Source organism: Pseudobacteroides cellulosolvens ATCC 35603 = DSM 2933 (genome assembly GCF_001262605.1).
Classification (GTDB): Bacteria; Bacillota; Clostridia; order Acetivibrionales; family DSM-2933; genus Pseudobacteroides; species Pseudobacteroides cellulosolvens.
In genome coordinates, this window is sequence record NZ_LGTC01000001.1 from 288,358 (window position 1) to 403,700 (window position 115,343).

The following is a 115,343-nucleotide window of genomic DNA, read 5'->3' on the forward strand; positions in this document are numbered from 1 at the left end:
AAGGATAAAAGCGGTAAGCTTATATACCAGTATTTTGATAATTATTCAAAAAGCTTCAATATGTGGAGAGAAAGCACAATTGATTCTATGAAGTCAGGGACAATAGCTGTAACTGGTGATGATTTCTCCATATCAAGGGAATGCTTGAATCTGATAGGAGAGATGATAGATTCAGGTACTGAAGAAATAATAAAAATCAGTGAGAATGATAAAAATAAAATTATTAGTGCTATGCTTATCGTAGACTTAGTCATATTTCTAGGACTTATTGTTTTTACATTTTTACTTGTCAATAGAATCTCAAAACCTATAAATGAGCTTACTATTGCAGCAGAAAGGATATCTATGGGGGATACTGAAATCAGTTTTAACTTAGATTCAAAGGATGAGATAGGACGGCTCAAAAAAGCATTTATGGAAATGATTAATGATATAAGGCTAAAGACTGATGCAGCTTGGGAGATTGCAAAGGGTAATCTGGATGTAAAAATCATTGTAAGATCGGATAAAGATAATTTATCAAAAAGTATGGATAAATTAAGACATACGTTATATGATATGGTTCAAGATACAAAAACTCTGACTGATGCAGCTATGTCCGGTTCGTTAGGTACCAGGGCTGACAGTCAAAAGCATCATGGGGAATTCAGGAAAATAGTAGAAGGAATAAATTCTACCCTTGATGCTATAATAGAACCGATTAATGAAATATCCGATGTAATGAGTAAAGTTTCAGAAGGAAACTTAAATGTGTCCATGAGAAACCATTATAAGGGTGATTATTTGAAGCTTTCTAATTCATTTAACACGACAGTCTTTAACCTTAAAAGTATAATTGATGAGATATCACATGTATTAAAGCAGATTTCAGAATGTAATATGGATCTGAATGAGGTCAGGGAGTACGATGGCGATTTTAAGCTTATTTCAGATTCCTTAAATTCAATAATAAAAGAATTAAATAATTTAATTGGTGATATCAGAAATGCGTCAGAGAGGGTGGCAAGAGGATCAGCCCATGTATCGGAGGGCAGCATGCATTTGTCACAAGGTGCATCAGAACAAGCCAGCTCAACAGAACAGCTGTCATCAAGTATAACTCAGATAGCCCATCAGACAAAGATGAATGCTACAAATGCGGCACTTGCAAACCAACTGGCACTTGAAGCAAAAGAAAATGCTGTCAAGGGAAATCAAAGAATGGGTGATATGCTAAAGGCTATGGAAGAGATAAATGATGCTTCCGAGAATATTTCAAAAATAATTAAGGTTATTGATGAAATTGCGTTCCAAACAAATATATTAGCTTTGAATGCAGCGGTTGAGGCTGCAAGAGCAGGTCAGCATGGAAAAGGCTTTGCCGTTGTGGCCGAGGAGGTCAGAAATTTAGCGGCAAGAAGTGCCCGTGCTGCTCATGAAACTACAGAGTACATAGAGGGCAGTGTAAAGAAGGTTGAAAGCGGTACAATGATTGCAAATGAAACTGCAGCATCTTTGGTCAGTATAGTTGAAAGTTCATCTAAGGTTGCAGGCCTTGTAGGAGATATTGCATCTGCATCAAATGAACAGGCAAGCGGTATTGCTCAAATTAACATTGGTATAGACCAGGTTTCAAAGGTAATACAGGTTAATTCTGCAACATCTGAAGAAAGTGCCGCAGCAAGTGAGGAACTTATGATGCAAGCAAAGCTTCTGAATGAAAATATGGCAAGGTTCAAGCTGAGGGGAAGTCATAGTTCAAATACATTAACTGAAACTGTACAGCATAAAAAGCAAGGAAATGTACAAGAAGAGTCAGCAAAGGGATTGAGTAGAAATGGAAAAAAGATGTTGACGCTGAGTGATTTGGATTTTGACAAATATTAATATAGTTTAAGTTATGTAAAGAGACTATCCCTAAAGATAGTCTCTTTATCTTGTATTTTCCCTATACAAAGTAAATTAAAGATTTTTAATCCCCAAATAAAAAATTATGACAACAAGTATTAGGAAAAAAACTGGAGTTAAATACATATAACTTCTAATTGCCTGTTTTAGGTTGTACATGACATAACCTCCCCACACATTACTAAAATAACCTTTTTACATAGTTCGTTGAAAAGCTAATAATGAAGCATATTTCTTTGTATTTTGTTGCTGACTAAATTTGAAAACTGGTAATGTTTAAGGAATAATTTAGAATTTTTGCAACTCTGAAGTAGCCAATAATGTAACCATATACATTATATACCATAATGTGTATTTTGTAAATTACTTGCATCAAATTTCCTTATGTAAATATTTAACCTACTATAATTTAAATAATCCATTTGTTTTTGTATTTTTTCTTTAACTTCCATCCCATATCAGTTTCATTATTTTATTTCTGCCAGGAATAAAGATGTAGTCATGAAAAAATGCAAAAAATAAAAAGTCCCGAGGGTAAAAACCCTTGGGACTTTTGGCAGGGGAGACAGGACTCGAACCCGCAGCCGACGGTTTTGGAGACCGCTACTCTACCAATTGCGCTACTCCCCTTCAAGTGACGTATCTTATTATAAAACAGGTTTGATATTATGTCAATGGGGAATAATAATAATTTTATAATATTTATTAATTCTATCTGGATTTTAAAAAAATTTGTGATATTATAGTAAAGTAATAAATCATAACAAATATAGTAATAGATTATATTGCTTAAGGAGGAGCTTATGGATATAAGTTTGGGATTTGTAGGTGCTGGAAATATGGGCACTGCAATGGTAAAAAGTGTAGTTAGTTCAGGAATAGTAAAGCCTGAGAATATATATATATACGATGTTGATACGGAGAAGATGGGTTTACTAAAAAAGGAGATAGGCATAAGTATAGTAGGTTCTTCAAAGGAAGTATTCCAGAAGTCTAATATTATTATTCTGGCTGTTAAACCCAATATGGTTAAAACAGTTCTTGAAGAATGTAAGGCAAGTTTTAGCCAGGATAAAATACTTGTTTCTATAGCTGTGGGTTTGCCAATAAGCTTGTATAAAGGAATAGTAGGCAGTGACAAAAAGGTTATTAGAACAATGCCAAACACGCCAGCCCTTGTTGGAGAAGGTATGACCTTGGTTTCTTTTGATAATAATATTAATGAGGATGATTTGAAACTGGTTCGTCCTTTGTTTGAAACAATGGGAAAGGTGGAGGTGTTGGATGAAAAGCTTATGAGCGAAGTTACAGCTCTAACTGGCAGCAGCCCTGCATATGTTTTTATGTTTATTGAGGCAATGGCTGATGCGGCAGTACTTTCAGGTATTCCAAGAAATCTTGCATACAAGCTGGCTGCACAGGCTGTGCTTGGTTCCGCAAAAATGGTTCTTGAAACTGGAAAGCACCCCGGAGAACTAAAGGATCAAGTATGCTCTCCAGCAGGAACTACAATTGAAGCTGTAAGTGCTCTAGAGAAAAACGGATTCAGGTATGCTGTTATTGATGCTATGAATGAATGCACGAAAAGAGCCAGGGAAATTGGAAAACAGTATTCAAAAGACTGATCATATAAATGTTCTTTTATATATGTTGTGAAAAAGGTATAATAAGGAGTTTAAATGAAAAAGGTTATAATTTATACTGATGGTGCATGCTCTGGAAACCCTGGAAACGGAGGTTGGGGAGCAATACTTAAGTATGGCGAAAAGGAAATGGAAATATCGGGGTATGAGGTAGATACCACCAACAATAAAATGGAATTGACAGCAGCTATAGAGGCCTTGAAAAAATTAAAAGAACCGTGTGAAGTTGAGCTGTATAGTGATAGTGCGTATCTTATCAATGGTTTTGAAAAGAAATGGCTTATAATATGGAAAAAGAACGGCTGGGTGAACTCAAGCAAGGAACAGGTTAAGAATATAGAACTATGGAAGGAATTGGACAGGCTTAATTATATCCATAAAATTACATGGATTAAAGTAAAAGGCCATTCTGATAATGTATACAATAACAGATGTGATAAGCTTGCAACAGATGAAATTAAAAAGAACAAAAATAAACTAAGCTAAACGGGGTGGATATTATGAATTTTGATGAAAAGACCATTGGAAGAGAACATACATATAAAGGAAGTATTATTGATGTTGAAACTTTAGAAGTACTTTTGCCGGATGGAAAGAAAGCAACAAGGGATGTTGTTTTGCATCCGGGTGCTTCTGTGGTAATACCTATTTCAGATAATGGGGAAATTTATATGGTAAGGCAGTACAGGAAGCCTATTGAAAGAACTACCATCGAGTTGCCTGCGGGAAAACTGGATGCCGGGGAAGATCCAAAGGTATGTGCTGTAAGAGAATTAAGTGAAGAAACAGGTCTTGTTGCTGAGAATGTAAAACATCTTATAAGTATTCACAGTACTCCAGGATTCAGTAATGAGGTACTTCACTTGTATGTAGCAATTGGCCTTAAAGAAGGAGAAGCACATTCTGACGAAGATGAATTTGTGGATTGTGAAAAGTATGAAATCAAAAAGCTTATAGATATGATACTAAACCATGAAATAACAGATGCGAAAACAATCATCGGTATTTTAATGGCAGATAGGATAATCAAAGGAGATATTAAATTTTAAATTCTTGTTTTAATTATAAAAAAAGAGCTTCTAGTCCGTTTGGCGGGTTGAAGCTCTTTTGATATGGAAGTATTAACCGTATATTATATACAATATTAAACCTATGAGTAAACTTGGCAAAAAGAATAACAATAGAATCCAAATTCTGCGATTCCTTATTTTTATGTATTCTTTATTAGCTTCTATTAGTTCTTTTTCTTCCTCGTCTATTTTGCTGTTATTCTCAAAATCTTTAAGTATATTCTTTGCATCATCCAATAAGTTTGAGGGTACATACAAATCTATACCGAAGGATGTCATACCCATATAAATGTCAAGGTAAGCACCGGCCTCCTTGAATTTTTTCAATACAGGGATGCCACAGGCTTTTAAATCAGCTTCTATCAATTGCGCTTGAATTTCACCATGTACTGAGGTGAGAAAAGCAGTTTCGCCAGAATTGACATCCTTATTATCATTCATGTCATATCCCTCCTAAATACTACCTATTATATAATAGTATAACATAGAAAAATATTTTCCAAAACATACAGTTTACATTATATGCTGATTGTAATTTTTTCGATTTGAGTTGCATAAAATTCATTATAAGGATTAGAAAGCCAAGGAATTGTAGAAGGAGGCGAAGATTTGTTTTCTAATGCAAAATGTGCTTTTGTAAAACACATAAAATCAAACTCAAGCATTTACTTATTGCTTTTGCTTGCTTTTATAATTGGAGTGACAATAGGTGCTTTTACAGTAAATGGATTGACAGCGATGCAAAGAGAAGAGCTAAAGAACTATTTTCAAGGATTTCTGGAGCTGTTTGATAAACAGGATATTAATAGTGCCGAATTATTCAAGGTTTCTCTAATGGAAAACATAAAACAAATCACAGTTATCTGGCTTCTTGGTGTGTGCATAATAGGTATACCATTTATATTTGTTTTTGTTGGAATAAGAGGATTTTTGACTGGATTTGGTTCAGGACTTTTAATACAGACATTTGGCGTAAAGGGTGTTGTTTTTATTTTAAGTTCACTTTTACTAAAGGAAATTATCATACTGCCATGCATAATAATTTTAGGGGTCAATGGCATTAAATTTTCTCTTGGTATTATAAAGAATAAATCTATTAAAAGAATTTCAAAGGAAAGTTTGAAGAGCAACCTAATATCATACTGCTTGTCTACAGCTTTCATTGCTTTAGTAATGATAGGAGGTATATTCATGGAAGTTTATATATCACCTGTATTAATTAGAGTGATTTCACCAATATTTTAAAACTAATGTTTACAATGGGTTTTATCTGTCAATAATTAAATTGTAAGATAAATAATATTGATAACATGAAATACATGTAAAAAGAAGTATTAATAATAAGATAGTTTTTTTTGGATTATTAACAAATATTGCTTTAAAAATATTACGAAATGTATTAAAATCTAATAGTAGGTTATTTATGAAAATTTATTAAATTTTATTAAAATGCATAAATTTTTACATTAATTATGCCATGTTGTGCTATTTTAGTAATAATCCGGCTGGATTATTTAAATGTCTAGGGAATTATAGTGCATACACACCACAATTTCTCACGACAACATTAAGTTTGACAAAATCATTTCATGACTTTGTTCAAAACTAAGTGTGAGTAATTAAGAGGTATTTAAATGAAATTATTTTAAAAGAAAAGAAGGGGAAGTTTTAATGGAAGGAATAATTCAAAAGTTTATTCTGTTTTTGGAAAAGGATAAGCGACTGTCACTAAATACTCTACAGTCATATAAGAGAGATATTGAACAGTACATATCCTATTTGAAAGAAATCAACTTGCTTAACATAACCAATACCAATAAGACTACGGTAATAACCTATCTTTTGCATTTGCAGAAGAAAGGAAGAGCGGTTTCGACTATTTCAAGGAATCTGGCTTCAATAAGGTCTTTATATCAATATATGTATAAAAACACATTGATTGATGCTGATCCAACAGTTGATCTTGATTCTCCGAAAGTGGAAAAAAAGCTTCCTCAGATTCTATCAACAAGTGAAGTGGAGCTGCTGCTTGATCAACCAAAGTGCGTAGATCTAAAAGGCTACAGAGATAAAGCAATGCTTGAGCTTCTTTATGCAACAGGTATACGGGTATCGGAACTTATTAATCTTAACTTGTCTGAGGTTAATCTGGAGATGGGATTTATAAAATGCAACAAGGGTTTGCGAGAGCGGGTAATACCTATAGGTTCAATAGCTGTAAACGCACTTGTAGAGTATCTTAATAAGTCGAGAAACCTGCTGATACAAAAGCCTGATGAGAAAGCCTTGTTTGTTAATATTAACGGAGGAAGACTTACAAGACAGGGCTTTTGGAAAATAATTAAGCAGTACAAGAATCAGGCAAAGATAAATAAGGATATAACACCTCATACATTACGTCACTCTTTTGCAGCACATTTACTTGAAAATGGTGCAGATCTAAGATCAATACAAGAAATGCTAGGACATTCAGATATATCTTCAACTCAAGTGTATGCCCAGATTGCAAAAAATAAGATTAAGGAAGTATATAAAAAGACTCACCCAAGGGCTTAGGAATTGGGATAAAGTATCTCTTTTATTAATTTGGTCATGAGAATGATTTCCAATCAAAAGTGTAGTATAATATAATATAGATTAATGTAGATGTTGATATGAGCTGTAAGAAGTATTCTTATGGTTCTTTTTATTTTACTATTGTCAAGGAGGCATTAGAATGAGAAGAATTGTACTTATTGTATTAGACAGTGTGGGTATGGGTGAATTGCCGGATGCAGCCATTTATGGTGATGTCGGCAGTGATACATTAGGAAATATATCAACGGCCATGGGAGGCTTGAGGCTGCCTAACTTAGAAAGGCTTGGCCTTGGAAATATCGATAATATAAGAGGTTTCAATAAATATAAATCTCCAGACGGCTGTTATGGTCGTATGGCTGAACAGTCATTAGGGAAGGATACAACTACCGGGCATTGGGAAATTGCAGGGCTTATCCTGGATAAGGCATTTCCTGTCTATCCTTCAGGATTTCCCAGGGAAATAATTGAGGAATTTGAAAGCAGGATAGGAATAAAGACTATTGGTAATTTTGCTGCATCAGGAACACAAATTATAGATATGCTTGGAAAAGAACATGTTGAAACAGGATATCCTATAGTCTATACATCAGCGGACAGTGTTTTCCAAATCGCTGCCCATGAGGATATTGTACCCGTTGAAAAACTATATGAAATGTGCAGTATTGCAAGAACACTTCTAACAGGGGATCATGCTGTTGGAAGAGTGATAGCCAGACCTTTTACAGGTGTACAGGGGAGTTTTAAGAGGACAGATAGACGAAGGGATTTTTCTTTAAAACCATTAAGAAAAACTGTTCTGGATTATGCTAAAGAATCAGGATTCATGGTTAAGGCAGTGGGTAAGATAGAGGATATTTATGGCGGACAGGGAATAACCCATGCTGTACACACCCACGATAACATGGATGGTATTAACAGAACTCTCCAATATATGAGTGAAAGTTTTGAAGGTATTATATTTACCAACCTGGTTGACTTTGATATGGTGTATGGACATCGCAATGATGCAGCAGGTTATGCTAAGGCATTAATTGCATTTGATGACATGGTTCCTGAGATAATTGGGAAATTAAAAGACGAGGATATACTGATTATTACGGCAGATCACGGGTGTGACCCGACAACTCAAGGAACTGATCATACAAGGGAGTACGTGCCATTGCTTATATATGGAAAAGGTGTTAAAAGCAATATAAACCTTGGTACAAGAAATACATTTTCAGATATTGCTGCAACTGTGTCCGAATATTTAGGCCTTAATGCTCAGGTTCCAGGAATAAGCTTTTTATCGGATATAAGGCATGAATAAAAAATTACTTCCGCTTTTGAGCGGGTGTTGACGAGTTAAGTCAACACATGAGCGAAATTTATAGCGGAAGTTATTTTTTGATCATGACTAAGGCATGAATAAAAAATTACTAACAGAGGAGGGATGAAAATGAGGATGTATGACATCATTGAGAAAAAAAGGGATGGTCATGAACTGATAATTGATGAAATTAAATTTTTTATAGATGGGTACTGCTCGGGGAATATACCAGATTATCAAGCATCTGCATTATTAATGGCTATATTTATTAGAGGCTTAAACAAAAGGGAGACAGCGGATCTTACAAATATTATGGCAGATTCGGGAGATAAGGTGGACCTTTCAAGTATTTCAGGTGTTAAGGTAGATAAACACAGCACCGGTGGGGTGGGTGACAAGACAACTTTGGTGGTTGCACCTGTTGCTGCAGCTTGCGGAGTTCCTGTAGCCAAAATGTCAGGAAAGGGTCTTGGCCATACAGGTGGCACTATTGATAAATTGGAATCAATCCCGGGCTTTAGAACATCCCTTGGAATAGATGAATTTTTAGCTAATGTCAGGGAAATTGGGCTGTCCATAGCGAGCCAGACAGGAAACCTGGCTCCTGCAGACAAGAAACTTTATGCATTGAGGGATGTTACGGCAACTGTAAATAATATTTCGCTGATAGCCAGCAGTATTATGAGTAAGAAGATTGCTTCAGGTGCAGATAGTATAGTGCTGGATGTTAAAACCGGAAGCGGTGCCTTTATGAAGACTTTTGAAGATTCCGTGGCTCTTGCTAAGACTATGATTGATATAGGAGAAAGTCTTGGAAGGAGAACTTCAGCATTAATCACCGATATGGACCTGCCCCTTGGAAATGCTGTCGGAAATTCCATGGAGGTTATAGAGGCCATAGATACGTTAAAAGGAAAAGGTCCTAGTGATCTTAGAAAGTTATCTGTAGAGTTGGCGGCGAGAATGTTGCAAGGTGCAGGAAAAGGGAGTTACGACAGATGTGTGGAAATGGCAGAGAAGTCTATTATTGATGGAAGTGCACTTAAGAAACTTACTGAGTTGATAGAAAGGCAAAATGGCAATACTAATGTTATAGATGATTATAGTATATTTGGTGAAAGTAAACATGTTTATGAATATAAGGCTAACTGCGACGGTTATATAGCAAGTATAAGAACAGACAGTTTGGGCATTGCATCTATGATACTTGGTGCAGGCAGGGAGAATAAAGATAGTATTATAGACTACTCAGCCGGGATAATGCTTGAGAAAAAAACTTATGACAAAGTATCTAAAGGCGATGTGGTTGCACGCTTTTATACTAATAATAAGAAGAGTATAGATAATGCTGCTCAGATTTTAGACAGTTCTATTACCATTTCCAATGACAATTTGCAAATGAGGCCTTTAATCCTTGCTTATATAGATTCATCAGGTGTAAATAAGTACATTCCTTAGGATGACTAAGAATCAACTTTCGCTATAAATTTTACCCAAGTGTTGACTTTACTTGTCAACATTTGGATAGAAATTGGAAAAAATATTTTAGTCGTTCCTTACATACTGTTTAATTTTAATATTCAGATGTAATATATTCCATTACTGTATTGAGATATGTAAAGAACTGCCTTAAAAAGGCAGTTCTTTAACATTCTATGAATTTTATTGTATGGGATTGCAACGAATGTCCATAAATTGATTAATGTTGTTCGAAATAATACCTGACTTGGAAGGAAAATGAAGCTATTATATGGCTTTTGAGTAACAAATTACACTTTAACTTATAACAATCAGAATTTATAATAACATTGAAAATATTATTTCGTGTACTTATTATATTACAAGTGATTAATTTTTACATTTGTCTATCGTAAATTTATTAAAATCAATTTATCTTATTATTTGTCAATTACAAAATAACGTATAAAACGTTCGTTATTTTTTGATGCCAAATAAAGATTAATGCTTATTTTAATCATGTTGAAACGTTTGTTATATGCTCTGTCAAATGTAAGGTCATTAACACTTTTAATATAGTGCAGGCACTTAGTGAAAATTGTTATAGCAGAATATATTGGGTTCATATCGCATAGTAATACATTAGGAACATTTACTAAAGATACAAAATTACGATGTGATTTTGCAACCTTGATGGTTGTGGTGAGAAATTATGGTGTAGACATAAAATAGTTCTGCCCTACTTATAAAATAAAAATCGGGGGGATTTTAGTGATTAAGAGGTTGAGTGTTATCTTCATACTAATTGTGTCATTGTTTGCCAACACAGCAATAATGCCGGTGGTAGCGGCACCTCAAAAGAATACCAGTCAAACATCAGAAAATACTGCAGCTAAGAAGGAAGAAGCGAATAAAACACTGGAATTAAAAGCGAAGGCAGCAATACTGATTGATGCTGAGACGGGAACTGTAATGTTTGAAAAAAACAGCCATGAAGAGCTTCCTTTAGCGAGTGTTACAAAGGTTATGTCAATGCTTCTCATAATGGAGGCTATTGACTCAGGTAAGGTTACCTATGAAGATATGGTACCTGTATCGGAACATGCATATAATATGGGTGGGTCACAAGTCTATTTAAAGCCTGGAGAAGAGTTTACGGTATTGGAAATGTTAAAGGCAGTTGCTATACATTCAGCTAACGATGCAGTGGTAGCTTTAGCTGAAAAGATCAGCGGCAGCGAGGAAATCTTTGTTAGTGCCATGAATGAGAAGGCCAAGCAATTAGGTATGAATAATACAAACTTTTTGGATTGCAACGGTTTAACAGATGATGGGCATTACAGCTCTGCTTCAGACATTGGCAAAATGTCGGCAGAACTTATTCGTAAACATCCCAAAGTACTTGAAATAACTAAAATTTGGCAGGATAAGTTTAGAAACGGACAGTTTTCTTTGGATAATACAAACAGGCTTATACACACATATAACGGTGCAACTGGTTTAAAAACCGGGTTTACTACAAAAGCAGGCTATTGCCTTTCCGCATCAGCAGATAGGAATGATATGCAGCTGATTGCTGTTGTTCTGGGTGAGCCGGATTCCAACACAAGATTTGCTGAGGCTAAAAAACTTTTAGATTACGGATATGCAAATTATCAAATGGTTAAGATAAAAAATAAAGGCGAAGAGTTAGGCACTGTAGAAGTTAAAAAAGGTGTAGGTACAAGTGTTAAAGGTGCTTTAAAGGCAGATGTGAGCTTAATGATTAAAAAAGGTAAGAAAGATACTATAAAGCAAAATGTAAAAATGACCGAATCAATTGAAGCACCCGTTAAATCTGGCCAGAAAATTGGTGAGATAACCTTTGAGGACAATGGCCAAATAATTGCTAAAGAAGATGTTGTAGCTGTTGAAGAAGTAAAGAAGGCTTCCTTTGTTCGTCTGTTTTTCAGGATGGTTGTCGGATGGTTTGGGATTGGGCGTAAATAATTAAGATTAGAAAATAAAAGATATATTTAAAATAAAGATTAATTAAGGCTGCCTCAATTAGAGATCACACATTGTTTTTATGTGCAATATCTAAGAATGGCAGCTTTTTAAAGTTTATGGAAATCTGCTTTTTGAATGTCTGTAGAATTATGGTGTATCACATGCCACAATTTCTCATGACAACCATCAAGTTTTACTCATTTCATGTTTTTGTTTTTAATAGTATTGAGTATCGCCATGAAAAATAGTAAAATGTTTTATAGTGTCACAATATTTTCTTTTTTTATTAATAGATATTTTCTCTTTCAAAAATAATAGATTTATCACTTTTAATATAGTAGAAATAATTGTTTTTTAATAAAATAATTCCATGAAAAGAGGTCTAAATGAGAGATATTGAAACCAGGCTGAAAAAAATGTCGGCAGTTGATATAGTTGATTATTCAATTGAAGTATATAAAAGAAATATAAAAAAGCTTACCATTTTGACACTTATTATGTATGTTCCTTTTGCTCTTTTATATGTGTTCCTATCAGGTAGTATATCTAAAGATCTCAATAGGCTGACAAATGAAAGTGGAGCAAGTTTTTCATTGGCAATGGCTTTTCTTCTGGTTAGCATAGTTTTATTTATTGTTTATATATGCTATTTTTTAACGGTAAACGGTGTTTTGCAAGCAGCGATTTCTAAAGTTGTATATAATGACGTTGTTTATGGCAGGAGTCTTGGACTAAAAGAAGTTATTAAAGAAAGTTTCAAGAAAATATTTAGAATTTTAGGATACAGAGCATTGTTTTACCTAATTATGGCGGGTGTAATAATTGGTACACTCATTGCAGTAATTATATTCCTTTGGGCGGTTTTATTCTTATTTGGAATAGGAATGACTTTGTTTTCGGGTGGAGGTCGCTTTATTGAAGGGTTCACTATATTTTTTGGTGCTATAATAATGATCGCTATAGTCTTAGGTGCCATAATGAGTCTGGGGTTTTTCTACATCAAATTCGGCTTTGGTGTTCAAGCCATCTCCATCGAGAATAAAGGTGCAACAGATGGAATTTCAAGAAGCTCGGAATTATCTAGAAAAATGTTCTGGAATTCGTTTATTGCATTGTTTACCGGTGGGCTTATTTATTTTTTTATACCATCCATATCAATAGGAATAACTGTAATATTGTCATTTGCCGATAATGAATTGTACAGGCAGGTGCAGCTTGCAGCTACTGCATTTGTACAGTTGGGGTATGCACTTTTATACCCGTTTTTGGCTACTCTGACTACAAACATTTTTATAAATTGGAAAATATGTAATGAAGGTCTTGATCTTGAAGTTAAAGTTGATAAACTGTTAGAGGGCAATGACTAAATTATTAAAACTGAGGTTTCATAATAATGCATGATATTATATTTATGAATTACAGATTTAAAAATAGAAAAATAGCTCAAACGATATTATTTGTTCTGATATGTTTAATAACAATGAACCTGTTTTTTCCATGCTTTTCCTTTGCTATGTCTAAGGATAGGGAGCAGCAAGTGGAAGACAGCCTGAATGATATATTCTCCTCAAAGGAGTTTCAGGAAGCAAATAAGGAGAAAACATTATTGGAAAGGTTATCTGATGTTATTGAAGACATACTGGATAAAATAAAACGGGCTTTGGGCCAAATTAATCCTCCTTCAATAGATGATATCCCCATAAAGCCTCGGGTTAACACAGCGGGACACGGGATTATTTTCTATATTATTATCTTTATCCTGTTGATTTTAATGGCTGCATCAGTAATCTATTTAATTGTAAAATACAAAAGAAATAACAGAAAGATTAAAGAGGAGGAAGACTCCGAGCTTTTAAGCCAGCTTAAAGATCCTGAGGAAGTAAGGCTTCAAGCTATGGAATTTTATAAAAACGGTGATTTCAGGCAGGGAATACGTTTTTTATATCTGTCATTAATCCTTAAACTCAATGAGCAGAACCTTTTAGTGATAAACAAAGCCAAGACCAATAAAGAATACATGAACGAATTAAGAACAAAGGAGTATATCCACTTTGACAAGGTTATGGAGTTTACAGGGGTTTTTAACAGATGTTGGTATGGTAACAGGAATTTGAGCAGGGATATATTTGATAAGTGGTTTTCCGAGTATTCCTCTATTGTAGGGGAGGTAAATTCATGAGAGGCAAAAACATAATTAAAAAAATAATAATATTTGTGCTGATAGCTGCCTTTGTTGTGCTGGTTGGAGTTGTTATGGCAAGTATGAGGGACAGTAGAAAATATGAAAAATATACTTCTTATAGCGTAGATGAAGATGGAGAAAAAGCGTTATATCTTTTAACTGAAAAGATGGGGTACGAGGCGGTAAGGTATAAGAAAACAGTAAGGTTTATGCCCGATTCCGTAACTATGGTAGTTGTGCAGCCTGATTATTACAGGTTTTTTGATGAAACAGAGCTTAAGTACATGAAAAAGTGGATTGAAAAAGGAAATTCACTTATTCTCATATATGATGATCCTGAGGGAAATAGTAATATTATTGAGAAACTTGGTGCAGTGTACGACGGAAAATTCCAATCATATAATGAGTGGGCAACATACAAAGCAGGCGATGGAAGGATGTATGTATGCAATGAAATTGAAATTTTTGCCAATGAGGGTTTGAAGGATAAAATAGGTGCCGTTTCATTTGTAGATGTTATTGATAGTATTGGAAATAGTACAGTATATTTTAACGAATACTATCACAATATGGGTGAAGGAGTTACTGTAAGTGATATTATTGGTTTTAATGGGGTGCTTGTTTTCATTCAGATAATATTAGGCATTGGTGTTTTATTCCTTGCAATGTCAAAAAGGCTTGGAAAGCCTGTTGTTGTTTTTGAGACTGTCAAAAGGGCGGAAAATGAAAATATTTATGCGTTATCCAATATTTATAAGGTTTCAAAAGCAAATCCATATGTTCTTGATGTAATGTTCAAAAGACTTAAAACAGATCTGGCAAAATACCTTGGTATAGATACGGTCCATGACAACAATGAACTTATTAGGGCTGCATCCTTTGATGGTAGGACCAGGAATTTGGAGATTGCAACAGGGTTTAGCAGATGTGAGCAATATATCAATTCCGATAACCGGGATATAAATGAGTTTATATACCTTGCAAAGTGGATAGAGATAATAAGGGAGGAGATAAAGTAATGGAAGGAAATTTCGATACTGGAAGCTTGGGATTTACACAAATAAAAGCAAAAGAAATAATTGATGAAGTTTCAAAGGTCGTTGTTGGCCAGTATGCATTGATTGAACAAATGGTAGTGGTTATACTGTCAGGAGGACATATTCTTGTAGAGGGTGTTCCGGGACTTGCAAAAACCCTCGCTGCCAAGGTTATAGCAAAGACTATAAAGGCGGATTTTAAAAGGGTGCAGTTTACACCTGATCTCATGCCGGCAGATATTACCGGTACAAAAGTATATGATGCCAAATCCGGTGAGTTCTATCTTAGAAAAGGCCCTTTGTTTACCAATATATTCCTAGCAGATGAAATTAACAGGACGCCTCCTAAAACCCAGGCTGCACTGCTAGAATCAATGGAGGAGAGGGCTATAACAATTGATGGTGAGACCCATATGTTAGGTGAGCCGTTTGTTGTAGTGGCAACACAGAATCCTGTTGAGTATGAAGGAACGTATCCTCTGCCGGAGGCACAGCTTGACAGATTTATGATGAAGCTTACAGTTGATTATATGCCTCAAAAGTTCGAAAATATGATGCTGGATAAATTTAAAATTGGCTTTAGCAGCTCTCAGATTGACAAAGCCAATATAAATGCGGTATGCAATTTCGATGATATCAAAAGGTGCAGGGAAGAAATATTAAAGGTTGAAGTGAATGATGGAATTATAAACTATATTACTTCAATCGTCAGGGCTACAAGAAATTCGCCCAGCCTGGTGCTGGGAGCAAGCCCGAGGGCATCAATTTCCATTTTACTTGCTGCAAAAACACTGGCTGCCATGCAGGGGCGTAATTTTGTAATACCCGAAGACATTAAGGATATTACTGTTCCGGTACTAAGGCATAGGGTAATATTGAAGCCTGAAGCCAGCATAGACGGTTTAAAAAGCGATGATGTATTGAGAAGCATTTTAGGCAAGGTTGAAGTGCCTAGATAATATTTAGTTACTAAGAGATCATTACTAATACTAAAAGTGATCAGATTTAAAAGGAGAATTAATATGCCTTTTAGCAAAACCTTTGCGGGTTTTATAATACTGGGGATGATACCTATTGTTTTAGGTGCTTTCTTCGGATTATCGTTTTATATATTTATACTATATAACCTTATACTGTCAGCTCTTCTTATTATTGATTTTATAATAACTCCCGGTATAGATAAGCTTGAAATACGGCGTGAATGCGACAGGAAGCTGTCTATGGGATCGGAGAATATTATAAAAATTTTTGTAAGGAATAACGGAAGCCATGTTTTGAACATTGAAGCAAGGGATGAGGTTCCAAGCTATATGGACGTTGTGGGCGGTACTTTAAATATCAAGTCGGTGCCTCATTATGAAAACCCAGGGTCATATACCGTTGTGCCGCAAAAACGCGGCGAATATACCTTTGGAGATATTCATATAAGATATAGAGGTGTTTTAAAGCTTTGCATGAAATATGGAAGGTTTGATACAAAAGAGAATTTGAAGGTTTTTCCAAATCTTAGAGACTTGAAAAGGTACAGCTTTGCTTCCTTAAGAAAAAACTTGGTGCTTATAGGTAATAAAAAAATGAAAACCTACGGAATAGGTACTGAGTTCGAGAGCCTCAGGGAATATTCCGAGGGCGATGATTACAGGAAAGTCAACTGGCTGGCTACAGCAAGGTCAAGCAAGCTTATTGTAAACAACTATGAGCCTGAAAGGAACCAGCAGGTATATATAATGCTTGATTCGAGCAGGGTAATGAATGCTGAGATCAACTATATAAAGAAGCTTGACTATGCTATAAACTCTGCATTTTTACTTGCAGAGATAGCTGGGAAAAAGGGAGACAATATAGGCCTTCTGGTTTTTGACAAGGATGTAAAACGTTTTGTTAAATCGGGGAAGGGTATGACCCATTTCAGTACAATAGCAGATAATCTATATAATGTCGAAGAAAATTTTGTTACTGCCGATTACGACAATGCACTTTTTCACTTGTGCAAATACCAGAGGAGAAGAAGTCTTTTATGCATATTTACAGACCTTTTTAACTCGCAGGAGGCACTGGCTTTGGTTAGGGCTTTAAAGACCACAGGCAGAAACCACATACCTCTTGTGATAACAATAAAGGATATGAGGGTTTACGAAATGGCAGCTAACAAAATAAGCACTGTCACCAATATTTATGATAAATGTGCGGCAGTTAAGGATATTGATGAAAGGGAAAAAATACAAAGGATATTTGAGAGTGCAGGCATAGCTTCCATAGATATACCTCCTGACAAGCTTTCCATGGAGGTAATTAACAAATATTTAAATATGAAGGCAATGATGCAGCTTAGTTAAAGATACCTAACTGTAAAGCTAGTTATACTTCTTTCTTCTTATAAATGGTAATGCCAAATACAAGCTAAGCAGGATAAAGGAAAGAAGAGAAAATATTAATTTAGCTTCTACAGAGACCTCTGACGGTGTGAAGTAGCCTTCAATTATACCTGCTACAATAAATAATGGTATTGTGCCGCAAGCAAGATATACAGCTGTTTTACCACCTTTTATCAGGGAATCCTTCCTTGAGTAAACCCCAGGGTTAATTATTGACTTGCCTATTATGAGGCCCGCAGCACCGCATACAAAAATACAGAAGAGCTCTAAAACTCCATGGGGAAGTATTAAGGACCAGAAAATAAAAAATACGTTGTAATTTAAAGCAAGTCCAGCTGCACTGCCTAATATAAAGCCATTGAAAATAAGTATATAAGTTGTGCCAAGCCCTAATGTTATTCCCAAAGCAAATGCCCTGAGACCTACACCTATATTATTTGTAAAAATGGATGCTGACTGTGTGGCACTGTCCCAGGCACTCCTGCCTGATTTAAGAGTCTTTATGCCTTCGATCAATTCTGGCGGTATAAAAGCAGGTGCATTATCGGAATTTAATATTGTAATTATAAAACTGAAAATAACGCCAACCATGAACAAAGCTGTTGATAAAATCATGTAGGAAGTGTTATCTTTCAACAACTCAGGGAAGCCTTTAATATAAAATGAAAATATCTTCTTAAACCCTGAAGATTTGGTCGAGTAAATATGGCTGTGAGCTGATGAAGCAAGGCTGTTAAGATATTCCGTTGTCTTGGATTCTCCAAAAAAGGTCTTGCTATATGATAAGTGGCTGCAAACAATCCTGTAGGATGTTATGAAGCTATCCAATTCGGATTTGCTCAAAGATTTAAGCTTTTTTGATTTAAGCTTATCGAGTAATGATTCCAAATTGGACCAAATATATGAATTATCATTAATAAATTTTTCTTCTCTCATGGTAAACACCCTGATTTTGTTTTATAATATTTGTGACAGGATTAATTGTATCAGATTTAGACCATTGTTACAATCTAAATTAAAAGTGTTAATAATCTTACATTTGACGGAGCAAATAACGAACGGTTTTGGCGGGATTTGCGACAGACAAATGTAATAGATTTATCACTTTTAATCTAAATTAAAAGTTTTATAAGAGGAAGGTAAAACTTACTTTATGAGAAAGATAAAAAACATAATTACTCCAGAAAATGTTTTTATAGATTTTGAATTAGCAGGCTTAGGGTCAAGATTTTTAGCATTTTTGATAGATTTTATGATACAGTGTTTTTCTATATTTTTAATAATTATTATGATTTTCTCATCCGGGTTTTCTATGTATCAAGGTGAAGAAATAGATTCTTATATTACTGCATTAGGTATTGTTGTGGTCTTTGTGATATATAATGGATATTTTATTTTCTTTGAAATGTTAATGAACGGACAGTCACCTGGAAAGAGGCTTTTAAATTTAATGGTCATAAAAGAAACAGGTGAAGCAATAACATTTTTTGACTCGGCACTAAGAAACATAATAAGAGTTATTGATTTTTTGCCGTCTTTTTATCTTGCAGGTTCATTAATTATGGTTTTTAACAAAAATTACAAGAGAATTGGTGATATGGCTGCAAATACCATAGTGGTGAAAAAACTGAAGAATGAGAAGCCTTTAACAGCAAAGGATATTCTGGCAGGTTTTAGCATGGAAATTAAAAGTAACGGTACAAATATCTATCCTGTTAATGAATATGAGTTTAACGTTTTAAAGGAATTTATGGAAAGGAAAGAGCAGCTAGGTGAAAAGAAAAGCCTTTTTACCTTCTACCTTAACAGGTATTTTCATTCAAAGTTTAATATGGAAATCAAGGGTAAAAATCCTTATGAATTCTTCAATGAAATATTGTTTATGAATAAGGATAGAGGAAAATGAAATGAAGCAAAAATGCAGGATTATATATTGACGCCTGCATTTTTAAATGCTAACATTTAGTCATAATCAATTAATTTAATGGATGGTGAAAATATGTTTGTATCAGAAGCTTTAAAGACCAATAGTTTGAATCATTTGGAAATTGGGGGATGTGATGCTGTAGAATTGGTAGAAAAGTATGGAACTCCCTTATATGTAATGGATGAAGGATTGATAAGAAAAAATTGTCGAATATACAAAAATTCAATGGACAAGTATTATAACGGTAATGGGATGGTCCTGTATGCAAGTAAGGCTTTTAGTGCAATGGCAATATACAAAATTGTTGACAGCGAGGGCCTTGGTATAGATGTAGTTTCGGGCGGAGAGCTTTATACAGCTTATAAAGCAGGATTTCCAATGGACAAGGTTTATTTCCATGGGAACAATAAAACCATAGCTGAAATTGAGCTTGCTATTGACAAGGATGTAAGAAGAATTGTAGTAGATAACTTGGAAGAACTCAAAAATATAGATAGAATTGCAGGAGAAAAAGGTAAAAAAGCTTGTATTTCTTTTAGAATAAAGCCTGGAATAGATGCACATACACATGATTTTGTTCAGACCGGCCAGATCGATTCTAAATTTGGTGTTGCACTTGAGAATGGCGAAGCTTTAGATATAATAAAGTTTGCATCCACTCTTAAAAATGTATCTGTGGTAGGTGTTCACTGTCATATAGGCTCCCAGATTTTCGACCTGGCACCATTTGAATTGGCAGCAAAGGTAATGCTGGAGTTTATCAGCCAAATCAAAAATGAAACAGGAATTGTGATTGAAGAGCTTAACTTGGGCGGTGGATTTGGAATCAAATACATCCCTGCACATGATCCAATTGAGTATGATAGTTATATTGAGTCTGTTTCAAAAGTTGTAAAAGGGATCTGTGAGGACAAGAGAATTAAATTGCCTTTTATTGTTATGGAACCGGGCAGATCGATAGTTGCATCAGCAGGTATAACACTTTATAAGGTAGGTGCGGTAAAAGAAATTAAGAATGTTAGAACCTATGTGTCTGTTGATGGGGGTATGGCAGACAATCCGAGATATGCTCTTTACCAGTCGCCTTATGATGCTGTGCTTGCAAACAGACTTAATGCACCTAAGGAAAATGTTATTACCATTGCAGGCAAGTGCTGTGAATCTGGTGATATTCTCATAAAGGATATCAATTTTCCAAAGGTTACAGCAGGGGATATAATAGCTGTTATGGCTACAGGTGCGTATAACTACTCAATGTCAAGCAATTACAATAGAATTCCTCGTCCACCTGTTGTATTGGTTCATGAAGGAAAGTCAAGGCTCATTGTTAAAGGCGAGGACTATGAAGATATAATAAGAAACGATATAATCCCTGAGGATTTAGGCTAGGAGTGCATTGCAATGCAGTGCGATGAAAGGATGTAAAACTATGTTTAAAAAACGAGTGCCAAGTCTGCTTCTTGCAGCAATTTTCAGCCTGTCTTTAGCTGTTAATACCAATGCAGCTACTGGCGAAAACGGTACATGGAAAACTGATGGACAGGCAGTAACCCTGGATTCTAAGGAAAAGTCAGTTACAGAGGATGTTTATAGTACCAATAAGTCTGTACAGGAAGATGTGTATAGTACCAATACAGAAGTGGTGACGCCTCAAGAGGAAGATTATGCACCTACTGTTATTCCAACACCTATGCCAACACCTGTAAAGGATCAAATAGGTTCTATATCAAATGTATCTGTCGAACTGGATAAGAAGGCATTAAACATTAGAACCATAAACATAAATGGCAGATATTATGCAGCTTTAGCTGACCTTTGCTATTATCTAAATGTGGATTACAAAGCAGATGTTAACACAAAGATAGTAAACATTTTTAAGGATAAAAAAACTACCATAAAGAGTGCGGAAAAATTTATTAAAAGGAGCCGTATAGACCTTGTAAAAGTTCTTCCTGGACAATACAGTATTAAGATTGATAACATAGACACATGCCTCGAGTCTTATATTTATGCTGGGAGGTCATATGTTCCGGTTAGATATTTTATGGAGATGTTCGATAAAACAATAGATTATTTAGCTGCCAGAAACACTATATCAATCTCCAAAGCTCAAGACCAGGTTATAGGAGCTGTAAATGGCGTATCATTATATAAAAGTGATTTTGATTTTTTCTATAATGGGCAGAGTAAAAATGTAGCAGAATCTGCAACTAAAGAAAATTTGGACAGCGAGCTGAAAAAGCTAAAGCAGACGGTTTTTGATTATATTGTAGAAGAAGCTCTTATAAAGATGAATATGCCTAAAAGCCATACAGTTCTTACAGACAGTGGTTACAATGAAATTAATTCATATATAAGCAGAATGGTTGAAAGATATGGCGGAATTGAAAAGCTAAGAAGCGTTTTGGCTCAAGACAAGGTATCCTTCAACCAGTTTATACAATATACAAAATCAAGCTATTTAAGCACAAACTATTTAAATTCACTGATTAAGGATGTCAAGGCAACTGATGAAGAGATAGAGAAGTATTATCAGGATAATAAAAAATCATTTGTTCAGCCTGAAAAGGTAAAAGCAAAGCATATATTATTTTTTACAGTAGATCAGGCAACAGGCGGGGATTATCCAAAAGAAAAAATAGAAGAAATAGAAAAGAAAGCAAAAGAGGTCTTAAAGAGCATAAGAGATGGAGCCGATTTTGATGAGATGATGAAGAAATACGGTGAGGACCCCGGTGCCAAGCAGATGCCTGAAGGGTACACATTCAGCAGGGGTGAAATGGTAAAGGAATTTGAGGAATCGGCGTTTGCCATGAAGGTAGGAGAAGTAAGCGATCTAGTTAAGACTGAATATGGGTATCATATTATAAAAGTTGTTGATAAGACACCTGAGAAACAAATTCAGCTTAATGAAGTAACAGAAAGCATAAAACCTGAATTGGACCAGAAGGCTCAAAGCGATTATTTACAAGGTTTGCTCGATAAATGGAAGGCTGCAAGCAATATAGTGAATAATATGAAATGACAACTAAGACATGAATAAAAAGATAAGAGGTGGCATTAGCCACCTCTTATTTACTCTTTATTTTATATAAAAGATACTAAGTATTGTTCTATAAATATAGATGATTGGGGGAGATATAATTCTTGATAATATATTTGTTGCAACAAGAAACAAGAAAACTATAAAACTATATCTTTGAAGTATCGTGTAAAATTCATATTTCTCTATATTAGTAAGGTTTTCAAGTATCCTTGAACCAGGGAAAGGAGGAATTGGAAGAATACCTAAAACAAAGAATACTACATTAAAATATATTCCAAACAATAAAATTTGCAGTAAATTGCCTCCGATAACTGTGCCTAAAAGGATATCTATCTTAAGGACCAGCATTATTTTCATTATTATAGCAAAAAGTATTGCCATAAGAAGATTTCCAATAAAGCCTGCTGCTGAAACAAGGGAATCGTCAATTCTAATATTTTTAAAGTTTCGACGGTTTATATTCACAGGCTTAGACCATCCGAATCCTATAACAACAAAAATTAAAAAGCCTAATGGATCAATATGTTCTTTGGGGTTAAGGGATAGTTTTCCCTGATATCTTGGGGTCTTATCGCCAAGTTTGTCTGCCATATAGGCTTGAGCAAACCCACTAATTACTAAGGCAATTAGAATACCTGGAATGCTCATTATCATTTCCTGAACAGTTCTGCCAAACATTTATAATCTCCTCGCATTATGAAATTTATTATATAAATAATACTAATTATTCTATCAGTTGGAATTAAAAAAGTCCATATCAAAATCCATTGTATAACTTACCATTAATAATAGTTTCCCTATTATATGAAAAGTAAACGGTTAGAGTGAAACTTATAATTGTAAATTGTACATACAATATGCTAATATATAAAGAGCATATTTGAACGGAGCGTGGATTCATGAAGAAAGGTAAGATATTAAGCGGGATGAGGCCCACAGGGGCACTTCATTTGGGAAACTACTTCGGAGCCCTGGAAAATTGGGTTAAGCTTCAAAATGATTATGACTGTTATTTCTTTGTAGCTGATTGGCATGCATTGACTACAGGGTATGAGAATACAGACGACATTAAAAATAATATTAACAATCTTGTTATAGATTTCTTAAGTGCAGGACTTGATCCTGAAAAGTGCAGCATATTTTTACAGTCAAGTGTTGTAGAGCATGCTGAGCTGCATTTGCTCTTTTCCATGGTAACTCCTTTACCATGGCTGACAAGGTGTCCAACATATAAGGATCAACTGGCACAGATGAAGGACAAGAACATTACTACGTACGGCTTTTTAGGATATCCTTGCCTGCAGGCAGCAGATATACTTATTTATAAAGCAAATTTCGTACCCGTTGGTGAAGATCAGCTTCCTCACCTTGAGCTTACAAGGGAAATAGCCAGAAGATTTAATTTCCTTTATAGAGAAGTATTTCCAGAGCCCCAGCCTTTGCTTACAAAGGCCAAAGTTTTACCTGGACTTGATGGAAGGAAGATGAGCAAAAGCTATAACAATACTATTGCTCTTTCAGACAGTCCAGAGGATATAAAGAAAAAGGTAATGACCATGATCACAGATCCTCAAAGGATTAAAAAGGATGATCCGGGTCATCCGGATGTATGTGCCGTGTACGCTTTCCATAAGGTATTTAATGAGGATGAGGTGCCGGAAATAGAAGAGAACTGTAAAGGCGGTAAAATTGGTTGTGTTCAGTGTAAGCGTAATTTGGCTGAAAAAATGAATGCTTACATGACTCCGATATATGAAAGAAGGCAGGATATTTTAAGTAAACCAGCCTATATCAAGGAAGTAGTAATGAAGGGTAATGAGAATGCCAGGAAAATTGCAAGAAGTACAATGGAAGATGTAAGGAATGCATTAAAAATAGACTGGGAATAATGAATGAATTAAGATGCGGAGTTGGATTTTGTGGAGAGTGCGTTAACTAATGCCTGTAAAATAAAGGTTCAAAACTTTGAAGGTCCTTTTGACCTTCTATTCCATCTTATTGAGAAAAACCAGATAAATATTTATGACATACCTATAAATGAAATTACAGACCAATATATGGAATATCTGTTTGCCATGAAAGAGCTTGATTTGGAGATTGCCAGTGAGTTTCTGGTAATGGCAGCTACCTTGCTCCATATAAAGTCAAAGCTTTTGCTTCCGGACAAAAAGGAAAAAAATGCTCCGGAAGAGATTGACCCAAGAGAAGAGCTTGTATTAAAGCTAATTGAATATAAAAAGTATAAGGATTTTTCTTTGCAGTTAAGACTTAATGAGGCACAATGGGAAAGCATTTATTATAAGTTTCCCGAATGTTTGGAGTTTGAGAAGGAAGAAGAGATATTGGAACTGTCACCTGATGAAATAAGAAGAGTTTATATAAGGCTTCTTGAGAGAAACAGGAAAAAAATGAACAATACAGTGACTAAAATGGCAACAATCATGCAGCATGAGAAGGTATCGCTGAAGTCAAAGATGAGAGAGGTATTGCTGCTTCTTTTCAGGAAAACCAAGCTTGTTTTTTCTGACATCTTTACATTGGACAAAAGGTCAAGGACTGAAGTCGTTACAGGGTTTCTTGCTATTTTGGAGCTCTCAAAGCTTAAAAAGGTTAAGCTTGAGCAGCAAAGGCAGTTTTCAGATATTGAAATATATCACTGTGGTGGAGTAGAAGACCTGAAGCTTTATGAAGAAAAAGAGGAACAATAATATATAATCCTATAACCGGAGGAGCTTATGGAAGAGAAGGATATAGAGGCTATTATTGAGGGAATGCTTTTTGCAGCAGGTGATCCTTTATCATTGGACAGAATATCGGAAGTACTTGAAATAGATAAAAAGACTGTTAAAGTAATTTTAAATAATATGATTATAAACTATCAAAATTCAAAGCGTGGAATAATGCTTCGCGAGATAAATTCAAAGTATCAGCTTTGTACAAGGTTTGAGCATCATGATTATATTAAAAAGCTTTTTGAACCAAGACAGAAGCAGGGACTGTCCTCAGCAGCTTTTGAAGCACTTTCAATTATAGCCTACAATCAGCCCATCACAAGGTCAAAAGTTGAGCAAGTGAGAGGTGTCAATTCAGATAGTGCAATATCAAAGTTGTTGGACAAGAATCTCATAAAAGAGGCTGGAAGGCTGGACGCACCGGGTAAACCAGTGTTATATGAGACTACTGAAGAATTTTTAAGAAGCTTTGGCTTTAGGTCCATTACTGATCTACCAAGACTTGAGCTAAATGAAGTTCAAGGTATTAGCGAAGCAGCCGCGATGAGCGAGCCGAACGCAATTGAGTAAATAAAATAACTGGTGGATTTTGTTATAATTCAATAAATTTGTGGCAAAAATAGCTAAGTGAGGTGATTTATGCTCTATTTAGCTATTTTTATATGTGTATTTATACTAATTACCATAATATATTTTCTTAACACTGAAATCGTAGTGGAATATGTGAGGAATGGTTGGGATGACCATGCCCTTATTTCATTTTCCCCTTTTAGAGGAGTCAAATTTAAATACGAAGTTTCTCTTATGGGAATAAGAAACAGCGGCTTTAAAATGAAAAGAGTAAAGAAAAAAAGTAAAAAACAAAATAATGAAGAAGTGGAGCAGAGGAAAGCTTCTAAAGATGTGAAACATGATGATAGAATAGGTAAAGGAATAGAGGACATTTTCGGAAGGATAGACTACTTTAAGAACAAGTATGATAAGTTAAACTTTTTTATTAACTACGCTATAAAGAAGCTTAAATCTAAAATAAAACTTAAGAAATTCAATGTAGAAATGACTATAGGTACTGGAGATGCTTCTCTAACCGGAATTATGACAGGAGTAGCATGGATGGTTACAGGCATCATTTATTCCAATCTGTCAATGGCCTTTCCAATACATAACAAACATATAAAAATCAATAGCGATTTTTCAAAAACGGTTTTTGATGCAAATATTTTATGTATATTTAATATAAGAATGGGGCATATTATTAAAGTGGTATTTTTACTTATATTAAAATTATTGGAAGGCGGTGGTTTGTTTGGCAGAACATCCAATACAAGGTCTTATGAGTACTGCAATGAACAGCATTAAGGAAATGGTAGATGTTAACACCATTGTGGGTGATGCAGTTCAAGCACCGGACGGAACAGTTATTATCCCTATATCAAAAGTAAGTTTTGGATTTGCGGCAGGTGGTGGAGAATACAATAACTGCTGTGAAGTGGACATAAAAAAGGATGATGATGAGGATGAATCAGAAGAGAAAAAGGCATCTAAATTTCCTTTTGCAGGAGGTAGTGGGGCTGGAGTCAGCATAGTGCCTGTGGGTTTCATGGTGGTTGGGAATGAGCAAATAAAGCTGTTACCTGTTGACACCAACTCATCACTTGACAAGGTTCTCGATATGATACCTGAGATTGTCAATAAAACAACTGAAGCTATCAAGAAAAAGATGGACGATAAAAAGAACTCTAAAAATAATAAAAACAGTAACAGCGAAAATAATGGTTCACAGAAAACAGTAACCATTATAACAGATACAAGTGAAACATGATAAAATAAAAAGCATTATTAATTTTACATCTGGAATAACAAATATAAAGCATGTACGGGTATTTGGTTATGTACAAATGTAAAAAATTAATTGCTTTTTACATATATTAAGATTCCAGCACTTAAAGAGCATATAAAATGGCTGTTTTCGTGCTGGTTTTAGGTCATTTCAAAAAAACTTTAATTGCTAATACCTTATCAATTTTATATCTTTACCCGTTGATATTTTCTTTTTCAGCTTTTGTCAAAGATTTGTAAACCAAATCATAAGAATGGTCTATCATCCAGATAATTTCGTGTTCGGGAATAGTTTCATCTACTGCTATAGTGTTCCAATGCTGTTTATTAAGGTGATTACCTGGAGTTATACTGGAGTACTGTTCTCTGAGGCTTTGTGCTACAAAGGGATCACATTTTAATGATATAAAAATTTTGTCAGAACGATTTGAAATAAGAGCAAACATTTTAGATCCGACTTTAATGGTCGTAGGTTCAGGTCCAAAGGGAAAATCCTCATGAGCACCTTTTTTAGAAAGGCAATATTTTAAAACATCCATAAATTTAAAAACCTCACTATTTAATATGGCCAAATAAGCAAATATTAGATTTTTATTGATTTTAATCCACTATTATAATAACATAAAACAAAAACTTTGTTAAGGAATGATTAAAATATTATGGAACATATGAGACTTCAAAAGTATTTAGCCCAAGTGGGAATAGCGTCAAGAAGGAAAGCAGAGGAGTTAATCAGGGATGGAGCTGTTAAGGTTAATGGCAATACCGTTACTGAAATGGGGTATAAGGTTTCAGACCAGGATGTAATTGAGGTTAACGGTAAAATTGTCGCAGGTGCACAAAACAAAGTGTATGTTTTACTAAATAAGCCTGCGGGCTATATATCCACAGCAAAGGATCAATTTGGAAGGCCTAGTGTAGTTGAACTTATTAGCGGTGTTAAAGAAAGAATATACCCTGTTGGAAGATTAGATTATGATACATCTGGGCTTATTATACTTACAAATGATGGTGAATTTACATATAAAATGACTCATCCCAAACATGAAATAAAAAAAGTTTACATGGCTTTGATCCATGGAATACCTACCCAGGAAGAAATAAAAGCATTTAAAAACGGTTTGAGAATTGAAGATTATACTACATCAAAAGCAAACTTAAAAATAATTGAGAGTGAAGTTGATAAATCCTGGGTTGAAATTACCATCCACGAAGGTAGAAACAGGCAAGTAAGAAAGATGTGTGATGCCATAGGCCATCCTGTAATTAAGCTGAAAAGAACAGCTATAGGTTCATTGACCCTTGGTGGTTTAAGTGAAGGTCATTGGAGGACTTTAAGTAAAAAAGAAATTGAAGCTTTAAATATTTAATATTTGATAAAAACATACTATTGAAACTGCACTACATGCCGATATATATTATTAGGTTACCTTGTATAGATAATTCTTTTTGTTTTATTTAAAGGATTCTTGTCTCAATTTTATGGAGGATATAAGATGAGAAAAAAAGCTGGTGTGGTTTCTAATGGCTATAGGATAATGATTGTAGATGATGAGATTGGAATTGTCGATTCATTATCTATTGTTCTAAAAAAAGCCGGATATGATACAGTTGGTTTTACTGATCCGCATGAAGCCGTTGAGACTCTTTCCAATGGAGTATTTGATATACTTATACTGGATTTTCTTATGAATACTATACATGGGGATGAGATTGTAAGGCGTATTAGGGAATTTAACAGTGATATATATATAATTATTCTTACAGGGCATAAGGATTTGGCACCGCCTGTTGAGACCCTAAGAGCATTGGATATTCAAGGTTACTGTGAAAAAAATGATAGGTTTGATCAATTGATACTGTTGGTAGAGTCTGCTGTAAAATCTATTGAGCAAAGAACAACCATTTTCAGGTTTAAAGAAGGACTTAATAAAATTTTAGATGCTGTACCAAGAATATATAGTTTAAAACCAATAGGAGATATTCTTGAAGATGTCTTAAGAGAGATAATGAACTTTATAGACAGTACTGACGGGTTTATATTGATTGATGATATAATAAATGACAATAATGGCCATAAAACTTTATTTAAAGGATTGGGCAACTATCTGGGAAGTATTGAGGAATTTACAACTAAATTGAGCCCGCAATTGATGGAAAGTGTTGGACAAGCCAGAATGGATAAAAAGGTTATAAGCTTGCCCAATGGAATAATTCTTCCTTTGGTCAAAGAATACCACAATATTATGGGTGTTATATATATTGAAAGCAGCAACTATCATGAGAGGATAAAGCTTTTGGAAATATTCGTTAGTCAAGCTGCTGCTGCACTTAATAATGCCTTACTTCACTCTATCATTAACAATAAAAACGAAGAGCTTATAAAAACGTATGATGAACTGAAAGAAAGGTATATGGATACTATAGAGGTTCTGCGGCTGGCAGTAGACGCCAAGGATGTTTATACGAGAGGGCATTCCGAGAGGGTAGGCTATTATGCAAGGAAAATTGGAGAGCTTTTCAATCTTAGTGAAGATGAATTGGAAATACTGAATGTCGGCGGTGTGTTTCACGATATCGGAAAAATAGGTACAACTGATGATATTCTTTTAAAAACTGACAAGTTGGATACAAGAGAATATGAGGAAATAAAAAAACATCCTTTAAAGGGAGCTCATATATTATCAGCTGTTTCAATGTTTAAAGATGTAGTTCCCCTGGTTAAGCACCACCACGAAAGAATAGACGGAAAGGGTTATCCTTCAGGTCTAAAGGGTGAGGAAATTCCATTTTTTGCGAGAATATTGTCGGTGGCAGATGCTTTTGATGCAATGACATCTGACAGATTATACAGGCATAAATTAGGAATAAGTGAAGCCAGAAAACAGCTAATAGATGGTGCGGGGATTCAGTTTGACGCAAATGTGGTAAAAGCCTTTGTAGGACTTATTGATAGCGGCTTTGACAGGATGAAAGAGGAATTGGAGTTTTCCTTTATGGAAATTTAGAACTGTAATAATTTTAATATGTGCAAACAAAAACATGCTGATAGGGGCATGTTTTTTTAGTTTCTAACTGTAATAATCAAGGTTGCAAAGTCGCAAGCAATTTTGTTAAGTATAGGAACGTAGTTTGTAAATTTGCAATATTCAGGAAATAATTGATAATAAAAAAACATTAAGTTATTATATATTTACTTAGAAATGATTAAAATATGCTAAAAGCTTATGGTTTTGTTTTATTATATAAAAAACTTATATTGACTTTGGAGGGACAGATGAAAAGAACACTTTCCTGTTTATTAATTATTATATTATTTTTTTTACAAGCAGCCTGTACAAATGAAGAAAGTTTGGATCTAGGACCAAAGAAAGAGGTCTCGGAATTTATCAGTAAGACCTATAAGGCAGCAAAAAACAGCACGCTCAGTGTTGACAGTGATTATGGGAATATATACATATATTGCTGGGATAATAGCGAGATTAAGTTTGATGTAAAGAAAAAAATAAGAGGGATTGGAGATAGAAATAAGCTGGAAAGAAAGCTTAAAGACTTAAAAATAGAAACAAACAGTAGTGAAAGCGTTACTTCATTAATATCAAGGTATGAAGGCGATAAAAATAATCCAATTGATAACAGTATTGATGTAAATATATATGTTCCTAGGAACTCTGGGGATATTAGCTTAAGACTTAATACCGGTACTATAAAAGTTATTGACAGTATAAAATGCAATTTAAAAACTGATGTTAAAATGGCCAATGTGGATATTTCAGGCATGGAAGGTGAAATTCATGCTTTGGCTCAAATGGGTAACGTTAGAGTCGGCAGTGGTAAAATCATCAATGGATCAAATATTAAATTAGAGCAAGGAAATATAAGTGTTAAAGCTGACTTAAGTAATATGAGAGATGGACAGTTTGAAACCGGTTTGGGGAATATTGAACTGCAAGTTGAAAAGAATTCACAGGTAGAATTTGAAACTATAGGTGAAGTTGAAACTAACGAATTTAAAAATAGGGTGATGGAAGAATTTTCAGGAAAAATCAGGCTAAGTACTTCCATGGGCAAAATATCTATAAGAAAATATTAATAACTTATAATTAATTTTATCAAACTTTTTGTTTAGTTTTAGAAGGAATACAAAGGTTTTTATAGAATATAATATATACATTCATTTTTTTATGTCTAAGAAATTATGATTTTTGCCATACCGCATTTCATAGTATATAATGCATTTCTCAAGGCACACTATGTTTGATATCAGTTATCCAAAACGGAGTGTTAATATGAATAAAATCAAATGTTTTTTTTGCCAAAACGTTGCTTCTATACAGCGTAAGACGCTTCACAAAAATATTAATGGAAAAAAGATAACACTTTCAGATGCACCTGTTTACTATTGTGAAAAATGCAAGGAGTATTTCCAGTCAATAGAAGCACAAGAGGCTTTCAGATTTATTAAAGAAAGCAACATGATTGATAAAGGACTTTTGTTTAATTATGATGATGTTGCCGTTAAAATAAAGAGAATGAAATAAAAATAATTTTTTGTGTGGTGTTTATTATGTCTAAACTTAATCTGGTAATAGCAGACAGTGATGAAGAATACTTGAATGGAGTAGTTGGGTTTCTGTCTGAGAAATACTTGGAAAGGTTCAAAATATTGAGCTTCTCCGATAAGGAAAGCTTAATTAATTTTATAAGCACATATACTGAAAAATTGGACATTTTACTTATCTCTCCCGAACTATATTTTGAGGAAATTTCGAAAAAAAGAATTACCCTTGTTGGAATACTGTCTACAGGCAGGCTTTCAAAGGAGTTTAAAGGTTGTGAAATCGTACACAAATATCAGTTGGGAGAAAATCTCGTAAAAAACATAATAAACCTTTATTCAGATAAAAGCAGTGATATAATAATTACTAAAGGTCAAAAAGAAACAAAGGTTGTCGCTGTGTATTCATCTAATGGAGGAAGCGGTAAAACAACTATCTCCTACGGGTGTTCATTAAAATCAGTGCAACTAGGTAGGACTACTTTCTATATGAATCTGGAAGAGTCTGCATCTACACCCATCTTGTTTGGAACCAGCGGACAATATAATCTATCTCATGTTTTATATTACTTAAAATCCAGAAACAAAAGCCTTTCATTAAAAATAGAGGGCATAAAAGTTACCGATCAGGACACTGGCGTTCATTATTTCAATCCCCCTGAAAACCATTTAGAGCTCTTGGATATTGAACCTTCTGAGTATTTCAATCTTTTAAACCATATGAAAGAAATGAATCAATATGAAGTTATATATGTTGATATGCCTTGTTTTATTGAAAAGAGGATGATGGCTGTCCTTGATGTTTCAGATATCATATTTTATATACTAAATCCCAATCACATTTCAAAGATTAAGCTTCACAATTTTTTAAGCGAGCTGGATACTTTGGATAGATCCTATAAGCAAAAAACATTGTCTAAAACGGTGTTTATCCTTAATAAGGCTTTTAATGAGGAACAAGGGATAGAAATATTTAATGATATATTAGGAAGTATTGAAAAAAACATATCTCATACCATACCTGAATCGTCAAAGCTTTTTACACATCAGAACGGCAGAATTGTACTGGATTTGTCAGGTAAATTTGGAAGTGCCCTTGGTGAAGTGATTGAAAGAAATACATGATGGAGGTGAGATGCCTTGATCCTTGAGGAAAAGCTTGCACTTACGGCAGAACTGAAGGAGTTGGCAAGGTTAAAATTAAACTCCCTTAATACAGAATTAAGCGATGAAGAAATTGAAGAAAAAATTGAAGAAATAGTGCTTCAAAAACATACTGATATATATATATCGCCCATAGAGAAAAGAGAAATAGTAGAAAACATATTCAATTCAATAAGAAGGCTGGATGTACTCCAACCTCTCATCGATGACAAATCAATTACAGAAATAATGGTAAATGGTCCCGACAATATTTTTATTGAACGAGACGGCAAAGTCTCAAAGCTTGAGACCAGGTTTGAAAGCAGCGAAAAGCTTGAGAATGTTATAAGAAATATTGTTTCGGCAGTTGACAGAACCGTCAATGAAGCAGTGCCAATAGTAGATGCAAGGCTTCAAGACGGGTCGCGTATCAATGTAGTTATGTCTCCCATCGCATTAAACGGTCCCATTATTACCATCCGTAAGTTTCCTGAGAAACCGTTTACAGTAGATCAACTTGTAAAACTTGGATCTTTAACTGATGAGACAGCAAGGCTTTTAGAGAATATGGTTAAGGCAAAGTACAACATATTTATAAGCGGTGGGACAGGAAGCGGAAAAACGACATTTCTTAATGCACTATCAAATTTTATTCCCAAAGATGAAAGAATTATAACCATTGAAGATTCAGCAGAGCTTCAGATAAAAGGTGTTGAAAACATTGTCAGGATGGAGACCAGAAACGCCAATACTGAAGGGAAAGGTGCCATAACTATCAGGGAACTTATCAAGACGTCTCTAAGAATGAGGCCTGAGAGAATTATTGTTGGCGAGGTCAGGGGAGGGGAAGCTTTAGATATGCTTCAAGCAATGAATACCGGACATGACGGCTCATTATCTACAGGTCATGCCAATTCCGCAGCAGATATGCTTTCAAGGCTTGAAACGATGGTGCTGACCGGAGCCGAGATACCTCTTGAGGCAATAAGAAAGCAGATAGCCTCTGCTATAGATATTATAGTCCATTTGTCCAGGCTAAGGGATAAATCCAGAAGGACAGTGGAAATATCGGAAGTGTCAGGCTATAAAGACGGAGAAATTATCTTAAATCCAATCTATGTTTTTGAAGAAGAAAAGGAATTGGAAGATGGTCGGATTTGCGGGTGCCTTAAAAGAACCAAAAACAGCATGATACATATGGAAAAATTCAGGCTTGCAGGCTTAAACCAAGAAGTTTAAAGCGGAGGTATTATGAATACTGAAGATTTAAATATAAAATATGAAAAGGACAGCCCTATACCATCATATGGTGCTATTGATTATAGTGTTTATAATATGTCACGAAAAGAGAAGCTTATATATGTTTTATTGGCAGCAATATTTCTTTTCGGGCTGGGGTTTATATTTTACCAGAATGTCATTGTATCCTTGTTGATAACCCCTTTTGCCTTATTATATCCTAAAATTCGGACAAGAGAAATTATTGAGAAAAGGCAAAATGAGCTAAACCTGCAATTTAAGGATCTGCTCTATTCAATTTCATCCTCTCTTGGGTCCGGCAAGGCACTTGAAACCGCATTTAAGGAATCCTTAAAAGAGCTCAGTATAATTTATCCCAACGAAGAAACATTGATAATTAAAGAAATTCAATATATGCAAAGAAAGCTTGATATGAATGAGCAGATTGAAAACGTATTAGCTGATTTTGCCGACCGTTCAAAACTGGAGGATGTCAGAAGCTTCGCAACAATTCTTCAGACCTGCAATAAAAGAGGCGGAAACGTTATTGAGATAATTAGAAACACATCAAATGTTATAAATGACAAAATAGAGGTTAAACAGGAGATAACAACAATCCTTGCACAGAAAAAATTTGAGCAGAAAGTACTTTCTATAATGCCGATAGCCTTGATCCTATTTCTTTCCGCAACACAAAAGGAATACATGGAACCTGTATTTACAACTGTATTAGGCAGAGTTGTAATGACAATAGCTATTATTTTTATTATCTCAGGATACATGATAATGAAAAAAATAATGGATATAAAAATTTAGGGGCGTAAGGATGATAATAGTTTTTATTGCATCTCTACTATTGTTTGCATCTCTTTTTATGGTATCAAGAAATAAATACAGTGAATTCATAGAGCCTTTAGATGAAAAGGAATTCAGATTGAAAAAGTTTCTTTCAATAGGCTTTTGGGTTATGGATAAATTCAACTACAAGTATGGAACAAAGTATGACAGGAATCTCTTAAACAAAACAGCAGAGCTTAATGGCGGGGTTTATGCTCATTATTACCTAAGGGTGCACTGGGCAAATAAAATAACCTTCGAACTTATGCTTTTAGTATTTATGCTTTTTATAAATGCAGCAATGGGTGAAATAAATGTTGAACTGCTTATTTTTTCGTTATTTATTCTGGCTGCTGTTGCTTATGCCTTTGATAAGGATTTGGATAAGAAGGTAGATAAGAGAAGGCTTTCCATGCAGATTGATTTTCCCGATTTTCTAAACTCCCTTACACTTTTAATTAATGCAGGTATGACAGTAACAAACGCATGGACAAGAATTGTTACCGATATAAAAAAAGATACGCCACTTTATGTTGAGCTAAGGAACGTTATGCTGGATATTTCAAATGGGAAGTCTGAGATAGGTGCTTATGAAGAGTTCGCCAAAAGATGCAGGCTTCCTGAGGTAACAAAGTTTGTGTCTGTAATTACGCAGAATCTTAAAAAGGGAAATTCAGAATTGGTAGACATATTGAAATTCCAGTCAAGAGAGTGCTGGGAGCTCAGGAAACACGCTGCAAAAAGGCTCGGGGAAGAGGCTTCGTCAAAGGCGTTATTTCCTATGATGTTTATGTTTTTAGCTGTAGTTCTTGTGGTTGTTACACCGGCAATCCTTGGACTTCTAGATAGTGTGTAAAACAAGATAGAGTAAAACCAAAAGTATGTTAAGTAAGTACTAACTAGAGTTTTTTGAAGGGAGGTGAAGTAAACATGAAATCCCTTATTAAAAGCTTTCTTAAAGAGGAAGAAGGATTAGGAACAGTTGAGATAGTAATCATTATAGCTGTATTGGTAGGATTGGCTATTATTTTTAGAGGAGCCATATTCAGCTTCCTTGATCAGCTTTTGAAAAAATTATTTGAAGGCAGTGACAAGGCAGTTGAAAAACCAACAGGTACACCGAGTTATAACATATCTTCTTCAGCAAATCCCAACTAAACTGTTAGACTTGGCATCGGATTTTACTGCAATAGTATATTTATTGCAGTAAAATCCAGGATTAATTAGAATTTGCGAATATTACATTTGTCAATTAAAAATCTTGATAAAATCGGTTATTTGCTTCTTCAATTAAAAGATTAATAACATATTAATATAACTATTTAAAAGGATTGATGAAAAGTTGAATCTATTTCGTAAGCTTGATTTAAAACCGAATAGGGGCAGCATGACGGTTGAAGCAGCACTAATAGTTCCTGCTGTGATTATTAGCCTTATTGTGCTTGTTTATATATGTTTTATGCTGTACCAGCAAGCTTACATAAAATCCTTGGCGAACACTGCTGCAGAGAGGGGAGCTGCTGTTTGGGCCAACCCGTCAAAAGATATGTACTTGGAATTTATCGATAGAGAAAGTCTTGGCAATACATCACTTTACTGGAGGATTGGAGAGTTCCTTTCTGGTAAGGAAAAGCAAAAGAAGTATGAAATGGTGAATAGTTTTGTTTTGAGTAATATTTCAAAGTATTCGGTTTTTGATAAAGACAGGGGTAAAATGACTTTGAAATATACAGATAACAAGTTAAATGTAAAATGCGACCTAGCCGACTATGTCATCTACAAAAAGCTAAAAGTAACCATAGAAGAGGAATATACTCTTCCGATTTCCAATATGCTCAATTCATTTGGATTTAATTTGGAGTTTAAAATATCTGCAAGTTCGGAGTCTGTAGTAAATGATCCTGTTGAGTTTGTGAGAAATACCGATTTTGTTATAGATAGTGTTAGGGAAATTGATCAAAAGACAGGGGGAAAACTTGAAGGTATTGTTGAGAAGGTTACCGGTACCTTTGATAAACTCTCGGGCAAGTTAAAAAGCTTTTTGGAATAGGGTGAGGTCTTATGATGCGTTTTATTAGGGAGACTCGTGGGGCAATATCAATATTTTTATGCATAGTGCTGCTGGCACTTGTGGCTTTATCAGGGGCGTTGGTGGATGGAAGCAGAATGAGGGTTGCCGAGGAGGAGACGAAGACAGCTATTGATTCTGCTGCCATGTCACAGCTTACCTATTATAATAATGTTTTGAAAGAGTTGTATGGACTTTTTGCAATTGCCGACAACGACCCAGCTGCAATCAAAGAGGCCATTGCTAAGGATCTTGATGAGAAGCTTCTTTCTACGACATTGACTGATGAAAAAGATAAGAAAAACAGCAAGCCGTTAAACTTTTTTGATTATAAGGTTGATGATATTAAAGTAAACCCTTTATATAACCTCTCTGAAGGAGCTGTATTTAAACAACAGATTCTCGAGTTTATGAAATACAGGGCTCCTAAGGAGGTTGCGGACCAGTTCCTAGATAAGTTTTTGGCTTTTAAGGATTTAGGAGAGCAAACCAAGATACTAGAGAGGAAGCTGGACATTGATGAAAAATTGTCCGAGGCGGGAGAAGGTACAGAAACCTTATCAAATAAGGCTTTAGAGATAAATTTTCTCGTTAAAAACAACAGTATATCAGTAAAGATTGATGCTCTTGCTGCAAGCATATCCAATAGAATTAAGGAACAAAAGCTTTTGTCGGATAAGAAAAAACAACTTAGCAATATGACTCCTCCTGTAAATAATTCAACAGATCCGAAAGCAATAAAAGAATATGAGGAAAGACTTAAATACTATACAAAATCCGTTGATGCACTAAAAGATGAGATAGATGAGCTTGAAAACAAAACAATTCCTGGACTTAATAGGAATGCAGCAAAAATAAAAGAGGATTTATTAAGCCATATTGAAAATGACCTAATCGAAAATAAGGCCTATAATGAAGCTAAAAAAGCTATAAAAGATATAAAGGACAAGTCGAAAGAAGCAGCCAGCATGGCTAATGAGCTTGGTACAGCTATAAAAGAAGATTCCAGTTCATTCGGTGAGTCCATGAGGACTGATCTTAAGAGTAAAAAGCAGGCAATTGATACAAGTGTTCTTGATCAAAGGGAGCAGGAAATTGAGGAATGCAGAAACATATATAGAGAAATAAAAAAAACTGTAACAGAAATAAACCCGGAATCTGTATCATTTGATACAACAAGCAGCCTGCCTTCCGATTTGGAAGCCAGGGTGAAGGGCATGCTGTCATTTGAAAAGATAAAAAAGCTCCTTGAAGGTGTACCGAAAGTTAATTATTATATCAAAAAAACAGATGATACAGGAAGTAAGGATAATGACCCTAGAACGGCTTTAAAGGCTGTTAAGGATGACATAGAAAAGGAAGGAAATGCTCTTTTGGAGGAGGTTAAAAAAGGCGATGAAAAGTCAAAAAATAGCTTTCCTAAAAATGGACTTCCTTCTCAAGATGGTGTTAAGGATAGTATAAAGGATATAAAAGATCTGATAAATATTGATACCAAGCTTATATCGGATCAAATTAAAATAATATCAGAGAAAAGCAAATTTAATCCTGATTATGAGGGCAAGTCAGACTTTGATATGGACTTTAAAGCAAAGAAAGCAAATAAATCAAAGGAAGCATTATCTGTTATAAAAAATTTGACAAACATTATCTCTTCAGGGCTTAGAAGCATGAGGGATGAACTGTACGTAGGTGAATATTCCCTTGGTATTTTTAAGAATGCAGTTACTGGGAAGCTTGATTCTAAAGGGAATTTTCAATATGACTTGACAGGATACAAAATGTCAACCCGCGATGAAACTTTTTTTGACAAGGCAGAATTGGAATATATTCTTCACGGAAGCAGTTCACAAACAGAAAACCTTATATGGGTGAAGGGCCAGATACTATTGGTAAGATGGGCACTTAATTCTGTATCAATTTACACTGATCCTAAAAAGGTTGCAACAGCACTGGAATTTGCTACTGCTGTTGCAGGCTGGACGATATTCGGAGTACCTTTGGTACAGACCCTAATACTTTTAGCCTGGTCTTTTACAGAATCCATGATAGATGTCTACAAGCTTTTGCAGGGTGAAGAGATAGCCATATTCAAGTTGAGTGGTGATTGGGTTTTAAGTATTGACTCAGGCGGAAAAGGTGTTGCAAAGGCATTGACCGGAATATTAACAGGTGACGTAAAGAAGCAGGTTATTGATAAGGCAAAGGCTGCGGTCAAGGATAAAGCCTTTGAAGCTATAGATTATACATCCGACAAGGTGGCTGAATCAATAGAGAAGGGAATAACAGACCAGGTTAAAGATGTATCAGGTAATATTACAGATTCAATAACTAAATCCATAAATCAAAAGGTGGATGAGGTATTGGATTCGGCTTTCAAACCTTTTGAAAATGCAATTTTTACTGAAATTGGGAAAACAGAGGGTAAATTTGATGAATTAAGGGATTCCATAGAGGCATTAAACAACGATGTTTCAGAGAAGTATGAAGATGCGGCTGACGGACTAATGGACCATATCAATAAATACATTTATGATACCGTAAAAAATAATTTTCCGGAGATTGAAAAGGAACTGCAAAAGAATGGTTATAAATTCCTTATTGATAAACTAAGGAATGAGGAAAAGAAATATTTTGAAGAATTAAAAAGTACAGGGATAGATTTTTTAGGCAGGAAGGAAAAGGAGTTAAAGGCCAATCTTGACAAGATTGAAGAAGAGACAATTGGAAAGATAAAGAAATCCATTGAAACAGCTAAGGAAGATTTAAGAAAAAAGCTATTGGCAGGTATAGACAATTTGCTACTGGATAAATTCAAGTCAACAGGTGCAAACCTTACAGAGAAAATAAACGGTTTGGTATCAAAGAAGATTGATAGCATCAAGAATTCAGGAAAGGCAAAAATAAAAGAAAAGTTGGGCTCTTTTATTGATAACATAGGTGGCAAGTCCAAAGGTTCAACACTTAAAAAATCAACTTCTACCGGAGATTACACTGCAAAGGTAAATGTTAAAGGCAATATTTTGAAGATGGGTTATACAGGCTATTTAAGGCTGTTTCTCCTTCTTGTAAACCCTGATAAGAAAATAAAGAGAATTCAGGATCTTGTTCAGCTTAATATGGAGAAGGAGACAGGAAAAGAATTTAAGCTTTCTGATTGTAATACCTATTTGAGAGTTGAAACAGCCTTTTCCGTTAAGTATTTATTTATGACATCAGCGTTTATGCCTAGAACGTATAAGGACAGATATAAAATATCTCATATAGTTTATAAGGGGTATTAGGAGGTATTTTATGATAATGCCAGCAAAAAAAAGAGGTTCTCTTACAATTGAAGCTGCATGTGCACTGCCTGTTGTAATTCTTGTAGTTCTTACAATAGCTTATTTTATCAGGGTGGCATATATCCATTCCATAATTCAGCATGCACTTGACGAGTCAGCTAAAGAAATTTCATCATATAGTTATCTTTATTCAGTCAGTAAGCTTCAGTCGTTAAATGACAGTACAGAGGACCTTTTAACTGAGAATGAAGCAACCGCGGCATCCCGTATCGATACTGTTTTAGAGACTGTAAACTCAGTAAATGATAAAATAGGCAAACTTGGGAATTTGTCAAATGATGTGGATAAGTTCAATTTTGAAGAGGTAAAGGGGTTATACAACGATGGAAAGGTAGATGTTGAGAAAATTAAAGGTATATACAACGAGATTAGAGGGCATCCGAATGGATGGAAGGGAGGAATTAAGAAAGAAGTTGCAAGTATTTCTGCACTTGTAGCCCATGGACTTTTAGAGAGCGGTAGGGAGGAATTGTCTGAAATAATTGTAAGAATTATGATGAGAAAACATATTGCAACCGATATTTATGATGAGGACATTGTCTTAAAAAAGCTAAATATAATAGGTGGATATGATGGCTTGGATTTTACAGGGACAACCCTGTTTAAGGATAAAAAGACAATAAAAATCGTTGTAAGCTACACAATAGAGCCAATAACACCGCTGCCAATAATTCCTGAACTAAGAATAGAGCAAAAGGCACTTGTTGTTGGTTGGCTTGATGGTGACGGACAACATTCCAAGAGGCTTCAAAATAAGGATGAAGATTCAAAGAATGAAGATGGGGAAGAAGATAATCTATGGGATCTGGGTGCACTTGCCAGAGGAAATGAGATAATCAGAAGGTTTGGCGGAAATGTAATAAATAGAACAGGTGGAGCTGTTGATATATTTGATGTTAATACTGGAACCGCTACCAACATGCGAAGTATTGATGTAACACTATCTTCATACAGTGATATAAATAAGCTGAAAAAGGAAATTGTATCGGAAGTGAACCTGACTAAAGATTATAACAGCAAGGTAGTGGTAATCCAAAATGGGAAAAAAACAGAGTTTTCCATAAAGAACAGGAATGTTAGAATTATTATCCCAAAAGGTACAAAAACTGCTGAAATAACTGGTTTGGAAACTGAGCTTAATTCCGGTAAACCAGGAGTCAAACTAACCATTGAGGAATATATTGAAAAGAGAGCAAAGGAATCCTAGGAGGACTTATGTATTACATGTTGATGGTACTTGTAGGTATAATTGCTGGAAATATTCTGAATATTTATGTTAGCAGAAAGGCACTGTCCGGTGATATTTTAGAAGATTACAAAAGTGTTTTTTTTAAGGACGCAAGCTATTATTTGATGCAAATTTTTATTGTAGCCATGTACCTGTTTATCTATTACAAGGCAGCAAATTTTAATGAGCTTGTAAAGTTTTGTTTATACTCAGTATTTATGTTAGCTGTTGCAATGGAGGATTTTAGTAGTAAGCAGATACCTAATATGCTAATAGCTGCATTCATGATTATTGGGCTGATTATTAACTTGTTTATACAAACAACTGATGCATTTATTGGAATGCTGATAATGCTTTTATTGGTTACAGGAGTATTTTGTGTTATTTATAAGACCTCAAGAGGCGGAATAGGTGCTGGAGATGTAAAACTTTTGGCATGCTCGGCACTTTTTTTAGAGCCTGGTGATCTATTGACTACAATAATTATTGCATTTTTGTTTACTTTTCTTGCAGGCATTATACTGATAGTTATAAGGCACATGGACAAAAAAGTATTATTGCCGTTCAGCCCATTTATATTGGCCGGGTTTCTGGTGTCTATATTTTGAGGGAACTAAGGAATAATTGAAATATAACATAAGTTATATTTTGGTAATTACTAATTAAAAGGTGGGGTCATATATGAGCTATCTAAAGGACCTTTTCAGGTTTGAATTTGAAAGTGATTCTTCATCAAGCTATTTGGTACTTAGAAATTTAGAGGAGGATAAGCTACAAAAACTTCAGATTGAAATGATTGAACAAAACCCTCATGTAAACATTGTACCGCTGTCATTAAGAGTTAAGAATAACGAATATATGATTTTCTACAATATAACCTCAAAAATTACATTAAGTAAACTGCTTAAAAGAAAAAATCTTAAGAAGGATGAGTTTTTAGACCTCCTGATTTCTATATGCAAAACTATATTGGACTGTAAAAACTATTATGCACATGATAAAAATTTTGCAATTGATGAAGACATGATATATGTAAATCCTGCGAATTTGGATGCATCCCTGATTTATATACCTGTAAACTTCCAGGTAAGCTTTAAAGATGTGTTTGTACAATTTGTAAAGAAATTGATTGATGATCTTGTGAGGATAGATGAATGTGAGGATCTGGGATTTCTTCAGAGAATAAGAATTCAGTTACGGGAAGATATATTCAGCATAAAGGAGTTTATAAATTTTTTAACAGGGTTTCGATATAAGACGGAATCAAAGTTTGATTCAAACAGAAGCATTTCAGAGGAGTTTGCTCCGGAAAATGATACCAAAAATAAAATTGTGCAGCAAAAATGTACTCTAATTAAGGAAAGGGATAATTCCCAGGAGATTAAGCTTCCAAAGGCAGCTGCAGGTGATCAAAAGGCTGCCATAAATATACCTCCCTCTGCAGGTACAAACAAGCTGAAAGATCAAAAGCCAAATAATACATTCATTCCGGTAGGAGTTAATTCAAGCAGTAGTCGAGACACAGCATTGATTTATCCAAAGAAGTCCATATATGCTGCAATTGGACTGCAGGCATTAGTTATAATTATAATTGCGATTTCTATAATTGGTGTATTAAAAAGCAAGGGTCAGGATTTTAGCATTATACTGGGTGTTGCAATAGTATTAGCTGCTGTTGATTTTCTCATTATGAGAAATTTATTTGATAAGAACAAAATGATACCGGCAAATATAACGGAAAGCAGATCTTTTTACATAAGTTCAAAGGACAATCAAAATGAAACAAGAACTAAGGAAGATGGTAAAGGTCACAAAGAAAAACATACAGGAAACAAAGAGATATATACAGGACTGGGAGAAATTGAATGTGATGCAGTTGGAAGAATGCTGGCTAATGATTTAGGTACTGAAATCCTTTATGATAATTGTAAGGATGATACAGTGATTTTGAAGGAAAGTCAAAATCACCCATACTTGATTGGCAAAAACGATGGAAAGAATATGAAAATAATAATAAATAAGGACAGCTTTTTGATTGGGAGGCTCAAATCTGAGGTTGATTGTGAGATTAACAATACAAGTATCAGTAAAATTCACACTGAAATCATAAAAAGAGATGGTCATTTCTTTATTAAGGATTTAAACTCAAGCAACGGCACATATGTCAATTCCGAAAGGATCAAGAGCAATTTTGAAATTGAGATAAAAAATCACGATATAATAGGGATTGCCAATTTGGAGTTTGAATTTTTAGTGTTTAGGAGTTAGTTATGTCAGATATGACTTTGTATTATTCTTCATCAACTGATGCTGGCATTGTTAAAACTGTAAACCAGGACAGCATTTTTATAAGGATAGGGAAAAACAAATATTCTACATATGGAATATTCGCGATTGCCGATGGAATGGGAGGGCTATCCCATGGAGAAGTGGCAAGCAGGATGACGTGTGACGCTCTTAATGTATGGTGGGATGATTATCTTCCGGATATTCTTAATAGTAATAGCAAAAATCTTTTTGAAGATTTGGATGTTTCTTTAAAGGAGCTTTTTAATAAAGTTAATAGTGAGATATATTGCTATGCTTCTCAAGTAGGAGATAAAGCAGGTACTACACTAACTGTTCTTTTTATATATAATTCTGAGTTTCTGATAAAGCATATTGGTGACAGCAGAGTTTATAGAATTGGGAAGGAAGTTGAGCAGTTGACTTATGATCATACATGGGTAGCGTGTCAGGTGCTTTCAGGATATATTACCCATGAAGAAGCTAAAAACCATCCCAAAAGGAATATATTAACCCAGTGTTTAGGAGTGTTTACTGAGGTAGACGTATATACAAATAGGGGTATTATAGAAAAAGAAGATGTATTTCTCATTTGCAGTGATGGATTTTATGATAAATTAAATGAAAATGATTTGCGAAAGGGAGCAGTGTTATTAAGAGAAAAACCGTCATATAGTGAAGAGCTTGCCGGGGATCTCATATCATTTGTAAAAAGGAGAGGAGAGAGGGATAATATCTCACTGATCTTGGTATACCCACAATCAAAGAGTTTTGCAAAAACTCTATTGGAAATGATTAAGGGCATTTCAAAAAGGAGATGACGATTTAATGGAAGTAAAGATTGCATTACTTTTTATGGTTATAGCTTTAGCTGTTTATAATGACATAAGGTCGTTTAAAATAAAAAATCTAATAACATACCCAGCAGTAATATTTGGAATTGTCATAAACACATATTTTTACGGCATACATGGGTTAAAAGATACAATTATCGCAGTTTTTATACCGATAATTGTTCTTTTTATTTTTTTTACATTAAGGATGTTAGGTGCAGGTGATATTAAACTCTACTGTGCCATAGGTGCCATTATGGGATGTAAATTTGTTGCAGTATGTCTTGTTTATTCATTTCTAGTTGGAGGATTTATATCTGTAACAATTTTATTATTAAGAAAAAATGTATTACAAAGATTTAAGATTCTATTTAATTACATTAAAGCTACTATTGTGTTAATGAAAGTTGATAAATATCAGGATTTTACTAATGACAAAAATGGACTTTTCAGGTTTTCTTATGCTGTTTTGGGAGGCACTATAATATCACTAGTAGACATGTTTCTTTTTAGTTTTAGTTTTTGGGGTAAATAACGTTATGGACAGGAAGCTTAATTGCTGGTAAACTAAATAATGTTAGGTGCTTTATATAATATGAATTTAGGAATTAAAATGTTAATACCGATTTCTACACGAGTGTTGACGAGTTAGGTCAACTTATGTGGCGAAAATTATAGCGGAAGTTATATATTAATAATTCCTAAAATAGATGAAAAGGTGGGGTATTGTGGCTAAAAAAATTTTATTAACTGTAGTTTCGCTGCTATGCATCATGGTGTTATTCACTTCATGCAGCGACAAAAGCAAAAAAGAGAGTAATTCACCTGCTAATAATAGTAAGTTGCCTGCACATGTTGGTATGTACACGAATTACAACTCATCAATACTTTTGAAAAGTAACGGAACATTTGTTACTACCATTGAAGACGGTAACACGTCCAAGATGGTTTTTACAGGCAGATATTCATTAAATGGTGAGGAGATCGTATTTAACACTGAAAAAATGAATGGTCAAGAAATGACAAATACTTTAAATGGAACTTTAAAGGATGGGACTATAAATTACGATGGAGGAAAACCATTCTATAAAGATAAGGACTATGTGGTAAAAGAAGATGAGATGGAAGTAAAGGAAGAGCCTAGAGGCTTGGTTTCAGCAAGTTCCAGTACTCCAACGCCAAATGCAGAAAATTCTTCCCCAGTCCCTTCGAAATAATGACCAAAAGTAAAATATTTGTTGTATAATATAATATACAGAGGTTGCGAATTTCATAATGATTATTAATGCTTAGTTATTCATTTATAAAAGGTTATTTATGAGTTTGCATAAAAGAAAATTTTTTATGCCTAATTATAAATAACTTATTATTTTTGAATGGGGGAAAAATATTATAAAAAATTAGTTGAATAAAAATTTACAATTATTATTTATTATGGTATTCTAGTGAAGGCCTATTTATATACATGCTGTCATTTTTAATGCTTAACTATTGTCGAGAGACATTAAAAATCTAATATTAAATTTTAAAAGGGAGTGGTTAAGAAAATGAGAAAGGTGTTATCAATTTTTATTACACTGTGCATACTTATAAGCGGTGTTTTAAATGTCTTTGCAGCCGGTGATACTTTAGAATCCATTTTAGATGGACAGGCACCGACAATCGAAGTTGTGAAGGCAAAACTTGACAGGTTGGTTACATACACGACTAAAAAGTTTTCTGACGTTAAATCGTCACACTGGTATGTGAAAAGTTTGTCAAAATTGGTAGGAATGCAGGGTATAGACGGCTATAAAGATGGAACCTTTAGGCCCCAAACGCAGATTAAGGTAGCAGAATTTACAAAGCTATTATTAGCTGCTGCAGGATATAAGGAAGAGCTTGCGAAGGGACAATGGTATGCAAATTATGTAACAAGGGCAAAGGAATTAGGAGTGATTGAGGAAGGAGACAACTACAATTATAATAGCGGCATGAAAAGAAAAGATATGGCAAAAATGATATGCAAGCTATTAAAAATTGAGCCTTCGACTTCAGGTACTTCAGTTTTTTCCGATGCTCAGAACATCGATTCAAAATGGATAGATGCAGCCTTCAATGAGTATCTTATAAGAGGATATGGTAAGGAAGGGGCAAGGACATTTAAGCCAATGCAGACAGCAACGAGGGCAGAGGTTAGTGAGATGGTAATTCGTGCATTGGAATATAGAGAAAACCCTGAAGAGTTTAAGCGGGCAAATGGAGGCGGCGAGGCTCCAAGTACTTCCACTTCCTATACAGAAGTAAAAGGTTATAAGATCCCTAACAATCTGACTGTTAATGTTAAAACAGATTTTGAAATAGCTGAAATAATGATTAGCATTGACTTAAAGAAGGGTTTGGATATTCAAAATAAAGAAACTGAAAGCATACTAAAGAGTAAGTTCTCTAGTACTGACATAAATCCTGTTATTGATTATGTAAAACAATATAGTGATGCTTCAACGGTTTTACCCAAGAGAGACTTTACCATAGCTGGTAGGGTAGTTTCTGTAGGGGGACAAGCTGGAGTTGCTACTATTACTGTATTTGCAAACTAGATGACTTCAGTTTAAATCAAAATATGTAAATATATTGTAATTTTTTATTGTAATTATTTATTGGTTTATGTTACAATGTGTATTGTGTTTGTGAGTTTTAATGAAAGACAGTTCACTCTATTGTTAAACATTAAGTTAAAGTGACTAGAACAATAGGGTATTTGGAAGTTACTTTCGGAAATGCCTTGTATTACATAAGTAAAGGGTTTTGTACATATTACATTTCTGATTTTCCGAGATAATTTTATGTCTTCAAAAACCAATGCAAAGTCAATGGTGATTTGCCTTATTTTGCTATGGTTTTTTATATAAATATTTAATCTAAAGAGAATAATAGGAGGAATTACAAATGAAGTTAAGAAGTAAGTTAAGCAAGTTACTTGTATTTTGTTTGATCTTCATGATTTTAGGTAACAGTTCATTAGTTGCCTTTTCAGCAGATCAAACTGCAGGAGGACTCAAAATAGTTGTTGGACAAGTAAGTGGCAATGTAGGGGATACAATTACGGTGCCTGTTACTTTTGAAAATGTATCAATGAGTGTAAATAACTGCGATTTTCTTGTGGATTTTGATGATAATGTATTAGAGTATGTTAGTGTTGAAGCTGGAGGGATAGTACAATTTCCTGCATTTAACTTTTCGTGTAATTACGCTGTGAAAGATTTTGCGGATAATAAAACTATAAACTTCCTATTTAGTGATCTAACCCAAGGTACTATGAACATTATTGCTTCAGGGGTATTTGCAAACATTATGTTTAAGATTAAAGCTAATGCTAAAGAAGTTATTTCACCTATAGAAGTTGTAAAAATAGGTGCATTTTCTGGAAAACCATCTAAACCAGGTCAAAATCCTCCAATACATGTTGGGCCTTTTGCAAATGGTTATGTAGCTGTGGGTAATGCTACACCAGAACCTTCAGATATTCCTTCAAGTACACCAACTTTGGAACCAACAAATACGCCAACATCAACTAATACAGCAACACCAACAAACACAGCAACACCAATACCAACACCAACAAATACAGCAACGCCAATACCAACACCAACAAATACAGCAACACCAATACCAACACCAACAAATACAGCAACACCAATACCAACACCAACAAATACAGCAACACCAATACCAACACCAACAAATACGGCAACACCAATACCAACACCAACAAACACAGCAACACCAATACCAACACCAACGAACACAGCAACACCAATACCAACACCAACAAATACAGCAACACCAATACCAACACCAACAAATACAGCAACACCAATACCAACACCAACAAATACGGCAACACCAATACCAACACCAACAAACACAGCAACACCAATACCAACACCAACGAACACAGCAACACCAATACCAACACCAACAAATACAGCAACACCAATACCAACACCAACAAATACAGCAACACCAATACCAACACCAACAAATACAGCAACACCGATACCAACACCAACAAATACAGCAACACCAAAGCCAAATACACCAACAGCAACACACACAGCAACTAAGGCACCAAATACATTAACACCAACACCAACAGGTACAACAGCACCAACACAAACACCAACAGGAACAGCTGCAGTTACGCCAACAGCTGCAACACCAACACCTACAGGAACAGCAGCACCAACACAGACACCAACAGGTACAGCTGCAGTTACGCCAACAGTAGCAGCTACAGATGCAACAACACCAACAGCGACAGATGCAGGTTCGACTACACCAACTTCAACAGATACATCAGCAACACCAGCACCAACAGATGCAGGTTCAGCTACACCAACAGGTACATCTGCAACTACACCAACGGTTACACCGACACAGACAGCAACATCAACTCAAGGATCATCAGGTTCCGGTAGCGGTGGTGGATACGTTGCATCAACATCAACACCAACGGCTACACCAACAGCGACACCTACAGCTACTGCGACTGTAACACCTACTGCAACACCAAAAGCAACAGCGACTGCTATAAAAATACAGACACCGACTTCAAAGACTACACCAACACCAGTAGTGATTCAACCTACTAATAAGTATCCGGGAGCTTCTGATATCAGCGGTCATTGGGCTGAGCAGTATATAATTAAGTTAATCCAGAAAGGTATCGTTACAGGGTATAAGGATGGAACAATAAAACCTAATGGAGTGTTAACAAGAGCTGAGATAGCTGTAGTTTTCGTTAAAATGAAAGGTCTAAAGCTGGTTGATAAACCAGATGTTAAGTTTAAAGATGACAGCAATATACCATCCTGGGCAAAACCATATGTATATGCTGCATACAAGGCTGGAATAATTGAGGGCTATAATGATAAGACATTCAGGGCATCCAATATTCTGACCAGAACTGAGATGGCAGCAATGCTGGTGAGATCCATTGGTTATAAGGAATCTACAAATAAACTTGGATTTACCGACGCTAAGAGCATTCCTAAATGGGCAGTAGGGTATGTTACAACAGCTTATGATATTAAATTGATTAATGGCTATAAGGGAAACATGTTTGTACCAAATGGAAAGGTAACAAGAGCAGAGGCATTTACTATGATTTCTAAAAGCCTTGACTTGAAGAAATAAAATTAATTGAATAAGAAGAAAGTATTTGGCACAATAGCTGTCAGATGCTTTCTTCTTTTATTTCTAGGACTTCATGATGTATCCACATTACGATTTCTCATGACGACCATCAAATTGGACTTAATCACAAGTGATATAGTTATGTCAATTATTGTTATTTATATGGTTAAAGGATAAATAAAAAGGGTTTCTTAGAAAAATGTCGAATAAATTAGTATATTAAATGCCATTCTTAATTTATAAATTTCATTTTTATATAACTATCCGGAGGAATTATGCTTTCAATGAATATACGAGGTGAATATGTATATTTAAGGGACATATCTTTTGATGATCTTGAAAAAATCCTAACATGGTATAGCAAGGTAGAGCATTTTAAGTATGCAACGGGAAGAGATATGCCGGTTGAGATTAGTGATTTGGTTTCAATATATGAAGAGTCAGTTAAATCGGAAAGCGAATTTTTTGCAGGTATATATAAGAAAAAAGATAGTGAAATGATAGGAATCATAAAGGGTAAATTGGAGATTCAAAACAAAAGAAAAGTCTTTGTTAGGATGGTAGTAATAGATCAGCAATACCAAAGGAAAGGTTATGGTAGGGAAACTATAAATTTAGGGCTTTCATATCTAAAAAACTGTAAAAATGTTTCGGAGGCATATTTGGCAGTTATAGAAGAAAATGTTAAAGGTAGGTGCTTTTGGAAAGCACTTGGGTTTAATATGTATATAAGAAAGAAGAAGTGTGTAAAAATTTCCAATAAACAGTGTAATGTAATTATTATGAAGAAAAATCTATAAAATTTTTACATGATTTAGGCAATAATAACATTAAAACAAGGTTTGATTTGACAAACCATGTCAAGATGTATATAATATCATTGAAGTAAAAAACTTAATAAATAGCTGAATCTTCCCTTGGGATAGGGAGGTACGGAGGAACCAATATTTTGGGGTTAATCTATCGAAAGATAGTAGGGGTGATCCTATTACCCGAACCCGACAGCTAACTTCGGAAGCTATAAATAGGAGGAAAATATGTTTGGTTTCAAAAAGGCACTTATTTGTTTAAGTGTGTCTATGGCGTTGTCTTGTGCAGTAGCTGCTTATGCTAATGCAGAAGGTAGCAAAACAGGTGTTGTTAAGGGTGACATATTAAATATCAGAAAGTCACCAAGTACTTCTGCAGATGTTCTCGAACAGTTGGAAAAAGGAATGAGTGTTACTGTTGTAAGCAGTAAGGATGGCTGGTACAAAATATCTTACAAAGGTATTACAGGATGGGTTAGCAGCGAGTTCGTTACTGTTAAACAGGTTTCATCCCAATCAGCAACAATTAACGAAGATCGTGTCAACTTAAGAGAAAATGCAAGTACTGACTCACTAGTACTTAGGACCTTCAACAAAGGTACCAGTGTCAGTGTTTTAAGTTCTTCCGGTAATTGGTATAAGGTTCGTACTTCTGATGGGAAAGTGGGTTGGGTTTTCAGTGATTTTATCAATGCTAAATCAACTGGATCCTCTACTTCTAGTTCTACAAAATCAACTTCAACTAAAAAGACTACATCAAGAGGTTCTGAAGGACAGCAAAGAGATAACTCCGATGACGGTAAGGAAGAAGTAACGAGTAATGCTACTTCTGACGTCCGTCAAAATCTTGTTGCTTATGCAAAGAAGTTTTTAGGCGTGAGGTATGTCTATGGAGGTAGCTCACCTAGGGGGTTTGATTGTTCAGGTTTTGTTTCATATGTTTATAACCATTTTGGTATTAGCTTGGAACGTGTTGCTGCTGACCAGGCTCGACAAGGGGCAAAGGTAAGCAGAGCAAACTTAAAGCCTGGAGATGTTGTTTTCTATGATACCAACGGTGGAAGAAATTATATCAACCATGCAGGAATCTATATTGGAGATGGTATGTTTATTCATGCTTCATCAGGTTCAAATGCACATAAAGTTGTTATAAGCAGTCTTAGTGAAGGCTTTTATTCTAATGCTTATATGAGTGCAAGAAGATTTTTGAAATAACAACACCAAATTTAAAGCTCCTTTTTAAGGAGCTTTTTTTTCGATATTTAGCCATTTCTTAATGTGTATAAGGGTATTTTTGACGAAGCATCAATGTTGAAAAATTACTTAGTGATTTTTATATGGAGGCATGGTAACTACTATGAAAAGGCCGTTATTGTTGTTTTCGTTGTTCCTTATTGCTGGTATATACATTGCACATATTGGCGTTATAGCTTTGTATATCGCTACTGCAGTAATTATGCTAATCTCTATCCCAGTTATTTTCCATTGTAAAGATAAAAAATATACAATAGCCTTATCCAGTATTCTGATTTTCTTTATAGTAGGTGCAGCAGAATTTACAATTATAAATAAAATCAATTCAGATAAGTTTATGGAATTTTGTGGAGAAGAAGTTCGGGTAACGGGATTCATATGTTCCGAACCTGACTTCAAACAATCAAAGACAATTTATACCATTAAAACAGATGATATAATAGCCAAAGGTAAGAGTTACAAAGTAAATGGAAAGCTTCTCCTTACAGTTCCGTTTAAAGCAGGAACCCGGGTTTTTGTTTACGGAATGAGCATTATCGTTAATGGAAAAATCAATATTCCTGATGGAAAAAGAGTACCGGGAGGATTTGATTATAAAAGTCATCTTCTTAAATCCGGTATTTCAGCAACCATGTATGCCCAAAGTGATAGTATTGAGATTGGGAATTCATCAAGTGTTAATCCCCTGATAAAGGTTGGAATAAGCTTAAGGAAACGTATAACCAATACGGTGAAATTATGTCTTCCAAAGGAGCAGGCGTCTTTACTAAATGGTATGCTCATAGGCTATACACAGGATATGAGCGAGGAGATGGCAAATGCATTCAGTGATGCCGGATTATCTCATTTGACAGCGGTTTCAGGAATGAATATCGCATTTATTGTATTTCCCCTTCTTTTTGTATTTAAAAAGATGAGGCTGTCGCAAAAATTATCCAATATTACAATAATTGGAATACTCATTATGTTTCTTTTCATAACAGGGTTTTCGCCTTCAGTAGCAAGGGCAGTTATAATGGCTGTTATAATTCTTATGGGGCAACTCTTGAAAAGAGAAACGGACATTTTTACAAGCATATCATTTGCAGTAATACTTTTGCTCATTTATAACCCATATACGCTATTTGACATAGGGTTTCAGCTTTCGTTTGGAGCAACACTTTCGTTAGTGCTGTTTTATAAATATTTAAAAGGAAAGCTGGATTTTAAGTTTTTGCCCTCTTTTATTTCTGATATCCTGGCTGCTACCATTTCTGCACAGATGGGTGTTGTCCTTATAAGTGCCATGTATTTTAACAAAATATCAATTATATCGTTGCTTTCAAACCTTTTAGTAGTTCCGCTGGTTGAGGTTCTAACAATACTTGGTATAGTCATGGTTATAATAGGACAAATAAGCATTGTTCCCGCAGAGCTTTTAGGGCTTGTATGCAATTCATTTCTATCCTTCATACTTTATGTAACCAAAATATCATCACAAATACCTTTTGCAGTAATAAAAATAGCTACTCCTTCCATACCGGGCTTCGTAATCTACCATACTGCAATTCTATATTTATTTTGGCTTAGGCCTACGTATAATATAAAGTTAAAGCCCAGATACTATGTTATATCCATATTTGCAATATTACTTCTATTTGTAGGATCGTATTTTTTCCCGAAGGATATGAGATTGGTGTTTATAGATGTTGGGGAGGGGATTCACATCTTGTAGTGACCAGCAAAGGAAAAAGCATACTGATAGATGGAGGAGGGTTTGCTTCCAGAACAGATTTTAAGCATAACATGGGTGATTATACTGTTGTTCCATTTTTATATGACTATGGGATTACAAAGCTGGATTTAGTTGTTTCAACCCATGGGGATGATGACCACTTACAGGGGCTATTGACTGTTTTAAAGGATATTAGGGTAGATAACCTGATTATACCTCATAATATGGATTTAAAGCCATATGCAAGCCTCTTGGGCCTTGCCGGCCATCAAAAGACTATAACAAGGACGTGCAAGGCTGGGGATGTTATTGGACTTGATAATGATACAAGCCTTAAGATTCTAAATCCTGTAGAAGGCATCAAAATTAACAAATCACCTGAGAATAACGGTGCTCTTGTATTTAAGCTCAATTATAAAGACATATTTGTTCTTTTTACAGGGGATATCGAAAAAGAGACTGAAAATATATTATTAGAAAATAAATCAGATCTAAAGGCTGATGTATTAAAGGTTGCACATCATGGATCAGCTACCTCTACCACTGAGGAATTTCTAAAAGCTGTAGATCCTAAAATAGCAGTTATAAGTGTAGGAAAGAATAACAGTTTCGGACACCCAGCGAATGTTGTAATAGAAAGGCTAAAGAATCGGAATGTGAAAGTTTTAAGGACCGATATCCACGGAACGTTATTGATGAGGACTAACGGTAAAGATGTTAAGGTGTGGAAGACTCTGGGAGATTAATTTCCTTTATGAAATGAAAAAGTATCACATTATGTTAATTTCGCATATTCTAAAATATATAATTAATCACTTATAATTTATATTGTCATGTGATTATGTAAAGTTGAATGGTTATTTACATTTTCTACTCATAAAGTCAGCAATTTTTAATATATATAGATAGGTTAAGATATACCGAAATATATTTGAATTGCACATAAATTAGAGAATAATCACATTTAATATAGATTTCATTTGTCAGAATTCACATAAGGTTGGTGGAAATGATGTGGGTTAAATTTAAACTGGAACAATCGGATAAGGATATTATCTTCTTACCGTTATCAATGATGGGCATGTATCCTAATAGAGTCTTTGTATGTTTTGGGGGAAAGACAGTCAATGCTGTGGTAAAGTATTCGGAATTTTTTGATCTGAGTATAAACAGTACATATGAAGACCCCGGAATTATTGGGATATCCATTGGATTAAGAAATAAACTGCTTGTTCCTGAGATGATAACGTACAGGATCTGTGTTGAGAGGAATGCAATTTCCATAGGGCCTGTTATAGGACTTTTATTGGGCAATAATATTTATAGATATAGCCCCAGGCATATGGAAAAATATTCGGATAGATTTGGAATTTATGATAAGGTTGGAGGGCTTATCTATGCGTTTTCTCCAAGGACTGTTAATTGGAAGAAACGTATAGCATTCGGGCTATATTATGACAACCTGTCACATAGTTGGGATTATGGCTATTTCCCACTTCCGGAGGTTATATACAGAAGGGATTTTCACTCAAATTCCAATGATATAAAAAGGCTTATAAAAGAAACGGGTGGAAGACTTTTCAATTCCTGTAGATTTACAAAGTTTGAAATGTATAAATATATGAATAAAAATGAAGAACTACGTGATTTTCTTCCCCCAACGCAGCTAACACAAGATTTTGGTCAGATTATAAGTTTTATAGACAAACATGTGAGGGTAATATTAAAGCCAATTGATTTGTCACGAGGAAGAGGAATTCTTATTATTGAAAAAGATGGGTATAATTACAAGGTAACTGATTACAGAATGGTGTTACCTGTCGTTACAACCTATAGAATCAATGAGCTTAGAGAATTTTTTAATCAAAACAATAGTCTATTTAATAAATACCTGCTGCAACAATTTTTATCATTGGCTACCATAGATGGTTGTCCTTTTGATATAAGGGTTGTTATGCAAAAAAGAGCAGACAGAATATGGAGATGTTCAGGGATTGAGTGCCGGGTTTCAAAAAACGGCAGCCACCTGACCAATATTTCCAGAGGAGGCTATGCTTTGTCTTTTGATAAAGCGATTCAGAGGTCTTTTGGAGAGCAAGCAACAACATTTTATGAAGGGATTGTTCTTTTTTGTCGAAAGTTTTGCAATTATATGGATAAATCGGGAGAGCATTTTTCAGAATTTGGTATTGATGTTGCTATAGATGTAAACCAAAATCTGTGGTTAATTGAAGCTAACGTATTTCCGAGTTTTAAGGGCTTTAAGAAAATTGATTTGCAGTCTTACTTTAATATAAGATATGCACCATTTTTATACGCACTATCTCTTACAAAGTATGGCGATTGTGAAGAATTGACATAATTTTCATGATAAGTGACATTTTTATATTTTTTTCTCTTTAATTAGTATAATTTTAATGGTACAATTACCATTGTAGAATAAATAATGAGCAAAAAAGATAAAACAGGTGAAAAAATGAGTTTGGATATACTAAAGGAACATATAAAGTCGAATAAGTTTAAAAATCTATATCTTTTTTATGGCCATGAGGAGTATTTAAAGAAGTTATACTTGGAGTCAATTGAGAACAAAATAATTGGTGGCAATATGAGAGATATGAATAAAATTGTTATGGAGGGCAAGGTTGACATAGGTAAGCTTGCTGACAATTGTGAGACAGTCCCATTGTTTTCAGAGAGAAAGCTTGTTTTAGTAAAAAACTCAGGAATATTCAAGGCATCAAAAAAGTCCGACAGCGAAAAGACAGATGGGAAGAAGGACAATCTCGCTATGCTTATTCAAAGTGTTCCATCTTACACTTGTCTAATATTTATAGAGGAGGAAATTGATAAAAGGCTCAAGGTAATTGATATAATTAAAAAGAATGGACTAATTGTTGAATTCGCATTTCAAAAGCCGCCTGAATTGGTAAAATGGGTTATAAAATTGTTTAGGGCTAAAAACAAAAATATTAGTAATGAATTAGCTTCTGTGATTGTAAACAACTGTGACCAGGGAATGGTTGAAATTCATAATGAGGTTGAAAAACTAATTCTTTTTCTGGGTAATAAAGAAACAGTTTCTCCACAAGATGTTGAAAAGGTATGTACTAAATCCATAAAAAGCCGCATTTTCGATTTGACTGATGCCATAGCAGCAAAAGATAGGACAAAGGCTTATATTATTCTTGAAGAAATGGTTGTTTTAAAGGAACCAATGCCCAAAATTTTATACATGATTGCAAGACAGTTTAATCAGCTATTATCTATAAAGCTTTTAACCCAAGTAGGTGCAAATATAAATGATGCAGCAGCAAAAATAGGTGTATCTCCATATATAGCAGGTAAAATAATGAAGCAGTCAAAGGAATTTGAGTTAAACCTACTTAAGAAGGTTGTAGAAGAAAGTCTTGAATTGGATGTTGCAGTAAAGACCGGTAGGATTAATGACAGAGTAGCTGTTGAAATGCTCCTGGCAGGAATAAATTAATATAATTCAATAGGATTTTTAGCATTTAATATTTTTTCTTGATTTGGAGGGGGATATTTTGGCTTTTATTGTTCAAAATGCTGTGCAATTTGTGTATTTTATAGTACAGGGGTTTTTGGTATTAAATATTTTTATTAAGACTATTGATTTTAAAAAATTAATTGTTTTTTCATTGGTAAATACAGCTGCACAAACTTTATTTACAGCAATAGTAGGAAATAACAACCCTGTAAACGTTTTTCTTTACATAATAATCATGATATTAACTTTAAAATTTATATTGGGCTTAGGTGTTGTGCATTCTATAGCTGCAACATCCTTATTGGTTGTTATAAGTACATTGTTTGATTACTTGGGTTCTGCCATATTAAAAATATCATTCGGTAGTGAGTTTGATGTTACTACATGGGCTAACTCCTATCAAAAGATGATTTTGTTGAGAATAATAGGTACGGTGCTTTATTTAGCAATGGCTATTGCTGTATACTATATGAGATTAAAGGTCAATATACCCGAAGATATTAATAAAAAAAGATCTTTTAGCATACTCGCCAACTCAATTATAAGTGCAATATTGATTGTACCGAATATTTTATATTATTTGAACAATTCCAAAGATATTGATACCAATATGGTGTATTTTAATGTATTTGCGGTATTTGTTCTTCTAATACTATGCTTTTATAACTCCATAAAGTCATCAGAGCTAGAGGTTAAAAGCAGAGAAGTTGAGTTCCAGAAAGATTATATAAAAACACTTGATGATATTATTGACGGTTTAAGGGGATTTAAGCATGATTTCAACAATAATGTTCAGGCAATAGGCGGATACATTGCATTAAATGACATAAACGGGCTGAAAAAGTATTACCATCAGCTGCAAAGCGATACCAGGAGGATAAACAATACTCTTCCCCTTAGCAAATATGTAAAAAATAATCCTGCATTATATGGATTGCTGCTTTCAAAACTATCATTCGCAGAGCTTAAGGATATCCAATTTGTAATAAATATCATGGATGAATACAATATAGAAAAAGTAAAAATTTACGATTTGTGCAAAATCTTAGGCATACTTTTGGATAATGCACTTGAAGCCGCATTTGAATCCCCTAATAAATACGTAGAGTTATCCATCAACAAAAATTCTCAGAACATTATTGTGATAGAAATAATAAATTCTTATGCAGGCAAATTGAATAAAGACAAAATATTTGAGAATGGCTATACTACAAAGTCTGGACATAGCGGGTTTGGCCTTTGGGAGGTCAACAAGATTATTTCGAGGAATCAGAATTGTTCGCTAGAAACGTCAGTAACGGATACATTGTTTTCTCAAAGACTTGAAATTTCATAGCAGATTAGTGGTTTTTACTGGAAAATCAAAACACTTTAAACTTAAATATCCAATTACAAATAATTACCGATTGACCAGCTAGATATGTTACGAAAAAATTTTACATTAGCAAATGCAGTTGAAACGTATTCATTTGCATTATAGAAATGCATTTTTCGAATCATATGAATCAAGGAAAATGTTTTACAAAAATTAAAAATGTAAAATAATTATTGCAAAATATATAGATTATTTGTCAATGTCTAAATTATGGGATGGATAAAAAGAATAAAGTGTTTTGTTTTAGCTTTTAATGGCTTTTTCTTAAAGCTTTGGGTGCTTTAGGCTGATAGAAAGCAAAAGGCCAGCATTTTGAAGCAACATTTGATGTTAAGCCTGTAATAATATTTGATACTACATCCTTCAATACCTTTTTCATGATACCACATCCTTTCGTTAATTTATTTATTTATTTTGTACTGCTTTTTAACGTGTTATTTTAGCATCTTTTACATCCTAAAATTATGTAGCCTAAAGGTGTTAGAAATATAATTGGAATAAATGATGAGATAATAATTATGTAGTATGCCTGCAAATCGATATTTTTCACAAATAAGCCTATACAAAAAGTTATTGTTTCTATGGTTATCCCTGCTGTTTTCTGACTCCTCTTCTGGCTATTGCTATATAAGGGCCCGTTAATTGTTTCGCCAGGTGCATATTTTAAGATGACAAATATACTAATTAAAAGCAAAAATATTGCAGGATAATAACTATTAAATTTTATATAGTTTGAAAGTATTATGGTGCCAAATATAGAGAAGGAATGCATAAGAGTACACTGAAGTCGTGTGTGTGAGTGTGAACCTCCTACAGTTGATCTTAGCAACCCGACTATGATAAAGGATATAAATGCATAGGTAAAGACACCAAGAAAAAATGCAATTATCATTATTAATGCTGTAATAATTGTTTGAAATATTATTATATTTGCACCATAAGTAATTATTTCGGCTTTCTCGTCAGTTATTTCTTTATTATTCTCTCTTATTTTTTTTGTAATAGTATCACTAAGTTTATCAATCATATTACACCCCTATAATTAAATTATATACTAATTATACAAAAAATGCAAATATAGTTTACATCTTCATTACAAAATATGTATGCAATTCAAGAAAATATATTATAGTTTAATAAAAAACTAAACAAAAAAACTAAACAAAAAAACGCACTTATAAAGTACGTTTATATTTGTTTAGTTTTTTACTAATTTAATTTAAGCCATCTTATTCAATGCTTTAGCCAATTTTGATTTCCTTCTCGCAGCGGTGTTCTTATGTAACAACTTTCTTGCTGCTGCTTTATCTATAGCCTTTATTGCTTCAGTATAAGAAACTTTAACATTAGCGTCCTTACTTTCAATTGCTTCCTTACATTTCTTAATTGAAGTTTTAAGCGTAGATTTCTTCATTGAATTTATTAATGTCTTTTTCTGAGTTACCTTCACTCTTTTTATTGCAGACTTAATATTCGGCAAACCTTTCACCTCCTGCGAGTTAATAATCATGAAGTATTGTACCATGAAAAAAATATAATTGCAAGGGTATTTAAAAAACTTTTAAATAATTATCTTAGGGAATAAGTATTGAAACCACTATGCAAGGAAAAAATATTTTGTAATGATAGATAAAGGAAGGGGTTTGATTATGAATAGAAGTATTAGGACAGATTTGGCTTTAGAAGCAAATGAATTATTTATCAAGCAGTCAGCCGTAAATGCTGATCAATCGTCGGGACATCCGCCGGGAGTAGAAGTTGAAAACGATGGAACTGAGGATATCAAAATAACCAGGGTAAGAGTTACAACTCTTATGGGTGAAGATTCAATAGGAAAGCCAATGGGAAATTATATCACACTTGAGATACCAAGGCTTAGAGAGAATGATCAGGACCTTGTTGAAGACTCTAGCCGGGAGTTTGCAAAGGAACTTCAAAAGCTTGTGAATTTGGGGAAAAATTCAACTGTCCTTGTAGTAGGTTTGGGAAATTGGAATGTAACACCAGATGCATTAGGACCAAAGGTGGTATCAAGCCTTATGGTTACAAGACACTTATTGGAGTATGTACCTGAACAGGTTGATGACGGTGTCAGGCCTGTATGTGCTGTAGCTCCTGGGGTGCTGGGTATTACAGGGATAGAAACGGGTGAGATAATAAAGGGAATTGTCGATAAAATAAAGCCAGAGCTTATAATAGCAATTGATGCTCTTGCATCCAGAAAAACAGAGCGTATGAGCACAACAATTCAGATTGCTGATACGGGAATATCGCCCGGTTCAGGTGTTGGGAATAAAAGAATGGAACTTTCCAAGACTACTATGGGCGTTCCTGTTATAGCTGTCGGAGTCCCTACAGTTGTTGAAGCTGCAACTATAGCTAATGATGCTATAGATCTTGCTATGGACAGCCTAATAAAACATGCAACTAAGGGTACTGAGTTTTATAATATGCTAAATGAGATTGATAGAAATGAAAAACATATGCTGATTAGGGAAGTATTGGAGCCATATGTAGGCAATCTTATTGTGACACCAAAGGAGATTGACGACATCATTGAAAGAATATCAAAGGTTATAGCTAACGGTATCAATATAGCACTCCACGAAGGTATTACATTGAATGATGTAAACAGATATGTTCATTAAGGAAATTACGTATTAATTCCTCCTAAAGGGGTTACTGCAAATCGATATAAAATCATATTAAATTGTACAGCTTTAAAAGGCTAAGGACAATATGAAGTGGTAAATGCATTTTGCAACACCCCTTTGAGGATTTAAATGCCTTTAAGGCTAAATATCAATTTATTTTACATAAAATTTGAACCGTTATAAAATTTAGGAATGTAAGGCACTTAATTCAGCTAGATATTATAACTAAAATAGCCGATAATTATATATAAAACCTAGTCATAATTTCTCTGAAAATAAATATCAACAAAAATAAATTAACAAAAATAAATACTAATCCATAAAGGTGGAGCTTATGAGAAAGAAAATTAAGATGGATTCCTTATTTGTAAGATCACTGGTAATATTACTATCGGTATTGTTTGTAATTTTAAATACTGCCTTTTTTTTCAACAAGTATATTATGAATGCGGGATCTCCAACATTTAATGATAAAAACGACAAAATACAATCTGGGACTGTTACTGAAAAAATTACTAATGTTATGCCAACACCCACACCTGTTAAAAAGGAGGTGCTTTTATTGATAGATCCTGGGCATGGAGGGGAGGATCTGGGAACATACTTTGATAATATTTATGAGAAAGTATTAAATTTAGATATATCTTTAAAATTAGGAAAGCTATTGGAGAATGATGGTTTTAAAGTTCTTTTTACTAGAAAAGAGGATGTGTTTGTTGGACTTAAAGAAAGGTCTGATTTGGCAAATGAAAAAGATGCTACGCTGTTTTTGAGTATTCACAATAATAATATGCCGGATAGCCCTAATTATAAAGGAACTGAAACCCTGTACTGTCCGGGAAGTAGTGGAAATGGAAAAATAAATGGAGAAAGATTTGCACAAATTGTCCAGGAGGAGCTTGTTAAAAGGCTTGGTACAATAGATAACGGTATTATAGCAAGGCCTAACCTATCGGTTTTGCGGAGAACCCAAATGGCAGCAGTAATTGCTGAGATTGGATATATATCAAATTATAGCGATAGAATTAAGCTGAATACGGAATACTTCAGGCAGGAAGCGGCAGTGGCATTGCATAAAGCGGTGAAAAGAACACTGGATGAGATGAACGTAAAAAAACAACCGGATAACAGATGGATTATCAGTGGTTAGTTAAAGGGATTATCTTGTGAATGTAGAATATTATTAATATTCTGAATTTAAATCATTTCTTATTCATTTCAAAATCCTTAAATATATAGGAGGATTTTTATGGCTAATTACAAATTTGATGCTTCAAAGATGGATGAAATAATTAAAAAAGTTGTTGATGCTATTAACGGAAGTAAAAAAGAGATTTGTGAGATAGCCGAAGGTGCTCGGAAAGAGCATAAAAACCTTGTTGCTGAGCTCGAATTATTAAAAACTGAGGCTGCCGAGCTAATAAAAGAGGTAGATGAAATTGAAAAGGAACTCCAAAACAGTAGAAAAAAGTTAATGGTGGTAAATAAGAATTTTGAAAAATTCTCACAAGAAGAACTAAAGCAGGCTTATGAAAAAGCCGATAATCTACGTATAGAGCTTGTAATAAAAAGGGAAAAAGAAAAGTATTTCATAAAAAGAAGGAATGATTTGGAGGTAAGGATCAAAGAAGTCCTAAAAACAGTTCAAAGGGCTGACAATTTGATGGCTCATGTTGGTGTTGCAATGGAATATCTGTGTGGTGATCTTATTAATCTGGGAAATCAAATAGAAGACATGCAGCAGAGGCAAGTCTGGGGTTTCAGGATTATCAAGGCACAGGAGGATGAACGACAGAGAGTTGCAAGAGAGATTCATGATGGTCCTGCCCAGTCCATGTCAAACGTTGTATTAAAAGCAGAAATATGCGAAAAACTCATTGATGTAGATATTGAGAAAGCCAGGTTTGAGCTGCAGAATCTAAAAAGGATTGTAAGAGAGAGTTTGGTTGATGTGAGAAAAATTATATATAATTTAAGGCCTATGTCTCTTGATGACTTAGGCCTTGTACCTACTCTTCAAAGGTATATATCAACTTTTCAGGAAGAAAATAAAATAGATGTCCTGTTTAAGTCCAGGGGAAGCATAAGTGATATTAGGTCTGTAATTTCTCTGACTGTTTTCAGAATTGTTCAGGAAGCATTGAATAATATCAGAAAACATGCTAAAGCCAATAGCGTTAGCGTTAATATTGAATTTATTGAAGATAAGCTGAGACTCTCTATTAATGATGACGGTGTTGGGTTTGATGTGGAAAGTCTTAAAGTTAAGCATGAGGATATTGAAAGCGGCTTTGGACTTTTCAGTATGAAGGAAAGGGTTGAGCTTTTGGATGGTGAGTTTAATATAAGTTCTCGAACTGGTTCTGGTACTAGATTAAGCATTATGATACCTTTAAAGCAAAATGAGGGGGATGCAGATGAAAATAATTAAGGTCCTAATTGCAGATGATCATCATATGGTAAGGCAGGGAATTAAGCAGATACTGGAACTTGAAAATGATATTGAGGTTGTATCGCAGGCTTCAAACGGTGAAGAAGCTGTAAAGCTTGCCAGGGAATATAAGCCTGATGTAATCCTGATGGATATTAATATGCCTGGTATGAATGGATTACAGGCTATTGAGGAATTGAAAAAGGATGAGGATGATCACAGGATTGTTGTGCTTACGATACATCAGGACAGAGAGTATTTGTTTAAAACCATACAGCTTGGAGCGGAAGGATATGTTTTGAAGGACGCTGAATCATCTGTATTGGTAGAGGCAATTCGCACAGTATCAAATGGAAATACATACGTACAGCCTAATATGACAAGTGAATTAGTTAAGGAGTTCAGCAGGATGTCAACCCATGCAAAGGGAAAAGAGGAAGAAAATATTTTGACATCAAGAGAAATTGAAGTTATTGAATTGATTGCGGAAGGGCTCATTAATAAGGAAATAGCCAAAAAGCTTTATATCAGCGAAAAAACAGTTAAGAATCATGTTTCGAATATATTCAAAAAACTGAATGTATCGGATAGGACACAGGCGGCAATCTATGCTTTCAAGCATAATATTAAGTCTTAAAAGATTTTGTTATATAGTCATAAAGTACTAGAGAATAGGAATATCCTATTCTTTTTTTGTAGGCATAATTGCTGTGAAATTAAGTCCTAATGGCGTATGGAAGGTGCAGCATGTTAGCTTTATAATTAAATTAAAGGTGAACGAAACAAGGAAAAATAAATTGGTTATAAAATTTGAAAGGTGGAATTTTCTATGATTAAAATGTATATCGATTATTTAAAGGCTTACACACATAGCAAAAAAGGACAGGGCATGGTAGAGTATGGACTTATTATATCACTTATAGCGGTAGCAGTAATTGCAGCACTTGTAGTACTTGGACCAAAGATTGCAAATATGTTTAACAATGTATCAAATAATATGAACTGATCATATATACTTGCTTAAAGTAAAATAAATTATGGTGTCTAAATTAGACACCATAATTTATTGCAACATACACTATATGAAAAGCGTAAATGATCTTTATATGTCAGAACAAATAAGACAATAAGTTTTCTAAGGGATGGTTTTATGGGTGTAAAAATTACTTCATTCAAAAGAGGGCAGGCAGTTGTTGAGACAGCATTGGTACTTCCTATAGTTGTTTTGATTCTTATGGGGATTATAGACTTTGGTATTATGTTCAATAATTATATAGTGTTAAGTAACGCTTCAAGGGAATGTGCAAGAAAAGCTGCTGTAGGCGGAACGGATACGGATATTGTAACATTAGCTAATGATTTAACAAATACAATGGATTCTGGTAAACGATCTATAACCATATATCCATCTGAAAGCTATAGAAAAAAAGGCGAGCAGGTCACTATAACTGTTGAATACGACAATGTGCTGATTACTCCTGTAATTAGTGCCATTTTAAATAAATCAGTTCATCTTAAGGCTAAAACAGTGATGAGGGTTGAGTAATCAAGGAGGGGACATTATGGAAACCGTAAACAGGAAAATTATATTAGTTGCATTATTTATGGCTTTCATTACTACATTTTTAATTTATTTTTACATAAAAGATGCATCTACAAAAACCCAGATTGTTAAAGAAGACAAGGTCAGGGTTTTTGTTGCTTCTAAGGATCTGGCAGTAAAGCAGAAGATAACCGAAGGCGACCTGAGGGCTGAAGATATTCCTGCTAAATTGACAAATAAAAAAGCAATAAAGGATAAGAAGGATATAATCGGGAAAATGACCAGGGATGCAATTCTTGAAGGAGAGCAGATACTTAGTGACAGACTGGTAAGTGATGACAAGACTGACCTTGTTTACAATGTACCGGAGGGAAAAAGGGCTTTGAGCATCAATATTAATGAACAGATTGCTGTATCTAACCTTATTAGGCCGGGTGATTATGTAGATATTATAGCAAACTTTGAGAAAGAAGAGATGGAAGACAAGAATGATATAATAATTTACCCGAGAATGACAAAGACTGCATTAGAGAATATACTGGTTCTTGCTCTAGGACAGGAACAGATTATTGAAAAGGACGATAAAACTTCTCAAAGTGCCAAAACCGTAACATTTGCTTTGACACCTGAAGAAGCTGAGCGGTTGGTATATGTTAGTGAATTTGCAACCATACGCCTTGCTTTAAGGTCAGTTGGAGATAACAACACTAAAAAAACTCAGGGAGTGACAAGGATTGATGTGACAAGCGAAAGAAACTCCAAAGTTGTACCATATAGCCGCAGGGAGACTGGTAATCAGATTCAGGATACTGCGAAGGCTAAATAAGTGGAAAGGAGGCAGGTGCATGGATAAAATAAGGGTTGTAATAGTTGACGATTCAGAAGAAACCAGGAGTAATATAAAAACCATTCTGGCTTTCGAAAAGCGATTTGAGGTGATAGGTGAAGCTGAGAACGGTAATGAAGCTGTCAATGTTGCAAAAGAGTTAAGACCTGATGTGATTCTAATGGATATAAACATGCCGATAATGGATGGAATTAAGGCTACTTCCCAGATTAGTATAGAAGTTCCTGAAACCAGTGTTATTATAATGTCGGTCCAAGGAGAACAGGAATATTTGAGGAAAGCTATGTCTGCAGGTGCCCGTGAATTTATAACAAAACCCTTTTCAAGTGACGATCTGATAGTGAGTATAATGAATACTTATGAAGCAGAAGCGAAAAGAAAGGAAAATATCGGGATCAGCCGGGTTCATGAAGACATAAAGTCTAAGGTGATAACTGTATTCAGTACCAAAGGCGGTGTAGGAAAAACAACAATATCATCAAATCTGGCAGTTTGTATTGCTAGAAATACTAAAAAGAGGGTTGCACTTATAGATCTTGATTTACAGTTCGGAGACGTTGCAATAATGCTGAATGTTACAGTTAAAAATACCATTAGTGATCTTATTAAAGAAATAAATATGCTTGATGCCAATCTTTTAGATGATTATCTTGTGACTCATTTCTCAGGTGTAAAGGTACTGCCTGCACCTCTAAAACCTGAGTATGCAGAATACATAACTTCTTCACATGTAGAGAAAATCATAAAAACTCTTAAGGAAAGTTATCATTATGTAATTGTTGATACATCAGCAAGTTTCCATGAAACAGTATTAACGTCTTTAGACATGTCTGACAAGATTCTTATGGTTTCTACCCTTGATTTGCCCACTATAAAGAATGTGAAGTCCGGTCTTGACATTATGGAATCCCTGCATTATTCAAAAGAAAAGACAAAGATTGTATTGAATAAAGCTTCGGAACAGTTCGGAATAAAATATAAGGACTTTGAGGATACCTTAAAGTATACTATTTGGTCCTATTTGCCTGAGGATAGTGCTACAGTAGTAACTTCTGCAAATAAGGGTTTTCCATTCGTAATGACCCGTACCGAAACAAAGGTTGCAAAGGCCATAGCAGGCATGGCTGATGAGTTAACCATGGAAAAAGCTGCAGAACAAAAGGAAAAGAGTACAATAAAAAGGCTGTTGGGAATTTATTAATGTTATATTCTTATAAATAATATTGGGGTGGAGGAATTACAATGTCATTATTGGAAAGGCTTCAAAAAGAAAAAAATATTGATGTAACTGATAATAAAAGCATAAAATCAAAAAAGCCTCAGAATGAAAAGGAAGATCCCTTTGCAGAGGTTAAGGCTAAAATACACAGCAAAATTATTGAACAAATTAAGACAGAAGCCTTTAAGAACATGGAACCGGATGAAGATGATGAAGGGCTTAAAAATGAAATAACTGCCATTGCTGAGGAAATTTTGGAGCAGGAGACAAGCTACTTTTCCAAAAATGACAGGCAGAAGATCATCTCTGAGGTCATTGATGAGACTATAGGCTTTGGGCCAATAAACCCGTTGATACATGATTCTTCAGTTTCGGAAATTATGGTAAATGGTCCGGATCAGGTGTATGTTGAGAAAAAAGGAAGGCTTACCCTAAGTGATGTAACTTTCAAGGATGAGCAGCATGTAATGCATGTTATAGAAAAGATAGTAGCACCTCTTGGAAGAAGGATTGATGAAAGTTCGCCTATGGTAGATGCAAGGCTTCCTAACGGTTCACGTGTCAATGTAATAATACCTCCATTAGCATTGAATGGCCCAACAATCACTATAAGAAAGTTTTCGGAAAAGCCTTATACAGTGAAGGATTTGATAAACTTCGGCACTATTACACCTAATATCGCCATGTTTTTAAAGGCATGTGTCGAATCCAGGTTGAACATAGTCGTTTCAGGTGGTACAGGAAGCGGTAAGACCACAACTCTTAATGTAATATCATCCTTTATACCTGATGATGAAAGAATCGTGACTATTGAGGATGCGGCAGAAATACAGCTAAGGCAGGAGCATGTAGTTAGGCTTGAAACAAGACCGCCCAATATAGAGGGAAAAGGTGCCATAACAATAAGGGATCTTGTGAGAAACTCCCTTCGTATGAGGCCGGATAGAATAGTTGTCGGCGAGGTTAGAAGCGGAGAGGCACTCGACATGCTTCAGGCAATGAATACAGGACATGACGGCTCCCTTACAACGGGGCATGCCAATACTCCGAGAGATATGGTGGCAAGGCTTGAAACCATGGTACTTATGGCAGGAATGGAGTTGCCGGTAAGAGCTATTAGAGAACAGATTGCATCTGCAGTTGACCTTATTGTTCAGCAATCCCGTCTGAAGGATGGAAGCAGAAAAATTACCCATATAACGGAAGTTGTAGGAATGGAAGGTGATATTATCACCCTGCAGGATATTTTTGTTTATAAACAGAAGGGCAAGGATGAAAATGGAAAGATGATTGGGGATGTAGTGCCCACCGGGATAAAGCCCAAATTTTTTGATAAGTTTGATAAGGCAGGTGTTATACTGCCGCAGGATTTGTTTAGTCATGATTAAAAAATAACTTCCGCTATAAATTTCGCTCATGTGTTGACTTAGCTCGTCAACACCCGCTCAAAAGCGGAAGTAATTTTTCATTCATGCCTTAGTGTATAGGAAAAGGAGGGGTGAACAGTGTTTTATCTGGTAATCCTATCAACCTTCATAACAGTATTTCTGTTAACCTACGTAATTATAAGGTTTATAAAAAGCAAGCAAAAAGCTGTTTCAAGAATTAAACAATATATAAATACCGATCAAATCCATGAGGATAAAAGAAAAGCACCAAACAGGGAATACAAAGTGGGACTTGGTATTATATCCCGCGGTATTGGCCATGCAAGATTTCTTGACAACTACAAAAAGGAAACCCAAAGAAAATTGATAAGGGCTCATTTGCTTCTAAAAGCAGAAGAATTTATGACAATATCATTGATACTTATGGTTGTATTTGGATTCTTGACATTTTTAGCTTCCAATTCAATACTGCTTTCAATATTTGTGTCCATACTCGGATGGCTGTTTCCCTCAATATTCCTAAAAGCTCGAATTAAGAAAAGGTTAAAAACACTAAATGAGCAGTTATCAGATGCCATAGTGCTCATGTCAAATTCTCTTAAGGCAGGTTATAGCTTTTTCCAGTCAGTAGATATCATATCGAAGGAAATGACAGGTCCAATAGCTGAGGAGTTTGCATTTATGCAAAAGGAAGTAAATCTTGGGCTTACCACTGAAAAAGCATTGGAAAATCTTGTTGCCAGGATAAAAAGCGATGATTTGGAACTTGTGGTTACAGCTGTGCTAATACAGAGACAGGTTGGAGGAAACCTTTCAGAAGTTCTGGATAATATATCTACCACTATACGTGAAAGGGTAAAAATAAAGGGTGAAGTAAAGACTGTAACTGCACAGGGAAGAGCATCAGGGTTTATTATTTCAATATTACCTTTAGTTTTAGGGCTTATATTGTTTGTAATAAATCGCGAATACATGATACTATTATTTACTAATCCCCTTGGAATAGCGATACTAGGTTTTTCAGTGCTGATGGAGCTGATAGGCATATACTTTATCAGCAGGATTGTTAAAATTGAAATTTAGGAGTGCTTTATTATGATGGCTATAGTTCTTATTATGGTTTTTCTGTCTTCATACATGATGGTATATGCCGTATTCGGTGGATTTTTTAGAAAGAAGCAGATTATTTTGATAAGACTTGACAAGATATCAAAGGAAGAACAAAAGGATATGGACAGCGAGCTGAATCAGCCTATTTTTGTCAGGGTTGTTCGCCCTATTCTTTTTAGCTTGAGTAGAGCCGTTTTGAAGTATACTCCAAAGGAGATTATTTCAAACTTTGAAAGGAAGGTGGTAATAGCAGGTAATCCCTATAATCTTACAGTTAACGACTGGATAAATATTCAGTTGGTTATTATGGTGTGTTTGCTGGTTTTAACAGCTGCCATAGGATACATAAGGAGCTTTCAAATATCGTCAATAGTGCTTTTAGTAATTATAGAAGTGATTATGTCAATACTTCTGCCGAGGTTTATTCTAAACAGGAAGACCCTTGAAAGACAGCGGCAAATAAGAAACTCAATGCCAGATGTCCTTGACCTCTTAACTGTAAGCGTCGAAGCTGGTCTTGGTTTTGATGGAGCACTTGCCAAGGTAATTGACAAAATGCCTGGTGCATTGGCAAATGAATTTGAAAATGTTTTGCAGGAAATAAAAGTTGGAAAACAAAAGAAGGATGCTTTAAAGGATATGGCACAAAGGGTAAATCTTCCCGATCTTACAACTTTCATAGGATCGATAATACAAGCTGATCAATTAGGTGTAAGCATAGGCAATGTACTAAGAATTCAATCTGAGCAGATGAGGCAGAAGAGAAGGCAGAGGGCACAGGAAAAAGCGATGAAGGCACCTGTTAAAATGCTGATACCAATGGTTTTGTTCATTTTTCCTACACTGTTTTCGGTTCTTATCGGCCCTGTACTAATAAAGGTTATTGATGAGTTTTCGAAATAAATTTAAACTGTGCACCATAAATAACCAGTAAAAAAAGTAGAAATAGCTATTGCAATGGTAATTTTATTATGCTATAATACCCTTTGTCACGAATGATGCGGATTTGTGTAATGGTAGCACAACTGACTCTGGATCAGTCTGTCAGGGTTCGAATCCTTGATCCGCAGCCAACAAAATAAAATTTCCAGAAACAATAAAACCTCTTGATGAAAGAGGTTTTATTGTTTTTTAATATCTAGGTTAGATGAATTTGCTATGAAGTATATTTATTACATAGTAATATATTTATCCCACATACAATGCTCTAATTCCCTGTAATTATGCAGGGTTAAATGGACAGGGGTAACAGGTTGGAACAAGCTTAATAAGGTATTATTATAACTTATCAATCCTTATCGATTAATTGATTCTTGACATAAATTTTAAAAAGTTTACAATGAGGTTATGCTAATGGGTATGTTTATGCATTGGCAACTGTCCATTGAAAACTGAATAACAAGGAGGTGTGTATCATAGACTTAGTAATAGGTTTATTAATTGGTTTGGTAATTGCAGGAATTGCTTCATTCATATTTTTCAAGTTGGGAATTAAGTATAGAAAAAAACAAGCTGAGGAAAAAATAGGCGGTGCTGAAAACGAAGCAGTTAAGATACTTAACGAAGCGGTAAAGCAAGCTGAAAGCAAAAAAAGAGAAGTTCTCCTTGAAGCTAAAGAAGAGATCCACAGAAGTAAAGAAACACTTGAAAAAGAAATCAGAGACAGAAGAAATGAGGTTCAAAGACTGGAAAGAAGGCTTTTGCAGAAAGAAGAGACTCTGGATCGTAAAATGGAGACCCTTGAGCAGAAGGATGAACAGCTCAACAAAAAGACAAAAGATGTTCAATCCCTTCAGGATAAGACGCTTGAGATTCAGAAAAAACAGATTGAAGAGTTGGAGAGAATATCTGGACTTTCAGTTGAAGATGCAAAGGATTATTTGCTTAAGAATATTGAAAGTGAAGTTAAGCATGAAGCTGCTATTCTTATAAAAGAGATTGAAGCAAAAGCAAAAGAGGAAGCGGATAAGAAGGCAAAGGATATAATTGCCTGCTCAATACAGAAATGTGCTGCAGACCATGTCTCAGAAATCACAGTATCTGTAGTTCCACTGCCAAATGACGAAATGAAGGGAAGAATCATCGGTCGTGAAGGACGTAATATCAGGACTCTTGAAACATTAACAGGTATTGATCTTATCATCGATGACACACCCGAAGCAGTTATCCTATCAGGCTTCGATCCAATAAAGAGAGAAGTGGCAAGGATAACATTGGAAAAACTTATTTTGGACGGAAGAATTCATCCAGCCAGGATAGAAGAAATGGTTGAAAAGGCCAAGAAGGAAGTTGAGAACACAATCCGTCAGGAAGGTGACCGTGCTACATTTGAGACAGGAGTACACGGATTGCACCCTGAAGTTATTAAGCTGTTAGGTAAGCTTAGATTCAGGACAAGCTACGGACAGAATGTGCTTAATCATTCTATAGAAGTAGCACAGTTGGCAGGATTGATGGCATCCGAGCTTGGTGTTGATGTAACTCTTGCGAAGAGAGCAGGTTTGCTGCATGATATTGGAAAAGCGGTAGACCATGAAATCGAAGGCTCACATGTTACTATAGGAGCTGATCTAGCAAAGAAATACAAAGAAAACAATGATGTAGTAAGTGCAATTTTATCTCACCATGGAGATATAGAAGCTACTTCAATAGTAGCGGTGCTTGTCCAGGCAGCAGATTCAATTTCTGCGGCAAGACCTGGTGCAAGAAGAGAAACTTTGGAATCATACATTAAACGTCTGGAAAAACTTGAAGAAATCGCAAATTCTTTCAATGGGGTAGAAAAGTCTTTTGCGATTCAAGCAGGTAGGGAAGTCAGGATTATGGTTAAGCCTGAAGATGTTTCTGACGAAGGTATGGTAATGATGACTCGTGAGATAGTCAAGAAGATTGAAAATGAGCTTGAGTATCCGGGTCAGATAAAAGTGAATGTTATAAGAGAAGTCAGAGCTATTGAATATGCAAAATAGTAAAGATTAATATACATAAAAAGCGTGGAGACACGCTTTTTGTGCTTTAAAGAATGTTTTAATATAGATTTGGATTTTTGATATTGAAATGGAGGATTAAGTTTGAGGGTTTTGTTTATTGGTGATATTGTAGGCAGTCCTGGAAGAAAAGCAGCAAAAGAAATGATAAGCAAATTAAAAAAAGAAGAAGAAATCGATTTTTGTATTGCTAATGGTGAAAATGCTGCCGGGGGAAGCGGAATAACGTATGTAATTGCCCAGGAATTGTATAACAGCGGTGTAGACGGCATAACAATGGGTAATCATACCTGGTCAAAAAATGAGATATTAAACTTCATAGAGAGTGATAATAGGCTTGCAAGACCTGCGAATTATCCTCAGGATTTGCCCGGAAAGGGTTATGCCATACTAAATGGCAAGAATGGAAAATTAGCAATTATGAACCTCTTAGGCAGAATATATATGGATAATATAGACTGCCCGTTTAAAGCTGCCGATAGGGAGTTAGAGCATATAAAAAAGGAGGTCAAGGCTGTTGTTGTGGATTTTCATGCAGAAGCTACCTCTGAAAAAACAGCACTGGCATGGTATTTAGACGGAAGGGTGAGCTGTGTATTGGGTACACACACCCATGTTCAGACAGCAGATGAGAGAATTTTTCCTTTTGGTACCGCATATATAACCGATGTGGGTATGACAGGGCCTTGTGATGGTGTTATTGGCGTTAATAAGGATATTATTATCAAAAAGTTCCTTACCGGCATGCCGCAGAGATTTGAAGTTGCAAAGGGTAGGATTATCTTTAATGCAGTTCTGCTGGATATTGAAGAAAAAAGTGGAAAAACTGCTAATATAAGAAGAATAAGTATGATAATGGAGCCTAAATAGCGATAATTTGTCTAATCTCATTAAAAAAAAGGATTTTCGATTTTTTTGTAGAATATTTTAATTACGAAAAAGTTTAGGGGGTACGAGTATGGACGTATTAAAAGTCTCATCAAAATCCAATCCAAATTCTATTGCTGGTGCGTTAGCAGGTGTTATTCGCGAAAAGGGTTCTGCAGAAATACAAGCTATAGGAGCTGGAGCTTTGAATCAAGCTGTTAAAGCTATCGCAATTGCCCGCGGCTTTGTTGCCCCATCTGGAATTGAACTTATATGCATACCGGCTTTTACTGATATTGTGATCGACGGTGAAGAGAGGACTGCAATCAAATTGTTGGTAGAACCGAGAAGGTAATAATCATTTCTTGATTGTTAGCACTAAATGTTTACATAAGTTTTATTGATATGGTAAAATTGTAAAACAGTCTAATTTAGTGCACTTAATAATTTTCTTGATGTCTAGGAGATTATAGTGTATTCTACACCACAATTTCTAACGACAACAGCTAAGTAAACAAAATCATTTGTAGATTTTGTTTAAATTCTCTTATACTTCCTTTTATAGTTTATACATGTGTTTTACTGCTGCTTTAGCCAGTAAATATGTATGGATTGTGGGAAGTTTTTTTTTTGAATTAAAAGCTTTAATAAATATAATATTAATGGTGTAAATTATAGCACTATTATCATAAACATTAATAGCTTAGATTTACATTATACTTTTCTTTTAATAATATCCCTTAATGACTTTGCATTATTTTCGTTTATTTTTGGAATAAAAACTATTGAAATTACAAGTCTTGTTATGAAGGTAAGAATAAACAATGCATGATAGTGATTAAGGGTTTGTCCGATAAAGAATGGGGCTTGAAGTTCCTTTAGATAGGGAGTGGCAAACTTCATAAAATAAGAGCCTAAAAGATAAGACAGACCTATGCCGACAACTGATGTAAACATAGTATAATTGGCTATATATGATGTACGGTACTTTTTAGGAGCCAGCCAGATTGAAAGGTTCATAAAGCTCATTTCAAAGCCGGGCCAGAATATACCTGTTATTAGGCTTGCTATGGGCATAATTACATAGTAATTGTAAGGGGTTGCGAAGCACCATAAAAACGGAATAGTGGATATTATAAATGACGACACAATAGCAACCGGCCTGTTTCCGTATTTATCTATTGCTTTGCCTATAAACCTGACAGATAAAATGGTAGCAGCATTAGATACAAATTGGGAAAGAAGGTAAATTGAAAAAAGGCTCATATTTAGCTGCTTTATCATAAACATAAACAAAAACGGTGTTGGAAGGTTTATTCCGAAATTCCATAGAGATACTGATATTATAAGCTTTAAATAATTCCTATCCTTAAAGGGTTCCTTTAAGGTTTTTATGCTTTGTTTTTCAGTACTTTCAACAGGAGGGTCTTTCAAAAATATGAAGCAAAATATGTCTGCTGCACCAAACAAAGCAACCACTATAAATAATATTGAATAGTTTGTAAGGCTGTTAAACCTGTCTATATACTGACCTATAGCCAAACCGCTCAATGCACCTGAAATGGTATAAATCATCATTCTTTTGCTAAAATACCTTCCCCTGATCCTTAAAGGCACAAGGGAACCCATCCATGAAGAAAAAGCAACACCTACTATTGAATTAGCTGCTGATGATATCATTATCAGAAATGCTATCGAGATAAATATAAGGTTTTTATTTGTTGATGGTATGAACAAAGGTATAAGAGCTATTGGTATATAAAGCAGCCTATGTATAAAGCCTGCTATCAGAAAAATAATTTTGCGTTTTCCCGAGTTTTCTATGTTGAATGAAAATGGCAACTGTATGATACTTCCCATTATTGCCAAGGTTAATATTATACCATATTTGAAATCATCTATTCCAAGTTTTACAGCAAATTTTGTAAATGCTGCACCTCCAACTGGAGATCCGACGGTAATGAAAAATACATTACCAAGAGTAACTGCTATAATGACATAAGTAAGGCTTTTACGAAGATCTTTGCCTTTTAACCTGTTTTCCATTAACACCTCTTATGGATTTTCACGTTTTAAATTATTATGTCCAAAAAATCTTTATTTTTATGTAAATTTAAAGTGTTCTGCACAACAATTTCTAATGACAATACTAATGTTGAAAAATGACTTTTTGATTTTATTTCCCATAGCGTACATGTGAATTATAACAAACAGTATATTAGATTTGCAACTTTAGCACCAAAATTTTTAGAAAAATAAATTTAGTAATGGCATATGTGTTAAAATAATATTATAATAAACGATGTTATATAAAAATTATATTAATTTCGCATTTGGCGGAGCAAATATCGAACGCTTATACGGGATTTGCGACAAACAAATGTAATAAATTAATTGATTTTTATACTGCATTTTTGCTGCAATAAATTTATACAATGTTTGGACAGGTGTATAACATGACAAATCTTATTATAGTGGTTATTATATATATATTGGTTTTTGGAAATGACAAGTTTAAGGAAAAAGCGAGATCACTGCTTCCTGTTATCTTGGGAATTCTGCTGGTTCTATTTACTGCAGCTGCATTGATTTTAAGGTCGTATAATTATCTCCTCAGCAATTCAACAGACTTTTTGCTTATTGTAGTAATCTTTATTCTGGTATTTGATGTCCAAAAGTTTTCTGCAAAGAATAAGATAGCTGTCGTTGGAATTGTTGGAGGTATATTGCTGTGTTATCTTTTGCAAAAGCTCTATTATTTAAAAGTTTACCTTGCTATTTCAGACTGGAAAAATATTATTGACGGTGTTGGTCTTGTACTTGGGATATTCCTTGTATTATTTATGATTAATTCATTTATTCGAAAAAACAAATAGGAAAATTCAATTATTTTGTGGGGAAATGTATATGAAACTTATTGGAAGATACTTAATTATTCTATCGTTCATACTTGTTTTATGGAATACCGTTATAATTAAGCCGTTAAAGCTGTTCACAGTATTTCTGCATGAGTTGGGGCATTCATTGATGGCATTTGCTTTCGGTTATGGTATCAGCGGAATAAGGATAAACTTTAATGAAAGCGGATATGCACTTGTTAAGACAAAAGGATGGCTTTCCCAGATTCTTATATTAAATGGAGGATACTTGGGAAGCTTGTTCTTTGGTTTGCTTATATTGTTGTTAAAAAGAACTTCAGTTAAAAAATACCTTCCTGGCATAATTGCCATAATATTCCTTGGGGTTTCCATAAAGTATGGAAGTTTTAGCCTTATCTTATTGTATTCTGTAATATTTGCAGCAGCTGTAATAATTATATATATGATACAAAATGATAAAGTTATTGACTGGGCATTAGACATTATAGGAGTTTCAAGTGTTGCTTATGCTGTATACGATACATTTGTAGACACATTGCTTGTAAAATTAAAATTTCCGCTTCAGATGATAGGCGGCAGGGCAAATGGAAGTGATGCAGACCAACTTGCACAAATTTGGCCTTATATACCCTCGGTTATTTGGGGATTATTCTGGCTGGTGCTTTCACTATTAGCCATATATATGTTTCTTGTTAAATCGGGAGGAGGTTCAAAGCCTTCCAAGAGTAAAAAGTAATAAACTAGGAATGACTTAAGGAATGACTAAAATATTTAATCAATATTACATTAAAAGTGTTGACAATCTCACATTTGGCGAGGCAATTAACAAACAATTCATTATAATTAAAACTGATTTTATAGATTTGCTTAAGGCAAATGTAATAGATTTATCACTTTTAATATAATCGAGGAAAGGGTTGGATACATGGAAGTCAAGAAGAGAATTGAGGAACTTAGAAAGCTTATTGAGTATCATAATGAACGCTATTATAATCAGGATGACCCGGAAATTACCGATTACGAATATGACCAAATCTCTTTGGAGCTTAGAAGGCTTGAAAAGGAGTATCCCGAATTTGCTGTTGCAGATTCACCAACACAGAAGGTAGGAGGAAGCAGCAAGAGGGAGTTGAGAAAGGTTCAGCATGATGTGCCTGTTGTGAGTTTACAGGATGTATTTAGCAAGGAAGATGTGTATAGCTTTGTTAATAAAATGATTCAGGAGCTTTCTGAGCCAACTTTTATTGTAGAAAAAAAGATTGATGGACTTTCTGTTGTACTAAGATATAATGATGGTTCTTTTGTTGAGGGTATTACGAGAGGTGATGGTATTATTGGAGAGTCAGTTTATGAGAACCTTTTGGAAATACAAAATGTCCCCAAAAGCATACCCCAAAAGTATCCGTATCTTGAGGTTCGTGGTGAGGTTTATATGACTAATGAGACCTTTGAAAGAATTAACCGCAAGCAGGAGGAAGTTGGAGGTAAAATATACCAGACTGCAAGAAACCTTGCGGCAGGCACATTGAGGCAGTTGGACTCAGCCATTGTCAAGGAGAGGAACCTGGATATATTTGTTTTTAACTTGGAAATCTGCCAAGGCAGAGAATTTGCATCCCATTCAGAGTCCCTTAATTGGTTGAAGTCTCAAGGCTTTCATGTAAGTCCGGATTTTTGTGTGTGTAAAACAGCGGATGAAGTATGGGAGGCTATTTCAAATATTGGAAATTCAAGATGGAGTTTACCATTCGGGATAGATGGAGCAGTAGTTAAGGTTGACAGTCTTAGTGACAGAGCAAGGCTGGGTATGACCAGCAAGGTTCCCAGATGGGCTGTAGCATACAAATATCCCCCTGAGCAGAAGGAAACCACAGTTGAAAATATTGAGGTGCAGGTTGGTCGTACAGGAAGGTTGACGCCACTTGCAATATTAAAGTCAGTTAGATTAGCAGGAACTACCGTTTCGAGGGCAACACTGCATAACCAGGATTACATAGACATGAAGGACATTAGAATAGGTGATACGGTAATTATTCAAAAAGCAGGGGACATAATTCCGGAGGTTTTAAGGAGTATTCCTGAAAAGAGGCCTCCAGAAGCACAAAAATATATGATACCCAATGTCTGTCCTAAATGCGGTGCACCTGCCGCCAGGGAAGAGAACGGTGTTGAAATACGCTGTACAGGGACTGATTGCTTTGCTCAAGCTATAAGAGGAGTTATATATTTTGCATCGAAGGATGCCATGAACATTGAAGGGTTAGGACCAAGTTCCGTTGAGGCTTTGATGACTGATGGATATATAAAAGATATTGCTGATTTATACAGTCTTAAAAACTATAGAGAAGAGCTGATAAATAAGGGGATAATAGGAAAAGAGAAGTCCGTTGATAACCTGATCAAGGCTATTGATAAGTCTAAAGAAAACGATATCGATAAGCTTATAACAGGCTTTGGAATAAGAAATGTTGGCAAACAGACAGCCAGAGTGCTAGCAGCAAATTTCCGAGATTTGGATTCTATTATGGAGGCAAAGTATGATCAGCTTATTACACTGCCTGATTTTGGAGATATCATGGTACAGGATATTCTAAGCTTCTTTGCAAGGCCGACGGTTCATACACTGATTGATAGACTTAAGGAATCAGGCGTAAATATGGTTTCGAGGGCTTTGGATAAAAAGAAGGATGACCGTTTTAGCGGCAAAACTTTCGTACTTACAGGAACGCTTCCTTCCATGACAAGGGATGAGGCTACAGAAATTATTCAAATGTATGGAGGTAAGGTTTCCGGCAGTGTATCTAAAAAAACTTCCTATGTGCTTGCAGGAGAGGATGCAGGAAGCAAACTGGTTAAGGCTAGGGAGCTTGGTGTTGCCATTATTTCTGAGGAAGATTTAAAGAGCATGGTTGAAAATTAAAAGCTTAATTGAGAATGATAAATAAGTAACAAATATTAATTATTTATTAAAAAAATATTAAAAAATTATTAATAATTAGATATCTTTTTTTGAAATTTATGATAAAATATTAGTATATAGAGAAAAAAAGTATCAAATTTATTAAAATAGTACTAAAATATGGTATTGTTTAATAAAGAATGATTCTTTTAAGGTTTATTTTATCTGTAAGCGATTAGATTATTTTGAAAAGAGGTATGTTATGGCTATTGTGATTTTCGTTATTTTTGACATCATTGTTGTCGCAATTGTTTTAGGTTTGTTGTTTAAGTTTTTGGACATTAGGATTCCAGATAAGTTTAAGGATAAAATCAACAAGAATCCTAAATTAAAAGCTACACTGGACAAGGCAATAGTTTTTATTAAAGATTTGGATCTTAAAAACAAGATATCAAATATTAAACTTCCCAAAATAGAATTTCCGAAGAAAACAGTAAAAACAAAGCCTTTGAGTCCAAGTAACAGTGATGTGAGGCAGGATATTGCCAACTATTTTAGGAAAAGGAATGAAAATATTTCGGTAAATCCTGATACGAACCATCATCCTAGATTTGGAAGAGTTGGCGTTGATACTGAACCTGTAAAAAATGATAATCAAAGTGATTATACACAAGGTAACAATGTTGCAGCAATGAATCAAAGACTTGTTCCTGCTGAAAGTATGAGCTATTCAGGCAGCTTCTCAATGGAAGCAAATCAGAATCATGATGATAACATAGGTCCAGTCACCCACAGGTTTACGCCCTGGGCAAGGTCCAATGATTCCGATAATGACAATAGTCAGGAAATACTTAACAAAAAAATGTTTGAGCAAAACAGGTCTATTGAGCAAAATAGACCTGCCGATCAAAGCAGATATATAGAGCAAAACAGACCTGTTGAGAGGATATCCGATGAGAGATTGGGTTCTGATAGAGGCAGAGAAGTTGACCAGCCTAAGCTATTTAAGAGAAATTTAAATGAAGACATCAGTAATTATAAAAAAGAAGACGTTAAGAAAGAAAAAGTAAAAAAAGAAAAGACCTTATTTGGAAATAATAAAAATCAAAATAAGAAATATAAGATTGTTCAAACTGGCTTTGCAAGTATATTTTTTGGAAGGAATAACAGTATTGTTATAATTCCTTATGCAAAAGATATTGAAGGAAAGGGAAGAGCTATGGACAATATTATATATATTGATAGTCCAATTCCTCCCCATCAGCTAGGAGAAGCTATAAGACAGACAATAGAAGTGGACAGCGATGTGCATCCTTTTACTGATAAAGAGCTCATTAAGGAATTACAGGTTAAAGAATGGAGCGAATTTACACAGGGAAAAAGATATATATCTATAAGGTATGATGATGAATGCGGTTATATATTAAATACTACGACTAGAAACCCTGATGGTTCGTACAGGCTAAATTGTCCTGGTGGAATAGAAAAAATAGTGAATAAGGATGCTACTCTTACAGATTTGGGAGACACTGTATATCATTTGGTGGAGAAATGTAAAGCTTAATTCCCTTCGATTTTGTAACTATGATTTATTAAACATAAAAAAAGGCATATTAATATATGTCTTTTTATTTTGTTCACATATGTAAAAGATTAATTGATTTTTATATAGTCATTTAATATAATAAACATTATGAATGGAGGTAGTTTTATGAAGATAACAAGAGAGATTATTGAAAACGTTGCTCAACTTGCCAGATTAAACCTAACAGAGGCAGAAAAAGTAAAATTAACTTCTGAAATGGGAAATATTATTTCATATGTGGACAAGCTAAATGAGCTTGACACATCAAACATACAGCCAACTGCACATGTTATGCCACTTAAGAATGTATTCAGAGACGACGTGGTTAAAGAATCATTTGACAGGGAAAAACTTTTGGCTAACGCACCTTCAAAGGAGAATGGATGTGTTCAGGTACCAAAGGTTGTTGAATAAGGCATATCTAATTAAAAACATTCCTTAATAATGGCTCAAATATAACTTTCGCCCATGTGTCGATTTAACTCGTCAAAAACAGCGTAGAAATCGGAAGTAGGATTTTAGTCATTACTTAATTGGTAACATTGAATTTCAGGAGGTAGAATTGTGGAACTTTTTGAACTAACAGCCCATGAATTGAAGGATTTGCTAGATGGCAAAAAGGCAAGTGCCGTTGAAATTGCACAGTCGGTGCTTGCTAGAATAGAAAGTGTTGAAGAAAAAGTAGGCAGTTATATTACCGTTTGCAAGGATGAAGCTTTAAAGAGAGCTAAAGAGATTCAAGACAAAATTGATAAAGGTGAATCTGTATCATTGCTTGGCGGTATCCCTATGGCACTGAAGGACAATATGTGCACTGAGGGGATAAAAACCACCTGTGCATCAAAGATGTTAAATAACTTTGTACCGCCCTATAATGCAACCGTTACAAGAAAGCTTTTCGATGCAGATACTGTTTTAGTTGGAAAGCTCAATATGGATGAGTTTGCAATGGGTGGATCTACGGAGAACTCGTATTTTAAAAAGACATGCAATCCATGGAATTTGCAAAGAGTACCGGGAGGATCGAGCGGAGGTTCTGCTGCGTGTGTAGCTGCAGGTGAAGCTGTGTTTTCATTAGGGTCAGATACAGGAGGCTCTATTAGGCAGCCTGCATCATTCTGCGGTGTTGTTGGCTTGAAGCCTACATATGGATCTGTATCAAGGTATGGACTTGTTGCATTCGCATCATCTTTGGACCAGATAGGGCCACTGACAAAGGATGTAACCGACTGTGCACTTGTAATGAATGCAATATGCGGTCATGACCCTATGGATTCAACATCAATAAATGAGAGCTATCCTGATTTTACAAAGGCTTTGATAAATGATGTAAAGGGTATGAAGATTGGAATACCGAAGGAATACATTTATGGAGAAGGCTTAAACAGCGAAGTCAAGAAGGCTGTCTTAGATGCTGTTGAAGTATTAAAAAAGCTTGGTGCACAGTGTGAAGAGTTTTCGCTGCCTATTACCGAGTATGCAATACCGGCTTATTATATTATTTCATCTGCAGAAGCAAGCTCCAATCTTGCACGGTATGATGGGGTAAAATACGGCTACAGAGCAGAAAAATTCACTGATTTACTGGACCTGTACAAGCAGTCAAGGAGCGAAGGCTTTGGTACTGAGGTAAAAAGAAGGATAATGCTTGGCACTTATGCATTAAGCTCAGGTTATTATGATGCTTACTATAAAAAAGCCCTTCAAGTAAGGACTCTTATCAAAAATGGTTTTGATGAAGCTTTTTCAAAGTATGATTTGGTTTTAGGACCTACAGCACCATCCACTGCATACAAAATTGGAGAGAAGGTAGACGATCCGCTTGAAATGTATCTGGGGGATATTTTTACGGTATCTGTTAATATTGCCGGACTGCCTGGATTGGTAATTCCTTGCGGCTTTGATGGAAATAAGCTTCCGATCGGTTTGCAGCTTATTGGAAAGCCATTGGATGAAAGTACACTCATAAGGGTTGGATATACTTTTGAGCAAAATACAGAATATCATAAGCTGAGGGCGAAAATATAGGAATACAAAAGAAGGGTGATGACAATGGATTACGAGTTGGTAATAGGTTTGGAAGTTCATGCGGAGCTTTCAACTAAATCAAAGATATACTGCTCATGCACAACTGAGTTCGGCGGTGATGAAAATACTCATTGCTGTCCCATATGTACAGGAATGCCAGGAGTTTTGCCTGTTTTAAATAAAAAGGTCATAGAATATGCAGTGAAAGCAGGGCTTGCAACAAATTGTGAAATTGCCAATTTCAGCAAGCAGGATAGAAAGAATTACTTTTATCCTGACCTACCTAAGGCGTATCAGGTTTCGCAATATGATCTGCCAATATGCAAGAACGGATATATCGACATAGAAGTAAACGGTGTACAAAAAAGGATAGGACTTACTAGAATTCACATAGAAGAAGATGCGGGAAAGCTTATACATGATGAATGGGGCAGAGGTACACTTGTTGATTATAATAGGTGCGGTGTACCACTTATAGAGATTGTATCGGAGCCTGATATCAGATCGGCTGAAGAGGCTAAGGCATTTCTGGAAAACTTAAAAGCTATTTTGGAGTATATTGACGTTTCCGACTGCAAAATGCAGGAAGGCTCCTTAAGGGCAGATGTTAACCTGTCAATAAGACCGGTGGGTCAAAAGGAATTCGGTACAAGGACTGAAATGAAAAACCTCAACTCCTTCAAAGCAATTTTAAGGGCGATTGAAGGTGAGTTTAAGCGGCAGAAAACTGAGATTGAGTATGGCGGGGTTATTGTACAGGAAACAAGGCGTTGGGACGATAATAAAGGTGAAAGCTATGCCATGAGAAGCAAGGAAGAGGCTCACGACTACAGGTATTTTCCTGAGCCGGACCTTGTGCCTATTGTTCTTGAAGATAGTTATATAAATGATATTAGGTCCTCGCTGCCTGAACTTCCTGAAGCAAGAAAGAAGAGGTACATTGAAGAATTTGGATTACCTGAGTATGATTCATCCGTCCTTACTTCATCAAAATACTTTGCTGATTTCTTTGAAGAGGCTGTTAAGATGAGCAATAACGCAAAGGCTGTAAGCAACTGGATTATGGGTGATCTTATGAGGATTCTCAAGGAAAAGGAAATGGAAGCAAGTGATATACCTTTCCCCGCAGAGTACTTGGCAAAGCTTGTGAAATTGATAGATGGCGGAAAAATCAGCGGAACAATTGCCAAAAGGTTTTTGAAAAGATGTTCCAGACCCAAAAAGATCCTGAAGTGATAGTGAAGGAGGAAGGTCTTGAGGTTGTTAATGATGAGGGAGCACTAGTTGGCATTGTTAAGAAGATATTGGAAGCTAATCCCCAGTCTATTACCGATTACAAGAGCGGTAAAGAAAAGGCCTTCGGTTTCCTTGTAGGGCAATGTATGAAGGAAAGCAGAGGTAAGGGTAATCCTCAGATAATCAACAAAATACTTAAAGAAGAGCTTGAAAAGCTCTAATAAAGATTATATGAATTTATTTTGTAAATTCATATAATCATATAATAAAAATTCTGAAAAACGCAATACATTAGGAATTTACAATAATTAACTGGTCAACGGGGCATTTCAAAAAGCTGAATTAATTATGTAGAACAAAAATACATGAATAATGTATTTTTTGAAATGCCCTTAATTATGTCAGGAGAGTGTGAGATGCGTTTTTTATTGACAACCCACGGTATTTTGCCTGTCATATCAGCAGTTCTATCATTTATAATGGTTATGTACTTTATATTTAAAGCAAAGAAATCCGGGCTTTTTATATGCTACGTATTGTGCCAGACGTTGGTTTTTGTATGGTCTTTAGGATATGCCTTTGAGCTTATGGCACAGGAATATTCAAGTAAGATAATCTTCATGAAAATTAATTATTTTTCCATATGTTTTCTAAGCCTCGGATGGTTGGTATTTTGTAACCTTTTTGTTGAAAATCGAAGCTTTTTCAAGAAAAAAAACATCATACCAGCTGTTGCTATACCCATAATTAACTATTTGGTTGTATTGACAAACGATTATCATAAAATATTTAAGTCCAGTATAGATGACAGTGGCGGAAGACAGGTTTACTTTTGGATTATTGTATTTGTTACCTATGTATATATTTTTTTAGGTGTTCTGGCTCTTACCAGGAAATATAGCAAACTAAGCAGAAATGTGAAGGTTCAGACTATTGTTCTAATTTTGGCAGTAACAATACCTATTATTTCTAATTTTTTGTCAGTAACTCATATTGTAAGACTAAACTATGACCTCACTCCTGTGAGCTTTTCTCTGACAATGCTCTTAGTTGCTATAGCGACATTCAGATACAGGTTTCTTGATCTTGTACCTATTGCAAGAAGAGATATTGTAGAAAAGATGAATGATGCTGTCCTGGTTTTCAATATAAATAATAAGGTAATCGATTGGAATTCAGCCTTTTTAAGCAATATTCTTATAGATGGTGATATTATAAAGGATATGGATATAAATGATGTACTTGTAAAGATAGAGAGAATTTCGTCAGGTGCAATTTATGGTAAGTTTATGGAAGAAGTTGCGGGAGGAAAACCTTCAATAATTTCAACCGAAATAACATTACTTAAGCCATCGAGGAAAACTTACCACGTGAAACTTCATTCTGTTTTGGACAAGCATGGTGAAATGCTGGCTAAAGCACTGACCTTTACTGATATCACCTTATACAAAGGTATGATGGATGAACTTAATGACAAAAATATTGAGCTTAATGCAATGAATGATGAACTGGCAAAGTATGCTGCAACAGTTGAGGAACTGGCAATTGCAAAAGAACGCAACAGGTTTGCTCATGATGTACATGACACATTAGGGCATACTATGACCCTTCTGATTTCAATACTTGAGGTGGCCAATATAACATATCGGAGTGATATGGATACTACGGGAGATAAACTTAGGGAAGCCTTAAAGATATCCAAAGAGGGGTTAAAGGAGTTAAGAAGGTCGATAAATGGTTTGAGGCCTGAGATGCTTAGCTCCAACAGCATTATAACATCACTTAAAAATTTGTTTTCCGATTTCAGGTTATCGGGTGTGGAAATAGATTTCACTTCTGAAGGTATTGAACCTAATGACATTAGCAGGTATTCCGATATCATATACAGAGTATGCCAGGAAGCATTGACAAACTCTGTAAAGCATGGAAAAGCAAAAAATGTTAATATTATTTTGCGTTTTGATATTAAAATGATTAAGCTTTTTATACTTGATGATGGTGTTGGTTGTGGTAAAATTATAAAAGGATTCGGCCTTACGGGTATGGAAGAGAGACTGAAACCTGTAAATGGCAAAATTATGTATGGCTCTGACGGTGAGAGCGGTTTTAACTTAAGGGTAGAAATTCCTCTAAATTGATATAAGATTCAATTTAAGAAATGATTGAAATATTACTCCGATTCTTAGTCGATAATCACTATATTTTTAAGGGGTGTCTTTGTGATAAAGGTATTGATTGTAGATGACCAGGCAATGCTCCGGCAAAGCCTGAAATTTATTATTGAACAGGATTTGGGCATTAAGGTTGAGGCTACAGCAGGAAATGGAGAAGATGCATTTAAGCTTTGCGGTGAATTGAAGCCAGATGTAGTACTGATGGACATTATGATGCCTGTATGTGATGGAATTGAAGGAACAAGACTGATAAAATCAAAATACCCCAACATAAAGGTTATAATTCTCACTACTTTTAACAACGACGAAAATATAAAAAATGCATTACAAAACGGTGCTGCAGGATACCTTTTAAAGGATGCAGATCCTGAAGACCTGATTCTTGCAATAAAAAGTGTTGCAAAGGGAATGAGCATTATACATCATGATGTTTTTGACAATGTGGTAAAGAAGGTCGGTGATATTGAATCTGATAAACCGGCTATAAATAACAATCCTTCCATACATTTTACCGACAGAGAGCTTGATGTAATAAGGCTTATAATTGATGGTAAAAGCAACAAGGAAATTGGAGCAGAGCTTTTTATCACAGAGGGCAGTGTTAAAAATATTATTACAGGTACTTTGGATAAAGCAGGACTTAAGGACAGGACTCAATTGGCTGTATATGCAATAAAAAATCATATTGTATAAAGATAAAGTTTTTTTATGTTGCACATATGACTAAAGTCATATGTGTTTTTTAGTAGGGTGACTTGCGGTTGGTAATTAGTGACTTGGGATATCTAGGAAGACATACTGAATCCATCTATAATTAGATTATGGAAAACAAATTACTTAGTTGAAATTAAAGGTAATCAATTTATCTTTTAATCTAATTTGAAAGGATGGTATATATGAACAATTTGTTCAAAAAACACTGGATAACCCTATTAGGTGCGGTATTTATGTTTCTTACCTTCTCGTATCTGTTTAGGTTCGCAGTCGACAATGGATGGATATCAAACCAATTAAAAATCATGATGGGTATTGTAGCAGGAACTGGTTTTGCGGTTGGTGGAGCAGCAGCAGGACAAAAAGGTAAGACAATATTGAACGAAATTTTATCAGGCCTGGGAACTTCTCTAATTTATACAACATTTGCTTTTGCGGGTATATATTACTCAATGTGGAGTCCTATGACGGTGTTTCTGCTAATGGTTGCTGTGACACTTGTAATCAGCATATATTCTTTCAAGTTTGACTTGAGAATTCTTATGAATGTTGGACTTTTAGGCGGCCTTATAGCACCCCTGGTCATGAAATCCGAAAGTGCCATATTTACGCTTTTTCTATATCTCCTTGTTATAAATTCTGCTGCCTTTTATGTCAGTGTTAATAAAAAATGGTCAGAATTAAGGCTGATTCCCTTTTTAACAACATGGATGTTGTTTTCAACCTACTATTTGTATTATCAGCCTGATACCTGGCAGTTCCCGTTTAAATATGCAGCAGCGGCTTTCATATTCTATGTTATAGGCTTTGTGGTATCTTCTTGGAAGGATGGCAAGAACTTTAACGGTCTTAACTTGTACCTTGGGATATCAAACGGAATAATCTTTGGAATATGGTCCCTAATTATAATGAACGACATAACTCCATTCTCAACAATACTTGGAGCTATAGGATTGGTTTATGTAGGTGCAGCACTTGTAGTATACGGAATGCTTAGAAAATTCACTGCAGCGGTAATAAGCAAATTTTTTGGAGGGTTGCTTCTCATTCTTATTGCGGTAAACGATATTGGAACAGGCCTTGACATAAAACCGATGATCTCTGTGTATATATGGGCATCTATGGCTGTGTTGGTACTGATTGTAGGTCAGATAAAGAGATTGGATTATCTTAAATTAGCAGCTATTACAATATGGGTTATAACAGCGGTATACTGGTATTATACAACATGGGCAACACCAATTGGGAACTGGTTTGGAACATTCATACCAATATTGAACTTCTCAGGAATGGCATGGGTATTGCTTGCAGCATTTGGCTTTTATGTATCAGTCAAGCTTAAACTCAATGTATTTAATAAACAGGAAGACAATGATTTATTTAACTATTATATTAACAACACATTTTCATTAATAAGCCATGTTATTGTTGGCGGACTTTTAACCTTCCAGATTGATAACCTCTGGGAAAATTACAAAATAACATTTATAGACCTTAACCTAACATATTCAATAACCTGGGGAATATATGCACTGTTCCTTTTTATATGGGGTGCATACAGCAAGCAGGCAGTATTTAGGTGGTTCGGTTCGGGAGTACTTATTTTGGTAGCTGCAAAAACAATATTCATTGATCTTTCAAGTGCGGATACCATAGCTAAAATACTTGTACTGTTTATATTAAGCGTAATAACATTTGCAATATCATATATCAATAATATATGGAAAGATGAAAAAGAGGAGTTGCCAAAAAAAGAATACATCTTGCCATTGGATAATAATAGTCGATAGATGATGAATATAAAACTAAACATTGAAAAAAGTGAGTAATTATAGTTAATTACAAAAAAGTGATATTATACATTAATATCACTTTTTTGTTTATTTAGATAATTTTTCAATAAAATTTATTTATATCTATAAATTATGCGGAGTTTTAATCAAGAATGCACTGATATCAAGTGATACAGGCACAATAATTTCTTGTTACTGCCTAAGTTGGGATAATCACTTCATGATTTTTTAAAATTAAATCTTGTATACAATAAACAATTTATATTATAATATCTATGGCTGAAAACACTAGTCATATCAGGTGTTATGACCTGGTGATAATAATAACACATATCTAAAAATTATACATATTTATATTGAGAGGAGTTTAAAAATGAATTTCTTAGAACAAATAAGTCTTAGGGCAAAATCCGATCTAAAAACAATAGTATTACCTGAAAGTTCCGACATCAGAACACTAAAGGCAGCGGCTTTAGTGCAGGAGAAGGGTATAGCGAATATAGTTCTTGTGGGTAATCCCGAAGAAATAAAAAAATTATCAGGGGATCTGGATATCTCGAAGGCGAGAATAGTAGATCCCTTAAATTCTGACAAATTTGACGAATATGCTAATGCATTTTATGAGCTTAGAAAAGCTAAAGGGATGACTATTGAAAAGGCAAGAGAGGTAATGAAGGATAGCCTCTACTATGGAGTTATGATGGTAAAAATGGGAGAAGCAGACGGAATGGTTTCCGGTGCTATACACTCTACAGCAGATACATTGAGACCTGCACTTCAGATATTGAAGACAGCACCTGGTACAAAGCTAGTATCAGCGTTCTTTGTAATGGTTGTTCCAGATTGCGAATATGGTGAAAAAGGTACGTTTATATATTCAGACAGCGGACTTGTTGAAAATCCTAATGCTGATGAGTTGTCAGAAATTGCTATCGCATCAGCAGGTTCATTTAAAGCTCTTGTTCAAGCGGAACCAATAGTTGCGATGCTTTCATATTCTACTTATGGAAGTGCAAAGAGTGAACTGGTTGATAAGGTGATAAAAGCAACTGCATTAGCTAAGGAAAAGGCACCTCATTTAGCACTTGATGGAGAACTACAAGCAGATGCAGCAATTGTTCCTTCTGTTGGAAGCTCAAAGGCACCTGGAAGTAAAATAGCTGGTAAGGCTAATGTTTTGATATTCCCTGACCTCAATGTAGGTAATATCGCTTACAAATTGACCCAGAGGCTTGCAAAAGCTGAAGCTTATGGGCCTATTACACAAGGTTTGGCAAGGCCTGTGAACGATTTGTCAAGAGGATGCAGTGCTGAGGATATTGTTGGTGTTGTTGCAATAACTGCAGTACAAGCACAGAATATGTCAAAATAGAAATATAGAGAAAATAATATTATGTAAGATGGGAGAATAAAAATGAAAATATTAGTTATTAATACAGGAAGTTCTTCATTGAAATATCAATTGATAGATACCATGAATGAAGCAGTACTGGCAAAGGGAAACTGTGACAGGATAGGTATTGAAAATTCATTTATAAAACATACAAAAATGGGATCTGACGCTGTAGTAATCGAGAAGGATATGGCTAACCATAAGGTTGCTATTCAGCAGGTTCTTAATGTTTTGACAGATAAAGATATCGGGGTTATTTCAAACATGTCTGAGATAGCAGCTGTTGGACATAGGGTTGTACACGGCGGAGAAAGATTCCATGATTCAGTAATAATTGATGATGAGGTTATGAAGGCATTGAGAGAATGTATTGAGCTGGCACCTTTGCATAATCCGCCAAATATTATTGGTATTGAGGCGTGCAAGGAAGTTATGCCGAATACTCCTATGGTAGCGGTTTTTGATACAGCATTCCATCAGACTATGCCAAAGCATGCATATCTATATGCATTACCATATGAGATTTATGAGAAATATGGAGTAAGAAAGTATGGTTTCCATGGAACTTCTCATAAATATGTTGCAAATAGAGCAGCAGAGATACTTGGTAAATCCATTGAAGATTTAAATATCATCACTTGCCATCTTGGTAATGGTGCAAGTATATGTGCAGTAAGAAAAGGAAAATCAGTAGAAACAAGTATGGGATTTACTCCCCTTGCAGGTCTTGCTATGGGAACAAGATGCGGTACAATAGACCCTGCTGTTATTTCTTATCTTATGGACAAGGAAAAAATGTCAGTTAAAGATATAAACGATTATTTGAATAAAAAATCAGGGGTACTTGGTATATCAGGCGTAAGCAGTGATTTCAGAGATATTGAAGCTGCTGCAGACGAAGGAAATGAAAGGGCTTCTTTAGCAATAGAAATCTTCTGTTACAGGGTTAAAAAGTATATCGGAGAATATGCTGCAGTTATGGATGGTGTTGATTTACTTATCTTTACTGCCGGTATAGGTGAAAATAATCCTCTAGTAAGAAAGAAAGTTCTTAGCGGTATGGATTATATGGGAATTGATGTTGATTGGGAAAAGAATGAAGTAAAGGGCAAGGAATTGGATATAAGTGCCCCAGGTTCAAAGGTTAAGACAATGGTTATTCCAACTAACGAAGAGCTTGCCATAGCAAGAGAAACATTAAAACTGCTAAAGTAATAAGATTTAATATATAAATTATACAGGAAGTTATATTTTCAACATGTTTAAAAAAGAGCTGTACCTGATTTTGTATTTAGGGCAGCTCTTTTATATTAAGGAAATTAGTCCTGTGATATTAATTTAGGCATGAATGAAATTTAGCGGAAGTTATTTTTTTGATCATGACATATTGAAGGATTTTTTAAAAAAAAGTAGTATAGATATAAATGAAGTTTTTTGACGTTTGGGAAATTGTGGTGTGTGCTACACTGCAATTTCTTTGGTAATACTTATTATATAAAAAAACTTAAAGATGTAATTGGGAGATTTAATATGCAAATTATAATTATAGGATGTGGAAAGGTTGGCTCCAAATTTGCACAGATGATGTCAGATGAAGGTCATGATGTAGTAATTGTTGACAGTGACAGCGGTGCCTTTAAATCTTTAGGACTGGCTTTTAACGGTTTGACAATTACAGGTGTTCCCATTGATCAGGACATTTTAAAGCAAGCTGGTATTGAGACAGCTGACATTTTAATTGCATTAACCCCTGACGATAATATCAATATTATGGCCTGTCAGGTTGCAAAGGAAATATTTAATGTTCCAAAAGTACTTGCGAGAATTTTTAACCCGGAACGAGAAGATGTATTTCATCAATTCGGTCTAGATACCATTTGTCCTACCAATGTTACAGTAGATGTAATAAAATCCTTTGTTTTCGAGGATAAGGATGTAACAAAATTTAATATAGGGAGCAATTTAATTTCTTTTAAGAGGGAAAAGGTACAAGAAAAATATGAAGGTAAAAGAATTTCCTCGATTAAATTGAAATCAGGGCTTTTTGTATTTGGGATTATCAGAAATGGAACATTCAATTTTGCATATCCCTCACTGAGGCTAAATAAGGATGACACATTGCTTATTTCAGAAAAGATTGATTAGGAGGAATCGAATGTTTATTGTTATTGTAGGTGGAGGTAAAGTGGGGTATTATCTTATTAAAAGCTTAATTCCCCATAATCATAAGATTGTTGTATTTGACCCAGTAGCTGAAATATGTCATAAAATCGCAAATGAGTTAAACATACCTGTCATAAATGGAGACGGTACTGATATTGATAAGCTTACTAAAATTGGTTTGTCTGATGCAGATATATTTATTGCGGTTACAGGTAAGGATGAAGATAATCTTATTGCGTGCCAGCTGGCAAAGAAAAACTTTGGAGTAAAAAGAACCATTGCAAGAGTTAATAACCCCAAGAATATTACTGTTTTTGAACGATTGGGTGTTGATATTGCAGTAAGCAGCACATCCATAATTACAGACCTTATTGAACAGGAAGTTGATGACTCGGGCATTAAAACTATAATGAAGCTGAAAAAAGGAAAGATTGTTCTGACAGAGATAGATGTTAGAAGTACCCATGCAATATGCGATAAGTTATTGAAAGATATTCAACTTCCAAGGGATTGTATACTTATATCAATTATAAGAGATGATGAGATAATAATACCAAATGGTTACACTATGATAAAAAGCGGTGATTGTATCATAGCTGCAACATCAAAAGAAAAGCAGCAGGAATTAAAGGAATATTTTCTTAAATCCAGAAAGCTATAAGAGGATTGGTGCTATTTTATGATGAAATTAACTATTAAATATAAAGATAAAAAAATATTTTATATGAATCCAACCAGGCTTATCGTTCTTAGCTTTATTTTACTGATTGTGTTAGGGGCATTTTTTCTAAACCTCCCTATAGCATCAAAAGACGGTAAAAGTATTGGAGTATTAGGTGCTTTGTTTACCTCAACATCTGCCTCATGTGTTACCGGACTTATTTACAGGGATACTCTGTCTCAATGGACTACCTTCGGACAGCTGGTTATTTTGTCCCTGATTCAGGTTGGCGGTTTGGGTATAATTACATTAACCATGTTCTTCTCAATAATTTTAGGAAGAAAGATAAGTTTAAAGGGTAGGGCTCTTGTTCAGGAATCCCTTAATTCGTTTAGTATTGATGGAGCGTTGAAGCTTCTTAAAAGGGTACTCTTAGTTACAGTACTAATAGAATTTATAGGTGCTGTTTTACTGTCAATAAACTTTATTCCCCGATTTGGTCTGCGTGGAATTTATATGGGAATTTTTCATTCCATAAGTGCTTTTTGTAATGCAGGTTTTGATATAATGGGAAATCAAAAAAGTTTCACAGACTATAATGGGAATCCGCTGATTCTTTTCACAATGGCTTTCCTAATAATAACAGGCGGTCTAGGGTTTATCGTTTGGGAAGATATATTGGAATATAAGAGAAAGAGATCTTTTTTACTACATACGAAAATTGTTTTTGCAACAACTGCATTATTACTGGTACTGGGTACTATCTTATTCTTTTATTTGAATATAATAATTCCTATACAACAGGAGGCTTAAATCTTTTTGAAAAGATAAACGCTTCTATTTTTCACTCTGTTGTCACAAGAACTGCTGGTTTTAATTCCCTTCCCCTTGATAACATGACGGAACTATCAAAGGTAACAACAACCATACTTATGTTTATTGGGGGTGCTCCCGGTTCTACTGCAGGAGGAATAAAGGTAACAACCTTCAGTATAATTCTTATTGCAATAATTTCGCAAATAAGAGGTTCAAACCCTGTAGTCTTCAATAACAGTATTTCTTTTACAGCACTTAGCAGGGCAATTGCAATTATCGGTTTGGCGGCTATTTGGGTCATTGTTGTCACTACTCTTATTTTAGTAGTTGAAGGGGATAAGCATCGATTTTTAAATATTTTTTATGAGGTCACTTCAGCTTTTGGTACTGTTGGACTTTCAGCAGCAAATACTCCTGACCTTCATATATTTAGTAAGATTTTATTGATGATTACCATGTTCATAGGTAGAGTTGGGCCTGTTTCATTTGCAATTGCAATTACAATAAATAACAATATGGATAAAGATAGAATTTACCCTGAGGGAAAAGTTATTGTAGGGTAAATGTATCTTTATGGAGTCGGAATCCATTCAGATTAACCCTAGGGAGTGAAGAATAGAATGACATACCGAAAGAAAATATAGTATATTTAAAAAGGTGCTTAAAAGAAGCCTAGGTATAGAAAAGCCGGATCATGCTCCTGGTATTTATCATTCTTTGCAGTGGGGAAATTACTTTAATCCTGGTGTTGAAGTACAAAATAGGTTTATGATACTATATGTACTGACGGCAATAGAATTTTTGTTATATAGTATCCACTTTAACCAATACATAGGAGGATTAAGTGAAGGATAAGATAATTGAAAGTTTTGATAGGATTTCATCATTTGAAGACAAATGGGACCATAACAGATTCTATTCCAAGCTTGTCTTAAAAGAAATTGGAAGGGATAATGACAGTATATTAGATATCGGGTGTGGTACCGGTGAATTTACACAAAAGGTTGCACAAAGGGCAAAGCGTGTTGTTGGGATAGATATTTCCCCCAAGATGGTTAATGAAGCTAAGAAGAGGCATTCTGCCAACAATATTACTTATATAGTTAAGGACTTTGATGCTATTGATGTAAAAGAGCAATATGATTGCATTGTAAGCATAGCAACATTTCATCATTTATCTTTAGAAAGTATTCTTTCCAAAATAGATAAAATGTTAAAACCAGGCGGGGTGCTAGTAGTACTTGATTTGTATGATAGAAAGGGTTTATTGGATTTTTTGTTGGATATTATTGCTGTGCCTACAAATCTCATTATAAATAGAATAAAAAACGGGTCTAAAAGAATTAATAAAGATGAGATTAACGTATGGAATGAACATATAAAGCTTGATAAATATATGACTATAGAGGAATTACGAAAAGTATACCATGAGAACTATGGATGGGATGTAATGGTTAATAGACTTCTTTTTTGGAGATATATGGCCGTTTATAGGAAAATGGAGATTACATAGTTGGAAAAAATGATATTAATAGTATTAATAGAATCAATACTTATAAGTATATATTAATTTGTTTTAAAATGATTAATCCATTATATTTGGCACAGAATAATAATGAGATGCTTTTTTTATGTTTAGTAATTTCCAAAAAAATAATTGGCAAACTGGAGATTTCAAAAATATTGATTTTGCTGTTCTACACCGTAAAAACTAACCAAGGAAATTTTTGAAATCTTTTTGATAAGGGAGAATATATGAGTTTTTTACCTGTTAACAGAAAAGATATGGAAGAAAGAGGCTGGGATGAGCTGGACTTTCTGTTTATAAGCGGAGATGCTTATGTTGATCATCCAAGCTTCGGACATGCTATAATTACCCGGATTTTAGAAAGTGAAGGCTACAGAGTGGGAATAATAGCACAGCCTGACTGGAACAAGGCTGAAGACTTCCTAAGGATGGGTAAGCCAAAGTTGGGTGTATTAATTGCATCAGGGGTTATTGATTCAATGGTAAATCATTATACTGCCAGTAAAAAGCCAAGATCGGACGATGACTATTCACCGGGCGGTAAAGCTGGGAAAAGACCCGACAGAGCAGTAATAGTGTATGCAAACAAAGTAAAGCAGGTTATGAAGGATGTGCCTGTCATTATAGGCGGATTGGAGGCTAGCCTTCGAAGGTTTGCCCATTATGACTATTGGGATGATAAAGTGAGAAGATCAATTCTGGTTGACTCCAAGGCGGATTTACTTATTTACGGTATGGGTGAGAAGCCGATTTTGGAAGTGGCGGAAATGCTTAATAAGGGAATACCTGTTCATAAGATAAAAAACATTCGTGGAAGTGCTTATATATCTGGGAGGGAAGAGCTGCCGGGCTCACTTAAAAGCTATATTGAGAAAACAGGAGAAAGGGACAATTCATCCCTGCTTACTCTTGTTCCTTCATATGAAGAGGTTTCAAAGGATAAAAGAAAGTATGCAGAGGCTTTTAAAGTACAGTATGATGAGCAGGATGCCATTACAGGAAAAACAATTATACAAAAGCATGGTGACAGGTATCTTGTTCAAAATCCTCCTGCTTATCCCGTTGAAACGAAAACGATGGACAAGATATATTCCCTTCCTTATGAGAGAACATATCACCCGTCATATATTGAGGCTGGTGGAATACCTGCCATTGAAGAGGTTGAATTCAGCGTAACAAGCCATCGCGGATGCTATGGAGGATGTTCTTTTTGTGCTCTTAACTTTCATCAGGGAAGGGCAATACAGATGAGAAGCAAAGCATCTCTTGTAAACGAAGCTAAAAAGCTTACATGGCTTCCAGGGTTCAAAGGTTATATTCATGATGTGGGAGGACCTACCGCCAATTTTAGGATAAAGGCCTGCAATAAACAGGTTAAAAGCGGTGTATGTAAAGGGAAACAATGCTTGTTTCCAGAGCCGTGCAAGAATATAATCGTGGACCACAGCGAATATTTGGATATTCTAAGGGATATAAGGCAGCTTCCCGGAATCAAGAAGGTTTTTATAAGATCGGGTGTAAGATATGACTATCTTATGCTGGATAAAAACGATAAATTTTTCAATGAACTTTGCACACATCATGTTAGCGGACAGCTTAAGGTTGCTCCTGAACATGTTGTTGACAGGGTGCTTGAAAAAATGGGAAAGCCGGGAAGAAAGGTTTATGACAAATTTACAAAAAAGTTTTATGAGATTAATAAAAATATAAATAAAGAGCAGTATCTTGTTCCATATTTCATTTCCAGCCATCCTGGAAGTGACCTTGAAGCTGCTATAGAACTAGCGGAATATTTAAGGGATTTAGGCTACAATCCTGAACAGGTTCAGGATTTCTATCCTACACCAGGGACTCTTTCAACCTGCATGTACTATACAGGGCTTGATCCAAGGAATATGAAGCCAGTTTATGTACCTAAGAGTCCAAAAGAGAAAGCTATGCAGAGGGCACTGCTCCAGTTTAGAAAGCCCCAGAACTATGATTTGGTATATGAGGCATTAAAAAAGGCTGGAAGGGATGATCTTATCGGTTTTGGCAAAAGTTGCCTTATAAGGCCAAGGCGTGTAGCAAGATTAATTTCAGGAGAGACAAAAAAAGTTGGAAAGAATGTGGAAAAGTCAGGTTTGAAAGGAAATAGTGAAAGAAAATCAAGAGCAAAAGTAAATGAATTAGTGACAAGGAAAAAAAGAGGGGACAGGGATGTCGTTTCTAATGATAAAAGAGGCAAAAGAACAAATATTGAGAAGCCTGCTGTAAAGATGAAAACAAGAAAAAGGCATTAACCAAAATAAGATAATTATGGGGGGAATACATATGGAACAGAACAGCATTAAAGCCGTTACAAGGCATGATATTGATAGAATTGCAGCTTTACGTACAAGCATATTTAAAGGCATTGGGAAAATTGAAACAGCTGAGGAAGAAGAGTCTTTAATAGCAGTAAACAAACAATATATGTTAGAGCTTTTTGATAAAAATTGTTTTTGCGGTTTTTATGATGAGGTTGAGGGAAGAATAATCTCAATTGCTTTGGGAGTAATACTGGCTTTTCCTCCAATCAATATGGAAAATCAGGGCTTACGGGGTTACATATATAACGTATATACAGATAAAGGGTTCAGAAACCATGGTAAAGCTACAATGCTGACCCAAATGCTTGTTGATGAGTTAAAAAGCAGGGGTGCAGTAAAGATAGAATTGGATGCAAATGAGAATTCAATAGAAATTTATGAGAAAATAGGGTTTAAAATATCTGAAAATCATATGGTTTTGTGATTTTAAAATTGACATAAGTATATTGATTAAATACAATATACAATGGGTTGATTAATGAGATGAATTAATCACATGTATAAAATATTCGGATAATGTATTTTTTAAAATGCCCTTGCTAATGATTAAATTAAAAATTTATCATATTAATGAAAGGAAATAATAAAGATATGGCTGCTACAGTTATTAGTGGAAAAGATTTGGCGAAAAAGGTAAAGGACAACCTTAAAAATGATGTGGAGGCACTTAAAGCTAAAGGTATTGAGACATGCCTTGTTGTTATAATTGTAGGTGATGATCCTGCATCAAGGGTTTATGTAAATAATAAGAAAAAGGCATGCGAGGAAGTAGGAATAAAGTCAATTGAATATGCATTAGGTGCTGATACAAGTGAACAAGAGCTACTTACACTAATAGACAAGCTTAATAAGGACAATAGTGTAAACGGAATATTGGTACAGCTTCCGCTTCCTAAGCAAATAAGTGAAGACAAGGTCATAATGGCTATAAATCCTCAGAAGGATGTTGATGCGTTCCACCCTATCAACGTAGGTAAGATAATGACAGGCAATCCTGATTTTATGCCTTGTACGCCGGCTGGGGTTATAAAGCTTATAGAAGAAACAGGAATAGACATTGCAGGTAAGGAATGTGTAGTTGTAGGAAGAAGCAATATAGTAGGTAAGCCCCAGGCCATGCTGCTTTTGGCTAAAAATGGAACGGTAACTATATGCCATTCGAGAACCAAAGACCTTGAGGATGTTATAAGAAGGGCAGATATTCTAGTAGCCGCAGTTGGAAGGCCTGAGATGATAAAAGGCAGTGCCATAAAGCCTGGAGCGGTAGTAATAGATGTAGGAACTAACAGAACAGAATCTAAGAAGCTGGTTGGAGACGTAGAATTTTCATCTGCTTGTGAGGTGGCTTCATACATAACTCCTGTTCCTGGAGGGGTTGGTCCGATGACAATAGCAATGCTTATGGAGAATACGGTTAAGGCTGCCAAGATTCAGGCCGGACTATAATTAGAATTTATATTGAGACGAAATGAGATGGCCTTTATGGATCATGATGCAGAATTGGAACAGTTAAAAATTAAATATGACAGTATACGTAAAGTTTTTTTCAATATGAAAGGCAAGGAAGAACAGCTTCAGCAAAGAAAATCCGAGTTGGAAGTGCAGCTTCAGAAAATTTTAGATAATATTGATTTGCTGGAAAAGGTCAGTGTTCTTTTGAAAAAAGCCTCTGAGTATGCAAGGGAGCAATCAAGGCTGCAGATAGAGTCTCTTGTCACCAATTGCCTTCAGTTTATTTTTAATTCTGCTCTTGAGTTTAAAATAGAAATAAATGAGGTAAGGGGCAGGCCGGAAGCCGAGTTTTATGTGCTGAGCAACATAAATGACCAGATTATAAAAACCAGGCCTCAAGATTCAAGGGGCGGCGGTGTTGTGGATGTTGTTTCACTTGCTATTAGAATAGCAATGATAGAATATGGAAGTATGAATATAAACGGTCCTATTATACTAGACGAACCGGCAAAACATGTGAGTGACGATTATATTATACAGGTAGCTGAATTTTTAAAGCAGATAAGTACCATGTTTCGAAGACAAGTTATTATAATAACTCATAACAAGCACTTAAATGAAATTGCAGATAAATGGTTTTATGTGGATATGGTGGATGGTGTAAGCAAGGTAACTTTTAATGATGAACTATAAACCATATAAGGTATTAAGGAATAATTAATTGGTCAATGGGGTGTTTTAAAAAGCTGGAAATAGTTGAATTAATATTTCCAGCTTTTTATTTTAATATTTAAAATTTTCACATTAAAACTTATTATTCCTGGATTTGGCCATCAATTATAATAACTGTACTTCCGGCAGGCTCAAAATCGTTGTCCACAGCAAGGTAAAATGTTATAGAGTGTTCACCAGGCATGGTAAAATGAAGGTTATTCCAAATCAGAACGTTAAAAAAGGTGTTATCCTTTACCTCTACAGCGCTAATTGCTGTCTCGTGCATAATTTCATTTAATGGATTTACCAGCCTGAATTTAAAATTGCTGATTCCATTTGGTACATTTGCTACCATGGTATAAGTCACAAAGGATAAAGTTGCCTGTGGAGCCTTGTAAAAAGGATTAAAAAGAAGATCCCTGCCATGTAGCCTTGTGATTTCATCAAAAACAAGTATATTAACAATCGCTGGCGATATGTTTTTTATATTAATCCCACCTTTTAGTTATTTGAGATGCCCTATAATAAAATTATTGTACTAGAATATGAAACTTACTTCAATAATATTTAAAAATTAATTGTTTTAATATAGAATGTTATTAAGACAATTAAAATTTTTAAGGAGGAAATGAATGTATGATTAGTCGCGGTAGTGAAATGTTTAAGGAAATAAAGGAACAAATGAGGGGCGGCAAGGGTTCTGTAGAAATAACTCATATTTTAAAACAGGATGAGATAAATGGAAAAGCAAGGCTTATAGCTAAGGTATCACTGAATCCGGGATGCTCAATCGGATGGCATGAACATGTGAATGAAGAGGAAATTTATTATATCATTAGGGGAAAAGCATTGGTTGATGATAATGGAGAGAAACATGAACTAAATCCAGGAGATGCATCTTTGACCGTTGGAGGAAAGTTTCACTCAATAGAAAATATAGGTGATGATGTTCTGGAATTTGTAGCAATAATATTGCTGTATGTTTAATCCTTTGTGCTATACTTTTTGATAAAATTAAATAAATTTAATCTCAAAAATGAATCAAGGGCTCCAAAATTGGAGCCCTGTCATTTTTGGGTCTTTTTGTTTTTTATCCGGGAAAACAAAAGAGAACCGTTCAATAACGATAATTAATTATATTATACAGTATTTGTCATAGTTTAGCAAGTCTAATGTTTATATTTTTACATTAATCCCCCTTAATATATTTAAATAACAAATAGGTATACCTTTTAAGAATTAATCCAATATGATAAAATATGTAATATATAATAATTCATTGTTAATTTGTGTTAGTAGCCGAACTTATTTCAAACCACATTCACTGCAAGCCTAACAATCCTTCCTGCTTAAAATATATATAACGTTCCATTTATCATAACGGGGAAGGTAACAAATTATATGGGGGGTATTAAAATGAGAAAAAAAGTGTACAAAATCGTAAGTGTTACAATGCTGGTAATCATTATGGTTTCCGCATGCCTTGTGGGAAACATTAATATTGCATCAGCAAGCGGGCCTTATTCAGGAAGGCTGACCGGAGTTAACTGGTTTGGGTTTGAGACAAGCAATTATGTTGTTCACGGCATATGGGCGAGGGATTACAAATCGGTACTGCAGCAGATTAAAGACTTGGGATTTAATTGCGTAAGAATACCATGGTGCAACGACATGATAGGTAAAAAACCGAATAGTGTTCAAATTAACGCAGTTGGGGTTGATCCATACACAAAAAAGACTGGCTTGAATCTTGATTTGGAAGGACTCGACAGTTTGGGCATACTGGATAAAATTATCGGAGAAGCGGGAAGATTGGGACTAATGATTGTGTTGGACAATCATTCACGTCAGGCTGGCGGTTATATGACCGAAACTTTATGGTATACTGCAAAGACATCTGAAGAAAAATGGATTAGTGATTGGGTGATGATGGCTAAAAGATATAAGGATTATGAAAATGTTGTAGGTTATGACTTAAATAATGAGCCTCACGGTAACCTTACTCAGGGAATGAAGCCCCCGGCAACCTGGGGTTATGACGAAGAGGGTTACGGAAACACTGACTGGAAGGCAGCTGCTGAAAAATGCGGAGTTGAGCTTCTGAAAGTAAATCCTAATGCACTTATTATAGTTGAGGGCGTTGAAAATTACAAAGGTGCAAATTACTGGTGGGGTGGTAACTTAAAAGGGGTTCGTGATTATCCTATAACAAAGATTCCAAAAGCTAATCTTATGTATTCACCTCACGAATACGGACCTGAAGTTTATCCACAGTCATGGTTTACCTCACCCGATTTTCCCAACAACCTGCCTCAAATTTGGGATGAAAATTTCTGGTTTGTTCAAAAGGAAAATATTGCACCGCTATTTATAGGCGAATTCGGTATAAAAGATCCTACACCAGGAAAGACGCCTGCAATTTGGTTAAAGACATTTATGGAGTATGCAGGTAAAAAATGCTCATGGACATACTGGAGTATGAATCCTAATTCTGGTGATACAGGCGGTATATTAAAGGATGATTGGGCAACAGTTGAACAAGCTAAAGTTGATGCCATCAAAGCATATTTGGCTCCTCAAATGCCTCCGTTTAAAGTACCTCAAGATACTTCCAACCCACCTTCAAGTACTCCTTCTGAATCAAATACGCCTCCAGCTACTCCAACACCAACAAAGCCTTCAAATTCGACAGTGCTAGTGGCAGAGGATATTAATGGGGATAGTACTGTTAATATGACTGATATCATGGAAATTGCTAAGCGTTTTGGTGCGGTTGCCGGTGATGCCAGGTATAAAATTAACTGTGACTTGAATAGTGATGGGGCGATTAACATGACAGATGTTATAATGATTGCTAAAAAGTTTGGCTTTACATATTAGTAATATTTTAGCTATTCCTTAATTCAAACTTTACATTTCAGAAATATTATGTTAAAATATCAGTTGCAGTTATCAACCATTTGCTCGGTTGTTGGAAGACTCCGACCAATTACCTGGCTGATGGCGATTATTAAACAGGAGGAAATAAAATGTTAAAAGAAAAGAAAACCGAAATTATCAACAAATTTAAACTCAGTGAGAACGATACCGGATCGCCTGAAGTACAGATCGCGATTCTTACAGAAAGAATCAACCATCTTACAGACCATCTTAGAACTCACAAGAAGGACCATCACTCAAGAAGAGGATTGTTCAAAATGATAGGTGCTAGAAGAGGCCTTTTAGACTATCTTCAAGATAATAGCATTGAAAGGTATCGTGCAATTATCGAAAAATTGTCAATAAGAAAATAATTATAATGAGCGGAGAAGCCGCTCATTATTTAATTATCGGAAAATGCTGAATTATGAAAATTTGTTATGCTAAATAATAACTTTAATAATTAAAATGTTAAAGTCAAAAAATAATAAGGATCAAAAATGATTAATAAAAAATAAATTAAGAATAAAGCTTCAGGCGGTAGAAGGTAGATTGTGTGCCAAAATAAAGACATTCCTAAGTTTGACACAGAATCTACATGCTACAGTCTGTGGTTTATAATAAAGGAGGAATATTATGCTAAATGTTTTTACTATGGATTTGGCAGGTAGGAAACTTGTAATTGAAACAGGAGTTATGGCACAGTTTGCAAATGGTTCCGCACTTATAAGGTATGGCGATACTGTTGTTCTTTCATCAGCAACATCATCTTCAAAGCCTAGGGATGGTATAGACTTTTTCCCTTTAAGCGTTGACTATGAAGAAAGATTGTATGCTGTAGGAAAGATTCCTGGCGGCTTTATAAAAAGGGAAGGTAAGCCTTCCGAAAAGGCAGTACTTACATCAAGGGTTATTGATAGACCTATAAGACCGCTTTTTCCCAAGGACTTAAGAAATGATGTAACAGTTGTAAATACTGTTATGTCTGTCGAGCAGGATAACTCACCTGAAATTGCTGCTATGATAGGAGCATCTATTGCTTTGAGCATATCCGACATCCCTTTTAAAGGACCTATCGGTGGTGTTGTGTTAGGATTGGTTGATGGTGAGATTATAGTAAACCCTAATACCGAACAACGGGAAAAGAGCCAGATGTATGTTACCCTTGCAGGAACCAAGGACAAGGTTACTATGATTGAGGCAGGTGCCAATGAAGTTTCCGAAGAGCTTATGTTAAAGGCCATTAGAATCGGTCATGATGAGATAAGAAAGATCGTTACATTTATTGAAAGTATAGTTGAAAAGGTTGGAAAACCTAAATTTGAATATATATCAGCTGACGTTCCGAAGGAAGTATTTGAGGCAGTTTATGAAGTTGGCTATGAAAAGATGAGACAAGCAGTATTGACAGATGACAAGTCAGTTAGGGACCAAAATGTTACTGCTCTTACAGAGGAGATACTAGCTGAGCTAGCTGAAAAATTTCCTGAGATGGAGACTTCAATAAAGGAATCTGTATATAAGCTTCAGAAAAAGGTTGTAAGGGAATATATATTAAAGGAAGGCAAAAGGGTGGATGGAAGAAGCTTGGATGCTATAAGGCCATTATCAGCTCAGGTTGGCATTCTTCCAAGAACACATGGATCAGGGCTTTTCCAGAGAGGACAAACTCAGGTTCTTACAATAGTAACACTAGGAGCTATGGGCGAAGTTCAAATGCTTGATGGAATAGAGCTTGACGAAACGAAAAGATATATGCATCACTATAATTTCCCAGGATACTCGGTAGGAGAAGCAAAGCCTACAAGAGGACCAGGAAGAAGAGAGATCGGTCATGGCGCTCTTGCTGAAAGGGCCCTGGAGCCAGTTATTCCAAACGATGTTGATTTTCCATATGCTATAAGACTAGTTTCAGAAGTTCTTATGTCAAACGGTTCTACATCACAGGGAAGTGTTTGCGGTAGTACTATAGCACTTATGGATGCAGGAGTTCCTATTAAGAGTCCTGTAGCAGGTATATCGGCAGGTCTTGTAATTGATGAAAATAATCCTGAGAAGTTTGTAACATTTATGGATATTCAGGGTATTGAGGACTTCTTTGGAGATATGGACTTTAAGGTTGCAGGTACTAAGGAAGGTATAACTGCAATACAGATGGATATAAAAGTTGATGGTTTGACTGAGGAAATAATAAAGCAGGCCTTTGAACTTACAAGAAAAGGACGTATACAGATAATAGATGATGTAATATTAAAAGCTATTCCGGAGCCTAGAAAAGAGCTTTCCGAATATGCTCCGAAAATACTTACAACTAGTATAGATCCTGATAAAATAAGAGAAGTTATCGGACCAGGTGGGAAGATGATAAACAAGATAATAGCTGAAACAGGCGTTAAGATTGATATCGAGGATGACGGTAAGGTATACGTTTCATGTTCCGATGTCAACGCCGGAAGAAAGGCTATAGGTATTATAGAAGGTATCGGAAGGGATGTTGAGCCAGGTCAGATATTTATGGGCAAGGTTATGAGGATTATGCCTTTTGGTGCATTTGTAGAATTCCTGCCGGGCAAGGAAGGACTTGTGCACATATCCAAGCTGGATACCAAGAGAGTTGAAAAAGTTGAGGATGTAGTAAAAATCGGCGATGAGATTATGGTTAAGGTTATGGAAGTTGATAAACAGGGAAGAATTAATCTCTCAAGGAAAGATGCTATGGCTGAGACTGCACCAAAAGAATAAGATTTATCAAAGAGTCACTAAATATTTATAGAAATAGTATAGTATTATATAAGGCATGAATGAAAAATTACTTCCGCTTATCGTAGCGGCTGGTCGTTTAGCTTCGCTAAACTGCTCGCCATGCATCCTAGGTGTTAACGAGTTAAGTCAACACATGAGCGAAATTTATAGCGGAAGTTATTTTTTAACCATGACTAAACCATGCAACCGGAGGAATAATGTTCAAGAGAACAATACTTGAAAATGGGGTTAGAATAGTATGTGAAAAAATTCCTTACGTTAGGTCTGTTTCAATAGGTATATGGGTTGGAACAGGATCGAGAAACGAAAACAGGGATAATAACGGTATTTCACACTTTATTGAGCATATGCTTTTTAAAGGAACAAATACCAGAAGTGCCAAGGATATTGCAGAAAGTATTGATAACATTGGTGGGCAGTTAAATGCCTTTACAGGAAAAGAATGTACCTGTTATTATACCAAAACCCTTGATACACACATAGATATCGCTCTGGATGTATTATCCGATATGTTCTTTAATTCCAAGTTCGATCAAAAGGACATTGAGGTTGAAAGAAAAGTAATAATCGAAGAAATAGGTATGTATCAGGATTCTCCAGAAGAACTTGTCCATGATGTTTTGTCTGAGACAATCTGGCAGGATGATACATTGGGATATCCTATTTTGGGAACGCAGGATAGCCTTAAGGGAATAACTCGTGAAAGTATCGTGGACTATATAGGCAAAAACTATGTGACAGGAAATTCGGTTATTTCTGTTGCTGGGAATTATGATGATGATGCTCTTATAGGCATGATTAATGAAAGGTTTTCCAAATGGCCCAAAACAGACACAAGTAATAATGAATATAATACCGCAAAATTTAAACCAAATTCCATATTTATGGAAAAAGATACTGAACAGGTTCATATGTGCATTGGGTTTAACGGCATCAGCCACGGCAGGGATGATATATATACCTTGCTGGCCGTTAATAATATTTTCGGAGGCGGAATGAGTTCGAGGCTGTTTCAGAAGATAAGGGAAGAGAAAGGATTGGTATATTCTATTTATTCTTACCCTGCTTCATATAAAAACAATGGACTTTATACCATTTATGCGGGAATGAACCCTGAGCACATGGAAAAAGTGATTGAACTTGTTGTCGCTGAAATAAAGGAAATTAAGAAAAGCGGTATCAGTAAAGAGGATTTGGAAAAATCAAAGGAACAGTTAAAGGGAAATTATATTTTGGGCTTGGAGAGCACTAGCAGCAGGATGAACAGCATAGGTAAATCAGAACTGATGTTAGGAAGAATATATTCACCTGATGAGATTTTGAAGAAGATTGATGATATTAGCATGGATAATGCTTCAAGGATCATTGATCAGATATTTGATTTTGACTTAATGGGTTTTTCAGCTGTAGGAAGCATTAAGAACAAGATAGAAGTGAAGAACTTTATATAAGTCTCACAATAAGAGTTTAAATAGTAGTCTCGTAATCTTTTGGTAAAGGTTATGGGACTTTATTTATGGGGCAATTTATATTACATTACCTTTTTTCCTTGCATTGGAATCCATTATTGAACCTGTAGAGATGCCAATGCTCATTCCAAAGCACATTCCCAAACTCATACCAATAGGTAGAAATTCTCCTTTATTTGATGTTAATCCAACAACCATTCCACATAACATACCCAATGATGTTCCCATAGACATATATAATCCCATATAGTGACCTGCTGTTATCAGCTTATGCTTTTTACACAAATGTGAAACAATTTTTTTAAGGTTAATCATGTAATTTCTTAAATGAGATTTATCAATATAACTTAAATTATCCAATAATTCATTTTCAAATATACTTAGTAAATATTTGCAGTGCCTTAACATTTTTTGCACCAAGGTTTGATTTTAACACATTTATCTTCTCAACAATTTTCTGATTAGTTTCCATTAGAGACCTCTACCTTTAATATATTTGCAACTATTATATTATAGCATTTAGAATATGTTATTGGTATAGCTGGATATGATTCTATAAATGAAAGTGTATGGGACTTTTCATATCTATACTCCCAGTGATATAATTTAATGATTGAGGTTTAGGCAGTGAACTGTATAATTAAGATCGGGTGAATTTTATGGGGAGTAAGGTAATTACCAAACAAAAAGTATCAAAATTAATACCCTTTGCGATGCCAATTATATTCATAACAGTTGTTGCAATAATAAATCAGGCTTTCTATTGGCCAATTATGGTGCAGCTTTATTTATTGTATTCATCCTTGGTATTAGCAATATATTGGATATCAAAAAGCGAAAATAGAAAAAGAGTAGTGCATATAATCATTTTCTTTATTATTGTACTTGTTTTTTCACTTGTATCAATAAGCCATTTTCATAAAGTAACAAATTCAATTATTACTACTGGGACAATTGATTATATTGATCTATCAAGAGCTTGGAAAGGAGATGCACATGAATTAACAATATCTTTTACTGATAAAAATAATAAAAAGATTTCTTTTAGAGATATTGTGGGATATAGCAGTAAGTATAAAACAGGCGATTCTATTTGGGTAATTTGTGATAAAAAGGATAATAACATTGCTGAAGTTTATGATTCAGGTGACATGTGGCTTCCGCTCTTTGGAGTATTATTTTTTTTATTAATCTTAATTGGTAACCTTTTAACTAAAGATAACAAGACTAATAAAAGAATTATTCATAAAAGAAAACATTAGAAATATTTATTGGGGGATTTGAAATGAAAAAAAGAATAAGAATGGTAAACCTGTTAACATTGGTGGCAGTAGTATTAGCCATAATTGTGACTAATGTAACCAATTGCTGTGCTGCTCAAAGCGATGCTTACGGCTTTATAAAGGTGGCAGGTGCAATAGGTTTAAAATCAGATGGATCTTTATGGTCAATACCGCAGGATGATGGACAAAAATATAGCAGAATAGCAGATGGCTATTTGGATATTGACACAGATAAATATGAACACTCGTACATAGCATTAAAAAAGGATGGAACTCTTTGGGTTTGGGGCAAAAATTCCATGGGTCAGTTTGCTCTAAATAATATAAAAGAAAGTGAAAAACCAATAAAAATACTTGATAATGTTAAAGCAATATCAGGTTTGTCTGCATTAAAAAAAGATGGTTCATTGTGGGCCTGGGGCGGAGATGTTTTTTACGAAAAGGAATCAAAGGTTAACAAGCCTGTATTTCTTTATGGAGGTGTAAAATCAATTGCATATGGCAGCAATTGTATTTATGTTATTGACAATAAGTCTACACTATACGCTATCAGAAACTATTACTGCGGTTCTGAGCTCAGTAAGGGCAATAAGGTTAAGATTGCTGAAAATGTTAAGTTTGCAGCTAATAATTGTTATATTACAAATGATAATAAACTTTGGGAAATAATGCTTACTCAAAAAGATATTGATGATAATCCTTCAGTCATTAATTACAGTTATGATTTTCATCCAAGATTGGTTCTCACAAATGTAGTTTACACCGATTCAAATGATGATACATCTTTTGAGGAAGTTAACGGTACAAGTTGTGCAATAAAGGACGACGGCAGCTTATGGGTATGGAATATGCATGATATGCCATATGGCACTAAATGTAATAGTCTGCTGCCTCAAAAATTAATGACTGGAATAAAATATGCAAAATGTGGAGTCGATAATGTCAAGATTATAAAAAATGACGGTTCAGTTTGTTTTTATGGGTTTATGTGTCCTAAAAGCATTTACTCTATCCCCAAACTTTTGGATAGGAATATCATTAAAGTATATGATGATTTTTCATGGGTACTTACAAAGGATGATACTTTAATTGGGGGCCTATTTTCTGGGTATGAAAGCAAAGGGAGTATTGTTTGTAAAGATGCTTCCAAAAATGTAAAATGGGATTCAAGCAGTGCTGTAATAAATAAACCTGATGGAGGCAAGATTGAATATACGTTTGAAAACGGTGGATTTTATGTTAAGGAATATGATTTCGATTTTAAGAAGAGATTTGGCGAAATAATAATAAAGAATGACAATACTATGTGGGAAGAAGTGCATCAAGAATTCGGCGGACCGATTTATAAAAAAATTGATATTGATGGATCAAACATTAAATGGATTTATTCAAATTTTGATTATAATATGTACATTCTCAATAATGATGCTACCTTATGGGTAAGTTTTGGTAAGTATATTCCCGATGAGGATGCGGGCAGTGTTGAATATCAACCTCCTGTTAAGTTGTTGGATGATGTTAAGGATTTGGAATTTAAAAATAACCATACATTTGCAATAACAAACAGCGGTGACTTGTATGGATGGAACTACAGGTCTTATTTTCCGGGAATGAATATTAAGCCGGTAAAGAAGTTTATGAATGGCGTTGATTCTTTTGATAGAAAAACAGAAATATTTGATATTATAAAAAAAGACAAATCCCACTGGAATCTTAGATTACCTGTAATGGAAAACAATGTTAATGATATTGAAATTGATGAAAACGATGTAAAGAAAGAAAATGAGGATTTTTATGAGAAAATCGCTCAAAATGCTTATAAAGACATTGATAATATGGAGGGCTTAATTAGTTACAGCCAATACTACTACATAAAGGAAAACGGAGAGCTTTGGGTCAGAGGATTTGGTGATATTTCTTCCTTAAGTGACTTTAACCAAAATGTTCATTTGGATTTTGGAAAGGTTATGGATAACGTAGTCTCTGCAGATCATGATGCGAGTCATTACCGGGGATTAGCACTTTGTAAGGATGGCTCATTGTGGGAATATGGAATGGTTTTGACAAACGAGCACATAATGGTGAATCAAGACATAGCACCAAGGAAAGTTATGGAAGATGTAAAGGAATTTAAAATAAATTGCAACTCATGTGCTGCGGTAAAAAAGGATGGGAGTTTGTATGTATGGGGTGACAACCAATTAGGGCAAATGGGAAATGGAACAACCCAATTTGTAGAAAAGCCCCAAAAGATTCTTGATAATGTGGATAATATTTTTATAGGTTACTATTCAATGACTGCATTAAAGAAAGATGGAGTTCTTATGGGGTGGGGACGTGGATTTTATGAAATATATCAAAAGGCATTTGTTAATAACCCGATAAGGATTGAGGCCGCAGGCAACAAAATATACCATACAGGATATGAAGCTGTTGGTGTAGGTGAGGATATAGACGTTCAAGTAAAGATTAACGATGCAGGTTATACCAAAAGCGTAAAACTGGTTTTAGCAGGAGGCCAGAATATTTTACTTGATAAATGTTATTCCGGTTATTTTATTGGTAGAATACCTGAAATTAAAAAGGCAGGCAGTTTAAAATATCATATAGTTGCATCGGATGATAGTGGCAATGAAATTAAATCAAAGGAATACAATATTGGTATTGTGAAAAATGATAATGTATTGATGGATTCTCAAAATGGTGAGTTTATAGCTAAAGCTTTTAGGTTTGTTATAGATGGGAAAAAAGTTGTTAATGAGTATAGTCCATTAATCTTGATAAAAAATGGCAGAACATTGGTACCTGTAAGTGCTATGGCAAGTTTATTGAAAGCAGAAATCAAATGGGATGAAGCGACAAAAACCGTAAATATAAGCAAAAATGAAAAAAATATTTCCATAAGAATCGGAAGCAGGGAAGTAGCTGTTGGCAAAGAAAAAGTAAATATCGATATGCCTGCAATAATTGTTTATAACCAAACTATGCTGCCCCTAAGATCGGTGTGTGAATTGCTTGGAGCAGAGGTTTCACTGGATGCAGAAAATCAAGAAATAAATATAAAATTAATTAATTGAAAAGTGACTAATGGATTTTGTGAATGTACTTAAAAAATGTAAAACAAAATTGACAATATGTGTGCTTGGTATTATAATAATATCAAGCATATTGTATATCTAGATTTACGTATCGGACACAGAAAAAATCAATTATACATATTTTTGCTCAGCAACATAAGGAGATAGTTGATTTTAGCAGTTCTCAAATTTTCAAGGAGGGATTTACTATGAAGTCTAAAAAATTAGTTATTTTTGTGTTAACAATAGTGTACGGAGTATCTTTAGCATTCTCTTATTCGCATGTTAACTTCAGTGAAAAAAGCTTCGCAGAATCTTTTACTACAATTGATGTGGCTGTAATTTCGGCACCAACCCCAACCCCTACACAATCGAAATTAACAGCTATTGATAATTCAGTTCCAGCATACTTTTCACAAAAAGGGGAGTGGAGTATAGAGAATTTTGGTTACGGAGGCTCCTGTATATCCACTACAAAAATAGGTAGTACTGCAATGTGGAAGTTCAGAGTTCCCGTAAATGGTTATTATGATATTACAGCATTAATCCCGGATGGAATTGAAAATGCTTTAGCAAAATATACCGTTTTTTGCGATGATCAATATATTGATAGTTTTTATAATGTAAATTCAAAAGGGAATTTTAAATTAAATAAAAATTATGGAAAGTTCATGCAATTTATGAAGGACAGCGTAATTAAAGTAGTTATCAAGTCTGTATCTGATGGAAAATGTATTGCCGATGCCATGTCCTTTAATAGGCTGGAATACGCACCGACACCACTTCCAACATCACCTGCCGGGTATTCAAGACCTATAATGGTTGAGGCTGAAAATTGCAGTTCTACAGGAACTGTAATAGAAAATGGATATATAAGTTCTTGTAATGACGGAGATTATATTGTCATGGAGAATGTATTATTGAGTGGTTATTCAGGTTATGACAGTGCTGATATATTCTCAGTAAACGCAGCTGTTGCAGCAACAGAGGGAAAGACCGGAAAACTGGAGATAAGGATGGACGGTTTGGATGGAACTCTTATAGGTACAGTTCAGTTAAAAGATACTGGTGATGGATTAACAAAGTTTAGTGAACAAGCTTATATGTTAGATCGTATGAATGCTGATTTTAAGGCAAAGGATGTATATATAATTTACAAGGGAGATGGAACCTGCAATCTTGATTGGGTAAAATTTTCCAGGCATTCAAAACCTGAACCGGCACAAAGTGAATTCCTTGATCTAGATCCTTTGGGTAAAAAGATATGCGGTTATATTAAAGCAGGTTTTGATTCAACAAACTCATTAATAAATGCCGGATTCATTGTTGAGACATTGATGGGATCATATGTACTTACTGATTCTAAAGGATATTTTGAGTTGAATTCATTTAATAGTTCGCCTGTTTCGTTGAAGGTAAGCAAAAAAGGTTATCTTGATAGAAAGATAATCAATATTGATATCACTGATACAACCATTATTTCTACAGAGGATAAGCCTATTGAAATGTGGCCGGGTGATATTGTTAAGGATAATGCAATCAACATGGTAGATGTTATTGATTTGGCTAAAGCTTTTAATAGCAAAGAGGGAGACGAACTTTACAACACTGCATGTGATATAAATATGGATAAAGTGATAAATATTGCAGATATAGTAATAATTGCCAAGTATTTCGGTAAAACGATTAATGACTATAAATGATTTATATTAAAATAAAATAGAATAAAAAATGCACTGGAATTTCCGGTGCATTTTTATTCTATTTTAAGCAAGTATAAGAGATTTCTTAACCATTCCTAAATAACAGTTTCATTTCCAAGTCTGTCAAGGGCCTATAGTGACCTTCTTTCAGAGACTTGTCTAACAATAATCCTCCAATGGAAATCCTTTTTAAATATATCACATGACAACCAACCGCCTTTAGCATACGTTTAACTTGGTGCTTACGGCCTTCGGTAATTGTAAGATATCCTGATATAACTGTCTGATTATTAAGGTATGAATTTATATTGTTTAAATTCTCAATAGAAATTTCATGCCTAAAATCTTTATATATTCCATATTTGTGTATTTCTATTTTTGCAGGTTTTGTTAGAACCGCATCTTTTCCGATAGAAATTCCATGCTCCAATCGCTTTTTATCCTCATCATCTAAAGAGCCTAAAGCCCAAAAACAATACGTTTTTTCAATATGCTTTTGTGGATGCATTAGTTTATGTTCAAACTCACCATCATTAGTAAGCAGCAGCAATCCCTCAGTATCTTTGTCCAATCTGCCAACATGAAACACTCCCCTCATTTGGGCGTTGTCTAAATAATCAAATATTGTTTTATTAACAGTATCTTTTTTGGCTGTAATACAGCCGGAAGGTTTATTAAACATGTAATATACTTTTTCAGTATAATCAACTATTTTACCATCATACTCAACAATATCAGAATTTTCATCAATTTCTTTCGCAGGTACTGTTATAACTTTTCCATTTACATTAACCATACCTTCTTTTATATAAATACGAACATTTTTTCTTCTTCCAATGGATGATTGTGCTAAAAATTTATCTAACCTCATATTTGATATTCGCTTTCTAAGTGTATGTGAGAATATAACTGCAGTCATTTTTTTACAGCAGGGATTATATTCGATTTACACCATCTTGTTTTCTGCTAACACATTATGGATGACATTATATCATTTACATCATTCCGTTGGAATAATAGGTTCAAAGTATTTGTAGTTTAAAAATTTCATGAGAATTGAAAGTGATTTTGTTATATGCAGGTACAAGCACTTAAACTACGTAAGTCACATAACATATACTAGTCACCATAATACCACAGGGGGATAAAAATGGGCAGCACAAAATTCACCATTATCGGAGGGGATATAAGAAGCATTAAACTTGCTAATTTAATCGCACTTGAAGGTTACAAGGTTAACATATATGGCTTTAACAATGCAAGCTTTAATACAGGTCTGTCGGAAAGCCCGGATATGAATACAGCTGTTGGGGAAGCAGATATTGTTATAGGTCCTCTTCCTTGCTCTAACGATAATGAAACTATTAATGCACCCTTTCATCAAGGAAAAATATACATAAACGAGGTATTCCAAATAATGAAAAAAAACCAGATTTTCATTGCTGGAAGAGTAAGCGGAAAGGTACAGCATTTAGCACAAATCTATAACGTTAATACAATTGATATACTTGAAAGAGAGGATATGGCTATTCTAAATGCAATTCCTACTGCGGAAGGAGCAATACAGATTGCGATGGAGGAAATGCCTATAACTCTCCATGACAGCAAATGTGTTATACTTGGGTTTGGAAGAATTGGCAAGATACTTGCAAAAATGCTTTATGCACTCGGGGCAGATGTATATGTTGAGGCAAGAAAGTTCTCAGATATAGCATGGATTAAAAGTTATGGTTATAAACCTGTATTATTGAACAATATTGACAGCATTATTCCTCAGGCAGATGCTATTTTTAATACAATACCAAGTATTATTTTAGATGAGAGTAAATTAAAGCTTGTAAATAAAGACTGTTTAATCATAGATTTAGCCTCTAAGCCTGGGGGAGTAGACTTTGATAAGGCCAAGGGAATTGGTGTAAAAGCTATATGGGCTTTATCCCTTCCTGGTAAGGTTGCTCCCATAACTGCTGCTAAGTTTATAAAAGAAACTGTTTTTAATATTATAGGCGAGTTGGGGGTATAGGATATGTTGCTTCAAGGAATAAAGGTTGGCCTTGCCATGACAGGGTCTTTTTGTACAATTGGAAAAATTGTTCCTGAAATTGAAAAGTTGGTTTCAGAAGGAGCAGAGGTTTTCCCAATATTATCGAATATTGTTGATGAAATTGATACCAGATTCGGTACAGCCAAGGATCTGAAAGACAAATTAAAGGCTATTACAGGAAAGGATCCTATGACAACAATAA

General features: G+C 34.8%; 103 protein-coding genes, 2 tRNA genes, 1 pseudogene and 1 riboswitch (2 of these 107 only partly in view). Of the genes and pseudogenes, 94 read left to right on the forward strand and 12 right to left on the reverse strand.

Annotated features, from left to right (window positions below; translation table 11 throughout):
- Nucleotides 1–1,866: the 3' portion of a HAMP domain-containing methyl-accepting chemotaxis protein gene (locus tag Bccel_RS01365; RefSeq protein ID WP_036946167.1), read on the forward strand. Its footprint begins 351 nt before the window's first position; 1,866 of the gene's 2,217 nt are visible here — the last part of the coding sequence; its start codon lies beyond the left edge, outside the window; it ends in the stop codon at nucleotides 1,864–1,866.
- Nucleotides 1,867–2,441: 575 nt separating this feature from the next.
- Here the strand turns inward: Bccel_RS01365 and Bccel_RS01370 are convergent.
- A tRNA-Trp gene (locus Bccel_RS01370) sits at nucleotides 2,442–2,517 on the reverse strand.
- A 173-nt stretch (nucleotides 2,518–2,690) separates the two neighbouring features.
- Here Bccel_RS01370 and proC point away from each other — a divergent pair.
- The 3 genes from proC to Bccel_RS01385 are packed head-to-tail and all read left to right on the forward strand — an operon-like array spanning nucleotide 2,691 to nucleotide 4,579.
- Nucleotides 2,691–3,512, forward strand: coding sequence for a pyrroline-5-carboxylate reductase (gene proC / locus Bccel_RS01375; RefSeq protein WP_036946169.1), 822 nt, complete (start codon nucleotides 2,691–2,693; stop codon nucleotides 3,510–3,512).
- Nucleotides 3,513–3,566: 54 nt separating this feature from the next.
- Nucleotides 3,567–4,016, forward strand: a complete 450-nt coding sequence (rnhA, locus tag Bccel_RS01380; protein ID WP_036946171.1) for a ribonuclease HI — start codon at nucleotides 3,567–3,569, stop codon at nucleotides 4,014–4,016.
- 14 nt (nucleotides 4,017–4,030) lie between these two features.
- Nucleotides 4,031–4,579, forward strand: a complete 549-nt coding sequence (locus tag Bccel_RS01385; RefSeq protein WP_036946173.1) for an NUDIX domain-containing protein — start codon at nucleotides 4,031–4,033, stop codon at nucleotides 4,577–4,579.
- Between the two features lie 72 nt (nucleotides 4,580–4,651).
- Here Bccel_RS01385 and Bccel_RS01390 read toward each other — a convergent pair whose 3' ends face one another.
- Nucleotides 4,652–5,041 carry a putative signal transducing protein gene (locus tag Bccel_RS01390; protein ID WP_050752975.1) on the reverse strand — a complete coding sequence of 130 codons (390 nt, stop codon included), beginning with the start codon at nucleotides 5,039–5,041 and terminating at the stop codon, nucleotides 4,652–4,654.
- Between the two features lie 168 nt (nucleotides 5,042–5,209).
- Between Bccel_RS01390 and spoIIM the strand changes: the two genes are divergently transcribed.
- The 10 genes from spoIIM to Bccel_RS01440 all read left to right on the forward strand — a co-directional run bounded on the left by spoIIM (nucleotide 5,210) and on the right by Bccel_RS01440 (nucleotide 17,491).
- Nucleotides 5,210–5,845 carry a stage II sporulation protein M gene (gene spoIIM / locus Bccel_RS01395; protein ID WP_036946175.1) on the forward strand — a complete coding sequence of 212 codons (636 nt, stop codon included), beginning with the start codon at nucleotides 5,210–5,212 and terminating at the stop codon, nucleotides 5,843–5,845.
- Nucleotides 5,846–6,271: 426 nt separating this feature from the next.
- Nucleotides 6,272–7,156, forward strand: a complete 885-nt coding sequence (gene xerD / locus Bccel_RS01400; protein ID WP_036946177.1) for a site-specific tyrosine recombinase XerD — start codon at nucleotides 6,272–6,274, stop codon at nucleotides 7,154–7,156.
- Between the two features lie 160 nt (nucleotides 7,157–7,316).
- Nucleotides 7,317–8,489, forward strand: coding sequence for a phosphopentomutase (locus Bccel_RS01405; RefSeq protein ID WP_036946179.1), 1,173 nt, complete (start codon nucleotides 7,317–7,319; stop codon nucleotides 8,487–8,489).
- A gap of 129 nt (nucleotides 8,490–8,618) precedes the next feature.
- Nucleotides 8,619–9,947: a pyrimidine-nucleoside phosphorylase gene (locus Bccel_RS01410; RefSeq protein ID WP_036946182.1), complete on the forward strand. Its 1,329-nt coding sequence runs from the start codon at nucleotides 8,619–8,621 to the stop codon at nucleotides 9,945–9,947.
- A gap of 771 nt (nucleotides 9,948–10,718) precedes the next feature.
- Entirely contained in the window at nucleotides 10,719–11,936 is a 1,218-nt protein-coding gene (locus Bccel_RS01415; protein WP_242853226.1) for a D-alanyl-D-alanine carboxypeptidase family protein, read from the forward strand.
- Nucleotides 11,937–12,322: 386 nt separating this feature from the next.
- Nucleotides 12,323–13,303 (forward strand): hypothetical protein, encoded by a 981-nt coding sequence (locus Bccel_RS01420; RefSeq protein WP_036946184.1) that lies wholly within the window; start codon nucleotides 12,323–12,325, stop codon nucleotides 13,301–13,303.
- A 170-nt stretch (nucleotides 13,304–13,473) separates the two neighbouring features.
- A complete protein-coding gene (locus Bccel_RS01425) occupies nucleotides 13,474–14,115 on the forward strand; it encodes a hypothetical protein (RefSeq protein ID WP_207643754.1) in 642 nt (213 codons plus the stop codon).
- The gene (locus Bccel_RS01430) at nucleotides 14,112–15,137 is read left to right on the forward strand and encodes a DUF4350 domain-containing protein (protein ID WP_036946188.1); all 1,026 of its coding nucleotides are present in this window, start codon (nucleotides 14,112–14,114) and stop codon (nucleotides 15,135–15,137) included. Before Bccel_RS01425 ends, Bccel_RS01430 begins: the two co-directional genes overlap by 4 nt.
- Entirely contained in the window at nucleotides 15,137–16,114 is a 978-nt protein-coding gene (locus Bccel_RS01435; protein ID WP_050752976.1) for an AAA family ATPase, read from the forward strand. The genes Bccel_RS01430 and Bccel_RS01435 overlap by 1 nt, the downstream gene beginning before the upstream one ends.
- A gap of 63 nt (nucleotides 16,115–16,177) precedes the next feature.
- Complete coding sequence (locus Bccel_RS01440; RefSeq protein WP_036946190.1) at nucleotides 16,178–17,491, forward strand: DUF58 domain-containing protein; 1,314 nt, start codon at nucleotides 16,178–16,180, stop codon at nucleotides 17,489–17,491.
- 18 nt (nucleotides 17,492–17,509) lie between these two features.
- Here Bccel_RS01440 and Bccel_RS01445 read toward each other — a convergent pair whose 3' ends face one another.
- Nucleotides 17,510–18,466 carry a stage II sporulation protein M gene (locus tag Bccel_RS01445; RefSeq protein ID WP_050752977.1) on the reverse strand — a complete coding sequence of 319 codons (957 nt, stop codon included), beginning with the start codon at nucleotides 18,464–18,466 and terminating at the stop codon, nucleotides 17,510–17,512.
- A gap of 217 nt (nucleotides 18,467–18,683) precedes the next feature.
- Between Bccel_RS01445 and Bccel_RS01450 the strand changes: the two genes are divergently transcribed.
- From Bccel_RS01450 to Bccel_RS01460, 3 genes are all read left to right on the forward strand, one after another.
- On the forward strand, nucleotides 18,684–19,436 hold the full coding sequence (locus tag Bccel_RS01450) for an RDD family protein (protein ID WP_036946193.1): 753 nt from the start codon (nucleotides 18,684–18,686) through the stop codon (nucleotides 19,434–19,436).
- 93 nt (nucleotides 19,437–19,529) lie between these two features.
- A complete protein-coding gene (gene lysA, locus Bccel_RS01455; RefSeq protein ID WP_036946194.1) occupies nucleotides 19,530–20,846 on the forward strand; it encodes a diaminopimelate decarboxylase in 1,317 nt (438 codons plus the stop codon).
- A 40-nt stretch (nucleotides 20,847–20,886) separates the two neighbouring features.
- Nucleotides 20,887–22,482, forward strand: coding sequence for a peptidylprolyl isomerase (locus Bccel_RS01460; protein ID WP_050752978.1), 1,596 nt, complete (start codon nucleotides 20,887–20,889; stop codon nucleotides 22,480–22,482).
- Nucleotides 22,483–22,539: 57 nt separating this feature from the next.
- On the opposite strand, the gene Bccel_RS01465 is transcribed toward Bccel_RS01460, so the two are convergent.
- Nucleotides 22,540–23,181, reverse strand: a complete 642-nt coding sequence (locus Bccel_RS01465) for a site-2 protease family protein (RefSeq protein WP_036946196.1) — start codon at nucleotides 23,179–23,181, stop codon at nucleotides 22,540–22,542.
- A gap of 221 nt (nucleotides 23,182–23,402) precedes the next feature.
- Here Bccel_RS01465 and trpS point away from each other — a divergent pair, with 221 nt between their 5' ends.
- From trpS to ytfJ, 5 genes are all read left to right on the forward strand, one after another.
- Nucleotides 23,403–24,392 carry a tryptophan--tRNA ligase gene (gene trpS / locus Bccel_RS01470; protein WP_036946197.1) on the forward strand — a complete coding sequence of 330 codons (990 nt, stop codon included), beginning with the start codon at nucleotides 23,403–23,405 and terminating at the stop codon, nucleotides 24,390–24,392.
- Nucleotides 24,393–24,422: 30 nt separating this feature from the next.
- Nucleotides 24,423–25,211, forward strand: coding sequence for a segregation and condensation protein A (locus Bccel_RS01475; RefSeq protein ID WP_036946199.1), 789 nt, complete (start codon nucleotides 24,423–24,425; stop codon nucleotides 25,209–25,211).
- 27 nt (nucleotides 25,212–25,238) lie between these two features.
- Nucleotides 25,239–25,805, forward strand: coding sequence for an SMC-Scp complex subunit ScpB (gene scpB, locus Bccel_RS01480; protein WP_050752979.1), 567 nt, complete (start codon nucleotides 25,239–25,241; stop codon nucleotides 25,803–25,805).
- 69 nt (nucleotides 25,806–25,874) lie between these two features.
- Nucleotides 25,875–26,594, forward strand: coding sequence for a DUF2953 domain-containing protein (locus tag Bccel_RS01485; protein ID WP_036946201.1), 720 nt, complete (start codon nucleotides 25,875–25,877; stop codon nucleotides 26,592–26,594).
- Nucleotides 26,542–27,057 (forward strand): GerW family sporulation protein, encoded by a 516-nt coding sequence (gene ytfJ, locus Bccel_RS01490; protein WP_081927316.1) that lies wholly within the window; start codon nucleotides 26,542–26,544, stop codon nucleotides 27,055–27,057. Before Bccel_RS01485 ends, ytfJ begins: the two co-directional genes overlap by 53 nt.
- 211 nt (nucleotides 27,058–27,268) lie before the next feature.
- Here ytfJ and Bccel_RS01495 read toward each other — a convergent pair whose 3' ends face one another.
- Nucleotides 27,269–27,613 carry an MmcQ/YjbR family DNA-binding protein gene (locus Bccel_RS01495; RefSeq protein ID WP_036946203.1) on the reverse strand — a complete coding sequence of 115 codons (345 nt, stop codon included), beginning with the start codon at nucleotides 27,611–27,613 and terminating at the stop codon, nucleotides 27,269–27,271.
- Nucleotides 27,614–27,733: 120 nt separating this feature from the next.
- Between Bccel_RS01495 and Bccel_RS01500 the strand changes: the two genes are divergently transcribed.
- The 26 genes from Bccel_RS01500 (at nucleotide 27,734) to Bccel_RS01625 (ending at nucleotide 58,412) form a co-directional block, all read left to right on the forward strand.
- Nucleotides 27,734–28,444, forward strand: a complete 711-nt coding sequence (locus Bccel_RS01500; RefSeq protein ID WP_036946205.1) for a pseudouridine synthase — start codon at nucleotides 27,734–27,736, stop codon at nucleotides 28,442–28,444.
- Between the two features lie 126 nt (nucleotides 28,445–28,570).
- Nucleotides 28,571–30,082 (forward strand): HD domain-containing response regulator, encoded by a 1,512-nt coding sequence (locus tag Bccel_RS01505; protein ID WP_036946207.1) that lies wholly within the window; start codon nucleotides 28,571–28,573, stop codon nucleotides 30,080–30,082.
- 269 nt (nucleotides 30,083–30,351) lie between these two features.
- On the forward strand, nucleotides 30,352–31,167 hold the full coding sequence (locus Bccel_RS01510; protein ID WP_036946209.1) for a DUF4097 family beta strand repeat-containing protein: 816 nt from the start codon (nucleotides 30,352–30,354) through the stop codon (nucleotides 31,165–31,167).
- A 196-nt stretch (nucleotides 31,168–31,363) separates the two neighbouring features.
- A complete protein-coding gene (locus Bccel_RS01515; protein ID WP_036946211.1) occupies nucleotides 31,364–31,615 on the forward strand; it encodes a YgiT-type zinc finger protein in 252 nt (83 codons plus the stop codon).
- 26 nt (nucleotides 31,616–31,641) lie between these two features.
- Nucleotides 31,642–32,757, forward strand: coding sequence for a P-loop NTPase family protein (locus tag Bccel_RS01520; RefSeq protein WP_050752981.1), 1,116 nt, complete (start codon nucleotides 31,642–31,644; stop codon nucleotides 32,755–32,757).
- A gap of 15 nt (nucleotides 32,758–32,772) precedes the next feature.
- On the forward strand, nucleotides 32,773–34,014 hold the full coding sequence (locus tag Bccel_RS01525) for a TadA family conjugal transfer-associated ATPase (protein WP_036946213.1): 1,242 nt from the start codon (nucleotides 32,773–32,775) through the stop codon (nucleotides 34,012–34,014).
- Between the two features lie 12 nt (nucleotides 34,015–34,026).
- Entirely contained in the window at nucleotides 34,027–34,830 is an 804-nt protein-coding gene (locus Bccel_RS01530; protein ID WP_036946215.1) for a type II secretion system F family protein, read from the forward strand.
- 10 nt (nucleotides 34,831–34,840) lie between these two features.
- Nucleotides 34,841–35,707 (forward strand): type II secretion system F family protein, encoded by an 867-nt coding sequence (locus Bccel_RS01535; protein WP_036946217.1) that lies wholly within the window; start codon nucleotides 34,841–34,843, stop codon nucleotides 35,705–35,707.
- A gap of 74 nt (nucleotides 35,708–35,781) precedes the next feature.
- On the forward strand, nucleotides 35,782–36,009 hold the full coding sequence (locus Bccel_RS01540; protein WP_036946219.1) for a Flp1 family type IVb pilin: 228 nt from the start codon (nucleotides 35,782–35,784) through the stop codon (nucleotides 36,007–36,009).
- A 184-nt stretch (nucleotides 36,010–36,193) separates the two neighbouring features.
- Nucleotides 36,194–36,901 (forward strand): TadE family protein, encoded by a 708-nt coding sequence (locus Bccel_RS01545; RefSeq protein WP_152965890.1) that lies wholly within the window; start codon nucleotides 36,194–36,196, stop codon nucleotides 36,899–36,901.
- Nucleotides 36,902–36,912: 11 nt separating this feature from the next.
- Nucleotides 36,913–40,203, forward strand: coding sequence for a DUF5702 domain-containing protein (locus Bccel_RS29460; protein ID WP_152965891.1), 3,291 nt, complete (start codon nucleotides 36,913–36,915; stop codon nucleotides 40,201–40,203).
- A 10-nt stretch (nucleotides 40,204–40,213) separates the two neighbouring features.
- The gene (locus tag Bccel_RS01555) at nucleotides 40,214–41,470 is read left to right on the forward strand and encodes a TadE/TadG family type IV pilus assembly protein (protein ID WP_036946222.1); all 1,257 of its coding nucleotides are present in this window, start codon (nucleotides 40,214–40,216) and stop codon (nucleotides 41,468–41,470) included.
- An 8-nt stretch (nucleotides 41,471–41,478) separates the two neighbouring features.
- Entirely contained in the window at nucleotides 41,479–42,099 is a 621-nt protein-coding gene (locus Bccel_RS01560) for a prepilin peptidase (protein ID WP_081927320.1), read from the forward strand.
- A 73-nt stretch (nucleotides 42,100–42,172) separates the two neighbouring features.
- A complete protein-coding gene (locus Bccel_RS01565; protein ID WP_036946226.1) occupies nucleotides 42,173–43,759 on the forward strand; it encodes a DUF6382 domain-containing protein in 1,587 nt (528 codons plus the stop codon).
- A 2-nt stretch (nucleotides 43,760–43,761) separates the two neighbouring features.
- Entirely contained in the window at nucleotides 43,762–44,598 is an 837-nt protein-coding gene (locus Bccel_RS01570) for a PP2C family protein-serine/threonine phosphatase (RefSeq protein ID WP_036946228.1), read from the forward strand.
- A gap of 7 nt (nucleotides 44,599–44,605) precedes the next feature.
- A complete protein-coding gene (locus Bccel_RS01575) occupies nucleotides 44,606–45,145 on the forward strand; it encodes an A24 family peptidase (protein ID WP_036946230.1) in 540 nt (179 codons plus the stop codon).
- 193 nt (nucleotides 45,146–45,338) lie between these two features.
- A complete protein-coding gene (locus Bccel_RS01580; RefSeq protein WP_036946231.1) occupies nucleotides 45,339–45,827 on the forward strand; it encodes a hypothetical protein in 489 nt (162 codons plus the stop codon).
- 330 nt (nucleotides 45,828–46,157) lie between these two features.
- A complete protein-coding gene (locus Bccel_RS01585; RefSeq protein ID WP_036946233.1) occupies nucleotides 46,158–47,189 on the forward strand; it encodes an S-layer homology domain-containing protein in 1,032 nt (343 codons plus the stop codon).
- Between the two features lie 349 nt (nucleotides 47,190–47,538).
- Entirely contained in the window at nucleotides 47,539–49,788 is a 2,250-nt protein-coding gene (locus tag Bccel_RS29465; RefSeq protein WP_050752983.1) for an S-layer homology domain-containing protein, read from the forward strand.
- Nucleotides 49,789–50,063: 275 nt separating this feature from the next.
- Nucleotides 50,064–50,588, forward strand: coding sequence for a GNAT family N-acetyltransferase (locus tag Bccel_RS01595; protein ID WP_036946240.1), 525 nt, complete (start codon nucleotides 50,064–50,066; stop codon nucleotides 50,586–50,588).
- 93 nt (nucleotides 50,589–50,681) lie between these two features.
- Nucleotides 50,682–50,824: riboswitch (cyclic di-AMP (ydaO/yuaA leader) on the forward strand.
- A gap of 1 nt (nucleotide 50,825) precedes the next feature.
- Nucleotides 50,826–51,812: a C40 family peptidase gene (locus Bccel_RS01600; RefSeq protein WP_036946242.1), complete on the forward strand. Its 987-nt coding sequence runs from the start codon at nucleotides 50,826–50,828 to the stop codon at nucleotides 51,810–51,812.
- Nucleotides 51,813–51,954: 142 nt separating this feature from the next.
- Entirely contained in the window at nucleotides 51,955–53,565 is a 1,611-nt protein-coding gene (locus tag Bccel_RS01605; RefSeq protein WP_050752984.1) for a ComEC/Rec2 family competence protein, read from the forward strand.
- Entirely contained in the window at nucleotides 53,565–54,311 is a 747-nt protein-coding gene (locus Bccel_RS01610) for a ComEC/Rec2 family competence protein (protein ID WP_050752985.1), read from the forward strand. The genes Bccel_RS01605 and Bccel_RS01610 overlap by 1 nt, the downstream gene beginning before the upstream one ends.
- A 263-nt stretch (nucleotides 54,312–54,574) precedes the next feature.
- Nucleotides 54,575–55,927: a YheC/YheD family endospore coat-associated protein gene (locus Bccel_RS01615; RefSeq protein WP_081927324.1), complete on the forward strand. Its 1,353-nt coding sequence runs from the start codon at nucleotides 54,575–54,577 to the stop codon at nucleotides 55,925–55,927.
- A gap of 84 nt (nucleotides 55,928–56,011) precedes the next feature.
- Entirely contained in the window at nucleotides 56,012–57,055 is a 1,044-nt protein-coding gene (holA, locus tag Bccel_RS01620) for a DNA polymerase III subunit delta (RefSeq protein WP_242853227.1), read from the forward strand.
- A 58-nt stretch (nucleotides 57,056–57,113) separates the two neighbouring features.
- On the forward strand, nucleotides 57,114–58,412 hold the full coding sequence (locus tag Bccel_RS01625; protein ID WP_036946249.1) for a sensor histidine kinase: 1,299 nt from the start codon (nucleotides 57,114–57,116) through the stop codon (nucleotides 58,410–58,412).
- A gap of 289 nt (nucleotides 58,413–58,701) precedes the next feature.
- Here Bccel_RS01625 and Bccel_RS28560 read toward each other — a convergent pair whose 3' ends face one another.
- From Bccel_RS28560 to rpsT, 3 genes are all read right to left on the reverse strand, one after another.
- Nucleotides 58,702–58,830, reverse strand: coding sequence for a cyclic lactone autoinducer peptide (locus Bccel_RS28560; RefSeq protein WP_081927326.1), 129 nt, complete (start codon nucleotides 58,828–58,830; stop codon nucleotides 58,702–58,704).
- 60 nt (nucleotides 58,831–58,890) lie between these two features.
- Entirely contained in the window at nucleotides 58,891–59,478 is a 588-nt protein-coding gene (locus Bccel_RS01630) for an accessory gene regulator ArgB-like protein (protein ID WP_050752986.1), read from the reverse strand.
- Nucleotides 59,479–59,670: 192 nt separating this feature from the next.
- Nucleotides 59,671–59,931, reverse strand: coding sequence for a 30S ribosomal protein S20 (gene rpsT, locus Bccel_RS01635; RefSeq protein ID WP_036946251.1), 261 nt, complete (start codon nucleotides 59,929–59,931; stop codon nucleotides 59,671–59,673).
- Nucleotides 59,932–60,100: 169 nt separating this feature from the next.
- Between rpsT and gpr the strand changes: the two genes are divergently transcribed.
- The 15 genes from gpr to Bccel_RS01710 all read left to right on the forward strand — a co-directional run bounded on the left by gpr (nucleotide 60,101) and on the right by Bccel_RS01710 (nucleotide 73,852).
- Nucleotides 60,101–61,099, forward strand: a complete 999-nt coding sequence (gene gpr, locus Bccel_RS01640; RefSeq protein WP_036946253.1) for a GPR endopeptidase — start codon at nucleotides 60,101–60,103, stop codon at nucleotides 61,097–61,099.
- A gap of 340 nt (nucleotides 61,100–61,439) precedes the next feature.
- Nucleotides 61,440–62,255, forward strand: a complete 816-nt coding sequence (locus tag Bccel_RS01645; protein WP_050752987.1) for an N-acetylmuramoyl-L-alanine amidase family protein — start codon at nucleotides 61,440–61,442, stop codon at nucleotides 62,253–62,255.
- 99 nt (nucleotides 62,256–62,354) lie between these two features.
- Nucleotides 62,355–63,536, forward strand: a complete 1,182-nt coding sequence (locus tag Bccel_RS01650) for a sensor histidine kinase (protein ID WP_036946257.1) — start codon at nucleotides 62,355–62,357, stop codon at nucleotides 63,534–63,536.
- Complete coding sequence (locus Bccel_RS01655; RefSeq protein WP_036946260.1) at nucleotides 63,523–64,173, forward strand: response regulator; 651 nt, start codon at nucleotides 63,523–63,525, stop codon at nucleotides 64,171–64,173. Before Bccel_RS01650 ends, Bccel_RS01655 begins: the two co-directional genes overlap by 14 nt.
- Before the next feature lie 192 nt (nucleotides 64,174–64,365).
- Nucleotides 64,366–64,542 (forward strand): Flp family type IVb pilin, encoded by a 177-nt coding sequence (locus tag Bccel_RS01660; protein ID WP_036946262.1) that lies wholly within the window; start codon nucleotides 64,366–64,368, stop codon nucleotides 64,540–64,542.
- Between the two features lie 144 nt (nucleotides 64,543–64,686).
- Entirely contained in the window at nucleotides 64,687–65,082 is a 396-nt protein-coding gene (locus Bccel_RS01665) for a TadE family protein (RefSeq protein WP_036946264.1), read from the forward strand.
- A 16-nt stretch (nucleotides 65,083–65,098) separates the two neighbouring features.
- Complete coding sequence (gene cpaB, locus Bccel_RS01670; RefSeq protein ID WP_036946266.1) at nucleotides 65,099–65,905, forward strand: Flp pilus assembly protein CpaB; 807 nt, start codon at nucleotides 65,099–65,101, stop codon at nucleotides 65,903–65,905.
- Nucleotides 65,906–65,924: 19 nt separating this feature from the next.
- Nucleotides 65,925–67,127 carry a CpaE/TadZ family protein gene (locus Bccel_RS01675; protein WP_036946268.1) on the forward strand — a complete coding sequence of 401 codons (1,203 nt, stop codon included), beginning with the start codon at nucleotides 65,925–65,927 and terminating at the stop codon, nucleotides 67,125–67,127.
- A 41-nt stretch (nucleotides 67,128–67,168) separates the two neighbouring features.
- Complete coding sequence (locus Bccel_RS01680) at nucleotides 67,169–68,533, forward strand: TadA family conjugal transfer-associated ATPase (protein WP_036946270.1); 1,365 nt, start codon at nucleotides 67,169–67,171, stop codon at nucleotides 68,531–68,533.
- A gap of 117 nt (nucleotides 68,534–68,650) precedes the next feature.
- Nucleotides 68,651–69,616, forward strand: coding sequence for a type II secretion system F family protein (locus Bccel_RS01685; RefSeq protein WP_036946272.1), 966 nt, complete (start codon nucleotides 68,651–68,653; stop codon nucleotides 69,614–69,616).
- A 12-nt stretch (nucleotides 69,617–69,628) separates the two neighbouring features.
- Nucleotides 69,629–70,546, forward strand: a complete 918-nt coding sequence (locus Bccel_RS01690) for a type II secretion system F family protein (protein WP_036946273.1) — start codon at nucleotides 69,629–69,631, stop codon at nucleotides 70,544–70,546.
- 96 nt (nucleotides 70,547–70,642) lie between these two features.
- Nucleotides 70,643–70,716 (forward strand) — tRNA-Gln (locus Bccel_RS01695).
- Between the two features lie 318 nt (nucleotides 70,717–71,034).
- On the forward strand, nucleotides 71,035–72,612 hold the full coding sequence (gene rny, locus Bccel_RS01700; protein WP_457920577.1) for a ribonuclease Y: 1,578 nt from the start codon (nucleotides 71,035–71,037) through the stop codon (nucleotides 72,610–72,612).
- 102 nt (nucleotides 72,613–72,714) lie between these two features.
- A complete protein-coding gene (locus Bccel_RS01705) occupies nucleotides 72,715–73,500 on the forward strand; it encodes a TIGR00282 family metallophosphoesterase (RefSeq protein ID WP_036946277.1) in 786 nt (261 codons plus the stop codon).
- A gap of 88 nt (nucleotides 73,501–73,588) precedes the next feature.
- On the forward strand, nucleotides 73,589–73,852 hold the full coding sequence (locus tag Bccel_RS01710; RefSeq protein WP_036946279.1) for a stage V sporulation protein S: 264 nt from the start codon (nucleotides 73,589–73,591) through the stop codon (nucleotides 73,850–73,852).
- A gap of 359 nt (nucleotides 73,853–74,211) precedes the next feature.
- Here the strand turns inward: Bccel_RS01710 and Bccel_RS01715 are convergent, their stop codons facing one another.
- The gene (locus Bccel_RS01715; protein ID WP_036946281.1) at nucleotides 74,212–75,543 is read right to left on the reverse strand and encodes an MFS transporter; all 1,332 of its coding nucleotides are present in this window, start codon (nucleotides 75,541–75,543) and stop codon (nucleotides 74,212–74,214) included.
- A 410-nt stretch (nucleotides 75,544–75,953) separates the two neighbouring features.
- Between Bccel_RS01715 and Bccel_RS01720 the strand changes: the two genes are divergently transcribed.
- The 21 genes and pseudogenes from Bccel_RS01720 to Bccel_RS01815 all read left to right on the forward strand — a co-directional run bounded on the left by Bccel_RS01720 (nucleotide 75,954) and on the right by Bccel_RS01815 (nucleotide 99,862).
- Nucleotides 75,954–76,373 (forward strand): hypothetical protein, encoded by a 420-nt coding sequence (locus tag Bccel_RS01720; RefSeq protein WP_036946283.1) that lies wholly within the window; start codon nucleotides 75,954–75,956, stop codon nucleotides 76,371–76,373.
- A 31-nt stretch (nucleotides 76,374–76,404) separates the two neighbouring features.
- Entirely contained in the window at nucleotides 76,405–77,112 is a 708-nt protein-coding gene (locus Bccel_RS01725; protein ID WP_036946285.1) for a M50 family metallopeptidase, read from the forward strand.
- Between the two features lie 189 nt (nucleotides 77,113–77,301).
- Nucleotides 77,302–79,296 carry an NAD-dependent DNA ligase LigA gene (gene ligA / locus Bccel_RS01730; RefSeq protein WP_036946287.1) on the forward strand — a complete coding sequence of 665 codons (1,995 nt, stop codon included), beginning with the start codon at nucleotides 77,302–77,304 and terminating at the stop codon, nucleotides 79,294–79,296.
- Between the two features lie 241 nt (nucleotides 79,297–79,537).
- Complete coding sequence (locus Bccel_RS01735) at nucleotides 79,538–80,839, forward strand: hypothetical protein (RefSeq protein ID WP_036946289.1); 1,302 nt, start codon at nucleotides 79,538–79,540, stop codon at nucleotides 80,837–80,839.
- Nucleotides 80,840–80,986: 147 nt separating this feature from the next.
- Nucleotides 80,987–81,274 (forward strand): Asp-tRNA(Asn)/Glu-tRNA(Gln) amidotransferase subunit GatC, encoded by a 288-nt coding sequence (gene gatC, locus Bccel_RS01740; RefSeq protein WP_036946291.1) that lies wholly within the window; start codon nucleotides 80,987–80,989, stop codon nucleotides 81,272–81,274.
- 150 nt (nucleotides 81,275–81,424) lie between these two features.
- On the forward strand, nucleotides 81,425–82,888 hold the full coding sequence (gatA, locus tag Bccel_RS01745) for an Asp-tRNA(Asn)/Glu-tRNA(Gln) amidotransferase subunit GatA (protein WP_036946294.1): 1,464 nt from the start codon (nucleotides 81,425–81,427) through the stop codon (nucleotides 82,886–82,888).
- 24 nt (nucleotides 82,889–82,912) lie between these two features.
- Nucleotides 82,913–84,345 (forward strand): annotated as a pseudogene (gene gatB / locus Bccel_RS01750) (Asp-tRNA(Asn)/Glu-tRNA(Gln) amidotransferase subunit GatB).
- A gap of 195 nt (nucleotides 84,346–84,540) precedes the next feature.
- Nucleotides 84,541–86,262 carry a histidine kinase N-terminal 7TM domain-containing protein gene (locus Bccel_RS01755; protein WP_036946298.1) on the forward strand — a complete coding sequence of 574 codons (1,722 nt, stop codon included), beginning with the start codon at nucleotides 84,541–84,543 and terminating at the stop codon, nucleotides 86,260–86,262.
- A gap of 81 nt (nucleotides 86,263–86,343) precedes the next feature.
- Nucleotides 86,344–86,991 (forward strand): response regulator transcription factor, encoded by a 648-nt coding sequence (locus tag Bccel_RS01760; RefSeq protein ID WP_036946300.1) that lies wholly within the window; start codon nucleotides 86,344–86,346, stop codon nucleotides 86,989–86,991.
- A 203-nt stretch (nucleotides 86,992–87,194) separates the two neighbouring features.
- Entirely contained in the window at nucleotides 87,195–88,802 is a 1,608-nt protein-coding gene (locus Bccel_RS01765; RefSeq protein WP_036946303.1) for a DUF2339 domain-containing protein, read from the forward strand.
- Nucleotides 88,803–89,178: 376 nt separating this feature from the next.
- Nucleotides 89,179–90,177 (forward strand): phosphate acetyltransferase, encoded by a 999-nt coding sequence (pta, locus tag Bccel_RS01770; RefSeq protein ID WP_036946305.1) that lies wholly within the window; start codon nucleotides 89,179–89,181, stop codon nucleotides 90,175–90,177.
- 42 nt (nucleotides 90,178–90,219) lie between these two features.
- Nucleotides 90,220–91,413 carry an acetate/propionate family kinase gene (locus Bccel_RS01775; RefSeq protein WP_036946306.1) on the forward strand — a complete coding sequence of 398 codons (1,194 nt, stop codon included), beginning with the start codon at nucleotides 90,220–90,222 and terminating at the stop codon, nucleotides 91,411–91,413.
- A gap of 315 nt (nucleotides 91,414–91,728) precedes the next feature.
- Complete coding sequence (locus Bccel_RS01780; RefSeq protein WP_036946308.1) at nucleotides 91,729–92,343, forward strand: potassium channel family protein; 615 nt, start codon at nucleotides 91,729–91,731, stop codon at nucleotides 92,341–92,343.
- Between the two features lie 10 nt (nucleotides 92,344–92,353).
- A complete protein-coding gene (locus Bccel_RS01785; RefSeq protein WP_036946310.1) occupies nucleotides 92,354–93,022 on the forward strand; it encodes a potassium channel family protein in 669 nt (222 codons plus the stop codon).
- Between the two features lie 18 nt (nucleotides 93,023–93,040).
- Nucleotides 93,041–93,835 (forward strand): potassium transporter TrkG, encoded by a 795-nt coding sequence (locus Bccel_RS31950; RefSeq protein WP_276326211.1) that lies wholly within the window; start codon nucleotides 93,041–93,043, stop codon nucleotides 93,833–93,835.
- A gap of 26 nt (nucleotides 93,836–93,861) precedes the next feature.
- Nucleotides 93,862–94,401 carry a potassium transporter TrkG gene (locus Bccel_RS31955; protein ID WP_276326236.1) on the forward strand — a complete coding sequence of 180 codons (540 nt, stop codon included), beginning with the start codon at nucleotides 93,862–93,864 and terminating at the stop codon, nucleotides 94,399–94,401.
- Between the two features lie 281 nt (nucleotides 94,402–94,682).
- Nucleotides 94,683–95,351 (forward strand): class I SAM-dependent methyltransferase, encoded by a 669-nt coding sequence (locus tag Bccel_RS01795; RefSeq protein ID WP_036946312.1) that lies wholly within the window; start codon nucleotides 94,683–94,685, stop codon nucleotides 95,349–95,351.
- A 242-nt stretch (nucleotides 95,352–95,593) separates the two neighbouring features.
- Complete coding sequence (locus tag Bccel_RS01800) at nucleotides 95,594–97,648, forward strand: YgiQ family radical SAM protein (RefSeq protein WP_081927332.1); 2,055 nt, start codon at nucleotides 95,594–95,596, stop codon at nucleotides 97,646–97,648.
- A 31-nt stretch (nucleotides 97,649–97,679) separates the two neighbouring features.
- Nucleotides 97,680–98,141, forward strand: a complete 462-nt coding sequence (locus tag Bccel_RS01805) for a GNAT family N-acetyltransferase (protein ID WP_050752988.1) — start codon at nucleotides 97,680–97,682, stop codon at nucleotides 98,139–98,141.
- Nucleotides 98,142–98,308: 167 nt separating this feature from the next.
- Entirely contained in the window at nucleotides 98,309–99,163 is an 855-nt protein-coding gene (folD, locus tag Bccel_RS01810; protein ID WP_036946314.1) for a bifunctional methylenetetrahydrofolate dehydrogenase/methenyltetrahydrofolate cyclohydrolase FolD, read from the forward strand.
- A 36-nt stretch (nucleotides 99,164–99,199) separates the two neighbouring features.
- Nucleotides 99,200–99,862, forward strand: a complete 663-nt coding sequence (locus Bccel_RS01815) for an ATPase (RefSeq protein WP_036946316.1) — start codon at nucleotides 99,200–99,202, stop codon at nucleotides 99,860–99,862.
- A 121-nt stretch (nucleotides 99,863–99,983) separates the two neighbouring features.
- Here the strand turns inward: Bccel_RS01815 and Bccel_RS31140 are convergent, their stop codons facing one another.
- On the reverse strand, nucleotides 99,984–100,238 hold the full coding sequence (locus Bccel_RS31140; protein WP_242853229.1) for a hypothetical protein: 255 nt from the start codon (nucleotides 100,236–100,238) through the stop codon (nucleotides 99,984–99,986).
- Between the two features lie 281 nt (nucleotides 100,239–100,519).
- Here Bccel_RS31140 and Bccel_RS01825 point away from each other — a divergent pair, with 281 nt between their 5' ends.
- From Bccel_RS01825 to Bccel_RS01845, 5 genes are all read left to right on the forward strand, one after another.
- Entirely contained in the window at nucleotides 100,520–100,870 is a 351-nt protein-coding gene (locus Bccel_RS01825; protein ID WP_036946319.1) for a cupin domain-containing protein, read from the forward strand.
- Between the two features lie 429 nt (nucleotides 100,871–101,299).
- Nucleotides 101,300–102,763, forward strand: a complete 1,464-nt coding sequence (locus Bccel_RS01830) for a cellulase family glycosylhydrolase (RefSeq protein ID WP_050752989.1) — start codon at nucleotides 101,300–101,302, stop codon at nucleotides 102,761–102,763.
- A gap of 149 nt (nucleotides 102,764–102,912) precedes the next feature.
- Nucleotides 102,913–103,176 carry a 30S ribosomal protein S15 gene (gene rpsO / locus Bccel_RS01835; protein ID WP_036946321.1) on the forward strand — a complete coding sequence of 88 codons (264 nt, stop codon included), beginning with the start codon at nucleotides 102,913–102,915 and terminating at the stop codon, nucleotides 103,174–103,176.
- A gap of 262 nt (nucleotides 103,177–103,438) precedes the next feature.
- Nucleotides 103,439–105,544, forward strand: coding sequence for a polyribonucleotide nucleotidyltransferase (locus tag Bccel_RS01840; protein WP_036946323.1), 2,106 nt, complete (start codon nucleotides 103,439–103,441; stop codon nucleotides 105,542–105,544).
- A gap of 218 nt (nucleotides 105,545–105,762) precedes the next feature.
- Nucleotides 105,763–107,016 (forward strand): M16 family metallopeptidase, encoded by a 1,254-nt coding sequence (locus Bccel_RS01845; protein ID WP_036946325.1) that lies wholly within the window; start codon nucleotides 105,763–105,765, stop codon nucleotides 107,014–107,016.
- A gap of 75 nt (nucleotides 107,017–107,091) precedes the next feature.
- Here Bccel_RS01845 and Bccel_RS01850 read toward each other — a convergent pair whose 3' ends face one another.
- Nucleotides 107,092–107,280: a hypothetical protein gene (locus tag Bccel_RS01850; protein WP_050752990.1), complete on the reverse strand. Its 189-nt coding sequence runs from the start codon at nucleotides 107,278–107,280 to the stop codon at nucleotides 107,092–107,094.
- Nucleotides 107,281–107,693: 413 nt separating this feature from the next.
- On the opposite strand from Bccel_RS01850, the gene Bccel_RS01855 reads away from it, so the two are divergent.
- The 3 genes from Bccel_RS01855 (at nucleotide 107,694) to Bccel_RS01865 (ending at nucleotide 113,097) form a co-directional block, all read left to right on the forward strand.
- A complete protein-coding gene (locus Bccel_RS01855; RefSeq protein WP_036946327.1) occupies nucleotides 107,694–108,296 on the forward strand; it encodes a DUF3592 domain-containing protein in 603 nt (200 codons plus the stop codon).
- Between the two features lie 23 nt (nucleotides 108,297–108,319).
- Nucleotides 108,320–111,394, forward strand: coding sequence for a stalk domain-containing protein (locus Bccel_RS01860; RefSeq protein ID WP_050752991.1), 3,075 nt, complete (start codon nucleotides 108,320–108,322; stop codon nucleotides 111,392–111,394).
- Between the two features lie 209 nt (nucleotides 111,395–111,603).
- Complete coding sequence (locus tag Bccel_RS01865) at nucleotides 111,604–113,097, forward strand: carbohydrate-binding protein (protein ID WP_036946329.1); 1,494 nt, start codon at nucleotides 111,604–111,606, stop codon at nucleotides 113,095–113,097.
- Nucleotides 113,098–113,182: 85 nt separating this feature from the next.
- Here the strand turns inward: Bccel_RS01865 and Bccel_RS01870 are convergent, their stop codons facing one another.
- Complete coding sequence (locus Bccel_RS01870; RefSeq protein WP_036946331.1) at nucleotides 113,183–113,968, reverse strand: pseudouridine synthase; 786 nt, start codon at nucleotides 113,966–113,968, stop codon at nucleotides 113,183–113,185.
- A 279-nt stretch (nucleotides 113,969–114,247) separates the two neighbouring features.
- On the opposite strand from Bccel_RS01870, the gene dpsA reads away from it, so the two are divergent.
- Both dpsA and Bccel_RS01880 read left to right on the forward strand, forming a co-directional pair.
- Nucleotides 114,248–115,120 carry a dipicolinate synthase subunit DpsA gene (dpsA, locus tag Bccel_RS01875; protein ID WP_036946333.1) on the forward strand — a complete coding sequence of 291 codons (873 nt, stop codon included), beginning with the start codon at nucleotides 114,248–114,250 and terminating at the stop codon, nucleotides 115,118–115,120.
- Nucleotides 115,121–115,123: 3 nt separating this feature from the next.
- Nucleotides 115,124–115,343, forward strand: partial view of a flavoprotein gene (locus Bccel_RS01880; protein WP_036946690.1) — the 5' portion only. 77 nt of this gene lie beyond the right edge of the window; only the first 220 of its 297 coding nucleotides appear in the window; its start codon is at nucleotides 115,124–115,126; its stop codon lies beyond the right edge, outside the window.

Bases quoted from the DNA above. Each gene is read 5' to 3' on its own strand.
- Bccel_RS01830 (WP_050752989.1), top strand. From the start codon at position 101,300: ATGAGAAAAAAAGTGTACAAAATCGTAAGTGTTACAATGCTGGTAATC.
- Bccel_RS01430 (WP_036946188.1), top strand. From the start codon at position 14,112: ATGAGAGGCAAAAACATAATTAAAAAAATAATAATATTTGTGCTGATA.
- Bccel_RS01410 (WP_036946182.1), top strand. From the start codon at position 8,619: ATGAGGATGTATGACATCATTGAGAAAAAAAGGGATGGTCATGAACTG.
- Bccel_RS01850 (WP_050752990.1), bottom strand. From the start codon at position 107,280: ATGGGATTATATATGTCTATGGGAACATCATTGGGTATGTTATGTGGA.
- Bccel_RS01775 (WP_036946306.1), top strand. From the start codon at position 90,220: ATGAAAATATTAGTTATTAATACAGGAAGTTCTTCATTGAAATATCAA.
- Bccel_RS01445 (WP_050752977.1), bottom strand. From the start codon at position 18,466: ATGAGAGAAGAAAAATTTATTAATGATAATTCATATATTTGGTCCAAT.
- holA (WP_242853227.1), top strand. From the start codon at position 56,012: ATGAGCAAAAAAGATAAAACAGGTGAAAAAATGAGTTTGGATATACTA.
- Bccel_RS01645 (WP_050752987.1), top strand. From the start codon at position 61,440: ATGAGAAAGAAAATTAAGATGGATTCCTTATTTGTAAGATCACTGGTA.
- gpr (WP_036946253.1), top strand. From the start codon at position 60,101: ATGAATAGAAGTATTAGGACAGATTTGGCTTTAGAAGCAAATGAATTA.
- Bccel_RS01825 (WP_036946319.1), top strand. From the start codon at position 100,520: ATGATTAGTCGCGGTAGTGAAATGTTTAAGGAAATAAAGGAACAAATG.
- Bccel_RS01650 (WP_036946257.1), top strand. From the start codon at position 62,355: ATGGCTAATTACAAATTTGATGCTTCAAAGATGGATGAAATAATTAAA.
- Bccel_RS01420 (WP_036946184.1), top strand. From the start codon at position 12,323: ATGAGAGATATTGAAACCAGGCTGAAAAAAATGTCGGCAGTTGATATA.
- Bccel_RS01630 (WP_050752986.1), bottom strand. From the start codon at position 59,478: ATGATTGATAAACTTAGTGATACTATTACAAAAAAAATAAGAGAGAAT.
- Bccel_RS01710 (WP_036946279.1), top strand. From the start codon at position 73,589: ATGGACGTATTAAAAGTCTCATCAAAATCCAATCCAAATTCTATTGCT.
- folD (WP_036946314.1), top strand. From the start codon at position 98,309: ATGGCTGCTACAGTTATTAGTGGAAAAGATTTGGCGAAAAAGGTAAAG.
- Bccel_RS01785 (WP_036946310.1), top strand. From the start codon at position 92,354: ATGTTTATTGTTATTGTAGGTGGAGGTAAAGTGGGGTATTATCTTATT.
- Bccel_RS01440 (WP_036946190.1), top strand. From the start codon at position 16,178: ATGCCTTTTAGCAAAACCTTTGCGGGTTTTATAATACTGGGGATGATA.
- Bccel_RS01755 (WP_036946298.1), top strand. From the start codon at position 84,541: ATGCGTTTTTTATTGACAACCCACGGTATTTTGCCTGTCATATCAGCA.
- Bccel_RS01535 (WP_036946217.1), top strand. From the start codon at position 34,841: ATGATAATAGTTTTTATTGCATCTCTACTATTGTTTGCATCTCTTTTT.
- Bccel_RS01660 (WP_036946262.1), top strand. From the start codon at position 64,366: ATGATTAAAATGTATATCGATTATTTAAAGGCTTACACACATAGCAAA.
- Bccel_RS01690 (WP_036946273.1), top strand. From the start codon at position 69,629: ATGATGGCTATAGTTCTTATTATGGTTTTTCTGTCTTCATACATGATG.
- Bccel_RS01840 (WP_036946323.1), top strand. From the start codon at position 103,439: ATGCTAAATGTTTTTACTATGGATTTGGCAGGTAGGAAACTTGTAATT.
- Bccel_RS01615 (WP_081927324.1), top strand. From the start codon at position 54,575: ATGATGTGGGTTAAATTTAAACTGGAACAATCGGATAAGGATATTATC.
- Bccel_RS31140 (WP_242853229.1), bottom strand. From the start codon at position 100,238: ATGGTAGCAAATGTACCAAATGGAATCAGCAATTTTAAATTCAGGCTG.
- cpaB (WP_036946266.1), top strand. From the start codon at position 65,099: ATGGAAACCGTAAACAGGAAAATTATATTAGTTGCATTATTTATGGCT.
- Bccel_RS01485 (WP_036946201.1), top strand. From the start codon at position 25,875: ATGCTCTATTTAGCTATTTTTATATGTGTATTTATACTAATTACCATA.
- pta (WP_036946305.1), top strand. From the start codon at position 89,179: ATGAATTTCTTAGAACAAATAAGTCTTAGGGCAAAATCCGATCTAAAA.
- Bccel_RS01855 (WP_036946327.1), top strand. From the start codon at position 107,694: ATGGGGAGTAAGGTAATTACCAAACAAAAAGTATCAAAATTAATACCC.
- rpsO (WP_036946321.1), top strand. From the start codon at position 102,913: ATGTTAAAAGAAAAGAAAACCGAAATTATCAACAAATTTAAACTCAGT.
- Bccel_RS01565 (WP_036946226.1), top strand. From the start codon at position 42,173: ATGAGCTATCTAAAGGACCTTTTCAGGTTTGAATTTGAAAGTGATTCT.
- scpB (WP_050752979.1), top strand. From the start codon at position 25,239: ATGGAAGAGAAGGATATAGAGGCTATTATTGAGGGAATGCTTTTTGCA.
- Bccel_RS01585 (WP_036946233.1), top strand. From the start codon at position 46,158: ATGAGAAAGGTGTTATCAATTTTTATTACACTGTGCATACTTATAAGC.
- Bccel_RS01665 (WP_036946264.1), top strand. From the start codon at position 64,687: ATGGGTGTAAAAATTACTTCATTCAAAAGAGGGCAGGCAGTTGTTGAG.
- Bccel_RS01540 (WP_036946219.1), top strand. From the start codon at position 35,782: ATGAAATCCCTTATTAAAAGCTTTCTTAAAGAGGAAGAAGGATTAGGA.
- Bccel_RS01505 (WP_036946207.1), top strand. From the start codon at position 28,571: ATGAGAAAAAAAGCTGGTGTGGTTTCTAATGGCTATAGGATAATGATT.
- Bccel_RS01530 (WP_036946215.1), top strand. From the start codon at position 34,027: ATGAATACTGAAGATTTAAATATAAAATATGAAAAGGACAGCCCTATA.
- Bccel_RS01765 (WP_036946303.1), top strand. From the start codon at position 87,195: ATGAACAATTTGTTCAAAAAACACTGGATAACCCTATTAGGTGCGGTA.
- xerD (WP_036946177.1), top strand. From the start codon at position 6,272: ATGGAAGGAATAATTCAAAAGTTTATTCTGTTTTTGGAAAAGGATAAG.
- Bccel_RS01870 (WP_036946331.1), bottom strand. From the start codon at position 113,968: ATGAGGTTAGATAAATTTTTAGCACAATCATCCATTGGAAGAAGAAAA.
- Bccel_RS01860 (WP_050752991.1), top strand. From the start codon at position 108,320: ATGAAAAAAAGAATAAGAATGGTAAACCTGTTAACATTGGTGGCAGTA.
- Bccel_RS01450 (WP_036946193.1), top strand. From the start codon at position 18,684: ATGAGAAAGATAAAAAACATAATTACTCCAGAAAATGTTTTTATAGAT.
- Bccel_RS01520 (WP_050752981.1), top strand. From the start codon at position 31,642: ATGTCTAAACTTAATCTGGTAATAGCAGACAGTGATGAAGAATACTTG.
- Bccel_RS01715 (WP_036946281.1), bottom strand. From the start codon at position 75,543: ATGGAAAACAGGTTAAAAGGCAAAGATCTTCGTAAAAGCCTTACTTAT.
- Bccel_RS01680 (WP_036946270.1), top strand. From the start codon at position 67,169: ATGTCATTATTGGAAAGGCTTCAAAAAGAAAAAAATATTGATGTAACT.
- Bccel_RS01500 (WP_036946205.1), top strand. From the start codon at position 27,734: ATGGAACATATGAGACTTCAAAAGTATTTAGCCCAAGTGGGAATAGCG.
- Bccel_RS01460 (WP_050752978.1), top strand. From the start codon at position 20,887: ATGTTTAAAAAACGAGTGCCAAGTCTGCTTCTTGCAGCAATTTTCAGC.
- Bccel_RS28560 (WP_081927326.1), bottom strand. From the start codon at position 58,830: ATGAAAAAGGTATTGAAGGATGTAGTATCAAATATTATTACAGGCTTA.
- Bccel_RS01515 (WP_036946211.1), top strand. From the start codon at position 31,364: ATGAATAAAATCAAATGTTTTTTTTGCCAAAACGTTGCTTCTATACAG.
- Bccel_RS01800 (WP_081927332.1), top strand. From the start codon at position 95,594: ATGAGTTTTTTACCTGTTAACAGAAAAGATATGGAAGAAAGAGGCTGG.
- Bccel_RS01605 (WP_050752984.1), top strand. From the start codon at position 51,955: ATGAAAAGGCCGTTATTGTTGTTTTCGTTGTTCCTTATTGCTGGTATA.
- ligA (WP_036946287.1), top strand. From the start codon at position 77,302: ATGGAAGTCAAGAAGAGAATTGAGGAACTTAGAAAGCTTATTGAGTAT.
- Bccel_RS01600 (WP_036946242.1), top strand. From the start codon at position 50,826: ATGTTTGGTTTCAAAAAGGCACTTATTTGTTTAAGTGTGTCTATGGCG.
- Bccel_RS01720 (WP_036946283.1), top strand. From the start codon at position 75,954: ATGACAAATCTTATTATAGTGGTTATTATATATATATTGGTTTTTGGA.
- Bccel_RS31950 (WP_276326211.1), top strand. From the start codon at position 93,041: ATGATGAAATTAACTATTAAATATAAAGATAAAAAAATATTTTATATG.
- lysA (WP_036946194.1), top strand. From the start codon at position 19,530: ATGTTTGTATCAGAAGCTTTAAAGACCAATAGTTTGAATCATTTGGAA.
- Bccel_RS01465 (WP_036946196.1), bottom strand. From the start codon at position 23,181: ATGTTTGGCAGAACTGTTCAGGAAATGATAATGAGCATTCCAGGTATT.
- Bccel_RS01385 (WP_036946173.1), top strand. From the start codon at position 4,031: ATGAATTTTGATGAAAAGACCATTGGAAGAGAACATACATATAAAGGA.
- Bccel_RS01555 (WP_036946222.1), top strand. From the start codon at position 40,214: ATGATAATGCCAGCAAAAAAAAGAGGTTCTCTTACAATTGAAGCTGCA.
- Bccel_RS01510 (WP_036946209.1), top strand. From the start codon at position 30,352: ATGAAAAGAACACTTTCCTGTTTATTAATTATTATATTATTTTTTTTA.
- Bccel_RS01725 (WP_036946285.1), top strand. From the start codon at position 76,405: ATGAAACTTATTGGAAGATACTTAATTATTCTATCGTTCATACTTGTT.
- Bccel_RS01735 (WP_036946289.1), top strand. From the start codon at position 79,538: ATGGCTATTGTGATTTTCGTTATTTTTGACATCATTGTTGTCGCAATT.
- Bccel_RS01570 (WP_036946228.1), top strand. From the start codon at position 43,762: ATGTCAGATATGACTTTGTATTATTCTTCATCAACTGATGCTGGCATT.
- Bccel_RS01805 (WP_050752988.1), top strand. From the start codon at position 97,680: ATGGAACAGAACAGCATTAAAGCCGTTACAAGGCATGATATTGATAGA.
- Bccel_RS01780 (WP_036946308.1), top strand. From the start codon at position 91,729: ATGCAAATTATAATTATAGGATGTGGAAAGGTTGGCTCCAAATTTGCA.
- Bccel_RS01405 (WP_036946179.1), top strand. From the start codon at position 7,317: ATGAGAAGAATTGTACTTATTGTATTAGACAGTGTGGGTATGGGTGAA.
- rnhA (WP_036946171.1), top strand. From the start codon at position 3,567: ATGAAAAAGGTTATAATTTATACTGATGGTGCATGCTCTGGAAACCCT.
- Bccel_RS01575 (WP_036946230.1), top strand. From the start codon at position 44,606: ATGGAAGTAAAGATTGCATTACTTTTTATGGTTATAGCTTTAGCTGTT.
- Bccel_RS01560 (WP_081927320.1), top strand. From the start codon at position 41,479: ATGTATTACATGTTGATGGTACTTGTAGGTATAATTGCTGGAAATATT.
- gatC (WP_036946291.1), top strand. From the start codon at position 80,987: ATGAAGATAACAAGAGAGATTATTGAAAACGTTGCTCAACTTGCCAGA.
- Bccel_RS01865 (WP_036946329.1), top strand. From the start codon at position 111,604: ATGAAGTCTAAAAAATTAGTTATTTTTGTGTTAACAATAGTGTACGGA.
- Bccel_RS01815 (WP_036946316.1), top strand. From the start codon at position 99,200: ATGGATCATGATGCAGAATTGGAACAGTTAAAAATTAAATATGACAGT.
- dpsA (WP_036946333.1), top strand. From the start codon at position 114,248: ATGGGCAGCACAAAATTCACCATTATCGGAGGGGATATAAGAAGCATT.
- trpS (WP_036946197.1), top strand. From the start codon at position 23,403: ATGAAGAAAGGTAAGATATTAAGCGGGATGAGGCCCACAGGGGCACTT.
- Bccel_RS01435 (WP_050752976.1), top strand. From the start codon at position 15,137: ATGGAAGGAAATTTCGATACTGGAAGCTTGGGATTTACACAAATAAAA.
- Bccel_RS01675 (WP_036946268.1), top strand. From the start codon at position 65,925: ATGGATAAAATAAGGGTTGTAATAGTTGACGATTCAGAAGAAACCAGG.
- Bccel_RS01495 (WP_036946203.1), bottom strand. From the start codon at position 27,613: ATGGATGTTTTAAAATATTGCCTTTCTAAAAAAGGTGCTCATGAGGAT.
- proC (WP_036946169.1), top strand. From the start codon at position 2,691: ATGGATATAAGTTTGGGATTTGTAGGTGCTGGAAATATGGGCACTGCA.
- Bccel_RS01595 (WP_036946240.1), top strand. From the start codon at position 50,064: ATGCTTTCAATGAATATACGAGGTGAATATGTATATTTAAGGGACATA.
- Bccel_RS29465 (WP_050752983.1), top strand. From the start codon at position 47,539: ATGAAGTTAAGAAGTAAGTTAAGCAAGTTACTTGTATTTTGTTTGATC.
- Bccel_RS01845 (WP_036946325.1), top strand. From the start codon at position 105,763: ATGTTCAAGAGAACAATACTTGAAAATGGGGTTAGAATAGTATGTGAA.
- Bccel_RS01390 (WP_050752975.1), bottom strand. From the start codon at position 5,041: ATGAATGATAATAAGGATGTCAATTCTGGCGAAACTGCTTTTCTCACC.
- Bccel_RS01655 (WP_036946260.1), top strand. From the start codon at position 63,523: ATGAAAATAATTAAGGTCCTAATTGCAGATGATCATCATATGGTAAGG.
- Bccel_RS29460 (WP_152965891.1), top strand. From the start codon at position 36,913: ATGATGCGTTTTATTAGGGAGACTCGTGGGGCAATATCAATATTTTTA.